The organism is Allocatelliglobosispora scoriae (assembly GCF_014204945.1).
Classification (GTDB): Bacteria; Actinomycetota; Actinomycetes; order Mycobacteriales; family Micromonosporaceae; genus Allocatelliglobosispora; species Allocatelliglobosispora scoriae.
Map to the genome: position 1 here is coordinate 1,435,927 of NZ_JACHMN010000003.1, position 115,343 is coordinate 1,551,269.

At 70.8% G+C, this 115,343-nt stretch carries 98 protein-coding genes and 1 pseudogene (1 of these 99 running past the window's edge); 54 read left to right on the plus strand and 45 right to left on the minus strand.

The annotated features are described in order from the left end of the window. The first annotated feature begins 17 nt into the window (after positions 1-17). The 3 genes from F4553_RS32945 (at position 18) to F4553_RS32955 (ending at position 3,112) form a co-directional block, all read left to right on the plus strand. Positions 18-1,508: an MFS transporter gene (locus F4553_RS32945; protein ID WP_184844118.1), complete on the plus strand. Its 1,491-nt coding sequence runs from the start codon at positions 18-20 to the stop codon at positions 1,506-1,508. 194 nt (positions 1,509-1,702) lie between these two features. Continuing rightward, positions 1,703-2,182 (plus strand): cupin domain-containing protein, encoded by a 480-nt coding sequence (locus F4553_RS32950; RefSeq protein ID WP_184844121.1) that lies wholly within the window; start codon positions 1,703-1,705, stop codon positions 2,180-2,182. Between the two features lie 219 nt (positions 2,183-2,401). After that, complete coding sequence (locus F4553_RS32955; protein WP_184844124.1) at positions 2,402-3,112, plus strand: hypothetical protein; 711 nt, start codon at positions 2,402-2,404, stop codon at positions 3,110-3,112. Between the two features lie 6 nt (positions 3,113-3,118). Here F4553_RS32955 and F4553_RS32960 read toward each other — a convergent pair whose 3' ends face one another. From F4553_RS32960 to F4553_RS32970, 3 genes are all read right to left on the minus strand, one after another. After that, positions 3,119-4,012, minus strand: a complete 894-nt coding sequence (locus tag F4553_RS32960; protein ID WP_184844127.1) for a PfkB family carbohydrate kinase — start codon at positions 4,010-4,012, stop codon at positions 3,119-3,121. A gap of 117 nt (positions 4,013-4,129) precedes the next feature. Further along, positions 4,130-5,119, minus strand: a complete 990-nt coding sequence (locus tag F4553_RS32965) for an NAD-dependent epimerase/dehydratase family protein (RefSeq protein WP_184844130.1) — start codon at positions 5,117-5,119, stop codon at positions 4,130-4,132. A 93-nt stretch (positions 5,120-5,212) separates the two neighbouring features. Then, entirely contained in the window at positions 5,213-5,689 is a 477-nt protein-coding gene (locus F4553_RS32970; RefSeq protein ID WP_184844133.1) for a hypothetical protein, read from the minus strand. A 347-nt stretch (positions 5,690-6,036) separates the two neighbouring features. On the opposite strand from F4553_RS32970, the gene F4553_RS32975 reads away from it, so the two are divergent. Continuing rightward, the gene (locus tag F4553_RS32975; protein ID WP_184844136.1) at positions 6,037-6,870 is read left to right on the plus strand and encodes a YihY/virulence factor BrkB family protein; all 834 of its coding nucleotides are present in this window, start codon (positions 6,037-6,039) and stop codon (positions 6,868-6,870) included. Here the strand turns inward: F4553_RS32975 and F4553_RS32980 are convergent. After that, positions 6,856-7,500 (minus strand): HAD family hydrolase, encoded by a 645-nt coding sequence (locus F4553_RS32980; RefSeq protein WP_184844139.1) that lies wholly within the window; start codon positions 7,498-7,500, stop codon positions 6,856-6,858. The genes F4553_RS32975 and F4553_RS32980 overlap by 15 nt on opposite strands. A 141-nt stretch (positions 7,501-7,641) precedes the next feature. On the opposite strand from F4553_RS32980, the gene F4553_RS32985 reads away from it, so the two are divergent. Further along, positions 7,642-8,439, plus strand: a complete 798-nt coding sequence (locus F4553_RS32985; protein ID WP_184844142.1) for a peptidoglycan recognition protein family protein — start codon at positions 7,642-7,644, stop codon at positions 8,437-8,439. On the opposite strand, the gene F4553_RS32990 is transcribed toward F4553_RS32985, so the two are convergent. Continuing rightward, positions 8,429-8,914 carry a class I SAM-dependent methyltransferase gene (locus tag F4553_RS32990; protein ID WP_184844145.1) on the minus strand — a complete coding sequence of 162 codons (486 nt, stop codon included), beginning with the start codon at positions 8,912-8,914 and terminating at the stop codon, positions 8,429-8,431. The genes F4553_RS32985 and F4553_RS32990 overlap by 11 nt on opposite strands. A 114-nt stretch (positions 8,915-9,028) precedes the next feature. On the opposite strand from F4553_RS32990, the gene F4553_RS32995 reads away from it, so the two are divergent. The 13 genes from F4553_RS32995 (at position 9,029) to aspT (F4553_RS33055) (ending at position 25,070) form a co-directional block, all read left to right on the plus strand. After that, a complete protein-coding gene (locus tag F4553_RS32995; RefSeq protein WP_184844148.1) occupies positions 9,029-9,823 on the plus strand; it encodes a maleylpyruvate isomerase family mycothiol-dependent enzyme in 795 nt (264 codons plus the stop codon). A 52-nt stretch (positions 9,824-9,875) separates the two neighbouring features. Next, entirely contained in the window at positions 9,876-10,337 is a 462-nt protein-coding gene (locus F4553_RS33000) for an SRPBCC family protein (protein ID WP_184844151.1), read from the plus strand. Between the two features lie 9 nt (positions 10,338-10,346). Further along, entirely contained in the window at positions 10,347-10,913 is a 567-nt protein-coding gene (locus F4553_RS33005; RefSeq protein WP_184844155.1) for a pentapeptide repeat-containing protein, read from the plus strand. An 85-nt stretch (positions 10,914-10,998) separates the two neighbouring features. After that, positions 10,999-11,796, plus strand: a complete 798-nt coding sequence (locus F4553_RS33010; protein ID WP_184844158.1) for a TIGR03084 family metal-binding protein — start codon at positions 10,999-11,001, stop codon at positions 11,794-11,796. Continuing rightward, positions 11,793-13,613 (plus strand): acyclic terpene utilization AtuA family protein, encoded by a 1,821-nt coding sequence (locus tag F4553_RS33015; RefSeq protein WP_184844160.1) that lies wholly within the window; start codon positions 11,793-11,795, stop codon positions 13,611-13,613. The genes F4553_RS33010 and F4553_RS33015 overlap by 4 nt, the downstream gene beginning before the upstream one ends. A gap of 14 nt (positions 13,614-13,627) precedes the next feature. Then, complete coding sequence (locus F4553_RS33020) at positions 13,628-15,163, plus strand: acyl-CoA carboxylase subunit beta (protein ID WP_184847217.1); 1,536 nt, start codon at positions 13,628-13,630, stop codon at positions 15,161-15,163. Between the two features lie 5 nt (positions 15,164-15,168). Then, positions 15,169-17,205: an ATP-binding protein gene (locus F4553_RS33025; RefSeq protein WP_184844162.1), complete on the plus strand. Its 2,037-nt coding sequence runs from the start codon at positions 15,169-15,171 to the stop codon at positions 17,203-17,205. Beyond that, complete coding sequence (locus F4553_RS33030; RefSeq protein WP_184844164.1) at positions 17,178-18,326, plus strand: acyl-CoA dehydrogenase family protein; 1,149 nt, start codon at positions 17,178-17,180, stop codon at positions 18,324-18,326. The genes F4553_RS33025 and F4553_RS33030 overlap by 28 nt, the downstream gene beginning before the upstream one ends. Then, a complete protein-coding gene (locus tag F4553_RS33035; RefSeq protein ID WP_184844166.1) occupies positions 18,326-18,949 on the plus strand; it encodes a TetR/AcrR family transcriptional regulator in 624 nt (207 codons plus the stop codon). Before F4553_RS33030 ends, F4553_RS33035 begins: the two co-directional genes overlap by 1 nt. A gap of 153 nt (positions 18,950-19,102) precedes the next feature. Further along, the gene (locus F4553_RS33040; RefSeq protein WP_184844168.1) at positions 19,103-19,732 is read left to right on the plus strand and encodes a 4'-phosphopantetheinyl transferase family protein; all 630 of its coding nucleotides are present in this window, start codon (positions 19,103-19,105) and stop codon (positions 19,730-19,732) included. 69 nt (positions 19,733-19,801) lie between these two features. Beyond that, the gene (gene aspT, locus F4553_RS33045) at positions 19,802-21,499 is read left to right on the plus strand and encodes an aspartate-alanine antiporter (RefSeq protein ID WP_184844170.1); all 1,698 of its coding nucleotides are present in this window, start codon (positions 19,802-19,804) and stop codon (positions 21,497-21,499) included. Positions 21,500-21,534: 35 nt separating this feature from the next. Further along, complete coding sequence (locus tag F4553_RS33050; RefSeq protein ID WP_184844173.1) at positions 21,535-23,379, plus strand: bifunctional aspartate transaminase/aspartate 4-decarboxylase; 1,845 nt, start codon at positions 21,535-21,537, stop codon at positions 23,377-23,379. Next, entirely contained in the window at positions 23,376-25,070 is a 1,695-nt protein-coding gene (aspT, locus tag F4553_RS33055; protein ID WP_184844176.1) for an aspartate-alanine antiporter, read from the plus strand. The genes F4553_RS33050 and aspT (F4553_RS33055) overlap by 4 nt, the downstream gene beginning before the upstream one ends. 263 nt (positions 25,071-25,333) lie before the next feature. Here aspT (F4553_RS33055) and F4553_RS33060 read toward each other — a convergent pair whose 3' ends face one another. The 7 genes from F4553_RS33060 to F4553_RS33090 form a co-directional block, all read right to left on the minus strand. After that, positions 25,334-25,789 (minus strand): DUF3307 domain-containing protein, encoded by a 456-nt coding sequence (locus F4553_RS33060; RefSeq protein WP_184844179.1) that lies wholly within the window; start codon positions 25,787-25,789, stop codon positions 25,334-25,336. A gap of 55 nt (positions 25,790-25,844) precedes the next feature. Continuing rightward, a complete protein-coding gene (locus tag F4553_RS33065) occupies positions 25,845-26,630 on the minus strand; it encodes a class I SAM-dependent methyltransferase (protein ID WP_184844182.1) in 786 nt (261 codons plus the stop codon). A gap of 64 nt (positions 26,631-26,694) precedes the next feature. After that, on the minus strand, positions 26,695-27,321 hold the full coding sequence (locus F4553_RS33070; protein WP_184844185.1) for a hypothetical protein: 627 nt from the start codon (positions 27,319-27,321) through the stop codon (positions 26,695-26,697). Positions 27,322-27,381: 60 nt separating this feature from the next. Beyond that, complete coding sequence (locus tag F4553_RS42630) at positions 27,382-28,242, minus strand: HAD family hydrolase (protein ID WP_184844188.1); 861 nt, start codon at positions 28,240-28,242, stop codon at positions 27,382-27,384. After that, positions 28,239-28,745 (minus strand): GNAT family N-acetyltransferase, encoded by a 507-nt coding sequence (locus F4553_RS33080; RefSeq protein WP_184844191.1) that lies wholly within the window; start codon positions 28,743-28,745, stop codon positions 28,239-28,241. The genes F4553_RS42630 and F4553_RS33080 overlap by 4 nt, the downstream gene beginning before the upstream one ends. A 40-nt stretch (positions 28,746-28,785) precedes the next feature. After that, positions 28,786-29,175, minus strand: a complete 390-nt coding sequence (locus F4553_RS33085; protein WP_184844194.1) for a DUF7144 family membrane protein — start codon at positions 29,173-29,175, stop codon at positions 28,786-28,788. A 19-nt stretch (positions 29,176-29,194) separates the two neighbouring features. After that, a complete protein-coding gene (locus tag F4553_RS33090; protein WP_184844197.1) occupies positions 29,195-30,025 on the minus strand; it encodes an isocitrate lyase/PEP mutase family protein in 831 nt (276 codons plus the stop codon). Between the two features lie 81 nt (positions 30,026-30,106). Between F4553_RS33090 and F4553_RS33095 the strand changes: the two genes are divergently transcribed. After that, positions 30,107-30,862, plus strand: coding sequence for an alpha/beta fold hydrolase (locus F4553_RS33095; RefSeq protein WP_184844200.1), 756 nt, complete (start codon positions 30,107-30,109; stop codon positions 30,860-30,862). Between the two features lie 87 nt (positions 30,863-30,949). Here the strand turns inward: F4553_RS33095 and F4553_RS33100 are convergent, their stop codons facing one another. Then, positions 30,950-31,492 carry an SMI1/KNR4 family protein gene (locus tag F4553_RS33100; RefSeq protein ID WP_184844203.1) on the minus strand — a complete coding sequence of 181 codons (543 nt, stop codon included), beginning with the start codon at positions 31,490-31,492 and terminating at the stop codon, positions 30,950-30,952. A gap of 156 nt (positions 31,493-31,648) precedes the next feature. Between F4553_RS33100 and F4553_RS33105 the strand changes: the two genes are divergently transcribed. After that, positions 31,649-33,997, plus strand: a complete 2,349-nt coding sequence (locus F4553_RS33105; protein WP_246467547.1) for a M4 family metallopeptidase — start codon at positions 31,649-31,651, stop codon at positions 33,995-33,997. A 90-nt stretch (positions 33,998-34,087) separates the two neighbouring features. Here F4553_RS33105 and F4553_RS33110 read toward each other — a convergent pair whose 3' ends face one another. From F4553_RS33110 to F4553_RS33120, 3 genes are all read right to left on the minus strand, one after another. Further along, positions 34,088-34,615 carry a DoxX family membrane protein gene (locus tag F4553_RS33110; RefSeq protein WP_184844206.1) on the minus strand — a complete coding sequence of 176 codons (528 nt, stop codon included), beginning with the start codon at positions 34,613-34,615 and terminating at the stop codon, positions 34,088-34,090. 124 nt (positions 34,616-34,739) lie between these two features. Continuing rightward, positions 34,740-35,483 (minus strand): hypothetical protein, encoded by a 744-nt coding sequence (locus tag F4553_RS33115; RefSeq protein WP_184844209.1) that lies wholly within the window; start codon positions 35,481-35,483, stop codon positions 34,740-34,742. Between the two features lie 313 nt (positions 35,484-35,796). Continuing rightward, positions 35,797-40,080: a S8 family serine peptidase gene (locus F4553_RS33120; protein WP_376776355.1), complete on the minus strand. Its 4,284-nt coding sequence runs from the start codon at positions 40,078-40,080 to the stop codon at positions 35,797-35,799. Positions 40,081-40,410: 330 nt separating this feature from the next. Between F4553_RS33120 and F4553_RS33125 the strand changes: the two genes are divergently transcribed. Further along, on the plus strand, positions 40,411-40,887 hold the full coding sequence (locus tag F4553_RS33125; protein ID WP_312875477.1) for a winged helix-turn-helix domain-containing protein: 477 nt from the start codon (positions 40,411-40,413) through the stop codon (positions 40,885-40,887). Here F4553_RS33125 and F4553_RS33130 read toward each other — a convergent pair. After that, positions 40,877-42,064 (minus strand): hypothetical protein, encoded by a 1,188-nt coding sequence (locus tag F4553_RS33130; RefSeq protein ID WP_184844218.1) that lies wholly within the window; start codon positions 42,062-42,064, stop codon positions 40,877-40,879. The two genes, F4553_RS33125 and F4553_RS33130, sit on opposite strands and share 11 nt — an antisense overlap. A 118-nt stretch (positions 42,065-42,182) precedes the next feature. Between F4553_RS33130 and F4553_RS33135 the strand changes: the two genes are divergently transcribed. Beyond that, positions 42,183-43,307, plus strand: coding sequence for a type III PLP-dependent enzyme (locus F4553_RS33135; protein ID WP_184844221.1), 1,125 nt, complete (start codon positions 42,183-42,185; stop codon positions 43,305-43,307). Beyond that, on the plus strand, positions 43,307-44,788 hold the full coding sequence (locus tag F4553_RS33140; protein WP_184844224.1) for a saccharopine dehydrogenase NADP-binding domain-containing protein: 1,482 nt from the start codon (positions 43,307-43,309) through the stop codon (positions 44,786-44,788). Before F4553_RS33135 ends, F4553_RS33140 begins: the two co-directional genes overlap by 1 nt. A 125-nt stretch (positions 44,789-44,913) precedes the next feature. On the opposite strand, the gene F4553_RS42635 is transcribed toward F4553_RS33140, so the two are convergent. Both F4553_RS42635 and F4553_RS33150 read right to left on the minus strand, forming a co-directional pair. Further along, positions 44,914-45,792 (minus strand): DMT family transporter, encoded by an 879-nt coding sequence (locus F4553_RS42635; RefSeq protein WP_184844227.1) that lies wholly within the window; start codon positions 45,790-45,792, stop codon positions 44,914-44,916. 10 nt (positions 45,793-45,802) lie between these two features. Then, a complete protein-coding gene (locus tag F4553_RS33150; RefSeq protein ID WP_184844230.1) occupies positions 45,803-47,413 on the minus strand; it encodes an MFS transporter in 1,611 nt (536 codons plus the stop codon). 100 nt (positions 47,414-47,513) lie between these two features. On the opposite strand from F4553_RS33150, the gene F4553_RS33155 reads away from it, so the two are divergent. Next, positions 47,514-48,686 carry a macrolide family glycosyltransferase gene (locus F4553_RS33155; protein ID WP_184844233.1) on the plus strand — a complete coding sequence of 391 codons (1,173 nt, stop codon included), beginning with the start codon at positions 47,514-47,516 and terminating at the stop codon, positions 48,684-48,686. Positions 48,687-48,752: 66 nt separating this feature from the next. Here the strand turns inward: F4553_RS33155 and F4553_RS33160 are convergent, their stop codons facing one another. Both F4553_RS33160 and F4553_RS33165 read right to left on the minus strand, forming a co-directional pair. Further along, complete coding sequence (locus tag F4553_RS33160; RefSeq protein WP_184844236.1) at positions 48,753-49,055, minus strand: DUF4193 domain-containing protein; 303 nt, start codon at positions 49,053-49,055, stop codon at positions 48,753-48,755. 161 nt (positions 49,056-49,216) lie between these two features. After that, positions 49,217-50,590, minus strand: coding sequence for a DUF4331 domain-containing protein (locus tag F4553_RS33165; RefSeq protein ID WP_184844239.1), 1,374 nt, complete (start codon positions 50,588-50,590; stop codon positions 49,217-49,219). Positions 50,591-50,737: 147 nt separating this feature from the next. On the opposite strand from F4553_RS33165, the gene F4553_RS33170 reads away from it, so the two are divergent. Together F4553_RS33170 and F4553_RS42045 are read left to right on the plus strand one after the other, a co-directional pair. Next, positions 50,738-51,988 (plus strand): tetratricopeptide repeat protein, encoded by a 1,251-nt coding sequence (locus F4553_RS33170; RefSeq protein WP_184844242.1) that lies wholly within the window; start codon positions 50,738-50,740, stop codon positions 51,986-51,988. An 8-nt stretch (positions 51,989-51,996) separates the two neighbouring features. Beyond that, positions 51,997-53,643, plus strand: a complete 1,647-nt coding sequence (locus F4553_RS42045) for a hypothetical protein (RefSeq protein ID WP_184844245.1) — start codon at positions 51,997-51,999, stop codon at positions 53,641-53,643. 109 nt (positions 53,644-53,752) lie between these two features. Here the strand turns inward: F4553_RS42045 and F4553_RS33180 are convergent, their stop codons facing one another. Beyond that, positions 53,753-54,655, minus strand: coding sequence for a MerR family transcriptional regulator (locus F4553_RS33180; RefSeq protein ID WP_184844248.1), 903 nt, complete (start codon positions 54,653-54,655; stop codon positions 53,753-53,755). 267 nt (positions 54,656-54,922) lie between these two features. Here F4553_RS33180 and F4553_RS33185 point away from each other — a divergent pair, with 267 nt between their 5' ends. From F4553_RS33185 to F4553_RS33200, 4 genes are all read left to right on the plus strand, one after another. After that, positions 54,923-56,200 (plus strand): fibronectin type III domain-containing protein, encoded by a 1,278-nt coding sequence (locus tag F4553_RS33185; RefSeq protein WP_184844251.1) that lies wholly within the window; start codon positions 54,923-54,925, stop codon positions 56,198-56,200. Positions 56,201-56,273: 73 nt separating this feature from the next. Further along, positions 56,274-58,151 (plus strand): translocation/assembly module TamB domain-containing protein, encoded by a 1,878-nt coding sequence (locus F4553_RS33190; protein WP_184844254.1) that lies wholly within the window; start codon positions 56,274-56,276, stop codon positions 58,149-58,151. Positions 58,152-58,346: 195 nt separating this feature from the next. Further along, complete coding sequence (locus F4553_RS33195; protein ID WP_184847221.1) at positions 58,347-60,005, plus strand: RecQ family ATP-dependent DNA helicase; 1,659 nt, start codon at positions 58,347-58,349, stop codon at positions 60,003-60,005. A gap of 35 nt (positions 60,006-60,040) precedes the next feature. Further along, entirely contained in the window at positions 60,041-61,330 is a 1,290-nt protein-coding gene (locus tag F4553_RS33200; protein WP_184844257.1) for a hypothetical protein, read from the plus strand. Here F4553_RS33200 and F4553_RS33205 read toward each other — a convergent pair. Next, positions 61,327-62,682, minus strand: a complete 1,356-nt coding sequence (locus F4553_RS33205) for a dihydrolipoyl dehydrogenase family protein (protein ID WP_184844260.1) — start codon at positions 62,680-62,682, stop codon at positions 61,327-61,329. The genes F4553_RS33200 and F4553_RS33205 overlap by 4 nt on opposite strands. 138 nt (positions 62,683-62,820) lie before the next feature. Here F4553_RS33205 and F4553_RS33210 point away from each other — a divergent pair, with 138 nt between their 5' ends. Continuing rightward, the gene (locus tag F4553_RS33210) at positions 62,821-63,984 is read left to right on the plus strand and encodes an amidohydrolase family protein (RefSeq protein WP_184844264.1); all 1,164 of its coding nucleotides are present in this window, start codon (positions 62,821-62,823) and stop codon (positions 63,982-63,984) included. 13 nt (positions 63,985-63,997) lie between these two features. Here the strand turns inward: F4553_RS33210 and F4553_RS33215 are convergent, their stop codons facing one another. Together F4553_RS33215 and F4553_RS33220 are read right to left on the minus strand one after the other, a co-directional pair. Then, entirely contained in the window at positions 63,998-64,489 is a 492-nt protein-coding gene (locus F4553_RS33215; RefSeq protein ID WP_184844267.1) for a GtrA family protein, read from the minus strand. Between the two features lie 78 nt (positions 64,490-64,567). Beyond that, the gene (locus F4553_RS33220; protein WP_184844270.1) at positions 64,568-66,838 is read right to left on the minus strand and encodes a hypothetical protein; all 2,271 of its coding nucleotides are present in this window, start codon (positions 66,836-66,838) and stop codon (positions 64,568-64,570) included. Positions 66,839-66,954: 116 nt separating this feature from the next. Here F4553_RS33220 and F4553_RS33225 point away from each other — a divergent pair, with 116 nt between their 5' ends. Then, on the plus strand, positions 66,955-67,650 hold the full coding sequence (locus F4553_RS33225; protein WP_184844274.1) for a class I SAM-dependent methyltransferase: 696 nt from the start codon (positions 66,955-66,957) through the stop codon (positions 67,648-67,650). Between the two features lie 64 nt (positions 67,651-67,714). Beyond that, positions 67,715-68,449: a glycosyltransferase family 2 protein gene (locus tag F4553_RS33230; RefSeq protein WP_312875478.1), complete on the plus strand. Its 735-nt coding sequence runs from the start codon at positions 67,715-67,717 to the stop codon at positions 68,447-68,449. 936 nt (positions 68,450-69,385) lie between these two features. Here F4553_RS33230 and F4553_RS33235 read toward each other — a convergent pair. Next, positions 69,386-70,370, minus strand: a pseudogene (locus tag F4553_RS33235) (aldo/keto reductase). A gap of 103 nt (positions 70,371-70,473) precedes the next feature. On the opposite strand from F4553_RS33235, the gene F4553_RS33240 reads away from it, so the two are divergent. Together F4553_RS33240 and F4553_RS33245 are read left to right on the plus strand one after the other, a co-directional pair. Further along, entirely contained in the window at positions 70,474-72,447 is a 1,974-nt protein-coding gene (locus F4553_RS33240) for a family 20 glycosylhydrolase (protein WP_184844280.1), read from the plus strand. A gap of 160 nt (positions 72,448-72,607) precedes the next feature. Continuing rightward, positions 72,608-73,801, plus strand: a complete 1,194-nt coding sequence (locus tag F4553_RS33245) for a S8 family peptidase (protein WP_184844283.1) — start codon at positions 72,608-72,610, stop codon at positions 73,799-73,801. 136 nt (positions 73,802-73,937) lie between these two features. Here the strand turns inward: F4553_RS33245 and F4553_RS33250 are convergent, their stop codons facing one another. Further along, positions 73,938-74,885, minus strand: coding sequence for a LysR family transcriptional regulator (locus F4553_RS33250; RefSeq protein ID WP_184844286.1), 948 nt, complete (start codon positions 74,883-74,885; stop codon positions 73,938-73,940). 74 nt (positions 74,886-74,959) lie between these two features. Between F4553_RS33250 and F4553_RS33255 the strand changes: the two genes are divergently transcribed. From F4553_RS33255 to F4553_RS33270, 4 genes are all read left to right on the plus strand, one after another. Continuing rightward, the gene (locus tag F4553_RS33255) at positions 74,960-75,646 is read left to right on the plus strand and encodes a nitroreductase family protein (protein ID WP_184844289.1); all 687 of its coding nucleotides are present in this window, start codon (positions 74,960-74,962) and stop codon (positions 75,644-75,646) included. A gap of 77 nt (positions 75,647-75,723) precedes the next feature. Beyond that, entirely contained in the window at positions 75,724-75,900 is a 177-nt protein-coding gene (locus F4553_RS33260) for a hypothetical protein (RefSeq protein ID WP_184844292.1), read from the plus strand. A 112-nt stretch (positions 75,901-76,012) separates the two neighbouring features. Beyond that, positions 76,013-77,182 (plus strand): YihY/virulence factor BrkB family protein, encoded by a 1,170-nt coding sequence (locus tag F4553_RS33265; protein WP_184844295.1) that lies wholly within the window; start codon positions 76,013-76,015, stop codon positions 77,180-77,182. A 59-nt stretch (positions 77,183-77,241) separates the two neighbouring features. Further along, positions 77,242-78,018, plus strand: a complete 777-nt coding sequence (locus F4553_RS33270) for a DUF2278 family protein (RefSeq protein WP_184844298.1) — start codon at positions 77,242-77,244, stop codon at positions 78,016-78,018. Positions 78,019-78,045: 27 nt separating this feature from the next. Here F4553_RS33270 and F4553_RS33275 read toward each other — a convergent pair whose 3' ends face one another. Next, positions 78,046-78,540, minus strand: coding sequence for a SixA phosphatase family protein (locus F4553_RS33275; protein ID WP_184844301.1), 495 nt, complete (start codon positions 78,538-78,540; stop codon positions 78,046-78,048). 90 nt (positions 78,541-78,630) lie between these two features. Here F4553_RS33275 and F4553_RS33280 point away from each other — a divergent pair, with 90 nt between their 5' ends. Further along, positions 78,631-79,578, plus strand: a complete 948-nt coding sequence (locus F4553_RS33280) for an N-acetylglucosamine kinase (RefSeq protein ID WP_184844304.1) — start codon at positions 78,631-78,633, stop codon at positions 79,576-79,578. A gap of 303 nt (positions 79,579-79,881) precedes the next feature. Here the strand turns inward: F4553_RS33280 and F4553_RS33285 are convergent, their stop codons facing one another. The 4 genes from F4553_RS33285 to F4553_RS33300 all read right to left on the minus strand — a co-directional run bounded on the left by F4553_RS33285 (position 79,882) and on the right by F4553_RS33300 (position 84,510). Beyond that, positions 79,882-81,441: a glycoside hydrolase family 10-like protein gene (locus tag F4553_RS33285; protein ID WP_246467549.1), complete on the minus strand. Its 1,560-nt coding sequence runs from the start codon at positions 81,439-81,441 to the stop codon at positions 79,882-79,884. Positions 81,442-81,458: 17 nt separating this feature from the next. Then, positions 81,459-82,274 carry a carbohydrate ABC transporter permease gene (locus tag F4553_RS33290; protein ID WP_312875479.1) on the minus strand — a complete coding sequence of 272 codons (816 nt, stop codon included), beginning with the start codon at positions 82,272-82,274 and terminating at the stop codon, positions 81,459-81,461. After that, positions 82,271-83,149 (minus strand): carbohydrate ABC transporter permease, encoded by an 879-nt coding sequence (locus F4553_RS33295; protein ID WP_184844307.1) that lies wholly within the window; start codon positions 83,147-83,149, stop codon positions 82,271-82,273. The genes F4553_RS33290 and F4553_RS33295 overlap by 4 nt, the downstream gene beginning before the upstream one ends. A gap of 80 nt (positions 83,150-83,229) precedes the next feature. Continuing rightward, on the minus strand, positions 83,230-84,510 hold the full coding sequence (locus F4553_RS33300) for an extracellular solute-binding protein (RefSeq protein ID WP_184844310.1): 1,281 nt from the start codon (positions 84,508-84,510) through the stop codon (positions 83,230-83,232). 149 nt (positions 84,511-84,659) lie between these two features. Between F4553_RS33300 and F4553_RS33305 the strand changes: the two genes are divergently transcribed. Beyond that, on the plus strand, positions 84,660-85,541 hold the full coding sequence (locus F4553_RS33305) for a MurR/RpiR family transcriptional regulator (protein ID WP_184844313.1): 882 nt from the start codon (positions 84,660-84,662) through the stop codon (positions 85,539-85,541). Between the two features lie 37 nt (positions 85,542-85,578). Here F4553_RS33305 and F4553_RS33310 read toward each other — a convergent pair whose 3' ends face one another. From F4553_RS33310 to F4553_RS33320, 3 genes are all read right to left on the minus strand, one after another. After that, on the minus strand, positions 85,579-88,005 hold the full coding sequence (locus tag F4553_RS33310) for a protein kinase domain-containing protein (protein WP_184844316.1): 2,427 nt from the start codon (positions 88,003-88,005) through the stop codon (positions 85,579-85,581). Positions 88,006-88,116: 111 nt separating this feature from the next. Then, positions 88,117-88,743: a hypothetical protein gene (locus F4553_RS33315; RefSeq protein WP_184844319.1), complete on the minus strand. Its 627-nt coding sequence runs from the start codon at positions 88,741-88,743 to the stop codon at positions 88,117-88,119. 180 nt (positions 88,744-88,923) lie between these two features. Next, entirely contained in the window at positions 88,924-91,848 is a 2,925-nt protein-coding gene (locus tag F4553_RS33320) for a peroxidase family protein (protein ID WP_184844321.1), read from the minus strand. Positions 91,849-92,150: 302 nt separating this feature from the next. Between F4553_RS33320 and F4553_RS33325 the strand changes: the two genes are divergently transcribed. Together F4553_RS33325 and F4553_RS33330 are read left to right on the plus strand one after the other, a co-directional pair. After that, entirely contained in the window at positions 92,151-92,567 is a 417-nt protein-coding gene (locus F4553_RS33325) for a YciI family protein (protein WP_184844324.1), read from the plus strand. Continuing rightward, a complete protein-coding gene (locus F4553_RS33330) occupies positions 92,567-93,811 on the plus strand; it encodes an RNA polymerase sigma factor (protein ID WP_184844327.1) in 1,245 nt (414 codons plus the stop codon). Before F4553_RS33325 ends, F4553_RS33330 begins: the two co-directional genes overlap by 1 nt. A 573-nt stretch (positions 93,812-94,384) precedes the next feature. On the opposite strand, the gene F4553_RS33335 is transcribed toward F4553_RS33330, so the two are convergent. Continuing rightward, positions 94,385-95,056, minus strand: coding sequence for a hypothetical protein (locus F4553_RS33335; RefSeq protein WP_184844330.1), 672 nt, complete (start codon positions 95,054-95,056; stop codon positions 94,385-94,387). A 210-nt stretch (positions 95,057-95,266) separates the two neighbouring features. On the opposite strand from F4553_RS33335, the gene F4553_RS33340 reads away from it, so the two are divergent. The 11 genes from F4553_RS33340 to F4553_RS33390 all read left to right on the plus strand — a co-directional run bounded on the left by F4553_RS33340 (position 95,267) and on the right by F4553_RS33390 (position 108,314). Beyond that, entirely contained in the window at positions 95,267-96,925 is a 1,659-nt protein-coding gene (locus tag F4553_RS33340) for a WxL domain-containing protein (RefSeq protein ID WP_184844333.1), read from the plus strand. 79 nt (positions 96,926-97,004) lie between these two features. Beyond that, positions 97,005-97,949, plus strand: a complete 945-nt coding sequence (locus F4553_RS33345; protein ID WP_184844336.1) for a WxL protein peptidoglycan domain-containing protein — start codon at positions 97,005-97,007, stop codon at positions 97,947-97,949. A 164-nt stretch (positions 97,950-98,113) separates the two neighbouring features. Next, positions 98,114-99,157 carry a hypothetical protein gene (locus tag F4553_RS33350; protein ID WP_184844339.1) on the plus strand — a complete coding sequence of 348 codons (1,044 nt, stop codon included), beginning with the start codon at positions 98,114-98,116 and terminating at the stop codon, positions 99,155-99,157. Continuing rightward, a complete protein-coding gene (locus F4553_RS33355; RefSeq protein ID WP_184844342.1) occupies positions 99,150-100,481 on the plus strand; it encodes a type 1 periplasmic-binding domain-containing protein in 1,332 nt (443 codons plus the stop codon). The genes F4553_RS33350 and F4553_RS33355 overlap by 8 nt, the downstream gene beginning before the upstream one ends. Then, on the plus strand, positions 100,471-101,190 hold the full coding sequence (locus tag F4553_RS33360) for an ABC transporter ATP-binding protein (protein ID WP_184844345.1): 720 nt from the start codon (positions 100,471-100,473) through the stop codon (positions 101,188-101,190). Before F4553_RS33355 ends, F4553_RS33360 begins: the two co-directional genes overlap by 11 nt. After that, positions 101,187-104,237: an ABC transporter permease subunit gene (locus tag F4553_RS33365; protein ID WP_184844370.1), complete on the plus strand. Its 3,051-nt coding sequence runs from the start codon at positions 101,187-101,189 to the stop codon at positions 104,235-104,237. The genes F4553_RS33360 and F4553_RS33365 overlap by 4 nt, the downstream gene beginning before the upstream one ends. Before the next feature lie 11 nt (positions 104,238-104,248). Beyond that, positions 104,249-104,824: a neocarzinostatin apoprotein domain-containing protein gene (locus F4553_RS33370; RefSeq protein ID WP_184844373.1), complete on the plus strand. Its 576-nt coding sequence runs from the start codon at positions 104,249-104,251 to the stop codon at positions 104,822-104,824. Between the two features lie 161 nt (positions 104,825-104,985). Beyond that, on the plus strand, positions 104,986-105,609 hold the full coding sequence (locus F4553_RS33375) for a GNAT family N-acetyltransferase (RefSeq protein ID WP_184844376.1): 624 nt from the start codon (positions 104,986-104,988) through the stop codon (positions 105,607-105,609). A gap of 10 nt (positions 105,610-105,619) precedes the next feature. Further along, a complete protein-coding gene (locus F4553_RS33380; RefSeq protein ID WP_246467551.1) occupies positions 105,620-106,759 on the plus strand; it encodes a ThiF family adenylyltransferase in 1,140 nt (379 codons plus the stop codon). A gap of 107 nt (positions 106,760-106,866) precedes the next feature. Further along, entirely contained in the window at positions 106,867-107,301 is a 435-nt protein-coding gene (locus tag F4553_RS33385; protein ID WP_184844383.1) for a DUF3592 domain-containing protein, read from the plus strand. Between the two features lie 128 nt (positions 107,302-107,429). Beyond that, positions 107,430-108,314 carry an aminoglycoside phosphotransferase family protein gene (locus F4553_RS33390; RefSeq protein ID WP_184844386.1) on the plus strand — a complete coding sequence of 295 codons (885 nt, stop codon included), beginning with the start codon at positions 107,430-107,432 and terminating at the stop codon, positions 108,312-108,314. A 263-nt stretch (positions 108,315-108,577) separates the two neighbouring features. Here the strand turns inward: F4553_RS33390 and F4553_RS33395 are convergent, their stop codons facing one another. The 9 genes from F4553_RS33395 to F4553_RS33435 form a co-directional block, all read right to left on the minus strand. Continuing rightward, entirely contained in the window at positions 108,578-109,216 is a 639-nt protein-coding gene (locus F4553_RS33395) for a hypothetical protein (protein WP_184844389.1), read from the minus strand. A 67-nt stretch (positions 109,217-109,283) separates the two neighbouring features. Continuing rightward, the gene (locus F4553_RS33400) at positions 109,284-110,027 is read right to left on the minus strand and encodes a maleate cis-trans isomerase family protein (RefSeq protein ID WP_184844392.1); all 744 of its coding nucleotides are present in this window, start codon (positions 110,025-110,027) and stop codon (positions 109,284-109,286) included. Beyond that, positions 110,024-110,674 (minus strand): hypothetical protein, encoded by a 651-nt coding sequence (locus F4553_RS33405; protein WP_184844394.1) that lies wholly within the window; start codon positions 110,672-110,674, stop codon positions 110,024-110,026. Before F4553_RS33405 ends, F4553_RS33400 begins: the two co-directional genes overlap by 4 nt. Further along, positions 110,671-111,444, minus strand: a complete 774-nt coding sequence (locus F4553_RS33410) for an SDR family oxidoreductase (protein ID WP_184844397.1) — start codon at positions 111,442-111,444, stop codon at positions 110,671-110,673. The genes F4553_RS33405 and F4553_RS33410 overlap by 4 nt, the downstream gene beginning before the upstream one ends. Then, on the minus strand, positions 111,441-112,388 hold the full coding sequence (locus F4553_RS33415; RefSeq protein ID WP_184844400.1) for a hypothetical protein: 948 nt from the start codon (positions 112,386-112,388) through the stop codon (positions 111,441-111,443). Before F4553_RS33415 ends, F4553_RS33410 begins: the two co-directional genes overlap by 4 nt. Then, complete coding sequence (locus tag F4553_RS33420; RefSeq protein WP_184844403.1) at positions 112,381-113,103, minus strand: hypothetical protein; 723 nt, start codon at positions 113,101-113,103, stop codon at positions 112,381-112,383. Before F4553_RS33420 ends, F4553_RS33415 begins: the two co-directional genes overlap by 8 nt. Next, a complete protein-coding gene (locus F4553_RS33425; protein ID WP_184844406.1) occupies positions 113,100-114,329 on the minus strand; it encodes an aromatic ring-hydroxylating dioxygenase subunit alpha in 1,230 nt (409 codons plus the stop codon). Before F4553_RS33425 ends, F4553_RS33420 begins: the two co-directional genes overlap by 4 nt. A gap of 7 nt (positions 114,330-114,336) precedes the next feature. Further along, positions 114,337-115,296 carry an alpha/beta hydrolase gene (locus tag F4553_RS33430; RefSeq protein ID WP_184844408.1) on the minus strand — a complete coding sequence of 320 codons (960 nt, stop codon included), beginning with the start codon at positions 115,294-115,296 and terminating at the stop codon, positions 114,337-114,339. Beyond that, on the minus strand, positions 115,293-115,343 hold the end of the coding sequence (locus F4553_RS33435; RefSeq protein WP_184844411.1) for an oxidoreductase. 753 nt of this gene lie beyond the right edge of the window; only the last 51 of its 804 coding nucleotides appear in the window; the start codon falls outside the window, past its right edge; its stop codon occupies positions 115,293-115,295. The genes F4553_RS33430 and F4553_RS33435 overlap by 4 nt, the downstream gene beginning before the upstream one ends.

Below are 115,343 nucleotides of genomic sequence, written 5' to 3' on the forward strand. Positions count from 1 at the left end.
GCGCGAGGGAGAGTTCCATGACCACCACCGCCACCACCCTGCCCGAGTCGCCCGCGCCGAGCGTGCCGGAGGACGGGCCGCCCGCCTATCGATGGCGCTGGGCCGCCCTGTTCGTCATCCTCGCGGTCGAGGTGATGGACCTGCTCGACGTGCTCGTCACCAACATCGCCGGACCGTCGATCCGCGCCGACCTCGGCGGATCGGCGAGCGTCATCCAGTGGCTCGGCGCGGGCTACACCCTCGCCATGGCGGTCGGGATGATCACCGGTGGCCGCCTCGGCGACCTCTACGGCCGCAAGCGGATGTTCCTCATCGGTGCGGCCGGCTTCGTCGCCGCCTCGGCGCTCTGCGCCCTCGCCCAGTCACCCGAGCTGCTCGTCGGCACCCGCGTCCTGCAGGGGCTCTTCGGCGCGGTCATGCTCCCGCAGGGGCTCGGCCTGATCAAGGAGATGTTCCCGCCGAAGGAGCTCGGTGCCGCGTTCGGCGCCTTCGGGCCGGTGATGGCCCTCTCCGCCGTCGGCGGCCCGATCCTCGCGGGCTGGCTCGTCGACGCCGACCTCTGGGGCACCGGCTGGCGGATGATCTTCCTGATCAACGTACCGCTGGGCCTCGCGGCACTCGTCGCCGCCGTCCGGTTCCTCCCCGAGTCGCGGGCCGACGGGGCCCTGCGGCTCGACCTCACCGGCGCCGGGCTCGTCTCCGCCGCCGCGGCACTGCTGATCTACCCCCTGGTGCAGGGCCGCGAGCTGGGCTGGCCACTGTGGACCTTCGGCCTCATCGCCGCATCCGTGCTGCTCTTCGCCGTCTTCGGCCGGCACCAGGTCCGGCGGCAGCGGGCCGGCCGGGACACCCTGGTGCTGCCGTCGCTCTTCCGCCGGCGGGCCTTCAGCGGCGGACTCATCGCGGGGCTCGCCTTCTTCGCCGGGATGATGGGCTTCAACCTCGTCTTCAGCCTCTACATCCAGGTCGGGCTGGGCTTCTCGCCCTTCAGGACGGGGCTCGCGAGCGTACCGTCGGCTCTCGGCATCATCGCCGGGTTCGGCATCGCCAGCGGTGGCGGCCTCGTCCAGCGGTTCGGGCGCCGCCTGCTGCAGGCCGGGATCGGCGTGATGGTGCTCGGCTGCGCCGGTTTCGCCGTCACCCTGCGGGTGGCCGGCACCGACCTCACCATCTGGCAGCTCGCGCCCGGGCTCGCCGTCTTCGGCATCGGGATGGGCCTGGTGATGGCTCCGTTCTTCGACATCATCCTGGCGGGCGTCGAGGAGGGTGAGAGCGGCTCGGCCTCCGGGCTGCTCAATGCGGTGCAGCAGTTCGGCGGCGCCCTCGGCCTCGCGGTCCTCGGCACGCTCTTCTTCGACCACATCGACTGGACACCGACCGGTGTCGATCCGGTGAGCTTCGCCGACGCCGTGCAGCTCGTCCTGATGGTCGAGATCGCGCTGCTCGCGGTCACCTTCCTGGTGTCCTTCGTGCTGCCCAAGTCTGCCCGGCCGGGCGAGGGCCACTGACCCGGCTGGTTGCCATCCTGAGAGCGGCGATGCGCGGAGCGCGCCGGGCTTCGGCGAGCCCGGTCCGAGCTCCGCGCATCGCCGAACCCGGTCACGTGATCGGCGGGGTGGCGCGCCGATCGGCGGCGCGTGGCAAGATCGCCGGAGAGGCCGTCCGTCAGCAGTGGCCGGCCCGATCGGCGAGGGAGCCCACGATGACCTATCCACCGCCGCGCTACCTCGGCGACTCCGGCGAGATCACCGCGACCTTCCGGTCGGTGGGGGAGCCGCCGGAGCTGACCTACCCGTCCGGCGGGACCGCGCACTATCTCGCGACGGGTGCGACGACCAAGGGGCAGTTCGGCCTCTACCGCTGGGAGATGCCGGCCGAGCCCAGCGGACCGGAGCCGCACTTCCACCGGTCGATCTCGGAGTCGTTCTATGTCCTCGCCGGCTCGGTGCGCATCTTCAACGGCGCACGCTGGATCGACACGGTGCCGGGCGACTTCGTCCACGTGCCCGAGGGCGGTGTGCACGGGTTCCGCAACGAGTCCGGCGAGCCCGCCTCTATGCTGATCCAGTTCTGCCCGGGCGCACCCCGGGAGGCCTACTTCGAGGACCTGCTGGGGCTGGTGGACAAGAGCGAGGAGGAGAAGGCCGAGTTCTTCCTCCGCCACGACACCTTCTGGGTCTGAAGGCGGCCGCCCGCGGATGACACCAACTCTTCACGAGTTGCGCCGATCGGGGCGTGGGGGTCGCCGGATCGGTGTCCACAGTGACTGTCAGACCGCCGACCCAACGCCCTGTCGATAGGCGCAAATGGGGGATCCGCACCATTCTCAGCGATTCATTCCCGCAGGTGGTGTGGCAGATAACATTGCTTCAGAACCGCTGGCGGCATTACCGTTCCGGACGTGACCCCCACCCCCGTTGTCACTCTCCGCGAACTGATCGCAGGAAACCTGCGGCGGCTCCGGGCGTCGACCACCAGCTCCACCGAAGACGTCGCCCGTTCCGCCCAGCGGCTCGGTCTCGACTGGACCGCCGCCTGGGTGCAGGCGGCCGAGCGGGGCCAGCGCGCGCTCACCTCCGAGCAGCTGCTCTCGCTGCCCCTGGTGCTCTCCGCCGCCCTCGGCCACCGCGTCAGCCTCTCCGACCTGCTGCTCGGTGACGAGCACGTGCGCATCGGCAAGGACGACAGCGAGCCGATCCCGGCCACCGCGATCCGCGAGGTCATCACCGCGCCCGCGTTCCGCCGCTCCTTCACCGGCCTCGTCGAGCGCGACTCCGACAGCCAGCGCCAGCTCAGCGCCGCCGCGCAGGCCGCGGAGAAGATCCGGGCCATCGCCCGCGCCAACCTCGGCGAGGTCGACATCCGCGTGCTCACCCGGGCCGAGACCGGCGCCAGCGACCTGGAGACCAAGCTCGCCAAGAAGCTCGGCGTGCCGGAGATCGTGGTCATCGCCGCGTCCGCGCTGCTCTGGGGCCGGTCGATGACCGAGGAGCGCCAGGAGCAGATGAAGCCGGGCGAGGACGGCAAGCCGCCGCTGATCACCGTCGTCACCAAGGCGCTCTCCGCCGCGGTCAGCGACCGCATCGCCGCCGCCGACGCCAATCGCGCCTGATCCGCGTCACCCGGCCGCCGTCAGCGCCGCAGCGCCGATCGGCCTGATCTCCCTCGCCGGTACGCCACAGGCATGCGCCCCGGCGACGGCGCCATAACGCGCGCTCGCCATGGCGGACGCGCCGCCGAGCCAGCCGAAGAGGAAGCCCGCCACGAACGCGTCACCGGCTCCGTTGGAGTCCACCGCCGGTGCCGGCAGCGGCGCGACCGGAACGTGGCGTACCCCCGGGTGGTCCGGGGTGAGCAGGTAGGCGCCCTCGGCGCCGGCCGTGGCGATCACCGCACGGGCCCGGCCGCGCATGAGGATCCGCCGCATCGCGGCCTCGTGGTCGTCGAGCGCCGTGGTGGAGAGGAAGACCAGGTCCGCGGCGTAGGCGAAGGCCTCGTGATAGGCGTCGACCCCGTCCCAGTCGTGCAGGTCCGTGGAGAGCGTGGCACCGGAGCCGAGCAGCTCGTCGATCGCGTGCGCGCCGGGATGGGTGATCGAGAGGTGCACGTGCCGGGCATCGGCGGCGAGCGGCCCGAGCACCGGGATGGGGAACCGCTCGTCGTCGACGCCCCGGCTGATGTCGTAGAGCGACAGGCGGCGCCCGGCCGGGTCGACGAGGTTGACCGCCCGCTTCGTGCCCGCCGCGCTGGTGATCGCGGTGAACGGCACGCCGTGCCGCTCGTGCAGCTCGCGCACGAGCCGGCCCTCGTGGTCGTCGCCGATCAGGTCGATCAGGTGCACCCGCAGCCCGAGGGCGTGCAGCCCCAGGGCCACGCCGTCGCCGGTCTGCCCGGCCCGCTGCTCGATCGCGGGCACCAGGTAGCTGTCGGCGTAGGGGAGTGGCAGCTCGGGTACGTAGACGATGGTGTCGACACCGGCACCGCCGATGACCAGGACGTCGAGAGAGCGCATGCGCGCCGCCTTCCGATGAGGAGTCGACGTTTCAGCCCGCGCAGCCGGTGACCGGCCGCCGAGGTCGCGACATGCGAGTGGTGCTGCGGCGATTCTGTGATCCTGAGTGCCCCGCTGTCAAGATCGGGCGGCCCACGCGGCGAGCAGCTCCGCCTCCCGCACCGGGTCCAGCCGCTTGTCGGAGGCGGGCGTCGGCGAGGCGAGCTCCGCCTCGTGCACCTCCCGGGCGCTCTGTCCCACCGGCCGGGGCGCGAGACCGGCGGCGCGGGCGGCCGACGGATCTGCCCGGTCCTGGTCGTAGTCGGCGACGTCGATGCTCCAGAACGGCAGCGCCTCGGCGTCGACGCCCGCGTCGAGCAGGAAGGCGGTGTCGACCCAGGTGATCGTGGTGCCCGGCGGTGCGACCGCGGCGGCGATCGCGCCGAGCAGGTCGGCGAAGGTGTGCGGCGGCGCCGGATGGGCGGCGTGGAACGTGCCCGTGCCCCCGGTCGTCGCCAGCAGCAGCATCCACTCCGCCATGTCGCGGGCGTCGATGACCTGCAGCGGCGCGTCCGGGGAGCCCGGTGCGAGCACCTCGCCACCGGCCGCGACCCGCCGGACCCACCAGGTGAAGCGCTCCAGGTGGTCGTGCGGACCCACCACATAGGTCGGCCGGACGATGGCGAGCCGGTCGCCGTGGGCGGCGGTGGCGGCGCGCTCGCAGAGCACCTTGAGGCCGCCGTAGGTCTCGCCCGTCACCTCCTCGACCGTCGGGTCGGCGAGCTCGATCAGCGGCGCGTCCTCGGCGAAGGGCGACGGCAGCGGCGCCTGGTAGACGGAGACCGACGAGACGAGGACGTGGTGCCCGCCCCGGCCGCCGAGCGCGTCGGCGAGGCTCGCCACCTGGCGCGGCAGGTAGGCGCTGACGTCGATCGTCGCGTCCCACGAACCGCCGGCGAGCCGGTCCAGGTCGGTGTTGCGGTCGCCGAGCACATGTGTGGCCTGCGGAAACAGGTCGGCGCCGGTGGTGCCCCGGTGGAACAGGGTCACGTCATGACCGGCGTCGAGGGCCGCCTGGGTCAGGTGCCGCCCGACGAACCGCGTGCCGCCCATGATGAGAATCCGCATGCGGCCGATGATGCCAGACCGGCCCGGCATCCCGACGCCGAACCGGCCGCCCACTCTCGCGAGGGACGGCCGGTCCGATGTAGACGCCTGCGGCTAGTCGATGCCGAGCGAGCGGCGGCGGTGGCGGTACTTCTCCCACAGCTCCAGCGGGACGAAGACCAGCGTCACGACGAGATCGGCCACGACCGCCCAGAGGATGACCTGGCCCGGCTCGAGGTGGCTGACACCGAGGCTCGCCTTCCACGTCGGGTCGAGTCCGAGCAGCGGGAATCCCTCCCAGAAGAGGAACCAGAGCAGCGGGCCGAGGGCCATCACGATCCCGTACGCCGTGAAGTGGCCGGCCTTGGAGAACAGGATGCCGAGCAGCACGGAGAGGATCAGGTAGACGACGACCGCGACGCGCTGACCCGACTCGTCGGGGAAGCGGCCGACGATGAAGTCCCACACCGCTTCGAGGGCGTCGAGGGCCTGCCGCCAGAAGACGGCGAGGAGAACGAGGACGGCAACGATGGCGATGGCGGTGACGACACCGCGCATGATCTTCGTGCCGCCACCTTCGCGAGTGGCCATAGGGGCGCCTCCTTTGTGTGTCTAGGCCGAGGGAGCCTGCCGAGGGGTTCGGCCTCCGTGAAGCGCACCGGCGCTCATCGCGCCACGCCGCTCCACGGCGCGAGCGCACAGATCATTGCACTGGCGTGCGACCGGGTGCGACCGCTAAGTGACCGCATCTGCCCCGACGATGAGCTGATTCGCGGCCACCGGCCACCGCCCCCCGCGCCATCACCGCATCGACCTGCGACAACGTCCCGACCGTCGGTTTTCCGATAGCGACGCGGAACACGACCCGCGGTGCTCCGCGTTCGCCCGGTGTATGGGGGTCTGTCTCGGTAGGGTCAGCGATGGGGTGGTGATCGCTGATGACGCATCGGGGTGGTGCCGAGCTCGGGCTGGCCAAGCGGGTCTGGGCGGAGGCGAAGCGGGACAACCTCGGCCTGCTCGCGGCCGGGGTGGCGTTCTACGCGCTGCTCGCGATCTTCCCGATGACGATCGCGCTCATCACGATCTACGGGCTCGTCGCCGATCCGTCGAAGGTGGTCGAGCAGATCGAGCCGATGACGAAGGCGATGCCGGCCGAGGCGGCGAAGCTCTTCACCGACCAGCTCACCGCCGTCGCCGGAGCGAGCAGCGGCAGCCTCACCCTCGGCCTGGTGATCAGCCTCGTCGCGGCTGTCTGGGCGGCGGCGGGCGGCATGTCGGCGCTGATCACGGGCATCAACGCCGTCAACGACCAGGAGGAGCAGCGGGGCTTCGTCAAGCTCAAGGGGCTCGCCCTCGGGCTCACCTTCGGCGGCCTCGTCGTCGCGGTCGCGGCACTGCTGCTCGTCGCGGTCTTCCCGGCGACGGTCGACCGGCTGCACCTGGGTACGGGTGGCCGGATCGGTGCCGAGGCGCTGCGCTGGATCGTGCTGGCGATGCTGATCGGGGTGGCACTGTCGATCTTCTACTGGGTCGGCCCGAGCACCCGGCCGAAGTGGCGCTGGCTCAGCACCGGTGCCGTGGTCGCGCTGGTCATCTGGGTGGTGGGCTCGGTGGCCTTCTCGTTCTACGTCAGCAACTTCGGCAGCTACAACAAGACCTACGGTGCGCTCGCCGCCGTCGTCATCCTGATGCTGTGGCTCTACCTCTCGGCGTACATCATCCTGCTGGGAGCCGAGGTGGACGCGGAGCGCGCGCGGTCAGCGCAGGATTAGCGCGACGGCCTCGGGGATGTCGGCGACCGTGTGGTCGGGGCGCGCCGCGCCGAGCGGCCACTCGCGGCCGGCGTGCAGCCAGATCGTGGCCAGGCCCGCCCCTCGGCCGCCCTCGATGTCGGCGGCGGCGTTGTCGCCGACCATCCAGCCGCCGCCGTCGGGATCCATCCCGCAGGCCGCGGCGCAGGCGGCGAAGATCCGCCGATCGGGTTTGACCGTCCCGAACTCGCCGGAGATCGTCCAGCCGTGCACCAGCGTGTCGAGTCCGGTCGAGCGCATCTTGGCGAGCTGGTTGGCGTGCCCGTTGGTGACGATGCCGATCCGCCAGCCCGCCTCCGCGAGCGCGAGCAGGGATTCCCGGGCGCCGGGGAAGGCCTCGATCAGGCCGGGCAGCGTGCGGCGGAAGTCGTCCAGCAGCTCCGGCACCGTCGCGGTGAGGCCGAAGCGCTCCCGGGCCGCGCCGAAGAGCCGTTCCTTGGGGCCGTAGCCGCCCTCGTCGAGCTCGACGAGCCACTCGGCGGTGCCCTCGGGGAGGGCGTGCTCGGCGACGAATGCCGCAGCCCAGCGGTGGAAGGCGCCGTCGCGGTCCACCAGCGTGTTGTCGAGGTCGAAGAGCGCGAGCCGCTGCATGCCGGTGACCTTACTCAGATCCCCTCCCTCGGAGGTAGTTCCTAGCGTCCTAGGTCGGCTGAGGTGCTGTGGGACGGCACATCCCCGATGTATCTCCGGCACTGGCGGGTGCCTCTCCACCTGACAACGGAAGGAGACATGATGCCGAGGCAGTTGTGGCTCGCCGACGTACTGGTCGGGGCGGGGCTCACGGTGGTCGAGGTGCCGGGCTGGCGGACCCGGGGCCGCGACGACTACCGCCCGCAGGGCCTGATCATCCACGAGACCCGGGGCTCCCGGACCTCCACCGACGCCGACGACCTCCACTCGCTCATCCACGGCCGGCAGGGGCTCGCGGGTCCGATCGCCCAGCTCTTCCTGTCGCGTACGGGCACCTGGCACGTCGTCACCGCCGGGCGCAGCAACCACGTCAAGAACGGCTGGGGCGGACCGTTCCGGGGCCTGGGCAACCGGCGCCTGCTCGGCGTCGAGTCCCAGCACGCCACGGGGGAGCGCTGGACCACGGTGCAGTACGACTCCTACGTGCGCGGTGCCGCCGCGATCCTGGCCCACACGGGCTGGCCGCCGCCGGTCGGCCACCGGGAGCACCAGCCGGGCGACAAGCCGGACCCGGCGTTCGACATGGATGTCTTCCGCCGCGATGTCGCGGCGGCGATGAGGGGAGTGCGGATGAGCGTCCTGGTACGCAAGACTGGCGAGATCAAGGTCTTCCTCGCCGACGGCATCACCCGGCGCTGGGTGGCCTCGCCGGCGGAGCTCGCGGCGATCCGGGCGGCGGCGACAGCCGGTCACCTGATCCTCGCCGCCGGTGGGCGGGTGCAGGATGTGGCGTCGCTGGACCCGTACGGCCGGGAGCTGACCGATCCGGCCGACGCCGTCCGGGCGGCGCTGCTCGACCCCGCGGTGATCGCCGCCTTCGCCGAGGGGATCAGGGCGTAGGCGGCCGGAGCAGCAGCGCCTGGTTCTTGGGCCCCCGGAAGCCGAGCGTGACCCGCTCGCACCGGCCGCCCCGGGCGGAGTGGAAGTCGACGATGGCGTCGATCAGCTCCTGCTGGCCGAGCTTCACACCGGGCGCCCAGAAGTTGCAGCACGGCACGATGAGCACGTCGCGTACGGCGGCGGACTCGACGACCTCCCGGGTCGCCTCGTCGGGGTGCAGGCCGACGACGAGGTCGTAGTAGTCCGCCATCGCCGCGCTGTAGTAGTCGGCCCGGGCCGGGACGCCCTTCAGCGCCCAGCCGCGCGGGTCGACCACCTCGGCCTCCAGGCCGTACTTCTTGCGCAGGACCCGGCTGAGCATCCCCTGGCCACCGGCGACATCGGCGATGTAGCGGGCGTCGGGGAACCGCTCCACCACGAAGGCCGCGAGCACGTCGAAGCGCTCCGGATCGCCGTGGAACCGGTGCCGGCTCATCGGCGCTCGCGCTGGCAGATCATCCCGCCACGGTATCGGGGCCGGAATATCCGGGCGGTGCCGGTGGTTGGCGCGGATGACGTGATCCACCCTTTGTCCTGAGGAGAACCATAAATGACGAACCCCGCCGACGAGACCATCGCTGCCCTGCGGTCGGGCTACGACGAACTCGCCGCCATCGTTCGTGACCTGCGGCCCGACCAGCTCACCGGGCCCTCCGCCGCGGCGGAATGGGACATCTCCCAAGTGCTCAGCCACCTCGGCAGCGGCGCCGAGATCGGGCTGGCGGCGCTCACCCGCTCGCTCGAGGGCGGGCCCAAGCTGCCCGACGACTTCTACCCGAGCGTGTGGGCGCGCTGGGACGCGATGTCGCCGCAGGAGCGAGCGGCGACCTTCCCCGTCACCAACGAGGCGCTCGTCTCCCGTTACGAGGCGCTCGACGCCGAGACCCGGGCCAACCACCGCATCGACCTGGGCTTCATCCCCGTCCCGGTGGACGTGGCGACCTCGGCCGGGCTGCGGCTGAGCGAGTTCGCGCTGCACTCGTGGGACGTGCGGGTCATCCTCGACCCGGCGGCGACCGTCGCGCCGGAGGCGGTGGAACCGTTGCTGAACGTGGCGCCGCTGCTCTTCGGCTTCGCCGCCAAGCCCGCCGTGCTGGGCGGCCGGCCGGTGTCGCTGCGGGTGGAGCTCACCGCGCCGGAGCGGGTCGAGGGCGTCATCCTCACCGACACGGCGGTCCTCAGCCCGACCGCCCCGGCCGACGCCGACGCGGTGCTCACGATTCCGGCGGAGGCGTGGCTGCGGCTCGTCGCCGGCCGGCTCGCGCCCCAGTACACCCCGGCCGGTGTCGAGGTCACGGGCACCATCGACCTCGACGAGCTGCGGCAGGTCTTCCCGGGCTACTGAGCCGGCTACCGAGCTGATCCGCCTCCTGCGCCGTGTGCCTAGAATCCGGCACATGGCGCAGGATTCGTTCGACCACAGCTGGCACGTCGCCGCCGAGCCGGGCGCCGTCTTCGCCCATCTCGCGGATCCGCACTCCTATCTGGGGCTCTCGCCGCTGATCGTGGCGGTGCGCGACGTGAGCGAGGGGGTCGACGACTCCGGTCAGCCGTTCGTGGCCTACACCGCCGTCGAGCGCTTCAAGGCCGGGCCGGTGCGGTTGTGGGACAACCCCATCGCGGTCACGATGCGGGTCGACGCGGGCGCCGCGCGCATCCGGCAGGACGTGGTCAGCCCCGGTCGCGTACGCCTGACCTCGCTCCTCGTCCTCACCCCCGAGAGCGGCGGCACCCGCCTCGACGAGCGGATCGAGCTCACCATGCCCCGGCTGCTGCGGGGCTTCGTGCGGGGCCAGGCCCGCTCGGTCCAGCTCTATCGGGCGGGGGAGCTGTCCCGCCGCCTGACCGCGACCGCCTAGGGATCGGCGTTGAGCGCGCCCGTCCCGGATCGGTTCGACTTCCGCGGCGCGGCCTTCGGGGGCGGCGACCTGTCGGGGGCGGAGCTCCGCGGACGGCGGGTCGTCTTCGACGGGGTGACCTTCGCCGAGGGCACCGCCCTCTCCTTCGAGGGGGCCGACCTCACCGATGCCTGGATCTCCTTCGTCGGCGCGGTCTTCCGCGGTGACGTCTCGTTCGAGGCGGCGATGATGCGGCGGGGACTGATCGATTTCGAGCGGGCGACCTTCGCCGGGGGCACACTCCGCTTCACCGGTTTCGACCTGCGGGGCGGGACGATCCGGTTCGACCGCGCGGCCCTCGACGGCGGTGCGGTCTCCTTCGCCGGTACGACGTTCGGCGAGGACGGCGTCGTCACCTTCGACGGTGCCCGGTTCGCCGGGAGCGAGGTCTCCTTCGCCGGGGCCGACTTCTCGGCCGGGGGAGTCGTCGACCTCGCCCAGGCGGAGAGCTATGAGGTCTCGGCCCGGTTCGATCCGTGGTCGGCCCGGCCGCCGGGTCTGTTCCTGCCGACGGTCGGTTTCGCCGACGACGAGTAGCCGCCCCGCAGCGAAGGCACTCTGCCGCGGGCCAAAAAAATCAAGCACACTTGACTTTTTTCTTTGCGGGAGCGACGGTGGACCCATGACGGACCAGCAGTCGCTGCTGCGAGACCTGACCGCCGAGGGCGACGAGGTGCTGCGGCTCGTCGGCGAGCTCGACGAGCCCGGCTGGGCCACGCCGACCCCCGCCCCCGGCTGGACCATCGCCCATCAGATAGCCCACCTGACCTGGACCGATCAGGCTTCGCTGCGAGCCGTCACCGACCCGGACGACTTCGCCGACCTCGTGACCGAGCTCGCCGACACCGGTGACCTGCTCCGCGCCATCGAGGCCGGTGCCGCCGAGCTCGCCGCACTCCCACCGGACCGGCTGCGCGACGGATGGGTGGCTGGCCGCCGGGCCCTCGCCGACGCTCTAGGTGCGGTGCCGCCGGGTGCTCGGATCGCCTGGTTCGGCCCGTCGATGAGCGCCGCCTCGATGATCACCGCGCGGATCATGGAGAACTGGGCGCACGGCCTCGACATCGCCGATGCGCTCGGCGTTCGGCGCGAGCCCACCGACCGGCTCCGGCACGTGGCCCACCTCGGCGTCCGGGCGCGCGACTTCGCCTACGTCATGCACGGCCGCACCGCGCCGAGCGAGCCCTTCCGGGTCGAGCTGACCGGCCCCGGCGGCGACCTCTGGACGTGGGGTCCCGACGACGCCGTCCAGCGGGTGACCGGGCCCGCGCTCGACTTCTGCCTGCTCGCGACGCAGCGGCGGCACCGCGACGATCTCGCCGTCACCGCTGAGGGCGCCGACGCCGACGAGTGGCTCGACATCATCCAAGCCTTCGCCGGTCCGCCCGGCGCCGGCCGAACGGCGGGACAGTTCGCATGACGACCCCGATAACACCAACTCTTCAAGAGTTGCGGCAGGAGGAGTCGCGGCAGGAGCAGGCGCAGCAGGCGGGGCGCGCTGCTGTAGCACCAACTCTTGAAGAGTTGGTGCTACAGCGGGAGAAGGCGCGGCCGCTGCGGGTGGCGAACGCGTCCGGGTTCTACGGTGACCGGTTCAGCGCCGTCGCCGAGATGCTCGCCGACGGGCCGATCGATGTTCTGACCGGCGACTACCTCGCCGAGCTGACGATGCTGATCCTCGGCCGGGACCGGATGCGCGACCCCTCGACCGGATACGCCAAGACGTTCCTGCGGCAGTTGGAGGGCAGCCTCGGGACCGCGCTCGACCGGGGGGTCACGATCGTCGCGAACGCGGGCGGCCTCAACCCCTGCGGGCTCGCCGCCAAGCTGCGCGAGCTCGCCGACCGGCTCGGCCTGCACCCGAGGATCGCCTTCGTCCGCGGCGACGACCTGCTCGACCGCGTCGGCGAGTTCGGTCTCGGCTCGCCGATCACCGCCAACGCCTACCTGGGTGCGTGGGGGATCGTCGAGTGCCTCAACGCGGGCGCCGACATCGTCGTCACCGGCCGGGTCACCGACGCATCGCTGGTGGTCGGCCCGGCGGCGGCGCATTTCGGCTGGTCGCGTGATGATTTCGACGCCCTCGCGGGTGCCACGGTCGCGGGGCACATCATCGAGTGCGGCGCGCAGGCGACCGGCGGCAATTACGCGTTCTTCACCGAGCAGACCCGCGGCCGGCCGGGCTTCCCCATCGCCGAGGTGCGCGCCGACGGGTCGTGTGTGGTCACCAAGCATGTGGGTACGGGTGGAGCCGTCACCCTCGGCACCGTCACCGCCCAGCTGCTCTACGAGATCGGCGGCCCCCGGTATGCCGGCCCCGACGTGACGACCCGCCTCGACACCGTGGTCCTCGCCGACGACGGGCCCGACCGGGTGCTGGTCAGCGGTGTGATCGGCGAGCCACCGCCGCCGACGCTGAAGGTCGGGCTCAACACCCTCGGCGGGTACCGCAACGAGGTGGCGTTCATCCTGACCGGGCTCGACATCGAGGCGAAAGCGGCCTGGGTGACGGCGGAGCTCGACGCGGCGCTGGCCGGGCGGCGACCGGCGGCGGTGCACTACGCGCTGGCCCGGACCGATCACGCCGACGCGGGGACGCAGGAGGCCGCGAGCGCGCTGCTGCGGATCACCGTCAAGGATCCCGACCCCGCCGTCGTGGGGCGGGCGTTCAGCTCGGCGGCGGTGGAGCTGGCGCTCGCGTCCTACCCGGGGTGCACGGTGACCGCGCCGCCGGGGGAGGGGACGCCGTTCGGGGTCTTCGCCGCGGCCTTCGTGGACGCGGGTGCGGTGGCGCAGGAGGCGGTTCTGCCCGACCGCTCCGTGGTGCCGGTGGCGCACGGTGGGCGTACCCGGCTGGTGGTTGATCTGGAGGAGCCGGTGGTGGCGGGTTTCCAGGGCGGTGGGCCGACCCGGCGTGCGCCGCTGGGGCTGGTCGCGGGCGCGCGGTCGGGCGACAAGGGCGGGTCGGCGAATATCGGGCTGTGGGTCCGCAGCGACGCGGCCTACGCCTGGCTGTGCCGGACACTCACCACCGATGAGCTGCGGCGGCTGCTGCCGGAGGCGGCCGCGCTGCCGATCACCCGGCACCTGCTGCCGAACCTGCGCGGGATCAACTTCGTCGTCGACGGGCTGCTCGGCGACGGTGTCTCGGCGGGGGTCCGGTTCGATCCGCAGGGCAAGGGCCTGGGCGAGTGGTTGCGTTCCCGGCACGTCGACATCCCGGAGGAGTTCCTGTGAGCAATCGGGACGACATGCTGCGCAAGCTGGCCGAGCTGGACGCAGAGCACGCCAAGGCGCTGGCCGGGGGCGGGCCGAAATACGTCACCCGGCACCACGACCGGGGCAAGCTGCTGCCGCGCGAGCGGATCGAGCTGCTGCTCGACGAGGACGTGCCGTTCCTGGAGCTGTCACCGCTGGCGGGTTACGGCACCGACCACCCCGTCGGCGGCAGCGTCGTCACCGGGATCGGCGTCGTCGCGGGTGTCGAGTGCCTGCTGATCGCGAACGACCCGACCGTGCGCGGCGGCGCCTCCAACCCGATCACCCTGCGCAAGACGCTGCGGGCGCTGGAGATCGCCCGGCAGAACCGGCTGCCCGTGATCAACCTCGTCGAATCGGGCGGCGCGGACCTGCAGAACCAGAAGGAGATCTTCATCCCCGGCGGGCAGGTCTTCCGCGACCTGACCCGGCTCTCGGCGGCGGGGATCCCGACGATCACGCTCGTCTTCGGCAACTCGACGGCGGGCGGCGCCTACATCCCCGGGATGAGCGACCACGTCGTGATGATCCGCGAGCAGTCGAAGGTCTTCCTCGCCGGTCCGCCGCTGGTCAAGATGGCGACGGGGGAGGAGTCCGACGACGAGTCGCTCGGTGGGGCGCGGATGCACGCGGAGGTGTCGGGGCTCGCCGACCACCTCGCCGCCGACGAGGTCGAGGCGATCGGGATCGGCCGGCGGATCGTCGCCAACCTGCGCTGGCGCAAGCTCGGGCCGCCGCCCGCCGTCGGCTACGCCGAGCCGCTGCTCGACGCGGACGGGCTGCTCGACATCGTCCCCGGCGACCTGCGGCAGCAGTTCGATCCGCGCGAGGTGATCGCCCGCGTCGTGGACGGATCGCGGTTCGACGAGTTCAAGCCCGGCTACGGCGGCAGCCTCGCCACCGGCTGGGCGAGCGTGCACGGCCACGGTGTCGGCATCCTCGCCAACGCGCGCGGGGTGCTCTTCAGCGCCGAGTCGCAGAAGGCGGCGCAGTTCATCCAGCTCGCCAACGCGTCGCGTACGCCGCTGCTCTTCCTGCACAACACCACCGGATACATGGTCGGCCGCGAATATGAGCAGGGCGGCATCATCAAGCACGGCGCCATGATGATCAATGCGGTCTCGAACAGCACCGTGCCGCACCTCTCCGTCCTCATCGGAGCGTCCTACGGCGCCGGGCACTACGGCATGTGCGGGCGGGCGTACGACCCGCGGTTCCTCTTCGCCTGGCCCAGCGCCAAGTCCGCCGTGATGGGCGGCGCGCAGCTCGCCGGGGTGCTCTCCATCGTCGCCCGGCAGGCCGCCGCCGCATCGGGGCGGCCCTATGACGAGGACGCCGACGCGGTGGTGCGGACCATGGTCGAGCAGCAGATCGAGGCCGAGTCGGCACCGATGTTCCTGTCCGGCCTGCTCTACGACGACGGGGTCATCGACCCCCGCGACACCCGGACGGTGCTGGGCCTGTGCCTGTCCGCGATCGGTTCGGCCGCCGACCCCGGCGCCGGTCCCTACGGCGTCTTCCGGATGTGAGAGACATGATCCAGCGGCTCCTCATCGCCAACCGGGGCGAGATCGCCCGGCGCATCGCGCGTACCTGCCGGGACGCGGGTATCACCACCGTGTCGGTCTACACCGCGGGCGACCCTCCGACCGACGGCCTCGGCGTCCTGATCACGTCCTATCTGGACTCCGCGTCGATCGTGGCGGCAGCGGTCGCCGGCGGCGCCGACGCCGTGCACCCCGGATACGGCTTCCTCTCCGAGAACACCGACTTCGCCCAGGCGGTGCTCGACGCCGGGCTCACCTGGGTCGGTCCGCCGCCGGCCGCGATCGCCGCGATGGGGTCCAAGATCGAGGCGAAGAAGCTGATGGCGGCGGCCGGGGTGCCGGTGCTGCCGGAACTCGACCCGGCCTCGGTCACGGCGGCCGACCTGCCGGTGCTGATCAAGGCGTCGGCGGGCGGCGGCGGGCGCGGCATGCGGGTCGTCCGGGACCTGGCCTCGCTGCCCGCGGAGCTCGACGCCGCACGGGCCGAGGCGCTGGCGGCCTTCGGCGACCCGGCCGTCTTCTGCGAGCCGTTCCTCGCCACCGGACGCCACATCGAGGTGCAGCTCCTCGCCGACGGCCACGGCACGGTCTGGACCCTCGGCGAGCGCGAGTGCTCCATCCAGCGCCGGCACCAGAAGATCATCGAGGAGACGCCGTCGCCGCTGGTCACGCCTGCGATGCGCGCTCGGCTGCTCGATGCCGCCGTCGCCGCCGCGACCGCCATCGGCTATGTCGGCGCCGGGACCGTCGAGTTCCTCGCCGCCGACGACGGGACCTTCCACTTCCTGGAGATGAACACCCGGCTGCAGGTCGAGCACCCGGTCACCGAGGCCGTGACCGGCCTGGACCTCGTCGCCTGGCAGCTGCGGATCGCCGAGGGTGCGGCGCTGCCCGCGTCGCCACCGCCGCCGGTCGGCCACGCGATCGAGGCCCGCATCTATGCCGAGGACCCGGCGGCGGGGTGGCTGCCGCAGAGCGGAACGCTGTCGTGCTTCGAGGTCCCCGGGGTCGCGGGCACGTTCGGACCGGTGCGGGGGCTGCGGCTCGACTCCGGTGTCCAGAGCGGATCCGTGGTCGGGGTGCGCTTCGACCCGATGCTCGCGAAGCTGATCGCCTGGGCACCGAGCCGCGACGAGGCGATCCGCGCGCTCGCGGGTGCGCTGGCGGGTGCGCGGATCCACGGGCTGACGACCAACCGCGATCTGCTGGTACGCGTCCTGCGCCACCCCGCCTTCGTCGCCGGTGCGACACCGACGTCGTTCCTCGACGACCACGGGCTGCCGGCGCTGGCGGCACCGCTCGCGGACACCCGGGCTCAGCAGCTCTCCGCCGTCGCCGCCGCGCTCGCCGTCGCCTGCGCTCACCGGCTCGCCGCGCCGGTGCTGTCCCGTCTTCCGCTCGGGTGGCGCAACCTGCGCAGCGCCCCGCACCGGCGTTCCTTCACCGCTCCCGACGGGCGTGTGGTGGCGGTCGCGTATCGCTTCGGCCGGGACGGGGTCGCGGTTGTGGAAGGGGTCGACGAGGAGGTCGGGGGCTCGATCGGCGTCGAATCCGTGAGCCCGTCACTGGTGGTGCTCCGGGTAGGCGGAGTCCAGATCCCCTTCCGGGTGGCGCTTCCCGGATCTTGTGCGTTCTCCGTCGCTGGAGCGACGGAGAACGCACGAGATCTACCCCGGATCGAGATCGACTCCCCGCTAGGGGGAGTCGCGCTGGTGCTGGTCGGCCGGTTCCCCGCTCCGACGCGGGAAGTCGCGGCGGGGTCACTGCTCGCCCCCATGCCCGGCACCGTCATCCGGGTGGCGGTCGCCGAGGGCGACAGCGTCACCGCCGGCCAGCCCCTCCTCTGGCTGGAGGCGATGAAGATGCAGCACCAGATATCAGCACCCGCCGACGGCGTGGTCACCCATCTCCCCGCACGCGAGGGCCTCCAGGTGAACCCGGGCACCCCGCTGGCGATCATCACCCCCCGGCCGGAAACAGCAGACAGGGAGCAACGATGGACAGCGAGCAACGAACCCAGCTGAGACAAGCCGCAGCCAAACTAGGCGCCAAGTACGGCCACCGCTACTACCTCGGCAAGGCCAGATCCAACGCCAAGACCACCGAGCTCTGGCAGGAGGCCGGAGCCCTCGGCTACCTCGGAGTCCACATCCCCGAGGAGTACGGCGGCGGTGGCGGCGGCATCGGCGACCTCGCCGCCGTCTGCGAGGAACTGGGCGCCGCGGGCTGCCCCCTGCTGATGATGGTCGTCTCCCCGGCGATCTGCGCCACGGTGATCAGCCGCTTCGGCACCGACGAGCAGAAGACCCGCTGGCTGCCCGGCCTCACCGACGGTTCCCGCATCTTCGCCTTCGCGATCACCGAGGCCGACGCGGGCTCCAACGCGCACCGGATCGCGACGACGGCGAGCCGCGACGGCGACGGGTGGGTGCTCAACGGCAGCAAGACCTACATCTCCGGCATCGACGAGGCCGAGGCGGTCCTCGTGGTGAGCCGGACGACCGACGAGAGCACGGGCCGGCTCAAGCCGGTGCTCTTCGTGGTGCCGACGGATGCGCCGGGCTTCACCGCCACCCCGATCGAGATGGAGCTGGTCGCGCCGGAGCGGCAGTTCACCCTGTTCCTCGACGACGTCCGGCTGTCCGCCGACGCGCTCGTCGGCACCGAGGACGCCGGGCTGATGCAGCTCTTCGCCGGGCTCAACCCGGAACGGATCATGGCGTCGGCGTTCGCGCTGGGGATCGGGCGCTACGCGCTGGACCGCGCCGTCGACTACGCCCGGACCCGGGAGGTCTGGGGCAAGCCGATCGGCACCCACCAGGCGATCTCGCACCCGCTCGCGGCGTCGCACATCGAGCTGGAGCTGGCGAAGCTGATGATGGGCAAGGCCGCCGACCTGTATGACGCCGGTGACGACCAGGGTGCCGGTGAGGCCGCCAACATGGCGAAATACGCCGCCGGCGAGGCGACGGTCCGCGCCGTGGACCAGGCGATCCAGACCCACGGCGGCAACGGCCTCGCCACCGAGTACGGCCTCGCGACCTTCCTCGTCGCCTCCCGCCTGGGCCGGATCGCCCCGGTCAGCCGTGAGATGATCCTGAACTTCGTGGCGCAGAACAGCCTGGGATTGCCGAGGTCCTACTGATGGTGACAGCCCGCTCCGCCGACACCCGTCGCGAGCCGCAGCAGGACCGCAGCCGGGCGACCCGGCAGCGCCTGCTCTCGGCGGCGGTGGCGTGCCTGGCGGAGCTGGGCTGGACCGGCACCACGGTCGCGGTCGTCGCCGAGCGGGCCGGGGTGTCGCGGGGGGCGGCGCAGCACCACTTCCCGACGAGGGAGGACCTGGTCACCGGCGCGATCGAGCACATGAGCGAGGTCCGGGCCGCCGAGATCGCCGGTGCTCAGCCCGCCCTGCCGACCGGCCCCCGCCGGACCGAGGCGGTCCTCAACGTGCTCGCCGACCTCTACGGCGGGCCGCTCTTCCGCGCCGCCCTGCAGCTCTGGATGGCCGCGGCGACGGACGAGGCGCTGCGGGCACAGGTCGCCCCGCTGGAGGCGAGGCTGGGCCGGGAGGCGCACGGGATGGCGGTCGAGCTGCTCGGTGCGGACGAGTCCCGGCCGGGCGTCCGGGAGATGGTCCAGGCCACCCTGGATCTCACCCGCGGCCTGGGCCTGGCGGCCCTCCTCCGCGACGACAGCGCCCGCCGCACCCGCGTCCTGGCCGAATGGGCCAGCACCCTGGACACGGTCCTGCCCCCACCCTCCTGAATTTTAATGCTGGACATGCCGTCAAACCTGCAACAAAGGTCAGGATCCTTTCGCCCCTGACCTTTGTTGTGCTTTTCGCGGCGTGTCCAGCATTAAAGTTCAGGGGGCGCACGGGGAGATGGAGCCGGTGTGGGGGGCGGATAGAGTCAACCCATGCCGATCGTGCTCGTCGAATCCACTCAGGACGCCCTCGCCCGCGTCCCGGAGCCGTCCGCGCTCCTGACCGAGCTGGAGCGCAAGCGGGCCGCCGGCTTCGTCTTCCCCGCCGACGCGGACACGTTCGTCGCCGCTCACCTGCTGGTTCGGGTCTGTGCGGGGCTCGCGCTCGGTGTCGATCCGGCGGAGCTGACGCTCGTGCAGACCTGCCCGACCTGCGACCTGCCGACCCACGGCCGCCCGTCGATCAAGGAGGCGCCGGAGCTCGCGGTGAGCCTGTCGCACAGCCGGGGCCACGTCGCGGCCTGCGCCGGGACCGGTCCGATCGGCATCGACATCGAGTCGACCGCCCGCGGCACCGACATGGCGCCGATCGACAAGGTCCTCACCCCGGGCGAGGCCGCGCTGGTCAAGGCCGCCGCCCAGCCCGGGCTCGCGTTCCTGGATTTTTGGGTACGCAAGGAGGCGCTGATCAAGGCGGGCCTGGCGACCCTGGACAGCCTGGAGACGGTGGACCTCTCCGCCGACCCGACCCGCTGGGGCGGCCTGCACATCGCCGGATGGCGTGATCGCAGCGGGGTCATGGCCGCCGTGGCGTCACCGGAGCCGTACGAGCCACTTTCATAATTGCGCCAGTAATGTCGCATATGCCCTGATAGCGTCGGCCGCATGGCGCTCTAGGAGGGGTGTGCGGCGATGTGGCATTGGTTTCAGACTTCCCTGCAGAACCACCCCGAACTCGCGATCTTCCTGACCTTGGCGCTGGGCTTCTTCATCGGCAAGCTCAGCTTCAAGAGCATCACCCTCGGTGCCGTCACCGGGACGCTGCTCGCCGGGGTACTCGTCGGGCAGCTCGACATCACGATCCCCGACCTGGTCAAGACCGTGGCGTTCATCGGCTTCCTCTTCGCGCTCGGCTATCGCGTCGGGCCGCAGTTCTTCGCCGCGATGAAGAAGGACGGCATCCCGCAGCTCGTCGTCGCGGTGCTCGGCTGCCTCGTCGGCCTCGGCGTCGCCTACGCCATGGCGAAGATCATGGGCTACGGCCCCGGCTGGGGCGCGGGGCTGCTCGCCGGCGGCCTGACGCAGTCGGCGGTGATCGGCGTCGCCACCGACGCGATCAACGCCTCGACCTCGATCCCCGACGACCAGAAGAAGACCTTCATCGATCAGATCCCCGTCGGGTACGCCGTCTGCTACCTCTTCGGCACCGCCGCGGCCGCCTACTTCCTCTCGCAGTGGGCGCCGAAGATGCTCGGCACGAAGGACCTCGCCGCGGAGTGCTCGGCGATGGAGAAAAAGCTCGGCACCTTCCACGACGCGGACAGCCAGCCGGCCTACCGGCAGGTTGTCCGGCGTACCTATCGGGTGGTGGAAGGGTCTGAGCTGGACGGCGTCACCGTGCGGGCCGAGGAGGAGCTCGCGGCGAGCCGAGGCCGGCGGATCTTCCTGCAGCGCTACCGGCGCGGCGACGAGCTCGCGTTCACGACACCGGACACCGTGCTGCGCGCGGGCGACGTGGTGACGGTGACCGCCAACCACAGCGACTTCATCGCCGGGGAGATGACCGCGGTCGGCTCCGAGGTCGACGACAGCGAGCTGCTCGGATACGACATCGAGTCGCTCGCGATCGTGCTGACCCGCAAGGAGCTCGACGGCAAGACCCTCGCCGAGCTGGCGCAGCACCCGGCCGCCCGCAACCTCTTCGTCAAGAAGATCGTCCGGGCCGGGATCGAGATCCCCTTCGGCATCACCACCGTGGTGCACCGGGGCGACGAGATCACCGTCGAGGGCCCCAAGGAGCTGGTCGAGAAGGCGATCCCCGAGATCGGCAAGCCCAACCGCAGCAGCGACGAGACCGACTACTCGTATGTCGGGCTCGGCATCTTCCTCGGCGGCCTGATCGGCATCCCGACGATCGCCATCGCGGGCGCGAAGATCGGCCTCACCACCAGCGGCGGCGCGCTCATCATGGGCCTGATCTTCGGGTGGCTGCGCTCGCGCAACCCCACCTTCGGCAAGTTCCCGCCCGCGGCCGAGTGGCTGATGGACACCGGCGGCCTGTGCATGTTCGTCGGCATCGTCGGCATCCAGTCCGGGCCCAACTTCATCTCCGGCGTCAAGTCCGAGGGGGTCGGCCTGCTGTTCGCCGGGCTCGTCGTGACGCTGCTGCCGATGCTCTTCACGCTCTTCTTCGGCAAGCTCGTCTACAAGTGGCCGTCCGCGACGAACATCGGCGCGACGGCGGGCACCTTCACCACCACCGCATCGATCGGCGCGGTCTGCGACGCGGCCCGCAGCAAGGTGCCGGTCCTCGGCTACACGGTGCCCTACGCCATCGGCAACACGCTGCTCACCATCTGGGGCACGGTCATCGTCGCCCTGCTCGCCTGAGATCTCACACCATCACACCACGGGGGAACCGAGTCATGACCACGCGCGCGGAACAGAAGCGGCTGCAGAGCCTGAGCCCGTTCGAGCTGAAGAACTCGCTGATCGAGCTCGCCGACGAGAACAATAAGCTCAACGCCATCGTCATGCTCAATGCCGGCCGCGGCAATCCCAACTGGACCGCGACCGAGCCGAGGGAGGCGTTCTTCCTGCTCGGGAGGTTCGGCGTCGCCGAGGCGCGCCTCGACTGGGACGAGTGGGACGGGGTCGGCGGCATGCCGCAGAAGCCCGGCATCGCCGCCCGGTTCGCCGACTTCCTCAAGGCCAACAAGGCCGAGGGCGGTGCCGACCTGCTGCGGCGATCGGTCGACTACGGCGTCAAGGAGCTCGGCTTCGACGCCGACGCGTGGGTCTGGGAGCTCACCGACGCGATCATCGGCGACCACTACCCGGAGCCGGACCGGATGCTGACCCACATCGAGAAGGTCGTGCACGAGTACCTCGTCAAGGAGATGTGCAACGGCAAGCAGCCCGACAAGCCTTTCGACATCTACGCCGTCGAGGGCGGCACGGCCGCGATGTGCTATCTCTTCGACTCGGCGGTGATCAACGGCATCCTCGACAAGGGCGACACGATCGCGCTGATGACGCCGATCTTCACGCCGTACCTGGAGATCCCGCACCTGGAGCGATACGAGTTCAACGTCATCGAGCTGAAGGCCGACCGCATCGACGACGAGGGCTTCCACACCTGGCAGTTCGCCGACGGGGAGATCGACAAGCTCGCCGACCCCAAGGTGAAGGCGGTCTTCCTCGTCAACCCGTCCAACCCGCCGTCGGTGGCGCTGTCGGCCGAGACCCGGCAGCGGATCAAGAAGATCACCGAGACGACGAACAAGGGCCTGACGATCATCACCGACGACGTCTACGGCACCTTCGTCGACGGCTTCGAGTCGCTGATGTCGACGGTGCCCCGGCACACGATCGGCGTCTACTCCTTCAGCAAGTATTTCGGCTGCACCGGCTGGCGCCTCGGCGTCATCGCCATCAACCAGGACAACATCTTCGAGGAGAAGCTGGCGAAGCTGCCGGCCAAGCGCAGGGCGCAGCTCCACGAGCGCTACAGCACGCTCACCCTGGAGCCCGAGAAGATCAAGTTCATCGACCGGATCGTCGCCGACTCCCGGCAGGTCGCGCTCAACCACACCGCCGGGCTCTCGCTGCCGCAGCAGGTGCAGATGGGGCTGTTCAGCCTCTTCGCGCTGCTCGACGGCGCCGACGACTACAAGCAGGTCTGCCAGACCATCATCCAGCGGCGGCTGCACGCCCTCGTCAAGGGGATGGGCGTCAAGCTGCCCAAGGACCGGCAGGCCGCGCACTACTACGTCGAGCTCGACCTGCTCAGCTACGTGCGGCGCGCGGTCGGGGACGAGTTCGCCGACTGGATGGTCGAGAACTTCGAGCCCGTCGACCCGATCTTCCGCCTCGCCGAGAAGGGCTCGGTCGTGCTGCTCAACGGCGGCGGCTTCGACGGTCCGGAGTGGAGCGTCCGGGTGAGCCTGGCGAACCTGCGCTACGAGGCGTACGAGAAGATCGGCACCGGCCTGCGCGAGGTCATGGAGGGCTACCGCGACGAGTTCGAGCAGTCCCGCTCGGGATCGGGCACCCGGCCCGCCGCCGCGTCGAAGAAGGCCTCTCCCGCCGCGTCGAAGAAGGCAGCGCCCGCGGCGAAGAAGACCGCCGCGGCGAAGCCGTCGAGCAGCAGCGACTCGAAGAAGTCGACGTCGGCCAAGACCACCGCCGCGAAGAAGGCCCCGGCGGCGAAGTCGACCTCGACCAGGGCGGGCGCGCGTGCCTCCTCCCGTGACGGGGAGAAGCGATGAAGGATTGGTTGACCGATCTCTTCAACTCGGTCGAAGGGCTGGTGCTCTTCGTCTGCCTGGCGCTCGGCTTCGCCCTCGGGAAGATCAAGTTCTGGAAGATCTCCCTCGGCGGCGTCGCCGGGACGCTGATCGTCGCGATCTTCGTCGGCATGATGGGGGTCACCCTCAACAGCCAGGTCAAGAACATCGCGTTCGCCCTGTTCATCTTCACGCTGGGCTACATGTCGGGGCCGTCGTTCTTCGCCAGCCTCAACAAGCACAGCCTGAAATACGGCATCTTCACCATCGTCGAGGTCGTCACGATCCTCGTCGTGGTCGGGCTCGCCACCGCGATCCTCAACCTCGACCAGGGCACCGCGGCGGGGCTGCTCGCCGGTGGCGCCACGGAATCGGCGGTGGTCGGCACGGCGACGGATGCGATCGCCAAACTCGACCTGCCCGCCGATCAGATCAAGACGCTGCAGGGCAACGTGGGCACGGCCTACTCCATCTCGTACATCATGGGTCTGATCACGATCGTGCTCTTCACCAGCCAGTTCGCGCCCGCGATCATGCGGGTCAACCTCCGCGAGGAGGCCGCGAAGCTCTGGGAGAAGCTCGGCGGCGGCAGCGACGCCGAGGGCGGCGCGACCTCCGCGCTGCCCGACCTCGTCGGCCGCGCGCACGAGGTCACCTTCGCCACGGGCAAGACCGTCGGTCAGGTCGAGGCCGCGCTGGGTGAGAGCATCGCCATCGAGCGGGTACGCCGAGCCGGGGCCAACCTCGATGTCACCTCCGGGACCCGGCTGGCCGCCGGAGACGTGGTGCTCCTGCACGGCCGCCGCGAGCAGCTCATCGACGGATACAGCGTCATCGGCCCCGAGCGGGCCGGGATCGAGGGGATGAACGTCGACCTCGATGTCCAGGAGGTCGTGCTCACCGCGCCCGGATACGGCGGCAAGACGCTCGGCGACATCCGGGCCTCCATCCCGCAGGAGGAGCGCCACGGCGTCTTCCTCTCCGGGATCAGCCGGATGGACCACAACCTGCCGGTGCAGAACGGCACCCAGATCAACCAGGGCGACACGCTGCGCTTCACCGGCGCCAAGCGGGACCTCGCCAGCTTCGTACCGCGCGTCGGCTTCGTCATCGACCCGAGCGTGAAGATGGACGTCATCTTCATCGCCATCGGCGTCATCCTCGGCATGCTCATCGGCAAGATCGAGATCCCGCTGGGGAGCATCCCGCTCTCGCTCGGCACCGGTGGCGGCTGTCTGCTCTCCGGCCTGCTCTTCGGCTGGCTGCGGGCGCGCAACCCGAAGCACGGGCAGTACCACCCGGCGGCGGCGCAGGTCGTCAAGGACCTGGGGCTGGCGACGTTCATCTGCGCGGTGGGCCTGTCGTCCGGGCCGCAGGCCGTCGACCTCATCAAGCAGTACGGCTTCTCGCTGCCGATCGCGGGCATCCTGGTGACGCTGATCCCGGCGTCGATCTCGCTCTTCGTGGGCTGGAAGCTGATGAAGCTGCCGGCGCCGTTGACGCTGGGTGCCGTGGCCGGTCAGCAGTGCTCCACGCCGGCGGCGACGGCTGTGCAGCAGGCCGCGGGGAACACGACTCCGCTGATGAGCTACACGATCGTGTACGCGCTGTCCAATGTGGTCCTTCCACTGCTCGGACCCATCGTGGTCGCCCTGACCGGAGCCATCTCGTAGGTCGGAGGCCGCCTCCCCGTTTTGCAGCAAAGCGTGCCCTGCTGTCGCCAGCAGGGCACGCTTTGCTGCAAAACGGGGAGAGGCCAAGATCGCCGCAACTCTTCAAGAGTTGGTCCTAAGTTCCGCTCCGCGTTGGTCGAAGCGAGCGAGTGTCGGTCGCCGTGATCACACCTTCTTCGGGGAAGAAGGGCTGATCACGGCCCATGATCACACCACTTTCCCTGAAGAAGGTGTGATCTTCCGCCGCGCCGCGCCGCGCTGGGTTACGGGGTGGCGGTGAGGAGGGCGGCTATGAAGAGCCAGGCCACGTGCCAGGACTGGTCCTGGGCGTAGGCGCCGGTGCCCAGGCTGGGGTTGTCGTCGTGGCCGGGGCGGGGCTGGCCGAGACTGTGGAAGGTGGCGTGTCCGGTCCAGCGGGCCAGGATGCGCAGGGGCTCGCGGCGGTCGGCGATGTAGTGGGTGATCGCGGAGACCGCCAGGCCGAGCCCGACCCGCCACGGGGTCAGTGGCAGGTCCAGCGCGAGCCACACTGCGGTGAGCGCCGCGAGCAGGGTGGCGGTGTAGGTCGCGACGTGGGCCAGGCACGCGCGGCGCCCCGCCCAGCCGGGCAGGCCCTTGCGGGCGGCCTGCCGTTCGGTCTGGATCCAGTGGTCACCGACGGTGTGCGCGGCGTAGAACGCCACGAAGACGCAGGCGAAGGTTGCGGCCGTGTCTGGCATGTATCGAGCGTGCCCCGAAACGGCCCGGTGCTCTGCGTATAAATGTGTATAGCTGCTAACCCGTCCGGCGAGCGAGGTAGAGGACCGTCTCGACGGCGAGGGTGATCGGGGCGGCGAGCCGGTCCTCGATGGCGGCGAAGAGCTTGTCGCGCACCGGTTCGGCGATCATCCGGAAGGTCGAGTGGGTGCCGAGATAGGCGACGTAGTCGCTGGCGGAGATGGTGCGGTCCCACAGGTAGAGGTGGGTGGCGAGCTCGGTGAAGTCGGGCTGGCGGACGATGTCCGTGCCCGGCCAGAGGGTCGCGAGGTCCTGGTCGCCGGCGGGCTCGTCGTCGAACTCGAAGAGGAGCTGCGGGGCGATCTCGGCGACCACCTCGCGGACGGCGGCCCGCTGGGCGTCGTCGGCGATGCGGTCGTAGTTCCAGAACAGGGCGAGGGTGCCACCGGGGGCGAGCGCGGCGGAGGCCGACTGCCAGCGGGTGGCGGGCTCGGTCCAGTGCCAGGCCTGCGCGCAGTAGAGCAGGCCGAAGCGCTGCGCGGAGACGAACCGCTCGAAGGAGATGGGCTCGATCGAGACGTCGGGGAGCCGCTGCGAGAGCAGTGCGGCCATGGCCGGGTCGGGTTCGATCGCGGTGACGGTCACACCGTGCTGGGTGAAGGCCGAGGTCGCCTTGCCGGTGCCCGCGCCGATCTCCAGGGCGCCGAGGTCGATGTCGAGGCCGTGCGCACCCGTATAGGTGAGGACGTCCTTCACCAGGTCGGCCGGGTAACCCGGCCGGATGCGGTCGAATTCGTCGGCGACCTCGCCGAAAACCAGGCCCTGCGTCCGCTCGCTAGTCACAAGCGGGGACCCTACCGCTTCGGCGCGGAACGCGCATATCACGGTAGGGCCCCGGAATCGCCGCTTAGACCGGGGCACGCCAGATCGCCGAGAACCCGGCGGCCTCTCCCGCGAGCCAGCGGTCCACGTCACTCGCGCTGCTGCCCACGGGCTGCATGCGGTGCGTCACTCCCCGTCGCACGTCGACCAGGACCGGCTCGGCGTGCGGGAGGATGTGTGCCATGTGCGCCTGCAGCAGGTGCAGCGTCGCGGTGACGATCTCCTTGGTGGGAGGCTGCTCGTCGAAGTAAAGGCGGACGGCTTCGGAGTGACCGTCCTCGAAGCGCAGGCCGAAGTGGGCGGTCACCTTGACCGGCAGGTCGCCCACGATCGCGAGCGCCTCGTGGGTCGGCATGAGCCACACGTCGGCGGGGTCGCCGAGGGACTTGACATAGCGCGCGGCGCCCTCGGTGAGAGCCGCGTAGAGGCGCTGCCAATGTGGACGCACGGTGTGTGCGACCTCACCGAGGTGCGTGCCGCCCGTGCGGAACTGAATGTCGGATTTGAGGGCCTTGATGAGCTGGCCGTGCGGGTTGAATCCGCCGCCCGACTCGCGCTGGCGCCGCAGACCGCAGACGAACGACGCCTTCGCGGGTCCGGTGCGGTCGACGAAGCGGGTGAAGGCGAGCAGAGTTGCGTACGGAAGGGTCACTGCGGCTCCTCAGAGAAGGGGTGTCACTGCAGGTCAGCGGCCTTTGTTCGTACACACATTCTAACCGAAAATCTGTTCTAAAACCATGGCTACGCCGTCCGAATCGTTGCTCGCGGTGTGCCGATCAGCGGCCGCCAGCACCTCCGGATGGGCGTTCGCGACGGCCACCCCGGTGCCTGCCCAGCGCAGCATCGCCAGGTCGTTGGGCATGTCGCCGAAGGCGATCACCTCCTGACTGTCGACACCCCACTCGGCGCAGAGGGCGGCGAGCGTGCTCGCCTTCGTCACGCCCGCCGCGGTCACCTCGAAGGTGCCGGTGCCGCCGGAGTAGGCGCACTCCACGGCGGGCAGCGCGGCGGTGAGGGCGGCGTGCAGCGAGTCCGTCATCGGCGCCGGTGACCAGGCGTGCAGCTTCACGCTCGCCTCGGCGACCCGCCACAGCTCGTCCAGGGAGGCGACGTGAACGCGGCCCATGGAGCGGCTGGAGACATAGCCGTAGCGCGGCTCGCAGAGCAGGCGGCTCCCGGTCTCCAGGGAGAATCCCGCGTCGGGCAGCAGCTCGAGGATCACCTCGGCACAGCGCATCGCCGTGGCGATCGGCAGCCCGCCGACGATGCGCACCCCGCGAGCATCCAGTCCGTCCGAATCCAGGCCGCCCGAATCCAAGCCGCCGGAATCCGAGTCGCCCGGATGCGCGGCGCCCCGTTCGAAGACGACCGCGCCGTTGCAGCAGACCGCGATCCCGGTGATCCCGGTCTCCGCGGCGAGCACGTCGACGAAGCGCGGCGGCCGGGCTGTCGAGATGACGACACGGGCACCGGCGTCGGCCGCCAGGCGCAGCGCCGCCACGGTACGCGTCGAGACGGTGGTGTCGGAGCGGAGCAGCGTGCCGTCGAGGTCGACGGCGACGACCCGGATCACAGGTCGTCGAAGGCGTCGGCGTAGGCGAAGGTGCCGCGTAGTCGCGGATCGTGGGCGGCGAGTGCGCGTACCTGGAAATGGGGTGTCCACTCGGCGACCGGCGGCGTGATGCCGAAGTCCGCGGCGAGGCGGAAGCCGAAGCGCGTGTAGTAGTCGCGGCTGCCCAGCAGCGCGACGAGCGGCTCGTCGAGGGCGTCGGCCGCGCCGAGCACCGCGTGCACCAGGGCCGAGCCCACGCCGCGACCCTGGTGGTCGGGGCGGACCGAGACGGGGCCGAGGCCGAGGACCGGTACGCCGTCGACCGTGGCCCGGGTGGCCAGCACGTGCCCCACCACCGAGCCGTCGGCGGCGGAGACCGCGACGAGGGAGAGCGCGGGCAGCCACGCGGTGTCGTCGGCCCGCAGCGCGTCGACGAGCGCGGCCTCGTCGACGCGCTGGAAGGCGGCTGCGGTGACGGTTCGGATGGCGTCGATGTCTGCGGGAGTTTCGCGTCTGATCAGCACAGGTCCACCCTGGCGGCTCGCCCGCACGCGGGCAAGCCGGTTAGTCGTCGAAGCGGGCCGTGGTGAGCGCCCAGATCACGTAGACGTCGAGCGCGATGATGAGCAGCGCCCACCAGGGGTAGTAGGGCAGCCAGAAGAAGTTGGCGATCGCCGAGGCGACGGCGACCGCGACGCCCGCGCCCCGGGCCCAGGTGGCGCCGGAGAAGAGGAACCAGCCGATCGCGACCATCAGGAGGCCGAGGATGAAGTGGATCCAGCCCCAGACCGAGGTGTCGATGGTGAAGGCGTAGTTCCTGGTGGTGATGAAGAACTCGCTCTTGATGATCCCGGCCAGGCCCTGCACGACCTGGAAGACGCCGAGCATCAGGAACATGGTCGCCGCGAAGACCAGTCCACCCCTGGCCAGTGCCTGACGGTTCGAAGTAGTCATACTTCGAAGGCTATGTCCACTATGCGTGCTTGCGCAGGAGTTCGTTGATCTCCCCGTACGCCAGCGCTCCGGCCAGCGACGAGTACGTGCCGGTCGTGAAGAACTCCTCGGCCGCGCGCCTCGCCACGGCGTACGCCGCCGCCGCGATCGAGGAGCCGAGGCTGACCCGGGCGACGCCGAGCGCGCCGAGGGCGCCCAGGTCGGGGGAGCCCGGCCCGGCGAGGATGTTGAGCGGTGCGGCGATGCCGTCCACCAGCGCGGCGACGGTCGTCGGATCGACCACGCCGGGCACGAAGATGCCGTCGGCGCCCGCCGCGAGGTAGGTCTCGGCCCGCGACAGCGTCTCGTCGAGCCGCCCGGCCGGGTCGCTGAGCCGCAGGAACGTGTCGATCCGCGCGTTGATGTAGAGCTCGACGCCCGTCTCGTCGGCCGCGCCCCGGGCCGCCGCGAGCCGCTCGGCCTGCTCCTGCGCGGGCCGCAGCGGCGACGGTCCGCCGCGCAGCGAGTCCTCCAGGTTGACGCCGACCGCACCGGCATCGAGGACGCCCGCGATCGTCGTCGCGACCGCCTCCGGGCTCGCGCCGAAGCCGCTCTCGATATCGGCCGTGACCGGCACTCCGACGGCCGTGACGATCCGCGCGATCAGGTCCAGCGCGCGGTCGCGGTCGAGCTCGTCGCCGTCGGGCGAGCCGAGGCTCCACGCCACTCCGGCGCTGGTGGTGGCGATCGCGGTGGCACCGATCGATTCGATCACCCGCGCGCTCGCGACATCCCACGCGTTGGCGAGGCGGAGCGGGTTGACTGCGGTGTGCAACGAGCGGAAGAGCTGCGCGCGGTCGTTGATCGGCATGCGCCCAGTCCATCAGCCGCCGCGGGCCCGCGCCAGGGAAATCGAGTGAGGTGCGTGCCACGATCGGCATAGGCTCGCCGGATGACACTTAAATATGATCTTGAAGGCTCCGGGCCGGTCGTGCTGCTGCTCCACTCGTCGGTCTGCGACCGCCGCATGTGGCAGCCGCAGACAACCCCGCTGCTCGCCGCCGGCTTCCGGGTGCTCCGGCCGGATTTCCGGGGGTACGGGGACACGCCCGCCCCCACCGCCGCCTACTCCGACGCCGACGACGTCCGTGCCCTCCTCGACGAGCTGGACCTCGCCACGGTGCACCTGGTCGGCGCCTCCTTCGGCGGCCGGGTCGCCCAGGAGGTGGCGGCCCGCTGGCCGCACCGGATCGCCTCGCTCGCCCTGGTCTGCGCGGGCGCCCAGGGCCACCCGAAGACCGCCGACGTGGCCGCCTTCGGCGCGCGCGAGAACGAGCTGATCGAGGCCCGGGACCTCGACGCCGCGGTCGCCCTCAACGTGGCGACCTGGGTCGGTCCGGCTGCGACGGCGCCGACCCGCGAATTCGTCGGGGTGATGCAGCGCCGCGCCTTCGACCTGCAGATCGACGCCCCGGAGGTCGATTCGCCCGACGCCGACCACGACCTCGCCGCCATCACCGCACCGACGCTGGTCGTCTCCGGCGCGCACGACCTGGACTACTTCACCGAGATCGCGGCACATCTCGCGAAGGAGATCCCCGGCGCTCGCCACACCGTCCTGGACTGGGCGGGCCACCTGCCGAGCCTGGAGCACCCGGCCCGCTTCAACCCGCTCCTCCTGGAGTTCCTCTCGTCGCAGCCGCGCTGACCGCTCCGGCACGCCGTGCGCTGCTGCGCGCTGCCGCGCGCCCAAGACCGCCGCAACTCTTGAAGAGTCGGTCCTAAGGGGTCGGTCCTACCGGGCGGCGCGGGCTTTCGCGTCGGGCCACGGCACGAGCTGGTCGTAGTCCTCGCCCTCCTCGGCCGCCACCCACCAGCCGGAGTCCTCGACGTAGTGCGCCCACCACGCGTCGAGGCTCGGCGAGTCGATCCACCACGCCTGGTCCGGGTCGCCCGGGTTGGGCTCGAAGAGCAGCACCGTGCCCGCCTCGGCGCGGCAGTCGACGGCGGCGTACATGCCGCAGCCCCAGGTGAGGATCGGCAGCACGCCCTCCGGCCACGCCCATTCGGTCCCGGCGAACTCGGTCCGGCTGGTCAGGTAGGCGGAGACCGCCGACTCCGTCGTGCCGTCTCCGAGCAGCGGCAGCAGCAGCTCGCCGGGGCCGAACCCGCCGTCGCCGACCCGGCGGTAGACGGCCGCGAGCAGCGGGTGAAGCGCGAAGCCGATGGCCGCCTCGGCCTCGGCGATCGCGGCCTCGGTCGGGGGCGCCGGCAGCTCCTCCTCGTCATCGAGGGCGCGTCCGGTGATGCGGGCCAGCAGGGTGGCGAAGTGGTCCATGAGCGCCGATCCTGCCGGAACCTCCGTGCCGGTCCCTTGCCACCCCCTTGCCGCCACCTTGATTCATTGAAAGTTATTTCTTAGGAAACTAAACAGATAGCTGCTTCTCGCCTTACCCCCATGCGGAAGGAGCTCCATCCCGTGAAACTCACGGCTATGCCAACCGCGCTCGTGGCACTCGTCACGGCCGCCGGACTGGCTTTGATCATCATGCCGGGCACATCCGAGGCCCGGACCGCCACGCCGCCCACCGGCGGCCCCACCAGCGCGCAGCGGGCGGCGATCGCCGCCGACCGTGCCGCGAGCAGCGGCCTCGACGCCCTCGCCAAGGGGCCGCAGGAGTCCTACCTGCGCCGCTCCGTCGTCGGCGGCAGCGAGGGCTTCCAGTACGTCTCCTACGAGCGCACCTACCGCGGCCTGCCGGTGGTCGGCGGCGACGCGGTCGTCGTCACCGACGCGGCCGGCAACGTCCGCAGCACCACCTCCGCGCTGCGGCACCGGCTCGCGCTGCCCGGCGTGACGCCGAAGGTCGCCAAGGCAGCCGCCGTCACGACCGCCCGCGCGCAGCTCGCCCGCGTCGACGCGGCCGGGCAGCCGACGCTCGTCGTGCTCGCCGACGGCAACGCCGCCACCACGAAGCTCGCCTGGGAGGTGCTCGTCGAGGGCGCCACCGCGACCGGGCCGAGCCGCCGGCACGTCTACGTGGACGCGCTGACCGGCAAGGTCGCGCAGTCGAGGGAGTATGTCCGCGAGGGCAGCGGCAACGGCTACTACAACGGCTCGGTCACCATCGGCACCAGCGGCTCCGGCTCGTCCTGGTCGATGACGGACACGACGCGCAGCGGCATCCGCTGCGGCGGCCAGACCGGCACCGCCTACACCGGCACCGACGACGCGTGGGGCAACGGCTCGGGGACCAACCTCGAGACCGCCTGCGTCGACGCGCTCTACGCCGTGCAGAAGGAGTGGGACATGCTCGGCGCCTGGCTCGGGCGCAGCGGCATCAACGGCTCCGGCGGCGGCTTCCCGGCCCGGGTCGGCCTCAACGAGGTCAACGCCTACTGGAACGGCAGCTACACCAACTTCGGCCACAACCAGGCCAACACCGGCCAGGCCACCCCGATCGACGTGGTGGCGCACGAGTTCGGCCACGCCATCTTCCAGACCACGCCGGGCGGCGCGGGCACCGGCAACGAGAACGGCGGCCTCAACGAGTCGACCGGAGACATCTTCGGCGCGCTGACCGAGGCGTACGCCGACAACCCCAACGACCCGGCCGACTTCACCGTCGGCGAGGAGGTCAACCTGGTGGGCAGCGGACCGATCCGCTACATGTACAACCCGGCCACCAACGGCGACCCGAGCTGCTACTCCTCGGCGATCCCGAGCACCGAGGTGCACGCCGCCGCCGGGCCCAACAACCACTGGTTCTATCTCACCGCGATCGGTTCCGCCGGTGGCGGCGGCAACCCAAGCAGCCCGACCTGCAACAGCTCCACGGTCGCGGGCATCGGCATCCAGAAGGCCGGCAAGATCTACATGGCCGCGCTGAACATGAAGACGTCGGCGTGGCGATACGTCAACGTGCGTACCGCGACGCTCCAGGCCGCCGTCAACCTCTACGGTGCCAACTCGGCCGAGTGCAACACCGTCAAGGCCGCCTGGAACGCCGTCAGCGTCCCCGCGCAGGCCGGTGAGGCCCAGTGCTCCACCGCGCCCGGCAACGACTTCTCCATCGCCGTCAGCCCGGTTGCCGGCAGTGTCACGCGCGGCTCCTCGGTGACGACGACCGTCTCGACGGCGACCACCACCGGCAGTGCGCAGACGGTCAACCTCTCGGCGAGCGGCCTGCCGACGGGCGTCACCGCGAGCTTCAGCCCCGCGTCGGTCACCTCCGGCGGCTCCAGCACGCTCACGCTCACCGCGTCGGCGAGCGCCGCGCTCGGGGCGAAAGCCATCACCATCACGGGTACGGGCACCAGCGGAACCCACACCGCCGGCTACACGGTGACGGTGAACTCGGTGCCGACGGGCGACGACTTCTCGGTGTCGCTCTCGCCGTCCTCGGCGACCGTCGCGCCGGGTGCCTCCACCTCGTCGACCATCGCCACGGCCACCACCTCGGGCAGCGCCCAGACGGTCGGGTTGTCGGTCACCGGCTCCCCCACCGGTGTCACGGCGAGCGTCAGCCCGGCATCGGTGACCTCCGGCGGCAGCGCGACCCTGTCGATCGCGGTCTCGGCGACCGCGGCGGCCGGGACCTACACGCTCACGGTGACCGGCACGGGTTCGGCGACCCACAGCGCGACCTTCACGCTGACGGTCTCGGGCGGCGGTGGCGGCGGCTGCGGCGGTCTGCCTGAGTGGAGCGCCACCACCGGGTACGCACCGGGCGACCAGGTCTCCTACAGCGGTCGCAAGTGGAACTCGACGTGGTGGTCGACGGGCGCGGTGCCGGGGGCGCCGGGCTCGTGGGCGGTCTGGTCGGATGGGGGCGCGTGCTGACGCGCTGAGCAGCACGGCATCCGGTTAGCTCCGCCACGGCGGTGGACCCTGACGAACTCCCCGGTAGTCAGGGTCCGCCGCTCGCCCGTCTCACCAGAGCCAGCGCTGCCCGGCCGTGACACGGCGCCACCACGGTGCCAGGCCGTAGCGCAGCCCGGCCCCGGTCGCCGCGATGGCGATGATGACGAGGGCATAGATGATGTGGTCGTCGAGGAACGGGTTGCTCGAGATCGGCAGCGCGGTCATCCACATCAGGACGAGCAGGACCGTGCCGGCGATCGCGGCGACCATCATGCCGATCCCGAGGATCAGGGCCAGGCCGAGGCCGAGCAGGCCCAGCATGAAGATCCAGTCGGCCCAGGCCTTGCCGGCGATGCCGGAGAAGGTGTCGGCGAAGGTGCCCTTGAGGTTGGACAGGTAGCCGGCGGTCGGCGATCCGCCGTTGAGCCAGCTCTTCTCGGACGGCGTCGACTTGCCGAGGCCGAAGAGCTTGTCCAGGAACGCCCAGAGGAAGATGAAGCCGATCGCGACGCGGGTGACGGCGAACATGACGTCGCCGAAGCTGCCCCGCATGAGTCCGTAGCCGTCCCGGCCCGGCTGTACGCGTGCAGTGGTCATGAGCGGATCGTAGGAGCGTCCAGCGGCTGATCGGCTGGATGTCATATTTTAGCTGCTCAGCGGCACTGCGGGACTAAAATGCGCGGGGCGAGACGGGTGTCTCGCCCCGCGCGTCGAAGGTGGTCTACTTCTTGGCCTTCGCTGCCGTCTTCTTCGCCGCCGGAGCGGCCTTGGTCGCAGCGGCTTTCGCCGGAGCAGCCTTGGCCGGTGCGGCCTTCGCAGCGGTGGCTGCCGTCGTCTTCTTCGCCGCCGGTGCGGCCTTCGTCGGCGCAGCCTTGGCCGGAGCCGCCTTCGCGGCGGCGGCCTTCGTCGCCTTCGCCGCCGGTGCTGCCTTGACGGCGGCCTTCGTCGCGGTCTTCTTGGCGGGCGCGGCCGTCGCGGGTGCGGTCTTCGCGGCGGGCGCTGCCTTGGCGGCGGTCTTCGTGGCGGCTGCCTTGGCGGGAGCTGCCTTTGCCGGTGCGGCCTTGGTGGGGGCGGCGGCCTTGGTGGGTGCCGCCTTCGCCGCGGACTTCGCCGGTGCCGCCTTGGTGGGGGCGGCTTTCGCCGGGGCGGCCTTGGTGGGGGCGGCCTTGGCGGCTGCCTTGACGGGTGCAGCCTTGGCAGGGGCGGCCTTCGCGGCTGCCTTGACGGGTGCCGCCTTGGCGGGGGCGGCCTTCGCCGTCACGGTCTTGGCGGCCTTGGCCGCCGGTTTAGCCGCCACCGGCTCGACGACGGCCACGGGTTCGACGACCGCGGCGGCCTTCTTGGAATCGGCCTTCTTCGTGTCGGCCTTCGCCGCGCCCTTCTTGCCGGTCGCCTTGGCCACCGTCTCCTTTACCTTCTCCTTGACGGTTTTTGCCTTGCTGGCAACCTTCTCCGATGCGGCCATGATGTGCTCCTTTTGCATTCAGCGATCCTCGTCGAGTTGCTACCCGACGCGTTCCACCTGGAAACATTAGCTCTGCCAGTCCATGTGGCCACTCAGTCGAATGATCGAAACTATTAACCGCCATTCGGCGTTATGGACGTGGATATTCCGCAAATCGGACAATATCCGATGAGGAAAGCCCCTGAGCAGCAATCATGGCCGGGATCGCCATCGAGCACACCACGAGCCGGAATCGAGCTGACTTCGAGCGCGGAGACGGCGACGGCCGCCGGACCGGGAAGGGTCTGGCGGCCGTCGCTTGCTAGCGGATGGATCAGACGCCGCTGGGGCAGGGGACCTCGGGGTCGAGCGTGAAGTCGAGCGTCCGGACGATGCCGGCCTCCACCTTCGCGTTCACGGCCTCGGGAATCCACCCGTCCTTGGCGACGATCACCTGGTAGGTGCCCTTCGGCAGCCAGTAGGCGTACTTGCCCTGAGCATCGGCCTTCAGCGTGTAGCCGACGCCCGGGGTGCTGATCAGGTTCAGCCGGACGATCGCCTTGACGCCACTGGTGGCACCACTGCAGGACTGGCCGAGCACCGTGCCCGTGATCTTGCCCCACGTGGCCGGCGGCGAGACGTTCATCTCGATGTCGACCGGGGAGACCGGGTAGGGGGTGTCGGCCTTGAGGGCGAGCTGTCCGGTGTAGACACCGGGCTGCGCGACCCCCGCGGCGGCGGTCGCCGTCAGGGTGATGGTGACCGTCTTGGACTTGCCTGCGGCCAGCGTGAACGGCGTCGGCGCGGCCGAGAGCCACGGGATGTCCGTGGGCTCGTCGCACAGGGCCAGATCAGCGAGGAACTCCGACTCCGCGGAGCCGACGAAGGACGACGGCGAGCCGCCGACCTTGTAGGCACCGCAGGCACCCGCACCGCGGTAGAGCGCGAACTGGGCGTTCGGCGCCGCGATCCAGGCGTTCGCCGCCGGGTCGTAGGCGAGGGTCCGGTTGGTGATCGCGGTCGAACCGCCGGTCACACCACCCGCGAGCACCAGCAGGCCGCCGGCTGAGGCGCCCGAGGAGCCCCACAGGTCGATCGGCATGTCGGCGATCGGGGCCCAGGAATCGGCCGCGACGTCGTAGGCGAAACCGTTGGTGTAGTCCGCCGAGCCGGAACCGCCGGCGCAGTAGACCTTGTCACCGATGCCGCCGCAGGACATCCAGGCGACCGTCTGCGGGTAGTCCGCACCGGCGCTGAAGGCACCCGTGGCCGGGTTGAAGATCACCGTGTCGGTGGTGGTGTCGCAGACGTCGTTCGCGCACCCGCCGACCAGGTAGATCTTGCCGTTGACCAGGCCGACACCGGCCGCCGAGGCAGGCGCGGGGTTGACCGCTCCGGCCACGGTGGACCAGGTGCCCGCCGCAGGGTCGAAGACGTCGACCGTGGCGACCGGGTCACCATCGGCGGACCAGCCGCCGAGGACGTAGAGCTTGCCGCCGGTGAAGACGGCTGCGGGCTTGGCCCGACCCGTCGGCATGTCGGCGAGCGCCGCCCAGGTGTTGGTCTCGGAGCTGTAGACGAAGAGCTTCTTCTCCAGACCCGAGCCGGTGCCGCCACCCACGGAGTAGACCTTGCCGTCGAAGGTCGCCGCAGCGTTGTCGAAGACCTCGTCCGGGTAGTCGGCGATCGAGGTCCAGGGACCGACCACGGTGGGTGCCTGGGCCGGCGTACCGGTGGCCGCGACGCCCGTCATGGACTTGCTGACCTTGCCGCCGGGGACCTGGTTCATCACCAGGGCCGCGCCGGGCCGGTTCAGCAGCTCGAAGGTGCCGCCCCGCTCGACCAGCTCGACGTTGGCCGTGGCGCTACCGGTGTTGGTAACGGTGACCGTGGTCTTGCGGACCGAACCGTACGGCTGGAAGGCCTGCACGGTGGTGGGGCTGACCGTCAGCCGGGCCGACTTCAGGGCGAAGTCCGCCCGCTTGACGCTGTCCGCCACGACGGTGACCGACTTCGTCAGAGACGTGTAGGGCGCCTTGGCGGCGGTGAACGGGTGGGCTCCGGTGGCGCTCGAGAAGAGCCAGTAGAAGCCGTCGCCGATCGCTGCGTCGTCCGGCGTGGCGGCCGAGGTGGCCTTCTCCGCCGGGACGTCGCCCGAGGTCACGGTGACCCCGTTGAGGCCGGCGCCGGTGTTGGCGTCGGTGGTGAAGCCCGCGACGAGACCGCCGAGGACGGGCGTGCAGCTGCGGTTGAGGAGCTGCACGTTGTCGATCGCCCACCACCAGGCCCAGGTTCCCTTGTAGCGGAACCGGATCTGCGCGGTGGCCGCTCCGGCCAGCGCGTTGACCGCCAGCTGCTCCAGACGCGGGCCGCGCAGGGCGGTCGTGGTCTGGTGCCAGATGTTGGTCCACGTCGTGCCGTTGGTGGTGACGTCGACGTCCGCGATGCTGTTGCTGAAGGCGCGGTAGTCGAAGTTGAACTTCAGGTACGGCGAGGTCGCCGACGAGAGGTCCAGCACCGGCGTGACGAGCGACGCGTCCTGGGTGTTGCCCGAGCCGGCCTTGTCGCTGTCGAGGATGGCGAAGCCACCCGTGCCGCCGGTCAGGTTGCCCCGCGCGCCCGGGTCGTTGAACGACCAGACGCCGGTGCCGCCGTTGTTGACGTTGGTCCACCCGGCCGGGAGGGCCAGGCTGTCGAACGTCTCGTTCAGGATCGGCGTGCCGAAGCCCACCGAGTAACCGGGCGCGGTGCAGGCCACATCGACCGGCAGCGCGATGTTGACCACCTTGTTGGCGCCGGTGAGCGTCACCGACGTCGTCTTGGTCTGGTAACCCGGCAGCTTCGCCGAGGTCGACAGCTCATAGGTGGTGTTGCCCGGAACGGTGAACGAGTAGTTGCCGGTGATCGGGTCGGTGAAGACCGGCCCGCCGGGGCGACCCGGAACGGTGATGGCCGCGTAGAGCGCCCAGCCGTGTCCGGAACCGTCGGTGACCTTGCCGCTGACGGTCACCGAGGGTGCCGAGAGCAGCGCGAAGTTCTGCGTCACCGAGGAGGCGTCGACGACCGTCACGGTGACGGTCTGCGAGTGGTAGCCGAACTTCGCCGCCGTCACGGGCTGCGGACCGGCGGAGAGCACCAGGGAGTAGGTGCCGTTCGCCGCCGTCGTCGCCGTACGGCTGCCGGACGAGACGGTGGCGCCGGCGATCGGCGTACCCGTCGTCGTGTCGGTGACCGTGCCGGTGACGGTGCCGCTGGGGCCCCGCGGAGCGTTCGTGACCGCCGCGTAGGCGTCGAGACGCCCCTCGCCGAACACGTTGTTGTCAGCGGCGGTGCCACCACAGGTGGTGGCGTCGACATCGATCGCGCTGCTGTCCAGCAGTGCCTTGGTGGCGTTGATGTCACCCTTGAGGCTCGGCGCCGCGGACCAGATCAGCGCCACCGTGCCGGCCACGTGTGGCGAGGCCATCGAGGTGCCGCTGAAGGCCGCGTAGCCGCCGCCGGGGACACTGGAGCGCACGTTGGCGCCCGGGGCGGCGATGTTCGGCTTGAGGCCGTTGTCGATGCCCGACTTGCCGCGGCTGGAGAAGCTGGCGATGTTGTTGTTGATGTCGTAGGCGCCCGCGGCGTAGGACTGCGGGTAGTCACCGGGGGAGCCGGCGGTGTTGCAGCCGGGACCGGAGTTGCCGTTGGAGAACATCGGGAAGATGCCCGCCGCGATCCAGGCGTTGACGGTGGCCTCGTACCACGGGTCGCCGCCGCCGCCGCCCCAGGAGTTGTTGACGATGTCCGGGTGCAGGTCCGGACGGGGGTTGTTGCCGTTGAGGTCGGTCGGTGCGAGCACCCACTGACCCGAGGCGAGCAGCGAGGCGTCGGAGCAGTTGGTGAGCTCGCAACCCTTCGCCGCGATCCACTTGGCGTCGGGGGCGACGCCGATCTGGTTGGCTCCGCCGTCGTTGCCGACCATGGTGCCCATCGTGTGCGTACCGTGATCGTTGTTGTCACACGGGACGGGGCTCGGGCAGATGCCCGCCGGGTCGAACCAGTTGTAGTTGTGGTTGAACGTGCCCCCACCCACGTTGCCACGGTACGAGTTGACGAGCGCGGGGTGATCGAAAGCCACGCCACTGTCGATGTTGGCAACCACGATCCCCTGGCCGCGGTCACCGTACTCGCTCCACACCTGCGGAGCCTTGATGTTGCTGATGCCCCACTCGATCGCGTTGACGGTCGCCTCGGTGGTGCCGAGGGAGGGCTGGATCAGCGGGTAGGACTTGCTGGGCTCGATGCGGGACACGGCCGGGTGGGCCGCGAGCTCCTCGACCAGCGCCTTGGAACCGTTTACCCAGATCGCGTTGACGATCCAGTACGGCTTGAAGGACGCCTTGCGCTCAGTCAGCAACTCGCGCACGGGCAGCTGTGCCCGGTTGGCGGTCGCGGTGAGCTCGGAGTAGACCCGCTGGGCCCGCTGCGCCGCCGGCAGGCTCGCCGCCGGGCTCAGGTTGGCCGTTTCGCGCAGGTAGACGAGGAAGTCGGTGGTGCCACCGGCTTCCAGCGTGGCGAGCAGTGCAGGATTGACCTGCGCCGTCGCCGTCGCCGCTGTCGCTGCGGTTGCCGGCATCAGTCCCAGGGTGAGCAGGACCGACACCGCCACGATCAGCCAAGCTGGTCGTCGCGCCGCCCCGGAGCCGAAGCTCCGTGAGGGTTTTGACATACTTTCCTCCCCTTTGAGGTAGCGGTCTCCGGGATTCCGGAGCCGCTCGCACACATGCAGTCATGCTCTTGTTTCGCAGTGGCGGTCATCAATGGCGTGGGCCGGGCAACTCGCGGGCAGTACGCGGGCGAATCGGTGCCGAATGTCGTCAGTATCCGGTCAATGACTAGATTCCCGGTTGACTTCATCGACATAATCCGATTGGCTGAGTGCTCGGCAGCCAACTGGGGAGGTTGCGTGGAACTTCTGGATAGACCCCTGATCGTCTGTGTCACGTCCGACGTCGCCGTGCGGGAGAAGCTGGTGCGCCAGCTCGACCCGCACGGAGTGGTGCTGATCTGCGCCGACCTCGAAGAGGTCCGCACGATCCTGTTTCCGGTGGCGCCCGCCGAAGCGCCGCTGCACCCCGACGGCGTGCTCACCGTCGGGGACCTCGTCGTGGACCCGGTGGGCTATCGGGTCACCTGGCGGGGCGAGCCCCTGCCGCTCACCCGGCTGGAGCGCCGCCTGCTGGGCTGTCTTGCCGTGCCGCCGCTGGAGGTCTGGACCTATCAGCGGCTCTTCACCGCGGTGTGGGGCGGCGCCTACCTCGGCGACACCTCGATCCTGCACTCGGCCGTGAAACGCCTGCGGGGCAAGCTCCGAGCGGTCGGGCAGGAGATGGAGGTCGAGACGGTCCGCGCCGTGGGCTACCGGCTCACCGTCACTTCTTGAGCGTCGACGACGTGATGGTGGGCTTGCGGGCGCCGAGGAAGAAGATGCCCGGCAGGCCCGCCGTCTCGAACGCGACGCTCCTGTTGCCGCGCAGGACCGACGACTCGATGCTCATCGTGCCGGTGCGGTCGTTGCTGACGAAGAAGACCGCACCGCCGCCCTCGTTGGCCCGGTTGTTCTCCACGATGGTGCCCGCGATGCGCAGCGTGAAGCGGTTGCCGTCGAGGTAGATGGCGCCGCCGCTGCCGCCGCCCGGCCAGCCCGCCGGCGCGGGGTTGGCGCCCTTCCCGATGGCGCTGTTGTGGCTCATGATGCTGTTGAGCACGACCCAGGAGACCCCGATGCTGCTCAGGGCGCCGCCGTTGGAGCAGATCCCGCCCTGCCCGGCCGCGCCGCCGAAGGTCGAGCCGACGATGTAGACCGGCAGATCCTTGGACTGGTCGAGCACCCGGATCGCCGCCCCGCCGAGGTCGGGACCGGTGGAGTCGCACCGGTTGCGTACGAATCGTGAGTTGACCACTTTCAGGCGGCCGCCCCGCACGAAGATCGCGCCGCCGCCCTCGGTCTCGCCCCGCTCGCCGGTCGAGTTGCCCTCGGCGAAGGTGAGGTTCTGCACGGTGAGGACCGGATGGTCCTGATCGTTGCAGTGCGACGTGGTCCAGCCCTGCTGCTCGTCGCAGGTGTTCATGTAGAGGATGCGCCGCTTGCCGCCGCCGCTGAGCGTGACCCGCCCGCCGCCGTCGAGCACGATCGTCCGGCTCGCCGCGTTGCGGACCTTCGCCGTCGCCGCCATGGTGATCACGACGGGTGCGGAGCCGCAGGCGAAGGTGATGATCCCGCCCTTCGCGACGGCGGCGACCACGGCGGCCGAGGTGCAGCTCGCGGGGGTGCCGTCGCCCACGGTCCGGGTCGGCCTGCTCGTGTCCACGGCGCGCCCCTCGGCCGGTACGGCGACGTGGCCGCCCGGGTTGCCCGCCGCGGGCAGCGGCTTCGCCGACGGTGTGGCCGACGGGCTCGGCTCGGGTGCCGCGGTCGAATCGCCGAGCCCCGCGCTCGCGGTCGGCGGCTCGGGGAGCGGCTCGCCCGTCGGCCCCGCCTGTGACGCGGGCGACCCGCAACCTGAGAGGATCAGCGTGCCTACGAGTCCGAGCAGGGTGGCGCTTCGCGTCAATCGCACGGAACCGATGGTAGGGGTATGACTTTGATCTCCGTCCGTTGATTAGGTCCGTTCATCTGCCGCTCGTAGACTTGCGCGTCCGTGCGTTCCCACAACCCACACTGGGAGATTTAGCGAGTTGACCAGCCCGAGCACAGTGGTCCAGGAAACCCCGTACCTGGTCATCGATGTCCGCATAGCGGCCGACCGGTACCGACGCCTCGCCGACTCGTTCGGCGACACCGCCATCTACTACGCCGTGAAGGCGAACCCCGAGCCCAGCGTCATTCGCACGCTGGTCGCGCTCGGCTCCTCCTTCGATGTGGCGAGTCCCGCCGAGATCGAGCTCTGCCTGGCCTCCGGTGCCCAGCCGCAGAACCTCTCCTACGGCAACACGATCAAGAAATCGGCCGACATCGCCTTCGCCTACGCGCGGGGCGTGCGGATGTTCGCCTTCGACAGTGAAGCGGAGCTGACCAAACTCGCCGAGCACGCGCCCGGCGCCCAGGTCTTCTGCCGCCTGCTGGTCGAGACGGTGAACGCCCAGTGGCCGCTGGGAAGCAAGTTCGGCTGTTCGACGGAGATGGCCGTCGAGCTGCTGACGCAGGCACGCGAACTCGGGCTCGACCCCATCGGGGTCTCCTTCCACGTCGGCTCCCAGCAGCTCGATCCGGCCCAGTGGGCCCCGAGCGTCGCCCGGGCCGCCGGGGTCTTCGCCCGGCTTCGCGACCAGGGCATCGAGCTCACCCTGCTCAACGTCGGCGGCGGGTTCCCCGTCGGGTACGCGGAGCCGGTGACGCCGATCGAGGACTTCGCGAAGGCGATCCAGTCCAGTGCCGACGAGCACTTCGGTGCTCGGCTGCCCCGGATCATCGTCGAACCCGGGCGCTATGTGGCGGCCGAGAGCGGCGTGCTGCGTACCCAGGTGGTTCTGGTTTCGCGCAAGTCCCACGACGATGAGAAACGCTGGGTCTACCTCGATGTGGGCCGCTTCGGCGGCCTCGCCGAGACCGAGGGCGAGGCGATCCGCTACCGGATCTCCACCGCCCACGATGACGCGCCCGCCGGTCCGGTGATCCTCGCCGGTCCGACCTGCGACAGCGTCGACATCCTCTACCAGAACACGCCCTACCTGCTGCCACTCGGGCTGCAGCCGGGCGATCTGGTGGAGATCCAGGGGACCGGTGCCTACACCGCGACCTACTCGTCGGCCGCCTTCAACGGCTTCCCGCCACTCGCCACCATCTGCATCGGAGATTCCTGATGACCACAGCCATACCGTCCCTGAAGTTCGAGGGCAGGATCCTCCTGCTCGGCTGCGGCTCGGTGTCGCAGTGCCTGCAGCCGCTGCTGCTGCGCCACCTCGACATGGACTTCACCCGCCTCACCGTGATGGACTTCGAGGACAACGCGAAGTACGTGCCGGACACCCTCGCCTCGGGCGCCCGCTACGTCCGGGAGAAGATCACCCCGGAGAACATCCACGCCGTCCTCGGCGAGCAGCTCGGCGACGGTGACCTGCTCATCAACCTGAGCTGGAACATCGACACCGGCGACATCATCGAGTGGTGCCAGGACAACGGCGTGCTCTACGTCGACACGTCCGTCGAGCTCTGGGACCCGTACGCGGGCCAGGCCGACAGCGACCCGACGACGCGTACGCTCTACCACCGCCACATGAAGCTGCGCGAGCGCGCGGCCACCTGGCGCCCCAACGGCCCGACCGCGGTCGTCGAGCACGGTGCCAACCCGGGCCTCGTGTCGCACTGGACCAAGGTCGCGCTCGCCGACATCGCCACGGCGATGCTGACCGAGCCCGAGCGGCTGCCGCAGCCCCTCGCACCGGAGCGCGCCGCCGCTCTCAACGAGGCGCTGGAGAACCGCGATTACGCGGCCCTCGCCCAGCACACCGGGACCAAGGTCATCCACATCTCGGAGCGGGACACCCAGGTCTCGGACAAGCCCAAGCAGGTCGGCGAGTTCGTCAACACCTGGTCGGTCGAGGGCTTCTTCGAGGAGGGCGTCGCGCCGGCCGAGATGGGCTGGGGCACGCACGAGCCGGAGCTGCCCGCCGGTGCCCACGAGCACCCGACTGGTCCCAAGAACCAGATCTGCCTGGCCCAGACCGGCATCAGCACCTACGTCAAGTCGTGGGTGCCGCTGGGCGGTCCGATCGTCGGCATGGTCGTGCGGCACGGCGAGGCGTTCACGATCAGCGACAAGCTGACCGTGTGGGACGGCGACGAGGCGGTCTACCGCCCGACGGTGCACTACGCCTACCTGCCGACCGACGCCGCGATGAACTCGCTGCACGAGTGCCGGATGCGCGGCTACGAGCTGCAGACCGACCAGCGGATCATGAACGACGAGATCACCGAGGGGCGCGACGAGCTCGGCGTGCTGCTCATGGGCCACGACCTCAACGGCTGGTGGGTCGGCTCGCAGCTCGACATCGCCGAGACCCGCGAGCTGGTCCAGCACCAGAACGCGACGACGCTGCAGGTCGCGGCCTCGGTCCTCGGCGCGGTCTACTGGATCGTCGCCAACCCGACCCAGGGCCTCTGCGTCCCGGACGATCTCGATCACGAGGCGGTCCTGGCCGTGGCGAACCCCTACCTCGGTCCGACCCCGTCGGTGCACACCACCTGGACTCCCGCTGACAACGGCTACGACCCCTTCGCCAACTACAAGTCCGCGGCGAACACGGACGAGCCCTGGGCGTTCGGCAACTTCCTCCTGAAGTAGCGGTCCGCACTCCCTCCCGTTGACGGCCCCGAGCGCTCCGCACTCGGGGCCGTCAACGTAATTCGCGTTGATCAAGGGAAGACTCACCATCCGGGGTGCCCGATATGCGGCGAGTCTTCCCTTGATCAACGCGAATTTTGGGGGTGGGGGATGGGGCGGGGGCGGTAGGTGGCCAGGTAGCTGCCGGCCAGGACCAGGGCGAAGCCGACCGCTATGCCCAGGGTGAACGGCTCGGACAGGAAGACGATGCCGAGGATGATCGCGACCGCGGGGTTGACATAGGTGATCACCGTGGTGCGGACCGGGCCGACCTCGGCGATGAGGGCCGAGAAGACGAGCAGGGCGATCGCGCTGCAGAAGACCGCGAGCATCACCACCGAGGCGATCGCCTTGCCCGACGGCAGCGCGGACGGGGTCTGCGCGATTCCCCACGGTGCGTAGACGACCGCGCTCACCGTGATCGCCACCGCCATCACGCCGAGGCTGGACTGGTCGCCGAGGTAGCGGTCGAGCAGGTACGGCCCCACGGCGTACCCGATCACCACGACACCGATCTGCACCAGCGCCCAGGTGTCGTCGGCGGTGAGATCGAGCCCGACCAGCGCCGCGACACCGGCGAGCCCGATGCCGAGCCCGAGCAGCCGCCGCCAGCCGAGCTTCTCACCGCCGGTGAAGAAGCTCAGCACCGCCGCGACGAGCGGCACGGTCGCGATCAGCAGCCCGGCCAGCGAACTGCTGAGCCGCTGCTCGGCGGAGGCGAGCAGCACCCACGGCACGACCATCTCGGCTGCGGTGAAGGCGAGCAGCGGCTTCCAGACCTTCGTCAGCCCGCGCAGCTCACCGCGGATCGCGGCGAGGGGCAAGAGCAGGATCGAAGCCAGGAGGGTACGCCAGAAGACGAGCGAGACCGGCGTCAGCTCGGTGACGGCGATCTTGATGAGTAGGTACGGCATGCCCCAGATCACGCCCAGGGTCAAGAAGAGAAGCCAGCCTCTGCGCGACACCCGGCAGACGTTACCTGCGCTCCAGGGCGATGGTGATCTCGGCCAGGGCCGCCTCGGCGCGGTCGGCGGCGGTCCGGACCCGGCGGTACTGCCGCTGTGCCAGGACCTGGTCGTGGCCGAGCGCTTCGCGCAGCGCCTCCTGGACCGGCTCGACGTTGATCTGTGTCAGCGCGTTCACCGCGATCTTGGGTTGGACGCGCTGGCGTCGGACGAGCACCCGCAGCCCGTGCCGGGCCCGCATGGTCCAGACGCCCTTCGAGTAGTGCAGGGTGAGGCGGGGACCGGCCGCCGCGCCGCCGACGGCGTAGAGCTGGGGGAGTGCGGTGAGCCCGTCGGCCGTCGGCTTCTTGCTGTGGACGTCGTTGAGCTCGCGCCAGGTGCGGTAACCGGCGACCGGCGCGAGGGTGACGATGAAGTAGAGCGCCGTCCCGGCGAGGATGCCGTTGACGAGGCCGAGCTGCGACACGAGCACGCCGCCGAGGATGCCGCCGAGCGGGATGCCGCCGTAGGCGACGGCGGTGATGATGCCGCCGACCCGGGCCAGCATCTCCTTCGGCACCCGCTGGAAGATCATCGCGCCGATGGTCGGGTTGACCGAGCACATGGCGATGCCGCTGACGAGCGTGACGGCGACGATGACGGTGAGGTTGTCGGTGAGGGCGAGCACCAGGAAGCGCGGCGCGCCGCCGATGAAATAGCCCGCGACGAGCACGGGGTAGCGCGGCAGGACCGGTGCCAGCCAGGCGAAGAGCAGGTTGCCGATGATGATGCCGACGGCGTAGGCGGCGCCGACCGCACCGAGCGCCGTCGCGTCGGGCATGTAGGTGAGCACCCACAGCGGCACGAAGACCACGGCGCTGGCCTGGTTGAAGAGGTTGGTGAAGAAGAACATGCCGGTCGCGGCGCGCAGCAGCCGGTCCTGTTTGAACCCGGCCCAGCCGTTGCGCAGCGCGGTGAAGTAGGGCTCCGGCTTCGGCTTGACGATCTCGTTGCCGTCGGCGTCGAGCTTCGGCGGGATGTTCCTCGGCACGAGCAGGGTGATCATCGCGGAGCTGAGCGCGAAGGTGGCCGCGTCGAACCAGATCGCGCCGACCCCGCCGAAGGCCGCGATCGTGACACCGGCGAGACCGGCGCCGACGAGCATCGCACTCTTGAGGATGCCCTCGCGGGACGCGGCGACCCGGGTGAAGTCGGTCTTCGCGGCCTCCATCTGCGGCAGCAGCAGGTTGTTCTTGGAGCGGTCGGCCTGCGCGCGCAGCATGCCCGCGATCGCGACGAGGGTCAGCATCACGCCGAACGGCGCCCGGGCGAAGATCGCGATCGCACCCATCGCGAAGACGCTCAGCAGGTCGGCGCCGATCGAGGTGAGCCGGGCGCCGATCCGGTCCTGCAGCGGCGCGGCGAGCACCCCGCTGACCACGTAGGCGAGGGTCTCAGCCCCCGTGACCAGGCCGACCTTGACGGGGCTGCCGGTGGTGATCAGGACGAGCCAGGGGATGGCCAGGAAGGTCATCCGGCTGCCGATGGACGCGATCGCCTCGGTGGCGATGAGCCCGATCAAGCCTGTCCGGCCCTGACGCCAGTTTCTGGCCTCGGGGACGGGCGCCGGCAAGGTCGTCACAGTCTGTCCTCCACGGCGGGGATCTAAGCATGTGTCTGTAACAGTAGAATGATCCACCGGCAATACGCAGTAGGTCCAAAGGTTGAGACAGGAGGCCCGTATGGGTCGGCATATCGCGTTCGTCAACGCGCCGCTCACCGGGGAGATCTTCCCGACATTGCCGATAGTCGATGCGCTGGTCCGGCGGGGGCACCGGGTGACCTACGCGACCGTCCCGGCGCGAGCGGCTGCACTCGAGTCGGTGGGTGCGGAGGTCGTCACCTACCGCTCGACGCTACCCGATGATGGCGACCGCGGTCTGTCCCGTCCGGACCGGATGGAGTATGTCCCGATGGTGCGGCGGAATTTCCTCGCCGAGGCGGCGGCGACCCTGCCGCAGCTCGACGAGGCCTACCGCGACGACGTGCCGGACCTGATCGTCTACCGCACCGCGATGCTCGCCGGGCGGATCCTCACCGCCCGCTACGGCGTGCCGAGCGTCGAGTTGTGGCCCTACCTCGCCAACAACGAGCACTGGTCGATCAGCCGGCACCTCGCCGTCGCCGATCCCGAGAGCCCGGCCGGCGTCGCCTTCCGGGCCGACATCGACGAGTTCGTCGCGGCCCAGCTCGACGATCCGAAGGATTTCCACCGCGCCGAGCCGCGCCACCGGCTGATGTTCTATCCGCGCAGCTTTCAGTACCGGGGTGAGACGTTCGGGGACGGGTTCACCTTCGTCGGTCCGTGCGTCGGGCGGCGGCCCTTCCAGGAGTCCTGGCAGCCCGGTGGCGGTGACCGTCCGATCGCGCTGATCTCGCTCGGCACCGTCTACAACCGGCACATCCCCTTTTATCGAGCCGCGATGGACGCCTTCGCGGACTCGTCGTGGCAGGTGCTGCTCGGCATCGGACACCGCACCAGCCCCGCCGAGCTCGGCGACATCCCGGCCAACGTGCACGTCGCGGCCACCGTGCCGCAGTTCGACATCCTCCGGCACGCCAGCGTCTTCGTCACCCACGCCGGGATGGGCAGCGTGATGGAGGCGCTGCTCTGCGGCGTACCCATGGTGACTGTTCCGCAGACCCCGGAGCAGGAGGTCAACGCGGAGCGGGTGGTGGAGCTGGGCGTGGGCGGCCGGCTCGACGCGGACGGGCTGACCGCCGAGGCGCTGCGCGCCGAGGTGGAGCGCGTCGTCGCCGACGACGCGATGGCCCACCGCCTCGGCGAGCTGCGCCGTGAGGTCCAGGCGTGCGGCGGGGCCGGGCTCGCCGCCGACCTCATCGAGTCGGTGTGACCGGCCGCTCGCCAGATCTTGAGTAGTTTCCGTCGTCCTGACAGCGGAAACTACTCAAGATCTACGCTACGAGCATTCGCGGCAGATGTCAGCGCCGTTGCGCTGGCCCGCCAACTGTGTGCGGTGATGGACGAGGAAACATCGCGAGCACCGGAATTCGTTTGCTCGCATCGGCACCACGGGCACCGACAGCTCTTCGTCGGAGAGGTCGGCGCCGGGCAGCTCGAAAGCCTCCGCCGCCTCTGCCTCGTCGACGTCGACGGCTGCGGACTGGCTTGATGCCCGTCGTGCCTTGAGTTCCTCGAGGCTGTCCTCTTCGAGGTCGATGGCTGTGCGGCGCGGTGCGTCGTAGTCGGTTGCGCTGGTCATCGGTCTCACCCTCCCCGGCTGTGGTCTGTGGTGTAACGAACGTCGGCGACATTGGGTGTGTTCCCGTGTCCCTACGATGACGCTTGAGTCTCGCTTGAGGTTCATTCATGCCCGCTGGGCGGAGTGAGTATGACCCCACCCCGCCCAGCAGATTGCGGAGCCTACTTGGTCACGGCGTCCTGATTGGGGAGCGCCACGTACGGGAATGTGCCCAGGAAGGCATGGTCGTTGGCGTCGACACCGTCGCCGAGGGTGTCGAGGCCGGGCGCGCCGAGCAGAACGCCCTCGGCGGCCCGCAGTGTGATGTCGATGACATCGTCGGCAAGCCGACGCCCGTTGGGGAAGCCGGCGAGGTCGCCGCCGATGACACCGAGGCGGTTCGGTGCCGCGGCGGGCGCGACCCCGAGGTTGAGCCGGAGCTGCTCGCTCGGCTTGAAGTCCTTCTTCTTCACGTCGCCGTTGAGCAGCTGCGAGTTGAGGTCGGCCTGGACCGGCCCGCACGCCTTGCAGACGCCGGTGAGGAAGACCTCGACCAGGTCGTTGCGCGGTGTCGCGGGCGCCGGGATGCCGTAGATCGCCTGGACGAGCTTCGGCACCTCCGGGTTGGTGACATAGGACAGGAACTTGGCGTCCGCCTCCGGCTTGGTGGCGTTGAACTCGTTCTTGCGGCCGACCGGGATGACGACCTCGTTGACGAGCGGCATGCCGAGCCGGGAGACCTGCTTCAGCCCGCCCTTGTCGCCGGGGCGCAGGGTGGTCGTCCAGATCCCGACCACCGGGTTCCTCGTGGCGTTGCCCTTGAGCGCGAGCTCGCTCTTGGGCACCTGGAGCGCGATGGTGTTGACGTTGTAGCCCGACAGCGTGTCCTCGCCGACCTCGGTGAGGTTGCCGCCGTAGAGCAGGTCGAAGACGCGCAGGTCCAGGAAGAACGGGTCGTCGGCCTGCCCGGCGAAGCTCTTGCCCCCGCCGGGGATGGTCGTGACGGCCTCGGTCGCGAGCGTGCCGTAATTGGGCATCGACGCCTTACCGGTGAAGGACGGGGCGACCCTGGCCTTCGTGAGCAGCACCTTCGTACCGGACTTGGTGATCTTCTTCAGTGTGTAGGTCTGGTAGAAGTTCAGGTCCGGGTCGGTGAGCGAGGTGACCGGGCCGGTGTTGTAGAGGAACGTACCCTTGTTGCGGTAGGCGCTGGAGAACTCCCACCGGTATGTCACGTCCGGCTTGGCGTCGCCGTCATTGTCGATGTTGATGTCGTGCTGGGTGGCGACCCCGAACGGGTAGAAGTTCGGGCCGCCGTTGGGCTCCTCGAACGGCGTCCAGTTGGCGATCAGGGTGACCGTGGCGGCATTGTCCGGGCTCACGAAGGCGTAGAGATCGGTGTTGTCCAGCCGGGGCTGCCCGGCGATGAGCGGCGCCTCGCGGTGCGAGGAGGCGGTGGAGGCCGTCGGCGCCATTGAGGCGAAGCCGGTGGCCGCGAGACCGAGGGCGGCTGCGACGAGCGTGGCCCGCCGGATCCGCGTCGATCTGGTTGTCATATTTCCCCCATGGGTTGGCGGGCACATACGGTTATGTGCCTGGAGAGCGCCATCGGGCATTCGTTGTCGAACGCCCGTTGGATGGGGTCTAATTTGCCCTATTTTTGGGCGTTTCCGAGCCGCCTGGGTGCCGTTTGACGGTGCGTGTTGACATCAAGATTGCTGGCCGTCGGTGGCGCGGCCCTCCTGCTCACCGTGAGCGCCGGGATCGCGCTGCGGCACACCGCCGAAAAGGCGCCGGCCCCGACCGCCCAGACGGCGTCGCCGACCGCGCGCCTGGAGAGCTTCGTCGCGAAGACCAGGCAGCGCCTCGACCGGGTCCCCGGCGACTGGCCCGGCTGGGCCGAGCTCGGCATGGCCTACGTCCAGCTCGCCCGGGTCGGCTCCGACCCCGGCAACTACGCCCTCGCCGAGACCGCCCTCGCCAGATCCCTGTCGATCACTCCCGCCGCGTCGAACGCACCCGCCCTCACCGGCCAGGCGGCGCTCGCGGCCGCGCGCCACGACTTCACCGCGGCGGTCGGGCATGCCCGGTCGGCGGTACGCGTGGACGCCTACTCGGCCGACGCCTACGGCGCCCTCGCCGACGGTCTCATCGAGCTGGGACGCTATCCGGAGGGCTTCGCGGCGATCGACAGGATGATGGAACTGCGCCCGGACACCTCCTCCTACGGCCGGGCCTCCTACGCCGCCGAGCTGCGCGGGCAGACCGACCGGGCGAGCGCGCTGATGGAGCAGGCCCGGGAGTTCGCCGCCGACCCCGCCGAGCTCACCTTCGCCCTGCAGCACCTCGCCGAGCTCGACCTCGGCCGCGGCGACCTCGACGGTGCGGCGGCCACCCTCGACGGTGCGCTCGCCCGGTTCCCCGGGCACCCGCCGCTCGTCGTGGCACATGCCCGGCTGCTCGCCGCCCGGGGTGAGACCGCCCGTGCCATCGAGGAGCTGCGCCCGATCGTGGCCCGCCTGCCCCTCCCCGCGTACGCCACCCTCCTCGGCACCCTGCTCGCCACGACCGGCGCGCCGGAGGAGGCCCGGCAGCAGTTCGCCCTGGTCGACGCGGCGCGCCGGCTCGGGGCACCGGACATCGACACCGTGCTCTTCGAAGCGGACCACGGCGACCCGGCCCGGGCGGTCCGCGACGCACGCGAGCTGCACCGGGTCCGGGGCTCGATCGGTGCCGACGACGCCCTCGCCTGGGCACTGCACTCCGCCGGGCAGGACGCCGAGGCGCTGCGCTGGTCGGACCGGGCACTGCGCCTGGGCACCCGCGACGCGATGCTCCGGCACCACCGGGCGATGATCCACGAGGCGCTGGGCCACGTCGCGCAGGCGCGAGCCGACCTCGCCGCCGCGCGGGCGATCAACCCGTCCTACCCGGCGATGGCGGGTGGCCGATGATCCGCCGCATGATCGTCCTGCTCGGGGCCGCCGGACTCCTCGTCGCCGGGCTGCTCGCGTCGCCGGTCGCGGCGCACCCGCTCGGCGACTTCAGCCTCAACCAGGCGGTCGGGCTGCGGCTCACGCCGAACTCCGCCTCGATCGACTACGTGCTGGACCTCGCCGAGCTCGCCCTCGTCGCCGAGCGGCCCCGGATCGACGGCGGCTACCCGGGGCGGACCTGTGACGCGGCGGCCGAGCGGATCACCCTCGCCGTCGGCGGTCGCCGAGTGGAGCTGCTGGCCAGGGCGGGCGCCCTGACCTTCCCGGCCGGGGCGGGCGGGCTCGACACGATGCGGCTGGAGTGCCGACTCGTGGCGGACGTCCACATCGCCGCGCCGGTGGAGATCTCCCTGCGCAACGACGCGTACGCCGACCGGCTCGGCTGGCGCGAGATCACCGCGCTGGGGGAGGGGGTGGCGCTCGGCGGGTCCGGCGTGCCCGCCTCCGCCAGTCCCAGTCGGCGGCTGATGGCGTACCCCCCGGGTGGTTCGCGGGATGAGCGCGAGGTGCGGCTGAGCGCGCGGCCCGGGACGGCGGTGGCGGCGGGCCTCGGCGGGGCCGCCCTCCCCGCCGAGCAGAGCCGGTCGGCGGCGCTGACCGCGTGGTTCACGGCGCTGGTGGGGCGTCCGCAGCTGACGGTGGGGCTCGGGCTGCTCGGTTTCGCCGGTGCGCTGCTGCTCGGTGCCGGGCACGCGGCGGCGCCGGGGCACGGCAAGACGGTGATGGCGGCCTATATGTTGGGACGGCGCGGGCGGCGGCGGCAGGCGCTGACGATCGCGGCCACCGTGACCGCCACGCACACGGCCGGGGTGCTGGTGCTGGGCCTGGTGATCGCCGCCTCGTTCACGCTGGCGCCGCAGTCGCTCTACCGGTGGCTCGCGGTCGCGAACGGACTGCTCGTCGCGGCGATCGGCGCGGCCCTGCTCCGCCGGGCCCTGCGCGGCGACGCCGGCCACTCCCACTCCCACGGCGGCCACGCGCACCCCCACCCGCATCCGCACTCCGGCGGCGGCCATGGGCACCCGCACTCCCATGACGGCCATGCGAGTCTGCCCTCTCGCGACGACCACGCGCATCCGCACGACGACCACTCGCATCCGCACGACGACCACTCGCATCCGCACGACGACCATGCGCGTCCGCATGACCAGGACCACGCGCATCCGCATGGCGACCACGGCGATCACACGCACGACGACCACGAGCATTCGCACGACCACGGCGACCACGGGCATTCGCACGATCACGATCACGATCACGACCACGACCACGACCACGGGCCGAGTCGGCGGGCGCTGCTCGCGATGGGGTTCGCGGGCGGCATGACGCCGAGCCCGTCGGCGGTGGTGGTGCTGCTGGGGGCGGCTGCCCTCGGCCGGGCCTGGTACGGCGTGCTGCTCGTCCTCGCCTACGGCGCGGGGATGGCGCTGACCCTGACCGGCGTCGGTTTTCTGCTGGCCCGCTTCCACGACCGGCTCGGCGGGCTGATCACCGCGGGTCCCGGCGCGCTCCTGCTGCGCCGCGCACCCGTCGTGGCCGCCGCCGTGGTGGTCCTGGTAGGCCTGGGCGTAGCGGCATTCGCCCTCAACGACCTCACCGGCCTCGTTTTTTAGGACCGACTCTTCAAGAGTTGGTCCTAAAAATGCGCGCCGACGGACGGACGTCCTTCGGACCAACTCTTGAAGAGTCGGTCCTAAGGACGGCGACGGGAACGCACAAGATTCACAGTGCGGCGCGCTGGACCGGGCGGGGGAGCGGGGGTGCCGCCGTCACCAGGGCCACCGCCTCGCTCAGGTTCCTCGGACGGGGGATCCCGGCGGGCAGGTCCAGCCAGCCGGGGCCGGCGGCGACGATGAGCTTGGGCCGGGGCCGGGTCGCCGCGACCTCGGCGAGCTGCCGGTGATCGCCGGTCTCGGTCGTCTGCGACCAGAGGAAGAGCACGTCGGGGCCGGTACGGCGGATCGTCGCCTGCAGCGCGGCGGGCGGCACCCGGGCACCCAGGACGCGCGTGGCGACACCGCGCTCGCTCAGCGCGGCCGAGAGCGCCTCCAGCGGCAGCGTGTGCTGCTCCTCGTCGGCGCAGGCGAGCAGCACCTTCGCCCGGGTGGAGGGAGGGTGCACGGCGCCGAGTGCCGCGGAGACGGTGCCCGAGAGCAGGTGCTCGACCTCGACGAGGGCCTGGGTGGCGGCGTGCTTGCGCCCCACCGCGAGCAGCACCGGCACGATCATGCCGGTCCAGGTCTCGACGACGCCGTGCTCGGCGATGGCAGCGGCGAGCAGTTCGCGCATGGCGGCCGCGTCGAGTCGCATCGCGGCCCGGGCCAGCCCGCGCGTCGCCGGTCCGGCTGTGCCGACCGCGAGGGTGTTGCCGCCGCCGTCGCGGCTGGGAGCGGGGCGGCGCTGCTCCAGGACCCACGCCGCGGCCTGGGCGGGCGGGACGCCCTCGGTGGTGAGCCGGCGCATCATGGCGAGGCGGTCGAGGTCGGCGGGGAGGTAGCGGCGGTGCCGCCCGGGGCGGTGGTCCTGCGGTCCCAGCCCGTAGCGGCTGTCCCAGGTGCGCAGTGTCGTCACCGCGATGCCGAGGTGGCGGGCGACATCTCCCGCCGTCAGACCCTCGCCGGACATCGCGCTCACCCCCTCATCACGACAAGCCGACTCTAACCGTCACGATCTCCAGGGGCTCCCGGAACCCGGCAAATCGACTTGTCAATCGATGCAACAAACGTACTCCGACTGCTGTCCGCCGCCGACGGCCGACCGATTTCCCGTCAATCATTGACACATTCGAATTAATCTGGCTTCCTGGTTCCGGACACACACCAACGCCGCCTGGTGTGACGGTCCCTCGTGTGCACCACCCATCAGGAGGTCCCTTTGCTTAGGCGGCTGGGCATGACTGCCCTCAGCGTGCTGCTCGTCGCGGCGTTCACACCGCAACCCGCGCGGGCCAACCCCACTTTCCCCTATCCGTGGCCGGACTACTCGGTCGTGCCCGTGCTCTTCGTGCCGACGGACTGGTCGGTGAGCGACCCGGAAGTGCAGAACGAGGCAGCCTCGATCACCGCGGCCATGGCCGAGATCCGCACCTTCTACGCCACCAACAACGGCGGCAAGACCTTCCGCCTCAACGCGCTGCAGGTCGTGCAGGCCAACAGTGCGAAGGAGGCCTACGGGATCACCCACGACACGAGCAAGGACCTCTACGTCGACCGGGTGAGCCTCTCGCCGAACTTCGAGCACCTCGTCGTGAGCGAGCTCTACGCCCGGGGCTTCCCCACCCCGCCGGCGCAGAACCAGGCCGGCTACTCCACCCTGATCTTCGCCAAGGGCGCCGGCGGGTACGCCGGTGGCCGCGCCTACCCGGGTGTCCAGGGTGGCCACGCGATCCTCGGTGACTGGGCCATCGACAGCCTGGAGGGCGACCTCGCCGAGTGGCAGTACCCGTGGGGCTCCGGCAAGCGGCTGCAGACCGGTGCCGCCGCCCACGAGCTCGGCCACTCCTTCACCCTGCCGCACCCGGACGGCACCACCTGGCCCTACACCTCCACCGTGATGGGCAACTGGTGGGACTACCCGGCGATCGGGCTCAACAACAACGACCGCAGCCTGCTCGCCGCCGACCGGCCGCTCTTCTTCCCCGCTCCGCCGCCCCTGATCCCGGCCGCACCGACGGGCCAGCTCGCCGTGGCGCAGAGCGGCACGAGCGTCCGGGTGACCTGGGCCGACAACTCGAACAACGAGACCAGCTTCCAGATCTACAACGGCGTCACCACGGTCAGCGTCGGCGCCAACGCCACCTCCTACACGCAGACCGGGCTCGCGCCGGGCACCTACATGTGCTTCGCGATCAAGGCGGTCAACGCGGCCGGCAGTTCGGCGTGGACGCCGTACGCGTGCACGACGACCCCGACCGTGCCGGTGGCGCCGACCATCGGGACCGCGACCCCGCTGAGCACCTCGCAGATCCGGGTGACCTGGACCGACCGGTCGAACAACGAGACCGGATTCCAGATCTACGACGGTGTCGGCTACTTCACCGTCGGCGCCAACGCCACCAGCTTCACCAGGACCGGGCTCGCCTCGAAGACCTACATGTGCTTCGCGGTCAGGTCCTACAACCTGGCGGGTTACTCCGCCTGGACGCCGTACGCCTGCACGTCAACCCTCTAGCGCCAAGCGGTGGGTCCATCGTGGACCCACCGCTTGCCCCGGTGTGATCTCATTCAGCACGGGGAGGTGCCGGGTGACGGTCGACGGCTTGGACACGGCGGGATTCAACGAGGCGGAGCTCGCCCTGGCGGCGGGATTCGTCCGGGGCGAGCCGGTACGCACCGACGGCGCCGAGGTCCGCGGCTCGGTCATCGCCCGGGTGCTCTGCCGGCCCGGCGCCGAGACCGGTGCGTGGCCCCGGCCGGTGCTGCGCCTCATCGGTGCCCGGATCACCGGCGAGCTCGACCTCTCCTTCGTGGAGGTCGCGCACCCGCTGATCCTGGAGGACTGCGATGTCGAGCAGACCCCCGGGTTCTACTGGAGCCGGCTCAACTTCGTCAGCTTCCGCAACTCCCGGCTGCCCGGCCTGCTCGCCGCCAACGCCACCATCGACGGCCACCTGCGGCTCCTCGGCGCCCGGATCGACGGCGAGGTCAACCTCAAGGGCGCGAAGATCACCGGTGGGCTGCTGCTCAACCGCGCGCACCTCACCGTGCCGGGCGGGATGGCGCTCGACGCCGAGCGGGCCGAGATCGGCGGCGACATCCTCGCGGGCAGCGGCTTCCGGATGTCCGGTGCGATGCGCCTCTTCCAGGCCACGATCGCGGGCGGCGTGCTGATGGACGGCGCCGTCGTCGAGGGCGGCGGCGAGGGCAGCAGGTACGGCGTCATCGCGGCCGACAGCGTGGAGATCCGCGGCGGCTTCTCCATGCGCGGCGCCGCCGTCGCGGGCGAGATCAGCCTGCGGCACGGCCGGATCGGCGGCGCGGTCACCCTCAGCGGCGCCACGCTGGACAATCCGGACGGGGTGGCGTTGCGGCTGGACCGGGCCGAGGTCAACGCCGGGGTCAACCTGCACGACGGGTGCGTGATCACCGGCGAGACCCGGATGGTGAGCGCCCAGGTCGGCCGGACCCTGCGGCTGCGCGGCGGCACCTTCCGCAATCCCGGCGGGTTCGCCCTGCTCGCCGACGGGCTCGCCCTCGACGGCAACCTCGACGGTCAGGAACTCGTCGCGGAGGGCGAGGTGAGCATCATCGAGGGCCGGGTGACCGGGCCGATCAAGTTCGAGGGCGCCTCGATGTCGAACCCGGGCGGGCGCTCCCTGCGGACCACCGGCATCGTCGCCGGCTCCATCATGAACTGCTGCGACGGCTTCACCGCCACCGGGCGCGTCTCGGTGACGTCGGCCAAGGTCGGCAGCACCCTCTGCTTCGACGGGGCGACGCTGCTGGGGACGCCGGTGGCGCTGCGCGTCGTGCGTACCGAGGCGGGCACCCTGCGGATGAGCTTCGCCGAGCCGCCCGCGGGCCTGGTGGAGCTGCGGCACACGCGGATCGGCCTGCTGCGCGACGCGCGCGCGAGCTGGCCCGCCGCGCTGGACCTGGACGGCGTGACCTACCAGACGATGGAGCCGCTGCTCCCGGCCGCGCAGCGGCTGGAGTGGCTCGCCCGCGCGCCGGGACTGCCGCCGCAGCCCTATGAGCAGCTCGCCGCGCACTACCGCCAGGCGGGCGACGATGCGGCCGCGCGGCGCGTCCTGCACGCGCGGCAGCAGCGCCAGCGCGCGTCGGGGTCGTGGCCGTCGCGCGCCTGGGGCTGGCTGCAGGACATCACCGTGGGGTACGGCTACCGCCCGCAACGCGCAGCGGGGTGGCTGGCGGCGCTGCTCGCCCTCGGCACGATCGCGTTCAGCCTGCGCCCGCCGGTGCCGATCACGTCGCCGGGACCGCACTTCAACGCGCTCATCTACACGTTGGACCTGCTGCTGCCCGTGGTGAGCTTCGGACAGGAGACCGCGTTCGAGCCCCGCGGCGGCCAGCAGTGGCTCGCGTACGTGCTGATCATCGCCGGCTGGACCCTCGCGACGACGGCGGCGGCGGGCTTCACCCGGGCGATGAGCCGTTCGTAGGTCCCGTCGCGTCGCGGTCCGTCGCGTTGCGGCCCGTCACGTTTTGCAGCAAAGCGTGGTCTCGCACCGCGAAATAACCACGCTTTGCTGCAAAACGTGACACGGCGCCCGGTGTGCTGACGATATTGCGACATAGTGGACGCGCTGCTCTCGACGGGCGAGTGTCGGTGGTCGCCGGTAGCCTCCGTGTTGATGATGAAATGGTTCACGCCCTTCGCCGCACGACGCCTGCGTCGTGCCGCCCGGCAATACTTCGGTTGGACGACCCTGCGATCCGGACAGCTCGACGCCATGCGCGCGCTCTACCGGGGAAAGGACGCGCTGGTCATCCTGCCGACAGGCGGTGGCAAGTCCGCCGTCTACCAGGTGCCCGCGACGCTGCTCGGCCCGACGCTGGTGATCTCGCCGCTGCTCGCACTCCAGGCGGACCAGATCGCAGGCCTCAACGAGCGGGGCGACCCGATGCTGCGGGCGGTCCGGATCAGCTCCGCCGAGACGCCCCGGCAGCAGGAGCACGCCCTCGCCGAGATCAGGGCGGGCCGGGCCCGCTTCCTGTTCATCACGCCGGAGCAGCTCGCCAAGCCCGAGCGCCTCGCCGAGGTCAAGGCGCTCAAGCCCGCGCTCGTCGCGGTCGACGAGGCGCACTGCATCTCCGCCTGGGGCCACGAGTTCCGGCCGGACTATCTGGCGCTGGGCCACTACATCCGGGATCTCGGCCGGCCGCCGATCGTCGCGCTCACCGCGACCGCGTCGCCGCCGGTCCGCGACGACATCATCGCCCGCCTGGGCCTGAAGAACCCGACCACGGTCATCTCCGGTCTGGACCGGCCCAACATCTCGCTCGCGGTGGACTACTGCTCGACCGACGCCGCCCGCTGGCGCAGCCTCGTGACCTTCCTGAAGACGCAGGGATCCGACCGGCAGGGCATCATCTACGTGCCGACCAGGCGCGCTGCGGAGGAGCTCGCGGCGAAGCTGACCGGTGCCGGGTTCCCGGCCGAGTTCTACCACGGCGGTCTCGGTTCCGGCGCCCGCGAGGAGCGGCACGAGGAGTTCCTCGCCGACTCGGCACCGATCATGGTCGCGACCTCGGCGTTCGGCATGGGGATCGACAAGCCCGACATCCGCTATGTGGTGCACATGGCGCTGCCCGACTCGCCCGACAGCTACCAGCAGGAGATCGGCCGGGCCGGGCGTGACGGCCAGCCCGCGCAGGCGCTGCTGCTGTGGCGCGCCGAGGACGAGGCGCTCCAGCGCTACTTCACCGGCGGACCGCCCGATTTCAGCGAGCTCTGCCAGCTCGCCGTCGTGCTCCGCGAGGGCCCGACGAGCAAGACCGCGCTGGCGAAGAAGACCGGCCTCGGCGTGCGCAAGCTGCCGCAGCTGCTCGCCCTGCTGGAGGAGGTCGGCGCCGCCGCGACGCTCGCCAACAACCGCATCGTCGTGCCCACGCACGCGCCGCAGCCGTCGGTGGCGGCGAAGGCCGCGGTCGCCGAGGCCGAGCGGCGCCAGGCGCTGCAGCTCACCCGGGTCGAGATGATGCGCGGTTTCGCCCAGGGCACGGGCTGCCGCGGCCGCAAGTTGCTCGCCTACTTCGGCGAGCACGCGCCGGGCGACTGCGGGCACTGCGACAACTGCACCGCGGTTCCGCGCGCGGGTGCTCCCGCACCAGCCCCGGCTCAGCGCGGCGGCGAGCCCTTCGCCGTGCACAGCAGCGTCCGCCACGGTGACTGGGGGATCGGCATGGTCCTCGCCTATGAGCAGGACAAGATGACCGTCCTCTTCGACGAGGTGGGCTACAAGACCCTCTCCGTGCCGGTGGTCGTGGGGCAGAAGCTGCTGGTCCCGGCATGAGATGAGGCATTGACATCGCTTCATAGCATCGGCCGATGATGGAAGAAGAGCTGAGGATCGATGGCGTCCGGACCTCGTGGATCGACATCCCGGCGCGGTCGGACGTGGCATTCCTGTTCGACACCGGACCCGGGTGGGAGCACGTCGACATCCGGGGCGTGACCAGGCTCGGGATGCAGGCCGTCATCCAGGCCCTGCCCCCGGCGTTCGGGGTGTCGTCGATGATCCTGCCGGACGGGGTGTCCTTCCGATTCGACGGGCCGAACGATCGGCTCGGCGCCGTCCTGGGCGCGATCTGCGGCGAGGTCTCCGGGCGCGGACGCCCCAGGGACCTGGCCCGGGCGGCCCGCACGGCACCGGATCCGCATCCTTACAGCGTGGGGCTCAACCTGACCAGCGCCTGGGCCTCGCTCGTCGGACGGCAGCTGCCGGGCCGGGCCGGGAACCGCTGGCCGGAGGTCGACCTGCGGCGGCTGACCGACGCCGATGTGGCCCGTCACCTCGCCGACAACTTCACCACCGGGAGGGCGGGGCTGGCGCTGCACGCGAAACCGCCTGCCGACCTGCGGTTGCCGCTGCCGCCGGGCCCGGGCCGCCCGCCCGCCACGCCCAGCACCGGCTTCTACTACCGGGACACGGTCATCGCACCGGGCCTCTCGCTCTTCGCCGCCGCGCACAGCTGGGAGGTGACCCGGTTGATGCTGGTGCTGAGCGACCGGGTGGACGCGCCCTTGCAGGCACAGGGGCACTACCCCGCCCGCGCCAACTCGGTGTCGCTGAGCGACGACAGCGCTCTGTTCGGCCTGTGCCCGGTGCGCTTCGAACCCGCACCGGCCATCGCCGCCGCGACCGCGCAGTTCCTCTGGCGGCAGGCCCACCTGCTGGCGGAGCAGGGCCCCACCGCGGAAGAGCTGCCCGAATTCGACGATGCCGGACTTGCCGCCTACCGCACGGCGCTGCACGAGACCGCCACCGTCGTCCTGCCGTACGGCACCGAGACACAGTTCCCGGGGTTGCCGGCCCGCACGTGCTGGACTAACGGTGTGCCCATCGACGCCGAGGAGCTCACGCCGGGTCGCTTCCAACGCCGTCCGCAGACCGCACGGCGTCTGCTCGTCTCGCCGCAGTCGGTGTCGGTGGCGAACGACGGCGGCGTCACCCACACCACCAACCTCGCCGACCTGCTCATCATCGTCGGCAAGGAGCGGCTCTGGCTCGGCGACCTGGCGCACCACTGCGTGCTGGAGATCTCCGAGTTCGCCGGTCAGCGCAAGCGCCTGCTGTCGCTGGTCCAGCCGGTGCGCGTCCGCACCGTGGCCGGTTAGCCCAGATCCTCGATGGCCTGGGAGATGCCCCGGTGGAAGGTGGGGTAGGCGAAGATCATGCTGCGCAGGGTCTCGATCGGGGTCTCGGCGTGCACCGCGAGCGCCAGCGCGCCGAGCACCTCGCCGCCGACCGGCCCGGCCGAGGTCGCCCCGACCAGCACACCCCGAGCGGTGTCGGCGACGACCTTGATGAACCCGTCGTTGCCCGCCTTGTGGATCCAGCCGCGGGTCGACGACGCCGTGGTGGCGAAGCCGGTCGCCACGGCGATGCCGCGCTCGCGGGCCTGCGCCTCGGTGAGCCCGACCGCGCCGATCTCCGGGTCGGTGAAGGTCACCCGGGGCAGCGCCTTGTAGTCGGCGGCCGGTCCGGGCTCGCCGAGGATGTCGCGGATCGCGATCCCGGCCTGGTACATCGCGATGTGGGTGAAGGCGCCCCGCCCCGCGACGTCGCCGACGGCCCAGAGCCGCTCACCGGCGCGCATCCGGTCGTCGACCTCGACCGCCTTCGCCTTCGGGTCCAGGCCGACGGTGTCGAGGCCCAGCCCGGTCGTGTCGACGCGGCGTCCGACCGCCACGAGCAGGCGCTCCGCGGTCACGTCACCGCCCGTCGTGGTGACGGTGAAGGCTTCGCCATCGTGGCGTACGCCGGTGGCGCGCGCCCCGGTCCGCACCTCGATGCCGTCGGCGGCCAGCGCCCGCTCGGCGAGCTCCGACGACTCGGGCTCCTCCAGGGCGAGCAACCGGTCACCGGCCTCCACCACGGTGACCACGGTGCCGAAGCGGGCGAACGACTGCGCCAGCTCCAGGCCGATCGCCCCGCCGCCGAGCACGATCATCGACGCGGGGGCCGCCTTCGCCTCGATGGCTTCCTTGTTGGTCCAGAACGGCGTACCGGCCAATCCGTCGATCGGCGGGACCACCGCGACCGTGCCGGTGGCGACGACCGTGCCCCGGCGGGCGGTGAACTCGCGCTCGCCCACGACGACCCGGTCCTGGCCGACGATCCTGCCGCGACCGCGGACGAAGATGCCGCCCTTGCCGGTGAACCGGTCGACCGCGACCTTGTCGTCCCAGTCGTCGGTCGCCTCGTCGCGGATGCGCGCGGCGACCGGCGCCCAGTCGGGCATGACCTGGGCGGTGCCCGCGATCCCGTCGATGCGCCCGCCCTCGGCGAGCAGATTCCCAGCCCGGATCATCATCTTGCTCGGGATGCACCCCCAGTAGGGGCACGTGCCGCCGACCAGCGTGTCCTCGATCCCGACCACGCGCAGGCCGGCCTCGGCGAGCTTGCCGCCGACCTCCTCGCCGCCGACGCCGAGCCCGATGACGATGATGTCCACTTCTTCAGCCACGACCGCCAGTATCGTCCAGACCCACCGACGCCGCGCGGTGATCACGGTGAACGTTCCGAGGTCTTAATATTTCGCAGCGGGTGCGAAACGCGACATGATGGATCGTCGTGACGTGCTGACTGACGGTGGGGAGTGATCGTGCAGGCGATCCTGGCAGCCCGGCTCTTCGACGGCGTCGACGCCGTCCCGATCGACCGGCCCGTGGTGCTGGTCGATGACGGCCGCATCGCCGGTGTCGGCGCCGAGGTGCCCGCCGGTGCCGAGGTCGTCGACCTGGGTGATGTCACCCTGCTGCCCGGCCTCGTCGACGCCCACATCCACCTCTGTCTCGATGCCGGCACCAACCCGGTCGGGCGGCTCGCCACGATCGGCGACGACGAGCTGCGCGTCGAGATGCGGGCGGCGGCGCGCCGGGCCCTGCTCGGCGGGGTCACGACGATCCGGGACCTGGGTGATCGCAGCTACCTCGCGCTCGGCCTGCGGGACGAGTTCGCCGCGGATCTGACGGCCGGGCCGCAGCTCCTCACGGCCGGCCCGCCGATCACCACCCCGCGCGGGCACTGCTGGTTCCTCGGCGGCGAGACCGAGGGCGTCGAGGGCATCCGGGCCGCGGTGCGCGAACGCGCCGAACGCGGTGTCGACGTGATCAAGGTGATGGCGACCGGTGGCGAGCTGACCGTCGGCACCTGGCCCTACCAGGCCCAGTTCAGCGTCGAGGAGCTGCGGGCCGCCGTCGACGAGGCACACCGGCACGGCCTGCCGATCACCGCGCACGCCCACGGCGTCGCGGGCATCGCCAACGCGACGGCCGCCGGGGTCGACACGGTGGAGCACTGCTCCTTCATCACCCCCACCGGCGCCACCGCCGACCAGGCGGTGATCGACGGGCTGGTCGCGGCCGGGGTGACGGTCTCGGCGACCCTCGGGCACCTGCCCGGCTTCACCGCCACGCCGCGGACGGTGTCGCTCATCGCCGACCTCAACGTGGTCTTCGCTCGGATCCGGGAGTCGGGTGTCCGGGTGATCTGCAGCAGCGACGCCGGGATCGGCCCCGCCAAGCCGCACGACGTGCTGCCCTACGGCGCGGGGGAGATGGTCGAGCTGCTCGGCTACTCCACCGCTTACGCGCTGCGCTCGGTGACCTCGATGGCCGCGCAGGAGTGCCGGGTCGGCGACCGCAAGGGGCGCATCGCACCCGGATTCGACGCCGACCTGCTCGCGGTCGACGGCGATCCGCTCGCCGACATCACCGCGCTGCGCTCGATCAGCGCGGTGATCCGGGGCGGGCAGCGGGTCCGCTGACGACCACGGGTCGTCAGCGGCTGGACGTCGCCAGTGCCTCGTCGGTCGCCGGGGGCCGGACCTCGGTGAAGACGTGCGCGTTCATCGCCCAGAAGCGGAACGCCGTCGCCAGCCCCAGCCCGACGACGTTGGCCGCGATGTTGTCCGCGAGCACGCCGGTGAAGCCGAGCACGTAGTGCGAGACGGCGAGGGTGCCGACGGTGATGCCGAGCCCGATCAGGCAGACCACGACGAAGACCACGAACTCGCGGTGGGCCGCTGTGCGCCGCTTCTCGCTGAAGGTCCAGTAGCGGTGGCCCAGCCACGAGACCACGATGCCGAGGCTCGTGGAGATGACCTTGGCGGTCAGCGGCTGGTTGTAGAGGGGGCCCTCGCCACCGGCGTAGCGCAGCAGGTTGAAGAGGCCGACATCGGCGACGAGGCCGATCATGCCGACGACGCCGAACCTGGCCAGCCGTTGGAGGTTCTGGCGGAGCAGGCCATATCCGCGTTGAATCAGGGACAAGCGCGTTCCAATGTTCGTCGGGTCATGCCGTTACAGGTTAGCCGCTCCGCGACGCTCCGCGGAACCGAAGTGGCTCGGTCAGCTGCCGGGTGTGAACTCGTAGACATCCACGCCGTCCGACTGGAAGCGCAGCGTCGCGAAGGGCTCCAGGCTCTGCGCGTACGGCCGGGTGTGGTCGACGTAGACCCACCGGACGCCCCGTTCGCGCAGCTGGCGGGCACCGTCGGCGGTCGGCTGGGCGATGAAGCCGTCGTTGAGTGCCTGCAGGTCCTGGTGCCAGTAGCTCACCGAGATCGAGTCGCGCCCGTTGGGACCCAGCTTGGCCGACATCGGCGTCGCCGTCCACCCTTCCAGCAGCACCTGGCGCTCGCTGAAGGCGGCGACGACGAACCGGCGGCTGTCGCAGTTGAAGGGCTCGATCGGCGTGGTGCAGTGGCGGTTCGACATCACCACGTCATCGACGTCCGAATGATCGCGGATCCACCGCGCCGCGTCGATCTCGCCACGCGAGGTCGCCAGCGTCTGCGTCATCGGGATCGGCTTGCGCGGTGCTGCGGGCTTGGCGCGCAGCGCGTAGACGGTCACGTAGACGCCCCCGGCCAGGACGGTCAGGATCAGGGCCGCTCCGGTGAGGCGGAGGCGCTGTGCCCGGTCGGTCGCGGTGAACCAGGTCAGCGCTGCGATCGCCACCAGCACCAGCGCGGCGATGCCGAGCAGGCCGGTGACGCGCAGCCAGGCCCCGCCCTGGACCGGGCCGAGGATGACCGGGCCGAGCGCGACGAGCACCAGACCGCCGACGAGCCCGGTCACCGCGAGGCGGATGCGCTGCGACCTCTCGGTGATCACGTCGGCGAGGGCGGCGAGGCCCAGCACGGAGCCGAGCGCGAGCACGGGCTCGGCGGTGCGGACGAAATACCACTGGCTCCACCCGGGGTGGGCGAAGACCACGATCGCGCCGACGCTCGCCACTCCGGCACCGATGAGCAGCCACGTCGTGGGGGAGCGGCGGCCGGACCGGCTGAAGAGCAGCGCGAGGGCACCCGAGCCGCGGGCCAGGGCACCACCGGCGGCGAGCAGGAAGATCAGGAAGTACTGGTAGGCGTTCTGCGGGTTGCCCAGCCACCTGGCGGCGGCGGTCTGCTCGGCGGCGTCGGTGGGGCTGATGTGCAGCCCTGCGCCGGAGCCGTGGAAGACCACGACCACGGAGAAGATGAGGACGCCGATCACCATCGCCAGGTCGCCGAGGACCGCGCGGATCTGGCCGCGGTTGAAGACGAACATCGCCACCAGGGCGAGGCCCAGTCCCGCGACGACGAGGGGGAGCGTCGACCCCTTGGAGCCCGAGGCGCCGAGGGCGAGCAGCGGCAGCACGAAGACGCTGCCGGAGAGCATCGCCTTCTTCCAGCGCAGCGCCATGACGAGCACGGCACCGACCAGCATCGGCGCGCCCAGGCCCAGGCTCGGCGAGAGCGGGGTGAGCGGGAACCCGGCCGAGATGGCGCCGACGACGTTGAGATCGCCCCCGATGAGCGCGATGGCGCCCGCGGCCGGACCGGCCCAGGCGTGCCCGGTGAGCCGGACGGCGGCGATCGCGACGGAGAGCACCACGACGACCGGCATCAGGGCCGGCATGAAGCGGAAGAGCACCTCGTCGAGGCCGGCCGTGGAGGTCTGCGAGACCTGGGCGACCCAGGCGTGGCTGAACCAGTGGTAGGCCAGCGATTCGCTCTCGACCCACGGGAAGGTGGTCGGGCCGCGGTGGGCGAGCTGTCCGGCGAGCGCGAGGTGCAGGTAGGCGTCGATGTCGGGGGCGCGAGCACCGGACGGCCAGCTCAGCGGCACCATCCGGAAATAGCTGCGCAGCTGCGGCGCCATGAAGAGGAAGAGGAACGCGATGGGCGGGCCCCACCACCAGGGCAGCGCGCGGGTCTGCGCCGCCAGGATCCGGGCTCGGGAACCCGGCGCGGCGAGCAGCGCGACCGCCACGAGCAGCGGGCTGAAGGAGAGCAGCTGGACGTGGGCGAGCCCGGCGCCGACCTGCGCGATGATCGCGAGGACCGAGCCGATGGCGAAGCCGATGACGAGGTCTTCGACGAGCCAGCCCGGGCGGGGCCGGACCGAACGCCACACCAGCGCGCCGGGCAGCACCTGGACCAGCAGCACGGAGAGCGCGGCGGTGAGGGCGCTCCCGATCGGCAGCTCGACGCGGATGGCGTAGCCCATCAGGGCGAGCCCGGCCAGCAGCGGAGCATAGGCGCAGAGCTTCTTGAAGATCTTGGCGATCGTCGAGTCCGAGGACGCCTGCTCGCGGGGGTTCGCGGGTGCCGGCGTCGTTGCGGTCTGCGCCACGATTCTCCTCGGTGTCTGGATTGTCGAAGTTGTGTCGAGGTCCCGCCCGACTCGCTGGAGTATAGGTTGCACCATGAGTTCCCGCTGGTCCCCCGGTACTGCTAGCCTTCTGCCTCGTGTCACCCACAGACTCTGAGCCCCGCCAGGCACCCATCTCCGGCGAGACTGCCGCCACGGGCGTTTACGTCCCCGGCTACTTCGAAACGCGACTGGTCCAGGATGCGAATCGGACAAAGGTGTGGAAACACCTCTGCGCTTACCTGGGCCGGTGGATCAGTCCGCAAGCCGATGTGCTGGAGCTCGGCGCCGGTTGGTGTGACTTTTCCAATAATGTCCGGGCACGCAAGGTCGTCGCCATGGACCTCGACGCGACGGTCGAGCGGGCCGCTGCCAAGCACGTCACCCCGGTCGTCGGCGACTGCACCGATCTGAGCCCCTTCGAGGACGCCAGCTTCGATGTCGTCTTCGCCTCCAACCTCCTCGAGCACCTCCTGCGACCGCAGTCGTCGGCTCTGCTCGCCGAGGCGAAGCGGGTCCTGCGGCCCGGCGGCAAGTTGATCCTGCTGCAGCCGAATTTCCGGCTGAACCCGGGTCGTTATTTTGACGACTTCACACATGTGGCTATCTTTACGGATCAGTCCCTCTCGGATTACCTGGTCGCGGAGGGATTCAGCATCAAGGCGGTGCATGCGAAGTTCCTGCCGCTGACGTTGAAGTCCCGCGGGTCGAGCCTCACGTTCCTCGTCCCGTGGTATTTGCGCTCGCCGGTCAAGCCGCTGGCCGGGCAGATGTTGGTTGTTGCTTCGCGGTGATCCGGACGATCACCGGAGACGATGGAGGTATGCCCCAGTGTGGAACGGTAAGACGTTGTCGGTTGTGCTTCCGACGTACAACGAGAAGGACAGCATCGCCGAGTGCATCCGCCAGTTCGAGGCACTGGGGATCATTGACGAGGTCATCGTCGTCAACAACAACGCCGCCGCCGGCACCTCCGAGGAGGTAGCCAAGACCGGTGCCCGCGAGGTCATCGAGCACACGCAGGGCTACGGCGCCGCGATCAAGCGGGGCCTGCGCGAGGCGAACACCGACCTCGTCGCGATCTGCGAGCCGGACGGCACCTTCAACCCGGCCGACATCCGCAAGCTGCTCGCGTTCATGCCCGAATGTGAGTACGTCGTGGGTTCGCGGACCGTCTCCAACTTCATCTGGGACGGCGCCAACATGGGCTGGTTCCTGCAGTGGGGCAACTGGGCCGTGGCCAAGATGATCGAGCTGATCTACAACTCGCCCTACCTCAGCGACGTCGGCTGCACGTTCCGGGTGATGACCCGCGAGCAGGCCGACATGATCCTGGCGAAGTCGAAGCTCGACGGCTCGGCGTACGGCCTGGAGATGCTGATCCTCGCCGTGATCATGCGGTCGAAGTTCGTCCAGGTGCCGGTCAACTACCACGAGCGCGTCGGCGTCTCGTCGGTGACGGGCGACCTCGGCAAGACCATCAAGCTCGGCTTCGGCATGATCTGGCTGATGCTGAAGATGCGGATGAAGCGTCGCAAGATCCGCCAGATGTCGCCGGTCTACGTGCGCCCGCTGGCCCGTTCGACCCGCTGACTGCTTACTGCTGACGGAGCGCGTCGCGTGGCCTTCGGGCTGCGCGGCGCGCTTCTGTCTTGCGTGATCGCGTTACTTCCCGGAAGCAGCCCCCTCGGGGGCACTGGGTAGGGCCTGCTTCCGGGAAACAACGCGATCATGAGAGGGCGTCGCGGTCGGCCCGACTGTCTGGCGCGCGCCTGTCTGCGTGATCGCGTTGTTGGCGGAAACGGCTTACTCGCGAGCGGCGGGAGGGGCCAGGTTCCCGGAAACAACGCGATCATGAGCGATGCCGCATCCGGCCCGACCTTGTGTCGCGGGCTCTGTCCTCGCGCCGCGCTCTGTCTACTGCTTGCGCTCAGCGGGCTCCCTCGCCGCGCAGATGGGCCGCGCATCGCATCTGCCCGCCGTCCGTCCTCGCGCACCGTCCTCGCGTCGCGCTCACCTGATGCTTGATCGCGTTGTTTCCCGGAAGTAGGCCCTTCGGACGCACTGGGTAGGGCCTACTTCCGGGAAACAACGCGATCAAGCGCGGGCGGTACTCGGCGATACCGCACCAGGCGTGCCGACCGGCGCCGGTTTCGAGGGCGAACATGTTGGAGCGGCGTCCTGCTCTGGACGGTGCGTCCGCGCCTGTCGCATGATCGCGTTACTTCCCGGAAGTAGCCCCTTCCCAGCGCGCCCGAAGGGGCTACTTCCGGGAAGTAACGCGATCATGCACGGGCAGTCCTCAGCGACGCCGCTCCTGGCATGCTGGCCGGCATAGGGCGCGTTGCCGGAGGCAACCGTGCCGTGCTCGCGCTGTGCCGTGCTCGCGCTGTGCCGTGCTCGCGCTGTGCCGTGCTCGCGCTGTGCCGTGCTCGCGCTGTTTCCCGGAAACAGCTCCCTCGCGCGCAGCAGGAAGGGACTCTTTCCGGGAAACAACGCGACCACGCGGGCGGCAGACAGCGCAGCGGGTTACCAGCGGTCGTGGATCAGGGGGCGGATCAGGTCGTCGTAGACCTCCGTGATCGCGCTCTGCGCCTCCGGGGAGAGCGGCGCCAGGTCGCCCACTGCGGCGTTGCCCTGGGCCTGCGACGCGTTGCGGGCGCCGGGGATGACGACCGTCGCGCCCGGCTGGTCGACGATCCACCGCAGCGCGAACTGTGCCATCGTCGCGCCCGCCGGTGCCAGCGGGGCGAGGCGCCGCACGGCGGCCAGCCCGACCTCGAAGGGCACCCCGGAGAAGGTCTCACCGACATCGAACGCCTCACCGTGCCGGTTGTAGGTGCGGTGGTCGTCGGCGGAGAAGGTGGTGCTCTCGTCGTACCGGCCGGATAGGAGACCGGACGCGAGCGGGACGCGCGCGATGATGCCGACCCCGGCGGCGGCCCGCGGCGGGCAGGACCCGGGCGAGCGGCTTGAGCCGGAGCATGTTGAGGATGATCTGGACGCTCGCGACGCCGGGCCGGGCGATGGCCGCGAGTGCCTCGTCGCAGGTCTCGACGCTGACGCCGTAGGCGGCGATCCGCTTCTCCGCGACCAGGGTGTCGAGGTCGTCGAAGACCGCGTCGGTGCTGTAGACGGGCGTCGGCGGGCAGTGCAGCTGCACCAGGTCGAGGGTCTCGACGCCGAGGTTGGCGCGGGACCGGTCGGTCCAGGCCCGGAAGTTGTCCAGGGTGTAGTTGCCGGGGACCTGCGCGACGCGCCGCCCCATCTTGGTGGCGACGGTCAGCGAGGCGTCGCCGCGCTGCCGCAGGAATTCGCCGATGAAGGTCTCGCTGCGCCCGTCGCCGTAGACGTCCGCGGTGTCGATGAAGGTCACTCCGGCGTCGACGGCGGCGTTGAGGACCGCGAAGGCCTCGTCGGGGGGGACGTCACCCCAGTCCGCTCCGAGCTGCCAGGCGCCGAGTCCGATGATGCTCACGTTGCGGCCGGTGCGGCCAAGCTGACGCTGTTCCACGGGGGCAGCCTACGCGGATTGGCGCGGGACGGTGCTTGACGGCACGCAGGGGACATATAAAGTTAACTTTACTAATAGTAATGCCCCCACTGTTGGAGCCCCCATGCCATTAGTCACCAGACGCACCCTCGCCGGCGTCGCCTCCGCTGCCCTCGTCGCCGGTCTGCTCACGACCTCCATCGCCACCCCGGCCTCGGCCGCCGCCGCGCTCTCCGATGTGATCCCCGCCCCGGTCACGGTGCAGCCCGCCGCCGGTGTCACCTACACGCTGCCGTCCGGCGCCTCGGTCTACACCGCGCCGGGCTCGTCCGCCGCGGCCGCCGTCGGCACCTACCTCGCCGCGCTCCTGCGCCGCTCCACCGGGTACGCCGTCCCGGTCGCCGACGCACCCGCGGGCACCCCGACGAGCGGCATCTCGCTGCTGCTCACCGGCGCGGACGCGAGTGTCGGCGCGGAGGGCTACCAGCTCGACGTGACCGCCGCGACCGTCGTCATCCGGGCGCAGACCGCCGCCGGGCTCTTCCACGGCGTGCAGACGCTGCGGCAGCTCCTCCCGGCGCAGGTGGAGGCCGCGACGGTGCAGTCGGTGGCGTGGACCGTCGCGGGTGGACGGATCATCGACTACCCCCGGTACGCCTACCGCGGCGCGATGCTCGACACGGCGCGCCACTTCTTCCCGGTCGCGACGGTGAAGGCCTACCTCGACCAGCTCGCGCTCTACAAAATCAACTACCTGCACCTGCACCTCTCCGACGACCAGGGCTGGCGCATCGTCGTCGACTCCTGGTCGCGGCTGGCCACCTACGGCGGCAGCACCCAGGTCGGCGGGGGCGCGGGCGGCTATTACACGAAGGCGCAGTACTCCGACATCGTCGCCTACGCCGCCTCGCGGCAGATCACGATCGTGCCGGAGATCGACATGCCGGGCCACACCAACGCGGCGCTCGCGTCCTATGCCGAGCTCAACTGCAACGGTGTCGCGCCCGCGCTCTACACCGGCACGGACGTCGGGTTCAGCACGCTGTGCACCTCGAAGGCGGTCACCTACACCTTCGTGCAGAACGTGCTCAGCGAGCTCGCGGCGCTCACCCCGGGGCCCTATCTGCACATCGGCGGCGACGAGGCGTCCGCGACGACGCCCGCGCAGTACTCCACCTTCATGAACCAGGTCCAGCCGATGGTGACCAACCTCGGCAAGTCGGTGATGGGCTGGCACCAGATCACCGGTGCCAACGCCTCGGCCGGCCGGGTGATGCAGTTCTGGGGCACCGGCACGACCGATGCCGCCGTCGTCAGTGCCGCCGCGGCGGGCGCGAAGGTCGTCATGTCCCCGGCGAACAAGGCCTACCTGGACATGAAGTACAACACCTCGACGCCGCTGGGCCTGTCCTGGGCGGGCTACATCGAGGTGCAGACGGCGTACGAGTGGAACCCCGGCGCCTACCTCGCCAACCTGCCCGCGGCGTCCGTGCTCGGCGTCGAGGCGCCGATGTGGAGCGAGACGCTCACGACGCTCGACAACATCGAGTTCATGGCGTTCCCGCGCCTGCCCGCGCTCGCCGAGCTCGGCTGGTCGCCGTGGTCCACGCACAACTGGACCGCCTTCAAGACCCGCCTCGGTGCGCAGGGCCCGCGCTGGACCATCATGGGGATCGACTTCTACCGCTCCACCCAGGTCCCGTGGGCGACCGGCGGGACGACCACCCGCTACGAGGCCGAGAACGCGACGATCTCGCAGGGGGTCGCCGAGGCGAACCACGCGGGCTACAGCGGCACCGGCTTCGTCAACTACGACAACGCCACCGGCAGCTACGTCCAGTGGTCGATCACCGCCGCAGCGGCGGGACCGGCGACGCTGAAGCTGCGCTTCGCCAACGGCACCATGACCAACCGGCCGATGAACATCCTGGTCAACGGCGTGGTCGTCGCGTCCGGGCTCGCCTTCGCGGGCACCGGCAACTGGGACACCTGGCAGACCAGGGACATCGCGGTCACCCTCAACGCGGGAGCCAACACCGTCCGCGCCACCGCCACGACGGCCAATGGCGGTCCCAACGTGGACTATCTGGAGCGATAAGGTCTATGCCTGGCTTTCGGGGGGTCGCTGACCGTCCGGAAGCCAGGCACAAATAGACTCTTCTATGTATTCACGAGAATTGCTATCTTCCCCTCAATGCCCGTTAGGCTGATGGCCCCCTGGACGACCAGCCAGGCGGCCTCGACAAGGGGAGGGTGAAATGCACGTCACCAAGGTGCTGACGGTGGGGATCGCCGCCGCCGTGACCGCCGCACTCGGCCTGGCGTCGCCCGTCGCGGCCGCCCCGGCCGAGGCCGCGCTCGCCGCCGTCACCGGCGAGACCGTGCCCGGCAGCTACATCGTCGTCTTCAAGGACGGCACCGGCAGCGTCGCGACGCTCGCGGCCGCGGTCACGTCACAACACAGCGCGGGGGTACGCCGTACCTACGCCGCCGCCCTGCGCGGTGCCGCGATCACCGCCACGGAGCAGCAGGCGCGCCGGATCGCGGCGGATTCCCGGGTCGCCTACGTGCAGCCGAACACGGTCTTCCGCGCCTCGGCGACGCAGTCGCCCACCCCGTCCTACGGCCTGGACCGGATCGACCAGCGAGCCCTGCCGCTGACCAACTCCTACACCTACTCCACCACCGCGTCCAACGTGCACGCCTACATCATCGACACCGGGATCCGGTTCAGCCACGCTGACCTCGGCGGCCGGGCGACCAGCGGCTTCGACGCGATCGACGGCGGCAGCGCCGACGACTGCAACGGCCACGGGACCCACGTCGCGGGCACGGTCGGCGGTTCGGCCCACGGCGTCGCCAAGGGCGTGCAGCTCGTCGGCGTACGGGTGCTGGACTGCGAGGGCAGCGGCACCACCGAGCAGGTCGTCGCGGGCATCGACTGGGTCACCGCCAACGCGGTCAAGCCCGCCGTCGCCAACATGAGCCTCGGCGGCGGTGCCGACGCGGTGCTGGACGCGGCGGTCCGCGCCTCGATCGCGTCGGGCGTCACCTACGGCATCGCGGCGGGCAACGGGTTCCTGGGGCTCTTCGCCCTCGACGCCTGCACCCAGTCGCCGGCCCGGGTGGCGGAGGCGATCACGGTCTCGGTGACCAACAACACCGACACCAAGGCGTCCTGGGGCAACCGGGGCACCTGCGTCGACGTCTTCGCCCCCGGCATCAACATCGTGTCGAGCTGGAACACGAGCGACACGGCGACCAACACCATCAGCGGCACCTCGATGTCGACACCGCACGTCGTCGGTGCCGCAGCGCTCTACCTGGCCAACAACACCGGAGCGTCGCCCGCGGCAGTGCAGGCGGCGATCATCTCCAATGCCACCACCGGCGTGGTGAAGAGCCCCGGCAGCGGATCCCCCAACCGCCTGCTCTACACGGGAAACTTCTAGATCCACGCGCGCGGGGGGCACGGCTGGGAAAGAGCCGTGCCCCCCGTGGGGTGTCCTATACCCACGATCGCCGTCACGTTTTGCAGCAAAGCGTGGCTTCGCCGAGCGAAATAGCCACGCTTTGCTGCAAAACGTGTCAGCGGGTGGCGAGCCAGCGGCGGTAGGCGGTGCTGCGCGACACCGCCGCGTCGTAGACCTCGGCGGCGAGGCTCACCACCGTCTCGGCCGACCGGGCGGCGGGGGAGTCCGGGCGCCAGCCGAGCAGGTGGCGCCAGTGCAGCGGGCTCCCGGCGAGCGGCACCACGACCACCCCCGACGACTCGCGGAACGTGGGCTGGCACAGCGCCACCGCGTCACCACTGCGGACCAGGTCGATGCAGCCGCCGATGTCGGTCTCCAGGATCGGCTGCGGCGTGAAGCCGGACCGGGCGCAGGCGGCGGCGAAGCAGTCGGAGAAGCAGCCGTCGCCCGGTGTCGCCGCCCACTGCGCGTCGGCGAGGTCGGCGAGGCTGATCTCCTCGACTCCCGCCGCCGGATGATCCTCACTGAGCAGCACGAAGACCGGCGCGCTCGCGACGAGGTGCCAGGTGAGCTGCCCCGCGAGCGGCGGGGTCGCCTCACCGCAGGCGCCGACGATGGCATAGTCGAGCTTGTCGTCGAGCAGCATCGAGGCGAGCTCCGTCGTCGACCAGGACGGGTGCGTGGTGAGCCGGGCGGCCGGATGGGTCGCGGCGAGCCGGGAGACGAGCCCGCCGATGAGCGGACCGTTGACCGCCCCGATCCGGTAGCTCGTCGTCGCATCCCGTTGGCTTAGCGCGCTCGCGAACCGCGTCGCCTCCTCCTCCAGTCCCTGCGCGGCGGGGAGCAGCACCCGGGCCCGGGCGAGGACCAGCTCGCCGAGCTCGGTGGGGCGCACACCCGTGCGCTCACGGTGAAAGAGCTGGCCGCCGAAGGTGCGCTCGATGCGTTGGAGCTGCGTCGTGAGCGCGGGCGCGGCGAGGCCGAGCTGGGCAGCGGCCTTCGTGACACTGCCAGCTTCGGCTATCGCGCAGACCACTCTCAGGTGGCGCAATTCCACCCGCATTCGCTGATGCTATTGCCAATTGCAAGGGATGGCAAAGGGTTACGCAGGAGGTCGGCGGCCCCAGAATGGGCATCATGAACGATCTATATCCCTTTCGGGTCTACTCGCCGCCGCGGCTGCCGATCGAGGAGGGCCTGCGGCGGGTCCGCGCGCTGCACCGCCACCTCGACGAGCGGCGCAGTGTCCGGCTCTTCAGCGCTGATCCCGTACCCGCTGAATGTATCGAGTGGGCCGTGCGCTGCGCGAACACCGCGCCCAGCGGCGCGCACCTGCAGCCCTGGAAGTTCGTCGCCGTGACCGATGCCGGGATCCGGCACCGGATCCGCGAGGCGGCGGAGGCGGAGGAGCGGCAGAACTACGAGGGGGGACGGCTGACACCGGAGTGGCGCGAGGCGCTGGCGCCGCTCGGCACCGACTCCGACAAGTCCTATCTGGACGTCGTGCCGTGGATCGTCGTCTGCTTCGCCGAGAAGTCGGTGCCGACACCCGAGGGGTCGCTGCGCAAGGCCTACTACGTCAACGAGAGCGTCGGGATCGCCTGCGGGCTCTTCATCGAGGCGCTGCACACGATGGGCCTGGCGACGCTGACCCACACGCCGAACCCGATGGCGTTCCTCACCGAGATCCTGGAGCGGCCCGCGCACGAGCGTCCCTACATCCTTTTCCCGGTGGGCTACCCCGGACCCGGTGCGACCGTGCCCGATCTGACCCGAAAACCGCTGGAAGAGGCCCTGGAGTTCTTTCCCGCCAACGGTTTGTGACACGCGGGCAGGTTTGCGGCGCGCCGGAGGTGGGCATCTATCCCCAGTAGACATTTCTGATACTGAGGAGATATGACATGTTCGCCAAGGTAGCCGCCGTTCTGTTCGGGTTGGCTCTGCTGCTGCACCTCATCGGCGAGACGCTGGGCAGCTTCATCACCCCCACGACGCTGCTCTACGCGGGTCTGCTCTTCGTCGCTCTCCACCTGTCCGGCTTCGGCACGTGGACCGGTTACCGTCGCGGACGTCGCTGATTGTCCCCGGGGCCCCTCGCCCCGGATAATCCCCCGCATGCCGTGCTTCACGGCACTTCGCCGCGGCCGGTTCCCACCGGCCGCGGCGAGACGTTGATCGGTGGAGGCGGCGATGGCGCGGACGCGCGAACCAGGCAGGGCGCAGCGGGAGAAGCTCGTCGAACTGCTCAGCAACGGCCCCCGGCACTCCTCCGACCTGGGCTTCAAGGCCTGGGTGAAGGCGTTCGGACGCACGATCAACGAGTTCATCGAGGACGACCTGCCCGACAAGGCCGCCGCGCTGACCTATTACGGCGTGCTCTCGATCTTCCCCGGCCTGCTCGTCTTCGTCGCCCTGATCGGCCTGCTCGACGACAAGGCCGCCGACAAGGTGATCGACAACATCCTCGGCCTGACCAGCGGTGCCACCCAGCAGATCGTGGTCGACGGCGTCACCAAGATCCAGGAGAACGAGCAGTCGGCGAGCGCGATCGTCTTCGCCGGCCTCGTCATCGCCTTCTGGTCGGCCTCGGGCTACATCGGCGCCTTCATGCGGGCCGCGAACACCATCTATGACGTGCCCGAGGGCCGGCCGCTGTGGAAGATGATCCCGATCCGCCTCTTCGTCACCCTGGTCACCGTGGTCTTCCTGGTGCTCAGCGCCGTCGCGATCGTCTTCACCGGCGGCCTCGCCGAGACGACCGGCGCCGCGATGGGCCTGGAGTCGCAGACCGTCACCCTCTTCAACATCCTGAAGTGGCCCGGGCTCGTGCTCGGCTTCGGCCTCATGATCGCCCTGCTCTACTGGGCCGCGCCCAACGCCCGCCAGCGCTTCCGGCTGATCACGCCGGGGAGCACGCTCGCGGTGCTGACCTGGGTCGCCGTCTCGGCCGGGTTCGCCTACTACGTGGCACGGTTCGACTCCTACAACAAGACCTACGGCGCCATCGGCGGCATCATCATCTTCCTGGTCTGGATGTGGTTGACCAACGTCGCGGTGCTGCTCGGGGCCGAGTTCGACGCGGAGCTCGCCCGGGCCAAGGCGATCGCGGCCGGGCTGCCGAAGCACGAGGAGCCCTACCTGCCGCTGCGGGACGTGCCGAAGCAGGAGCCGGTCGCCGACAACCCGCTCCATCGGGACACGGTGGTCGACGATCCGGTGGTGCCGCCCGTGCCGGACGCCGCCGAGACCGCGAAGCCGTCCGGGCGGCGACGGCTGTCGAAGAACTGGAAGGACGACAAGGGCCCCGGCGACGACCCCGAGCCGCCGACCAAGCCGACGATCGACACCAACTGGGTTTGAGCCCCGGGCACCCCGATCTGTGGGACGCTGGGTAACAGCAGCTACGAGGGGTGGTCGGCATGCCCTTGCCACGGTACGGCGTCGCGATCGGCACGTTCCACAGCTTCTTCCGCGACCCGAGCCATGAGTTCGGCGAGTGGTACCACGGCCACATCGAGCTCTCCACACCCGCCGGGATCTATGAGGCGGCGCTCGACGTCGACGCACCGTCCAGCGTCGGTGTCAGCTACCGGCTCGTCGACGACCTCACCGTCGTCGACATCGCGACGATCCGCGCGCTGCCCGACGGCTTCCACCAGCTCGCGTCCACGCCCACGTCGGGTGCGCTGGACTACGTGCGCAGCCCGCTGCTGCAGAACCGCCTCCTCTGGGAGCTGCTGGGCAGGGTGACGACGAAGGCGTACCAACTCGCCATGCGCCCACCGCCCGGCGCGCCCGTCTTCGGCCCGGACGCCTCGGACAGCGTGGCGGAGGCCCTGGCGAGCCTGCGCGAGCGGCTCGGACACATGATCCCCGGGCCGCGCCTGCCGCACCTGCGGATCCGCCACTTCCCGTGGGTGTCGAGCGCCGGTGACAACGCGCTCGACGTGATCGAGCCGCTGCTGCGCTCGGCGGCGCGGATCTACGTCTTCGGCCAGGGTTTCCAGACCGGGCGCGGCGTCCACGACGTGCACCTCAACCAGGGCGATCCGGCGGGCAGCCAGTGGTACCCGACGAACGGCATCTGGCAGGACGGCGCCGTCATGGCCGAGCAGCCCGACGGCCGCGTCGCGATCTGGCAGATCAAGTTCAACACCCAGTCGCTGCTCACGGACGACGCCGGTCACCCTCGCTGAAACCATCGGCCGGTACGATCGCTCGTCCTACAGCTGAGCCCGACCGGTGTGGCTCGCCGTCAGCGGAGCGGACCGATGGCGCAGCTCCGACCAGGTCCCGGTGAAGCGATGCACCGCGATCCCGCTGGTCCGCAGCTCCCCGGCCGCCCCGGACTGATCCAGCAGCGCCGAGAGCTGCGACAACGTGGGGTTGTGCCCGATCACCAGCACCGTCGCGATCGGATCCACCACCCGCTGCACCAGCGCCAGCACCTCCGCCACGCCGCCGGAGTAGACACTCGGCTCGTAGACCACCTCCGGCGCCGACGGCAGGGCCATCGCCACCGCGTGCCAGGTCTGCCGGGTCCGCCGAGCCGGTGAGCAGATCACCAGGTCCGGGACGAGCGAGGAGTTGCTCAGGTAGGCGCCCGCGGCCGCCGCGTCGGTGTGCCCGCGCTGGGTCAGCGGCCGGTCGGCGTCGGCCACGCCCGCCGGGTTCTCCGCCTTCGCATGCCGCAGGATGATCAGTGTCCGTTCCGTCATGCACACAGTCTGCCGAATAATCCGCGCGCGGGTATTCTTCATCGACTTCGCTCACATGAAGGATTTCATCAGGCCTGGGGAGGCGTGTTGATGCTGGTCATCGGCGTGGATGGCGGCGGCACGAGCACGCGGTGCGTGGCGGCGACCCTGGACGGCGAGATCGTCACGCGTTCCCGGGCGGGCGGCAGCAACCAGCGCTCCTCCGCCGACCCCGGTGAGAGCCTGCGCGAGGCGATCGGCCTCACCCTCATCGCCGTCGAACCCGAGTCGGTCGTCGCGGGTGTCGTCGGGCTCGCCGGTGCCGGAGCAGCCGGCCTGGCAGCGGCGACCGCACTCGTCACCGAGGTCTGGGAGTCCGCCGGTCTGCCCGGTCGGCCCGTGGTCACCGGCGATATCGAGATCGCCTACGCGGCGGGGACCGACGAGCCCGACGGGACCGTCCTCATCGCCGGGACCGGCGCGGTCGGCGCCCGCATCGCCGCACGCCGGATCGCGCACCGGGCGGACGGCTACGGCTGGCTCCTCGGCGACGAGGGCTCCGCGGTCTGGATCGGCCGGGCCGCCGTCGCCGCCGTGCTCGCCGCCGATGACGGTCGAGCTGCCGGCACCAGCCTGGTCAAAGCCATCCCCGAGCTGCTGGGCGTGTCCGCCGATGCCGGTCTTGCGCAGGGGATCGTGCGGGCCGCCTATGCGGCCCCACCTGCTGCGCTAGGCATCCTGAGCACGGTGGTGGAGGAGGCCGCCCGGGCGGGGGACGCGGTGGCGTGGGAGATCCTCGTCGGGGCGGCGGACCGGCTGCTGCGGACCGCCAACGCCGTCGCGGGAGACGGCGGTCCGATCGTGCTCGCGGGCGGGCTGCTGACGGCACCGACGGTCGTGGCCGACCTGGTCCGGACCGGGCTCGCGGATCGGCGCGTGGTGACGGCCGTGGACGGCGCGGCGGGCGCGGCTGCGCTGGCGCTGCACGAGTTGGCGGATGCCGGCACCCTGGCTCCTGATGCGGCGCACCAGTCCCACCGCCGCCTCCTCACGCGCTGACCAGCACGATCACGCCGTCACCCCGGTCCGCTCCTTCGCGCTGCGGCGCATGATCGTGCACGAACCCGGAAACAGTCCCCTCACCCCCACCCGGAGGGGACTGTTTCCCGGAAACAGCGCGATCAAGCACCGGGGATGCGCGCGATAGGACCAACTCTTGAAGAGTTGGGGCGTGGGGTGCGGCGCGGTGGGGCGCGGCGCGGTGGGGCGCGGAATGGGACCAACTCTTGAAGAGTTGCGGCGTGGGGTGGGGTGGGGTGCTTGAGGGAGGGCGCTGCACCCAGCCCTCCCTCAAGGGGTGCGTCAGTGCGGGCGGCGGCCCGGGCTGGGGGAGCTCTCCCGCGCCGCGGCGTCCAGCGCCGTCACGTGGTAGGTGACCGCGTCCGTGCCGTCCGGGTCGGTCCACGTACCGTCCCGGCCACCGGGCAGGACCGCGACCAGGTTCCGCCCGTCGGTGAAGTCCCGCCCGGAGTCGCTGAAGCGGTAGACGGCGTAGAGCCGGGGCACCCCGTGGGCCGTCGCGTGGAAGTTCAGCTGAACCCCGTCGGCGGTCAGCCGCGCGGACGTGATCACCGGGTGGTGCGGGCGCGGACCACCGGCGAGCCGCGGCAGCAGCGGCGGCAGCGCCGGGTGCGGGTAATGATCGGCGACGACGGTGCTGATCGAGGTGATCCGGTCGGCCCGTACGTCGTTGGCGTTGTACCAGATATCCCCGCCGATCTGCGGATATCCCCGGTTGAGGGTGAGGTGCCGGGACAACTCCGCGGGGTCGAACCACGGCGCGGGCTGGCCGGTCAGAGCGACCTTGTAACCGGCCTGCCCGATCCAGAGCTGCACGTCGGTGCCGTCGGCGACACCGGCCCACCACGGTGCGAGCGCCGCGTAGTCGGCGACGGCGAGACCGATGTGCCAGTAGAGCTGCGGGGCGATGTAGTCCAGCAGCCCGTCGCGTACCCATCGACGGGTGTCTGCATGGTTGGCGTCGAAGCTCTGCGTGCCGGCGGTGGCCGAGCCGAGCGGGTCGCTCGCGGCGTTGCGCCAGATGCCGAACGGGCTGACACCCCACGCGACCTCGGGCTTCGCGGCCCGGACCCGGGCCTGCATCTCGGTGACGAGCAGGTCGATGTTGTGGCGGCGCCACGCGGCCCGGTCGGTCCATCCTTCGCCGTGCGCGGCGAAGGCCGCGTCGTCGTTGAAGACCTGAGTTCCCACCGGGTACGGGTAGAAGTAGTCGTCGAAGTGCACACCGTCGAGGTCGTAACGGCTGACCGCGTCCATGATCGCGTCCTGGACGAAGGCGCGGACCTCGGGCAGCCCGGGGTTGTAGTAGAGCTTCCCGGCATAGGGCACTATCCACTCCGGATGGATCCGCCCCGGGTGCGACGGCACCAGCTTCGCCGGATCGGCCTGCATCGAGACCCGGTAGGGGTTGAACCAGCCGTGGAAGGCGAGCCCCCGCTCGTGCGCGGCGGAGATCATGAAGGCGAGCGGGTCGTAGCCGGGGTCCTGCCCCTGCACCCCGGTGAGGTACTGCGACCAGGGCTCGAACGGCGACGGCCAGAAGGCGTCGGCGGTCGGCCGGATCTGCACGAAGACGGCGTTGAGCTTGCGGGACTGGGCGACGTCGAGCCAGGCGAGGTACTCGGCCATCTGGGTCTCGGGGCTGAGCCCGGTCGTCGACGGCCAGTTGATGTTGACGACGGACGCGATCCACATGCCGCGCATCTGCCGCAGCGGCAGCCTCGGCAGGGGGTCGGCCGCGTGGGCGGAGCCGGACAGGAGCGGCAGCCCGACCGAGGCGCCGAGGAAGGCGGCACCGGTGGCGCGCAGCAGCGCGCGTCGGGAGGTGGCTGTGCTGGACAAGGTGGGACCTCCTGGGATCAACCCTTGACCGCGCCGGCGGTGAGCCCTCGGGCGAGGTGCCGCTGCACGATCGCGAAGAAGACGGCGACCGGGATGGCGATGAGCGTCGCCCCGGCCATGAGCGGACCGAACTCGGTGCCCTCGGTGCCGACGAAGTGCGTCAGCCAGAGCGGCAGCGTGTACTTGTCGGGGCTGCTGATCAGGAAGTAGGTCAGCAGGTACTCGTTCCAGGCCAGGATCATCGTGTAGATCGAGGTGGCGACGAGCCCCGGGAAGATCAGCGGCAGCGTGATCCGCCGGAAGGCCTGCATCCGGCTGCAGCCGTCGATCAGCGCGGCCTCCTCCAGCTCCCTCGGCACCCCGGCGACGAAGCCGCGCAGGGTCCAGATCGCAAACGGCAGCGCGAAGGCGAGGTAGGAGACGACCAGGCCGGGCAGGGTGTCGGCGAGCTGCAGGTCGCCGAGGGTGAGGAAGATCGGGATCACGATCGCGACGTGCGGGATCATCTGCACGACCATGACGACCACCAGGAAGGTACGCCGACCCGCGAACGGGAACCGCGCCACGGCGAGTGCCGCGAGGAACGCCACGACCATCGCGAGCGCCACCGCGCACGCGCTGACGATGACGCTGTTCCGTGCCGCCTGCCAGAAGATCGGGTCGTCGAGGACCCGGGAGAAGTTGGCGAGGGTCGGATGCAGCGGGACCATCTGCGGCACCGCGGCGAACATGTCCCGGCCGGGTTTGACCGCCGTCGTCGCCATCCAGTAGACGGGGAACGCCCAGACGATGACGACGAGGATCCCGACGACGCTGTAGAGGGAGCGCTTCACTCCACGTCTCCCATCCGGACGATCTGGCGCAGGTAGAAGACCATGACCACGATGAGCAGCGCGATCGTCACGACGGCGACGGAGGAGGCGTAGCCGTACTCGTGCCCGGCGTAGGCCTGCATGTAGGCGTAGATCGTCAGGGTCTGGTAGTCGGTCTCGGGGGAGCTGTTGCGCAGGATCCAGATCTGGTTGAAGACCTGGAAGTCCCAGATCACCGACAGTGAGGTGACGACGACGAGGATGGGCCGCAGCAGCGGCATCGTGATCCGGGTCAGCACCTGCCGCCCCGACGCGCCGTCGATCCGGGCCGCCTCGATCAGCTCGGCGGGCACCTGCGTGAGCCCGGCGTAGGTGGTGATGGCGATGAAGGGGACGGCACCCCACACGACGACGACCGTGGCGACGCCGAGGCCCTCGACGCTGTTGACATACCAGTTGTGCTGGCCGGTGCCGAGGAGGTGGTTGAGGACGCCGAAGTTCTGCTGGGTCATCCAGCCGAAGATCTGGGTCGAGACGAAGCTCGGCACCGCCCAGGCGAGCACGAGGACGAAGGTCATCGCGCGGCGTACCGAGGTGTGGACCCGCTCCATCAGCAGCGCGATGCCGACCCCGGCGAGCATCGAGGCGGCGACCATCACGGCGGTGAGCAGCAGCGTCCGCCACAGGACCGTCCAGAACTGCCCGTCGGAGAGGATGCGGGAGTAATTCTCCAGCCCGACGAAGGGCGGCGGCGAATCGCTGAAGATCTGCTCGACGCCCCACCGCTGGAAGGAGAGCACCACGACGCGGGCCAGCGGGTAGCCGAGCACGGCGATGAGCACGATCACCGACGGCGCGATGAGCAGGAAGGGCAGTCGCTTGTCGCGGCGCTGCATGCTGCCTCCGGGGGTGTGGGAGGGTGGCCGGGGCGGTGGGGTGGTGCCCGCCCCGGCCGGTGAGGCTACGCGGTGACGCGCTATGCCGCGTTGAGCGCCGCCTCGATGGCCGTGTCCGCGGTGGCGGTGGCCTGCTCGACGGTGGCCTTGCCGGTCGCGATGTCGACGAGCATGGTCAGCACGAGCTTCGTCTTCTCCACCTGCGCCCAGTTCTTGGCCGGGGGCAGGGTGAAGGTGTCCTTGAGTGCTTCGGCGTACCCCTTCATCTGCGGGTCGCTCGGCACCACCTTGAGCGTGTTGGAGAGGAAGCCGCCGTCGACGAACTGCTGCTGGCGGGCGCTGGACGTGTACTCCTTGATCCAGGCCGCACCCCACTCGGCGTGCTTGCTCTTCGCCGGGACGGCGACGACGGAGCCGCCCATGAAGGTCGGCAGGAAGCCGTCGGGCTTGGTCGGGCTGGGCAGGCGGAAGGAGAGCACCTTGTCCTTGAGGGCGGCGTCACCGTCCTTGCCGAAGACCTTCTTCATCTGGCCGCTGGTGTCGTAGAACATGGCGGCCTTGCCCGCGACCATGGTGCTGAAGGCGGTGAGGTCGTTGATGGTCCGGTCGCCGTGGTAGCCGGCGTCCATCAGCGCCTTCCAGTTCTTCAGGCCCGCAATCGATTCCGGGGTGGAGAAACCGGCGTCCCACTTGCCGTCCGAGCCCTGCTTGGCGATGTAGCCGCCCGCGTCGATGATGAAGGGCATCGCCGAATACTGGTGCTGGCCGGGCAGGAAGAACGCGGAGAAGGTGGGGTCGGCCTTGTGCTTCTCGGAGAGCTTGCCGACGGCATCGGTGAGCTGCGCCCAGGTGGCGGGCGGCGTGGTGATGCCGGCGTCGGCGAGGATGTCCGTCCGGTAGATCACCGCGCGGTCGCCGCCGTAGTAGGGGACTCCGTAGAGCTTGCCGTTCAGCGTGGCGGCGTCGGTGAGCGACTTCACCCAGGCGTCGGAGTTGTCGAAGGTGGACTTCTTGCCGGACAGGTCGGCGAAGGCACCGGCGGCCATGTATTGCGCCATCTCGGTGGTGCCCATCTCGATCACGTCGGGCACCGTGCCGGCCTGCGCCGACGCGTCGAACTTCGCGAGGTGGTCGGTCCAGGCCTGGTAGGCGACCGTCACCTTCACATCGGGGTAGGCCTTGTTGAAGGCGGCCGTGGTCTCTTCCACGGACTTGGGCCAGAGGGTCTGTGCTTCGACCTGGAGCCAGACGGTCAGGTCGCCCTTGGCGGCACCCGAGTCGTCTGCTTCCGAGCCGCAACCGCTGGCGGCGAGCAACACGCAACCGATCAGCGCCGCCGAGGCGATGAGCCTGGTCTTCATGCCGTCCTCCCTGAGAGGTGTGGGGGGTTCGGCGTACGATGGCAGAAATTTCCTAAGCAGTCAATCGCTGTGAAGGAAAGTGTCATCGACACGCAACGTTGGAGGCCCCGTTGTTGCGGACAGCCACCCTCTCCCGACAGGATGTTGCGATGACCGACGCTCACCTCGTGGCCAGGGTTCGTGCTGTGCTGCCCTCGCTGACACCGTCAGCGCAGACGATCGCGCGCCTCATTCTCGACGATCCGGCGACCGTCGCCAATAGCACCATCACCGAACTGAGCGCCGCCTCCGGGACCAGCGAAGCCACGATCGTCCGGGCGGCTCGCGCGCTCGGCTTCTCCGGCTACACCCCGCTGCGGCTCGCGCTCGCCGCCGCCGCTGCCCGCGAGACACCGGACCGCCTGGTCCCGGGCGATCTCGGCCCGGACGATCCGCTCACCGACGTCATCGCCAAGGTGACCCGGGCCGAGGTCGAGGCCCTCTCCGACACCGCCGCCCAGCTCGACCCCGAGCTTCTCGGCCAGGTCGTCGACGCGGTCGTCGCCGCCCGGCGCATCGACGTCATCGGCGTCGCCGCCTCCGGTCTCGTCGCCGAGGACATGGTGCAGAAGCTCAACCGGATCGGCCTGATGGGCCGGTCCTTCTCCGACGCGCACCTCGCCCTGACCAGCGCCGCGCTGGCGCAGCCCGCCGACGTCGTCTTCGGCATCAGCTGCACCGGCGAGACCGCCGACGTGGTCGAGCCGCTGCGGCTCGCCGGTGCCGGTGGTGCGGTGACGGTGGCGATCACCAACAACCCGCGTTCCACGCTCGCCGAGGTGGCGACATACACGCTCGTCTCGGCGGGGCGGGAGACGGCGTTCCGGCCGGGGGCCCTCGCCAGCCGGATCAGCCAGCTCCTCGTCGTCGACTGCATCTTCGTCGGGGTCGCCCAGCGGACCTTCGCCACCTCGGCCGAGGCGCTGAAGGTCACCCGGGCCGCCGTGGAGAACTTCATGGCCGAGGCCCGCCCGCGCAATGGCCGCCGGTGACGATCTTGCGCGTTGCGACGATCGTGCGGGAATCAGCTCAGCACTCGATCGAGACCGGCACGTCGCCGGTGCCGTGGCTGTCGCCGCCGCCGGTCACCACGAACGTGACGGAGTAGCTGCCGTTGCCGAACGGGTCCGGTGAGGTGAGCCCGACGACATCGGAGCTGTTCGGGTCGATCGTCACCGTCTTCTCGGCGACCGACGAGCCGTCCACCCGCATCTGCACCGTGAACTGCTGTGCCGAGCCGTTGTTGAGGGCGGTCACGCGGACCGAGCCGCTGATCGTGGGCGATCCGCAGTCGCCGGCCGAGGCCGACGCCGAGCCGACGGTGAAGCCCGCCTGGCACGCCGACGGCCCGTTCCAGCTCTTGCTGGAGCCGACGGTGTTGGGCGCCGTCGACGAGACCTGCGCGGTCCCGTCGGCGGTGCCGACGCCGGTGCCGACGGTCACGGTCCTGGACTGGGCGCCGCCCGCGCCGAAGGAGACCGAGCTCGTGCTGGTCTCGCCGTTGATGACGGTCTGCAGCGACACCGTGACGGGCCCGGCGGAGACGCTCACCGTGGCGCTGACGGTCGCGGTGCAGTTGGGCACGCCGCCGATCGAGACCGCGGTGGTGACGCCGGTGACCTGCGGTTCGATCGTCGCCACCGAGAGGCTCGCCGGAGCCGAGAGGTTGCCCGCGCCGTCGCTCGCCCGCACCTGGTAGGCGTAGGTGGTGCCGGGAGCGAGGCCGGTGTCGGTGTAGGCGCCGGTGTCCACGGCGAGCAGCCGGGCGCCGTTGCGGTAGACCCAGTAGCCGGTCACGCCGACGTTGTCGACCGACCCGTTCCAGGCGAGCTTGATCGTCGTCGTGGTCCGGTCGGTGGCGCGCAGGGCGCCGGGAACGCTCGGCGCGGCGGTGTCGGGCGCGGTGAGCGTCGCCGAGGTGACCTGGGCGCTCGGGTCGGAGACGTTGCCCGCCGCGTCGACCGCCCGCACGGAGTAGGTGTGCGTGGTGCCGGGCGCCAGGCCGTTGTCGGTGAAGCGGGTCCCGGTCACGTTCCCGACCTGGGAACCGTCCCGCCGCACCTGGTACCGGGCCACCCCGATGTCATCGGTGGCGGCGGTCCAGTTCAGCACGATCGACGTCGTGGACCGGCCCGTCACGCGTACGCGGGTGGGCGGCGTCGGCTTCGCCGTGTCGGGTACGGCGAGAGTCGTCCCCGCCACCGCCGCGCTCGGCACCGACGCGTTCCCCGCGGCGTCCACGGCGATGACGGTGTAGGTGTACGCGGTCTTCACGGCGAGCCCGGTGTCCGCGTAGTCCGCCGTCGGTGTCGCGCCGACCTGGACACCGTTGCGCTGAACCCGGTAGCCGGTGACGGCCACGTCGTCGATCGCGGGGGTCCACACCAGGGTGATCACGTTGGTGGTGCGGCCGGAGACGACGAGGCTCACCGGCTGCTGGGGCGCGGTGGTGTCGGGGGCGCTCGGCGAGGGAGCGGCTGATGGCGTACCGGCCGCAGGGGTTGGCGCCGACGCGGCCGAGTGGGGCGCGCGGACCTGGGCGAACGCGGCGCCGGCCAGACCGAGCGCGACGACGGCCGCGACGATCACCCAGACGAGGCGGCGGCGGCTGCGGCGCGGCGGTGCCGGTCTGGCGACCTTGACCCGCTGGGACTTCGTGCGGGGCGTCTCGGCGCTGATCATGCCGAGCACGTTGCTGAGCTGCTCACGGGTGTTGGCGAGGCTGGGCCGGTGGCCGGGGTCGCGGGAGAGCAGGCCGTCGATGACCGGGGCGAGCGGGCCGCGGTGCCGAGTCGTGCCGCTCCCGCCCGGTGCCGTGCCCTCGACGGCGAAGTAGAGCGTCGCGCCGAGGCTGTAGAGGTCGGCGGCGGGCCCGCCGGTGCCGGTGGTGAGCCGTTCCGGCGCCGAGTAACCGGCCGTGCCGCCGGCGGTGCCGATCGCTGCGAGCGTGCCGTCGGCGGACGGAGCCACGGCCGGGAAGTCGGTGAGCAGGGCGCCGCTGAACTCCGGCACGAGCACATTGGACGGTTTGATGGCACCGTGCACGATCCCGGCCTGGTGGGCGGCGATGAGCGCCTCGACGAGCTGGATGCCGAGCCGGGCCGCCCGCGCGGGCTCCCAGGGCCCGTCCGCCGCGACATCGGCCGCGAGCGAGCGGCCGGTGACGCGCTGCAGCACGATCCAGAGCCGGTCGTGCTCCTCGACGACATCGTGGACGGCGACGATGTTGGGGTGCGTGAGCCGGCCGGTGTATCGGGGCTCGAGCCGGGCCTCCTGCAGCAGTGCGGTCCGCTGCTCCTCGGTGGCGCCGTTGGGGAACCGCAGCTCACGGATGGCGACGGGGATGTCGAGCGTCTCGTCGCGTGCGTCCCAGACGACGCCCGAGTTGCCCGAGCCGATCGGCTCGATGAGCCGGTAGCGCGCGGTCAGCAGCGCTCCGGCCAGCGGATTCACCACGGGGCGCTCCTGAGGTCATGGGTGGTGCACACGTCGCCACAGTGGACCACATCGTCCGATGTCGCGGAAGGACGGCCGGTGGCCGCTGTCGCGGTCCACCGGCCGGCCGTGCTACGGAGTGTAAGGGGCGTCGGTGTGGGACTGCTCCTTGAGGATTGTCCCGTCGGTGGCGTAGATCGCGGTCCGCTTGATGCTCACGCCCGCAGCCGGGCCGTCGGCGGGCCGGGTCAGGTAGACGAGGGTCAGCTTCTTGTCCGCGACGGTCACCGACTCGATCGGGTCGCGGTCGCCGAGCGCGAAGTGGACCACGCACTGCGCCCGGTCGGCGCCCTTGGTGCAGAGCATCACCGACCAGGTCCGGCCGGTCGTGTCGACGATGCTGTTCATGATCGTGCCGACGGTGACGTTGCCGATCTCCCCGCCCAGGTCACCGGTGGTGCAAGGCTGCTGCACGACGAGGTTGAGACCGTCCTCACCGGAGAAGATCCCCTCGGTCAGGGGCGCGCCGTCCTTACCGAAGGCGTAGTAGGGGTCGATGAGCCCGCGGACGATCGAGCCCTTGATCTCGGCGCAGGTCGGCGCCGCGGCGAGCGGCTTCGCCGGGCTCGGCGACGGGCTGAGCTGGGTGCTGACCGTGGGAGACGAGCTGTCCGGGCTGTCCTTCGGGCAGCCCGCGAGCAGGCTGACGAGGGCGACCGCGGCCGTGAGCTGGAGCGCGGTACTGGGGCGGTACGGCATGTCCGGGGGTCCTTTGCGGCGCGGGTGGTGTGGAGATCACTGCACCCTAGAGCCGCGAGGAGCCGCGCCCGCGAGCCGAGTCGCCTGCCCGACACCGATCAGGGCTGACCGGCTGAGGGGGTGGCCGCCGTGCCGGCTTGACCGCCGGCACGGCGGTTGGTTCACACCTCGGGGGTACGCCTACCGCCGGCGCCGCCGACCGTGCCGGGTCCCGGCGCGGACCGGCACGATCCCGGCCGGACCGCGCACCGGCACGCTGCCGGGGCTCTCCTCGTGCTGGCGGCCGACCGTGATCGTGGCGGCCGTGCCCGCCCGGGCAGTGCCCACGGGGTTCGCCGCCTGTGCCGTGAGCCCGGGCGCTCCCGGCAGCCGGAACACGTTGGCGGACAACTCGGCCTGTGGTATGTCGGTGTTGAGCGCGATCAGCTGCGCCAACGTCTGGTGCGAGTCGATCCCGAAGGTCTGCTTCACATAATCCTGCAGCGGGTCGTTGAGGTAGAAGAACCGGTCCCCGTCGCGGGCGGCGGCGAACTGCCGCTGCCAGATCGCGAGCTGCAGCTCACCCATCTCGGTGCCGGGGACGTGCTTCTCGGCGACCATGCCGGTGAAGGCGTCGACGTTGGCGACGAGCCCGTAGACGGCCCGCAGCCGCGCCGCGAGCGTGGTCCGCCGGACCACCCGGGTGGCGTTGTCGGCCTCCACCGTGGTCGGGTTGCCGTCGATGTCGAAGAGCTGCACGATGTCGAGGCTGTTCGGGTCGTCGATCTCGTGCCCGGGGGTGAGCAGGGGGTCGGCGGTGAAGGTCTCCCGCCCCTCGCCGGTGATCGCGGTGAAGGAGCCCTTCGACGGCAGGCCGTAGGCGTTGCGCAGCTCGTTGTAGCCGGGCAGGCCGTGGTCGCGGCCCCGCTGCACGTCGATCGCGCCGAGGTCGACGACGCCGCGGAAGCACTGCGGCAGGGTCGGCCCGTCCAGGCAGCCGGGGTTGCCCGCGACCGGGATCTGGAAGAGCACGCTGCGGAGCTGGTTGTCGATCATCTCGTCGTTGCGGTACTCCGACTCGCCGCCGATCCCCTGGAGCACCGGGCCGAGCTGGATCTGGTTGACCAGGTCGGGGTTGAAGAACGCGGCGTTGAGCGGCACCGCGATCTCCACGTCGTCCCCGTCGACCGCGACCTCGACACCCTGGGCTTCCAGCGCGGCGAGGGTGGCCGGGGAGTAGCGGTCGGCGTCGGCCTCGAACTCCATCTCGCCGTGGATCTGGCTGTGCGCGCGGTAGCCGACCGCGGCGAACTCCTGCGACACCGACGGGTCCCGGGTCTCGTCATATCCCTGGTAGGGCGGCAGCGTCACCCCCATCGCGGGCAGGAACTCGGTGTAGGTGATGTGCTGCTGCTCGGCGATGACCACCGCCCGGGCGATCTGGAACCTGTCCTGCTGCGACATGGTCGCCGGGAGCAGGGACACGATCCGGTTGTGCTCGCGGGCGAAGAGCGTCTGGGTGGCGGTGAGCGCGATGTTCTCGTTGGCGCGCACGTCACCGGCGACGACGGCTCGGTGGGGTGTGCCGATCAGCCTGCCGTCCACCGACATCACGGGCGCGGCGGCCGGGTTGCCCCGGCTGTCGCGGCGGGGCAGGTAGCCGCCCGGCAGGAAGAGGGTGGCGCTGTTGTTGGTGGGATCGCCGTCCTGGGAGCCGTCGCGCAGCCAGTCCAGCCGGGCGTCGGACCCGCCGTAGACGGCCCAGGCGTCGATGAACGAGCTGATCGTGTTGAGCTGCTGCCGGGGGTTGGCGACCCCGGTGCCGGGAGCGGGGACGGATCGGGTGAACGGCACCACGCCCAGGTCGTTGGCGAAGGTCTCCATCGGGTCGGCGGCGTTGAAGGGGATATCGGCGGCGGTCCCGGCCTCCTGTCGCAGGCCCAGGGTGTGGTCGAGGAACTGCCCCCAGACGTTGCCCCACTGGGTGACCCCGCGCTCGGAGAAGACGTTGACGTTGCCGTCATTGAAGATCCGGTTGGAGACGTACCGGGGATTGGGCCCGGCCACCATCGCGCTGCGGCCGTCGGCATAGCGGGCGGTCGAGACCCGGGAGTAGGGGCTGCCCGAGGTGCCGAGCGCGGGGTTGGCGAGGTTGTTGCCCGCCCCGGTCAGGGTCTCCGCCTCCCACGTGCCCAGGATCGGCAGGCTCGGCATGCCGAAGACCTGCAGCTCCCAGAGCGAGTAGCCGTAGGCGGTGTGCCGGGCGGTGCCGTAGATCCGCAGATAGCGGCCGGTGCCGCTGACCGTCAGAGACTGCGTGCCGCCGGTGCCGCTCGTCGTCGAATAGGCGGTGGTCCAGGCCGTCCCGGTGTCGGAGAGCTGCACCTGGAACGCGGTGGCGTAGGACGCCTGCCAGATCAGCAGCACCTGGCAGATCCGCTGCGACGAGCCGAGGTCCACCTGGAGCCACTGCGGATCGGCGAAGGCGCTGGACCACCGGGTCGCGGTGTTGCCGTCGACCGCGGCCGACGCCGGGGTGCCGCCGTTCTCGGTGGAGGAGGCGGTCACCGGCCGGTTCAGCGCGGCGTTGGCCGTGCCGCACCGGGCCCGGACGAACGAGCCCCGGACCTGGAACTCCCACAGCGAGAAGCCGTAGGCGGTCTGCCGGGCGGTCCCGTAGAACCGCACGTAGCGACCGGTGCCGGCGACCGCGACGGTCTGCGTGCCGCCGGTGCCGGTGCTCGTCGAGTAGACGGTCGTCCACGTCGTCGCGTTGTCGGAGACCTGGAGCTGGAACGCGGTGGCGTAGGCGGTCTGCCAGGCCAGCGTGACCTGGCTGATCGAGGCCGGGGCGCCGAGGTCGACCCGCAGCCACTGCGGATCGCTGAAGGCGCTGGACCAGCGGGTGGTGCCGTTGCCGTCGACCGCCGCCGACGCCGGGGTGGCGGCGCTCTCGGTGGACGACGCGGTGGCCGGCCTGCCCTGTGACAGCAGGGCGGGCGCGGCCTGGGCGGGTGCTGCGGTTGCGGACATGATCGAGCCGATGAGCAGCGCGATCATCGCCGCTGCGGTGATGCGACGGGCCGGCCTGGGACGGGGCGCGGCGGAACGGAGGACGGTTGGCATGACACATCTCCCTGCTCGGGACGGTCGGAGCACGTCCACCGGGCAGGTGGCGCGGGCTCCGTGCAGAGAGCGCTCTCGGGGAGAAGATTCGTCCCCGAGGGGCCGCGCTGTCAATACCCGTCGATATCCCCAGCTCCTGACCGCGTTCGGGCGGCTTTTCCGCACCAACTCTTGAAGAGTCGGTGCTGATGGGGGGCGAACCTGGGGGAGGATCTCTTCAGCGGGGATGTCCGGGTGGGGTCGGTGGCTCCGACGTCTCCGGTGAGAGGTGCCGCAGGGGCGCCGGTGAACGAGGAGCGGTCATGAAATACATGATCTTGATGTACGGCTCTCAGCACGACTACGACATCATGACGGGCAAGGCGACGGACGGGCCGGTCTTCGCGCCGGAGGACTTCGCGCCGATGCACGCGTTCATGGAGTCGTTCACGGCCGAGCTGATCGAGTCCGGCGAGTTCGTCGACACGCAGGGGCTCGACGCGCCCGTGCACAGCCGGCGGGTGCGGCTGCGCAGCGGCGTACCGGTCGTCACCGACGGGCCCTATGCCGAGACCGAGGAGGTGCTCGCCGGGTTCTGGCTCGTCGAGTGCGCGAGCTTCGACCGGGCCACCGAGATCGCCGCCCGGCTCGGCGCCTGCCCCAGCCCCGGCGGGATCTGGTCCGAGAGCTACGCCGACGTCCGGCCGATCCTCGACAGCCGGGCCGACCTGGACGGGTGATGTCTCCGGTGCCTCCGGTGCCTTCCGTGCCGTCGGTGCCTTTCGTGGCCTCGGTGCCCGAGGACCTGCTCCGCCGCCTGGCGCCGCAGGTCCTCGGCGCGCTGGTGCGGCGTTACGGCCACTTCGACACCGCTGAGGACGCGGTGCAGGAGGCGCTGCTCGCCGCCGCCACGCAGTGGCCCGTCGAAGGGCTGCCGGACAACCCTCGGGCCTGGCTCATCACCGTCGCGTCCCGCCGCCTCACCGATCTGCTCCGCAGCGAGCAGGCCCGGCGCCGCCGGGAGGACGATCTCGCCCGGTGGGAACTGCCGCCCGGGACCGTCTCGGACGCCGACGACACGCTCATCCTGCTCTTCCTCTGCTGCCACCCGTCGCTGACGCCGTCGTCGCAGATCGCGCTCACCCTGCGCGCCGTCGGCGGTCTCACCACCGCCGAGGTCGCCCGCGCGTTCCTCGTCCCCGAAGCCACCATGACCAGGCGGATCACGCGCGCCAAGCAGGCCATCCGGTCCAGCGGCATTCCCTTCGGGATGCCACCCGAGCCCGAGCGGCTCGGCGCCGTCCTGCACGTGCTCTATCTGATCTTCAATGAGGGGTACGCCACCACGGCCGGCCCGAACCTGCACCGCGTCGAACTCGCCGTCGAGGCGATCCGGCTGGCCCGGATGGTCAGGGCGCTGCTCCCGGCCGATGGCGAAGTGGCCGGGCTGCTCGCGTTGATGCTGCTCACCGATGCGCGGCGGCATGCGCGTACCGGTCCGGGCGGCGAGCTGATCCCCATGGCCGAGCAGGACCGCAGCCGGTGGAACGCCGGGGCCATCGCCGAGGGCGTCGCGCTGCTCACCGAGGCGCTGCCCCGGGGCGCGATCGGCCCCTACCAGCTGCAGGCGGCGATCGCGGCGGTCCACGACGAGGCGCCGAGCGCCGCCGAGACGGACTGGCCGCAGATCCTCGCCCTCTATGAGCTGCTGCTCCGGCTCTCCGACAATCCGGTGGTGGCCCTCAACCACGCCGTCGCGGTAGCCATGGTCCACGGCCCCCACGCCGGACTCGACCTGCTCTCGGGCGTGGCGTCCGACGAGCGGATGGCCGCCGACCACCGGCTGCCCGCGGTCCGGGCCCACCTGCTGGAGCTCGCCGGAGACCTGACCGGGGCCCGGGAGTCCTATCTGGAGGCTGCGTCCCTGTCGAGCAGCCTCCCCCAGCAGCGCTACCTGAACACCCGGGCCACCCGCCTCCTCTGACCCGTCCCGTCGCGGCATGATCGCGCTGTTTCCCGGAAACAACGCGATCATCGTCGGCTGGTGCGCCCAAGATCGGCGCAACTCTTCAAGAGTTGGTGCTATGGCGGTGTGCGGGGCCGGGTGGGGGTCACGGTTTGCAGCAAAGCGTGGCCATTTCGCTTCGCGAGGCCACGCTTTGCTGCAAACCGTGACGGGGGACCGGCAGTGTCCGGGGAACGCAGCCGGTGCGCGGTGCGCGGTGCGCGGTGCGGGCGCGGTGCGCGGGGCATAGGCGATGCGCAGGCGTGGGTACGGTGCGATGCATAGGGGCGATGCGCGGGCGATCGGCGTGGGGTGTTGGGTGCAGGTGGGGGTGCCGGGTTAGGACCAACTCTTGAAGAGTTGCGGCGGGCGGGGGTCCGGGAGCGACTGTTCCACGCGCATGATCGCGTTGTTTCGCGGAAACAAGCCCATCGGGCGCCTGCTGAGCGCCTTATTTCCGGGAAACGGCGCGATCATGCGCGTGGAGCGCCTTACTTCCCCGAAGTGGCGTGATCTCATACGCGCTGAGCGCCCTTCGCGGACGTGGCGTGATCATGTGGCTGGCCCCGAAACCGTGCGATCGAGCGGGGCGCGCGAAGTGGCGGTGAGGGTGGCGACGAACGCGGCCTGGAGGAGGAGCTCGCCGACGTTGCCGATCCAGAAGTGGCGGAAGCCCACCGCCGCCGCGACGAACATCGCGATCGCGCCGAGGCAGAGCCACGCCACCCCGGTACGCCGCCAGATCGCCGTGCCGACCGCGATGAGCAGCACGATCGTGATGATGGCGGCGATCGGGGGCCCGGACGCGCCCTCGTTGACATAGCGGAGCGTGTCGGCGTACCCCCGAGGCTGGAGACTCAGGACGGCCAGGTCGGTGGCGACTCCCAGCGCGATGAGCGCGGCCGTGGCCAGGATCGTCGTGATGCGGGCCGGACGGCCTGCGAACCAGGCCAGGCCGGCGCGGGCCGCGAGGGCGCAGCCGGCGATGACCGCGACCGGCGTGAAGAGGTCGTGGATCCAGTAGCGGGCCGCGTTGATCGTCTCCAGGGTCGCGCCGAAGCCGACGAACCGGCCCACGGCGACCGCCGCGTTGTCATAGGCGATCGCGGCGCAGAGCCCGGCGACGAGCACCGCGACGGGTCCGGCGGCGGCCCGGTGGCGCAGGGCGAGAACGGCGAGCGCGACGAGGAGCAGGGCGATAACCGCCAGCGCTGCCGAGATCATGTCGCCTGCCCGTCGTTTCGATGGGGGGAACGCTGTTCCGTCACGGGGAAAGGTAATTCTCGCGTGCCTGGTGGCGCAAGGGGTGGCGGATGCCGTTTGTGAAAGACCTCCGTCTGGACGGTTGACAACCGGCGGGACCACTGACTTCATTAACGTATCGCTGACGAGAACACTGTTTCGTCTAGCGAAACAGTGGAGAAGGGAGGTTCTATGCGAAGGAAGTATGCGGTTGTTGCCGGCAGTTTCGCTGTCGTCACCGCACTCGGTCTGGCCGGTTCACCGGCGCAGGCCTACGGGCCGACGGCGAATTCGCTGGGCTGCCGGCTCTACTTCGGCGATACGGGTACGGGCACCTCGCCCACGACGTGGAACGACACCTACGGACTGACTGTGGCACCGGCGCAGCCGACGCCCGGGCAGACCGTGACCGTCACCTTCACGGCGGCGGCCGGTGTCACCAACGGACCCGCACCACTCAACGCCGGTGATGTCCCGGTGATCGTGAAGGTGGCCCTCGGCGGGTCGCAGTCCGGCACCGTGAACCTGAACCTGGCCGCCTATCCGGCATCGGCGAAGGCGGGTTACGTCCCGCTCGGCCCGATCACCGCGACGGGGACGTTCGTGGCGGGTGCGGGAGCGGGTGCCGCGACCGCCACGGTCAGCCAGATCAAGTTCGCCAACGCCACGGCGGCCACCTACTGCTCGGACGCAGGGGATCGCGATCAGAAGGCGAGCCCGCAGCCGAGCACGATCGTGGAGTCCTTCAGCGTCTTCAACGGTTCGGCGAGCGTCACCGCGGTGACCGGACAGACCGTTACGACGCATGCCCGCGCGGGTAACGCCATCACCTTCGCGGTCTCGGGCCTCGCGCCCGGTGCCACGCTCTCCGCCTCCCTCAAGGACGCGGCCGGGGCCGGCACCGGCGAGGGCACCGGAACGGGCACCACCAACGCATCCGGCGCGGGCACGGGGACGCTGACCGTACCGGCGGGCGCCACGACGGGAGCGCGGACGATCGCGATCTCCGACGGCGTCAACACCGTGGTCGCACCACTGACCATCCTCGGCGCACCGACCGTCTCCATCAACCCCGGTGGTGGCGGAACGGGCACCGCGGTGGCGGTGAGCGGCACCAACTGGAACCCCGGCAGCACCGTGGCGATCGGTGGCTACAAGGCGCTCGCCGGACCGCCGCCGCCCAGCCCCACGGGGGACGCGCCGATCTCGGTGACGGCCTCGGCGAGCGGTGGCATCAGCGGCACGTTCACCGTCAACGACAGCACCACGGCTTACCTCGGCGCTTCGTCGGGCGTGGGCCCCGGCACCCTCTTCGCCATCGCGACCTGGTCGGCCTCGGCCGATGCCTGTGTCGCGAAGACCGGCGCGGCGGCCACCGGGCAGTGCGCGCTGACCTACAACCTGTCGCAGATCGTCACCGCGGGCAACCTCGCGATGGCCCGCGCGGCCGGTACCAGCAACATCGCCCTGACGGGCGTGACCCTGAACGGCACCGTCCACACGAGCACCGGCAACCTCTCGGTGATCACCGTGACGGACTATCGCGGCAGCACCTTCGGCTGGAGCCTGGTCGGGACCCTCTCCGACTTCACCGGCACCCCCGGCGGCACCATCCCGAAGGCGAACCTGTCCTGGACCCCGGTCTGCGTCGGGACCCCCGGTGCGACGAACGCGGTGACCGCCGCGGCCGGCTCCGCCGGTCCGGTGAACTCCGCGACGTTGTGCTCGGCCCCGGCCAGCGCGACCGGTACCGGTGGCAGCTTCGACGCCTCCGCGGCGCTCGCCCTCTCCGTGCCCGCGAACCAGCTGGCCGGAGCCTATTCGGCGACGCTCACGATCACGTTGAGCTGACCCGTAGATACACCGGTGGGGGCGGGCGCTATCCGTCCCCACCGGCTCCACCCCATCCAACACCTCGGGGAGACGGCTGATGACTCGACGGTCGCGCCTGGCGTCGGCGCTGGTGGCCGCCAGCGCGCTCGTACTGCTGCCCGCGCTGCCCGGCCACGCCGCGGGCAACGGCCGCTGGTCGGTGACGCCGACCCCGCCCGCGGTCGCGGGCCCCGCGCCGCGCGTCTACTTCTTCCTGGAGTCGCCGCCCGGCCAGACCGTGCTCGACTCGGTACGCGTCGCCAACGTCAGCGACAAGCCCCTGACCTTCCTGATCTACGGCGCCGACGCGTTCAACACCGCCACCGACGGCGGCTTCGGACTCGCCGCGGCGACGGATCCCCAGCACGGCATCGGCTCCTGGACCAGCGTCTCGGCGACCACCGTCGTCATCCCGGCGAAGAGCCAGAGCGACATCCCCTTCACCATCACCGTGCCGCCCAACGCCCCGCCCGGCGATCACGTCGGCGGCATCGTCGCCGGTGAGGCCGTACCGAGCGGGCAGACCAGCGACGGCGGCATGACGGTCAACGTGCGCCAGGCCGTCGCGGCCCGCGTCTATCTGCGGGTGAGCGGCGCGGCGGTGCCCGGGCTCGCCGTCTCGGACCTGCGGGCGAGCGGTGACGAGCTCTCCTACACGCTCGCCAACACCGGCAACGTGCACCTGGTGCCGACGATCTCGGTGCGGTCGTCCGGGCTCTTCGGGCACGGCGTGCGGCAGACCGGTGCGGTGCCGCAGCTCGATCTGGTGCCGGGCGCGGTGACGAGACTGCGGTCCGGGCTCGCCGGCGCCTGGCCGGTCGACATCGTGACGACCAAGGTCACCGTGACCGCCGAGGGCGGGGTCACCACCAGCTCCTCGACGACGGTCCTGCTCGGCGTCTGGCCGGCCCTCGCGGTCCTGCTCCTCGCCGCGCTGCTCGCGGTCTGGCTGGTCCGCCGCCGGGTCCGGGCCCGCCGCCTGCGCCCGAGGCGGCTCGTATGAGGGCACTCTCCGTCCTGTGTGGAGCGCTGCTCGCGCTGGCACTCCCGGTCCCGGCCGCCAACCCCCTCGGGGGTACGCCCACCGCCACCGCCCCGCAGCTCCCGTCACGTTTTGCAGCAAACCGTGGCTTCGCGCGCGGAAATGGCCACGTTTTGCTGCAAAACGTGACGCGATCTTGGGCGGCGGCGGCGGCTGCTGCTGCGGATGGGCGGAGTGTGGTGCTGAGCGTGCCGAAAGCCATTCCGGGGGACGTGATCCGGGCCACCGGGACCGGATGGCCGGGCGGGCAGCTGATCCAGATCGTGACCTGTGGTGAGCTCGCCCTACCGGGGTCGTCGTCGTGTGACATGCCCGGGGCGATCGCCACCACGGTCAAGGGTGACGGGACGTTCGCGCTCGACATCGTCATCGGGGACCCGCCCCGGCCGTGCCCGTGCGTGGTGCATGTCGCCAGCGTCGGGGCGGGGGAGGCCGGGCACGTCGACAGTCCCATCGAGATCGTCGGGCACAAGACCGGTCCCACGCCGGTGCCGGGGCGGACCAGCACCGTGCTGGAGGTGATCGAGGCGCGGCTCACCGGCGGCGGCTCGGTCTCGGCGTGGTTCGGCGGAGCGCAGCACCGGACGCTCGTCTACACCATCCGCAACGCCGGTCCGGGCGCGGTGACCGGGGTGCCGCTGACCGTCCGGGTCGGGCGCTCCGAGGACGCCGTCCCCGCGCCGTCGACGGGCGAGCTCCGGGCGGGGCAGACCCGCACCTACGAGGTGGCGGTGACGATTCCGTTCGCCGCGTTCGGGGACTACCCGGTCACCGTCGAGGTGGCGGGGGCCGGGCGGGCGCGGGCGGTGCACTCGGCGTACCCGTGGGGATTGGTTTTGGTCAATCTTTTGGGGTTGGTCCTGATCGCGGTGGGAGTCGCGCGGCGCGTGCGGCGGGTGCGCGTGCGAGGCCACGGACCGGCGCTCGCCGCCGATGCCGACGTGCTGCTGCCCTCGGTCGTACGCGTCCCGTCGCTCGGCGCCTACCTCGTCTTCGACGACGCACCCGGCACCGGTCGGCTGCGACGGCTCTCGGGCGGCCAGCTCGCCACCCCGGACCTGCGGGAACTGCTCGAACACCGGCCGGAGTCCGCGAGCGCCGTCGTGGATCTGGAAGCGCTCGACGACTACCTGGCGGCTCGCCAATCGGAGGGGGTGACCCGTGGATAGGACGGTGGTCCTGCGGACGGCGGCTGCGGCGGTCGTCGCGGCGGTGGCGTTCACCGGCTGCTCGGCGGTGATGCCCGGCGCCCTCGACCAGCAGCCGGTCCAGGTCGAGGGGGTCGGTCCCGGTGTCACCGCCGACTCGGTGAAGGTCGTCTTCGTCGGCGTCGACCTCGGCAGGACGAGTCAGCTCACCGGCTTCACCAGCGTCGACGCCGGTGACCCCGCCAAGCAGGTGAAGGCGCTGGAGACCTGGGTCAACGCCAACGGCGGCATCGCCGGGCGCAAGCTGGAGGCGGTGTTCCGGTCCTACGAGGCGAGCAACGACTCACCCGCCGCCGAGGAGAAGCTCTGCAACCAGATCACCCAGGACGACCAGGCCTTCGCCGTCGTGCTGACCGGGCAGTTCCAGTCCAACGCGCGACCCTGCTACGCCCAGCGGCGTACGCTCGTGCTCGACGCGACGCTCGTCGCCACCGACGACGCGACCTACCAGCGCCTCTCGCCCTACCTGTGGGCACCGAGCTTCCCCGCCTATGACGAGTTCGTGAGCGCGTTCCTGTCGAGCCTGGGCGAGCAGCGGTATTTCGAGGGGCAGTCGCAGGCCGGGGTCGTCGCGGCGGACACGCCGATCAACCGGGCCGCCTACGACGCGTTCGCCGAGCCGCAGCTCGCCGCCGCGGGCGTCACCGCGACGGTCTCCTGGATCGACACGACCGACCTCGGCACCCTCAACGCCGGGCTCAACCAGGCCGCGATCGACTTCCGCAGCAAGGGCATCAACCGGGTGCTCTTCCTCGGCGGCGCCCGGATGGCCGCCTTCTTCCTCACCGCCGCGGCCGCGCAGGACTTCACGGCGCGCTACGCCATCAGCAGCTTCGACAACCCGACCTTCCTCGTCAACAACCCGTCGACGATCCCGGCCGCCTCGCTCGTCGACATGATCGGGATCGGCTTCAACCCGAGCCAGGACGTGCCCGACAACGGGTACGCCTTCCCGGCGACCGAGGCGGAGAAGGCCTGCGTCGGCATCTACGCCGCCGCCGGGCAGTCCTTCAAGACCCGGGAGAACGCCCGGGTGGCGCTGCCCTACTGCGACGCCGCGCTGCTGCTGCACAGGGCGTCGCGGGACCTCGGCGCCAACCTCAACGCCGCCGCGTTCGGCCGGGCCGCGCAGGCCCTCGGCACCGGCTACGCACCGGCCGCCGGGTTCGCCGGGCTGCTCGACCCGAAGCGCCACGCCGCCGCCAACGGCTACCGGGTGATGGCCTTCGACACCGGATGCGGCTGCTTCGCCTACCGCGGCCCGGAGGTGCCCTTTGCCCGCTGACGCGCTCACCGCCACCTCGATACACTGCTCCTACGGCGCGGTGCAGGTCCTCTTCGGACTCACGATGCGGGTCGCACCCGGGGAGACCGTCGCCGTCTGCGGACCCAACGGGGTCGGCAAGTCGACGCTGCTGCGGGTCCTGTCGGGCCTGCTGCGCCCCAGCTCCGGCACGGTCGAGCTCGCCGGCGCCGACATCACCCGGGTCCCGGCCGTCCGCCGGGTGCGCCTCGGCCTGAGCACCGTCGTGGGCCAGGCCGCGTTCGGCTCGCTCTCCGTCCTCGACAACCTGCGCATCCACGGGTACGCCGGCAGTCGCACCGACACCCGCCACGGCGTCGACGCCGCCCTCGCCGTCTTCCCCCGCCTGGCCCAGCGGGCGCACCAACCGGCGTCCACCCTCTCCGGCGGGGAACGGCAGATGCTCGTCCTCGCCAAGGCGCTGGTGCAGCGGCCGACGGTGCTCCTCATCGACGAGCTCTCCCTCGGCCTCGCCCCGATCGTCGTCGGCGGCCTGATGGAGATGGTGCGCCGCCTCAACGCCACCGGCATGACCGTCGTCGTCGTGGAGCAGTCCGTCAACGTCGCGCTCGCCCTCGCCGACCGGCTCTACTTCCTGGAGAAGGGCACGGTCGCCGCCGAGCACACCGCGGCCGAGCTCGCCGGGCGCCCGGAACTGGTGCGCTCCCTGATGCTGGGCGGACAAGCATGATCGACGCCACGGTCCTGGGCCTGTTCACCGGACTCACCTACGGCCTGCTCGCCGTGGGGCTGGTGCTCGTCTACCGGTCGAGCCGGTTCCTCAACTTCGCGCACGGCTCCATCGGCGTCTTCGGCGCGGCGGTCCTCGGCAAGCTCGTCAGCGGCTGGGGGGTGCCCTACTGGGCGGCGCTGCCGGTCGCGCTCGCCGTCGGTGGGGGTGTCGCGGCGATCATTGAAGCAGGTGTCGTACGCCGGCTGCGCGGACGGCCGCACGTCATCGGGATGATCGCGACGCTGGGGCTGTCACAGTTCGTGCTGATCCTGGCCCTGCTCGTCAACAGCGAGGGGCTGAGCGGGAGCCGCTTCCCGGTGCCGCCGGGGCTGCCGTCGTTCACCATCGGGCGTACGCCGATCGGCCCCGCCTTCGTCGCCATGGCCCTGCTGACGCCGGTGCTGCTCGGGGCGCTCGCGCTCTTCCTGCGGCGCAGCCGCCACGGGCTGGCGATCCGGGCCGCCGCCGACGCGCCGGACGCCGCAGCGCTCAACGGCATCGGGCCCGGTCGCATGGCCACCCTCGCCTGGGGCATCGCCGGTGCCGTCGCGGCCTTCTCCGCCGTGCTCGTCACGCCGACGCAGGGCACCCAGTCGATCGAGACCCTCGGCCCGGACCTGCTGCTGCGCGGGCTCGCCGGTGCCGTCGCCGCCCGGATGTCGTCGCTGCCGATCGCGTTCGCCGCCTGCCTCGGCGTCGGCGTGGTCGAGCAGATCATGCTCGCCGAGGGCGCCGGACGGGGAGCCGTCGAGCTTGCCCTGGCGCTTTTCATCCTGGTCGCGCTGCTCTCGCAGCCCCGTCTCGGCCGCCGTGACGCCGAGCAGGCACTCTGGCCGCGGCAGGTGCTCGCGAAGACCGGGCGCACCGGCTGGATCCTCGCACTCGCCGGGCTGCTCGGTGCCGCCGGGCTCGCCTACCTCGTCAGCAACGAGGTCGCGTCGGTGCTGACGAGCGTCGCCGGGTTCGCCCTGGTCGGGCTCTCGGTGCTCATCGTCACCGGCATCGCCGGGGAGCTGTCGCTGGGCCAGTTCGCGTTCGCCGGGATCGGTGCCGCCGTCTCACTGCACGCGGCGGCGAGCAGCGGCAACTTCTTCCTCGCCGCCGTCGCCGGGTGCGCTGCCGCCGCGCTCTCGGCCGCGCTCGTCGGGCTGCCCGCGCTGCGGTTGCGAGGGCTGGCGCTCGCCGCGACGACACTCGCCTTCGCGCTCGCGACCAGTGCGTGGCTGCTGCGGCAGGACTTCCTGCTCGGCGACGGGCTCGACGCGGCGAAGCCGCAGTGGTCCGGATACACCCTGGTGCTGGCGAAGGACTACTACCTCTTCGCGCTGCTCATGCTCGCGGTCGGGTTGTTCGTGACGCACAACCTGCGCCGGGGCGGGCTCGGTCGGCTGCTGCTCGCGGTGCGGGACAACGAGGACGCGGCTCGGGCGCTGACCGTCGGGGTACCGCTGCGGCGGCTGCAGGCCTACGCCGTGGCCGGGGCACTCGCCGGGCTCGGCGGTGTGGTGATCGGTCACGGGCAGAGCCTGCTCACCGTGAACAGCTTCCCGGCCTCGGCGGGGGTGGACGTGGTGGCGCTGTCGGTCGTCGGCGGGATCGGGCTGCTGAGCGGTCCGCTGCTCGGGTCGGCGTTGCTGATCGGGGTCCCGGGGCTGGTGGAGCTCGGGATCCCCGGTCAGGCCGCGCTGACAGTGGCGTGGCTGCTCGTCGTGGTGCTGCTGCCCGGCGGGCTCGCCGAGCCGCTGACGAAGCTCGCAAGATCACCGCAACTCTTCAAGAGTTGGTCCTATCGGGGGCGCGGGCGTCACGCGGGTTCGGCGCGCGGGGGGCCGAGCGTTGCCGACGCCGGGCCGGGCCGGAGTGCGGGCGGGGCCGTGCCGACTGCGGCGGAGGCCGGGGCTGGTGGGTCCGCGCGAGACTTTGCTCTGCTTACACCTACGCATCACCCGGCGAATCAGGATATCGCCGGACAGCTCGGCGACGGCGCGGGCGGACTGCCGGAGGTGCCGTGGGCGGGCAGCGCCGCGGGTCTCGGCCCGAAGGCCTATCAGGTGCGGAGTCCCTCGGGGCGCGAGCAGGCGCGTGACGGTGCCGGGGGTGGCGTGTCGGCGTACCAGTCGGGGGTGGGGGAAGAGCGCACCGCGCGGCCTCGCGGTGTCGCTCGGGTGGAGCCTGCGCGGCGGCTGCCCGCGCGGTCCGCGCCGCTGCCCGTGACCGGTGGCGTGCTGCTGGAGGCGCGTGGCGTGAGCCGGTCCTTCGGGGGAGTGCGGGCCGTCGCCGGGGTCGACATCCGCGTCGCCGCCGGGGAGGTCGTCGGCATCATCGGACCCAACGGTGCGGGCAAGACCACCCTGTTCGAGATCATCGCCGGGTTCACCGCGCCCGAGACCGGGTCGATCGGCTTCGCCGGGCGCGATGTCACCCGGCTGAGCCCGCAGCGGCGGGCTCGGCAGGGGCTCGTCCGGTCCTTTCAGGACGCTCGGCTCTTCCCGACCCTCACCGTGGGGGAGTCCGTGCTCGTCGCGCAGGAGCGGCTCGCGCCCAGCGGGGTGCTCGCCGGGCTGCTCGGCGCGGGCGGGCCGGAACGGCGCAAGGCGGCCCGCGCGGCCGAGCTGCTGGACCTGCTCGGGCTCGCCGACATCGCCGACCGCCCGGTGGGGGAGCTCTCCACCGGCACCCGGCGCCTGGTCGAGCTGACCTGCCTGCTCGCCCTGGAACCCGCGCTGCTGCTGCTCGACGAGCCGTCGTCCGGCGTCTCCCAGGCCGACGGGATCGCCCTCGGCGCCCTGCTGCGCCGCGTCAACACCGAGCTCGGTGTTGCGCTGCTCATCATCGAGCACGACCTGCCGCTGCTCGCCTCGCTCGCCGGCCGGATCGTCGCGATGGAGGCCGGTCGGGTCATCGCCGACGGCACCCCCGACGACGTACGCCGCCACCCGGCCGTCGTCGCGTCCTATCTCGGCACCGAATCCGCTGCTGTGCACCGCTCGGGTGCTTCCGTCTAGAGGAGAGTCTTATGTGGATGAAGCGTGTGGCGGCGGGCCTGGCCGCGCTGCTCCTGGCCGTCTTCGCCCTGCCGTCGGCCGCGTGGGCGGCGCCGACGCTGACCCTGAGCAAGTCGACCGGGCTCGCCGACGGTGAGCGGATCACGGTCAACGGTTCGGGTTTCACCCCGAGCATCACCCAGATCGCGATCGGGCAGTGCATCGCCGAGGTCGCCGGTCCGACCGACTGCAACCTCGCCGGCGGCGCGGTCTTCGTCAACGCCGACGCCACCGGCAGGATCCCGCCGACGACGCTGAAGCTGGCGGTGAAGTTCGGCAGCTTCGACTGCACCAAGCGCCAGTGTGTGATCGCGGCGCAGCTCCTGCCGTCGTCCGCGAGCGATGCGATCGTCAAGGCAAACAAATCAAGCAAAAAGATCACCTTTGGTACGGTGAAAGCCTCCACGGCACCGTCCGGCCCCCCGACACCGAGCCTGCCCCGGACCGGACCCGGCGACGAGCACTGGGTGATCCTGCTCGGCGGGACGGCGCTGCTGCTCCCGGGAATCGGCTTCCTGCTCCTGCTACCGCGCCGCCGGACCGCCTGATCGAGCCGCTCATATATCGATAAATACCCGGAGCAGATGTTCCGGGTATTTTGCCGTTTGCCCAGGTCACGAGCTGTTGAGGCCCCTGTCTACTCTGCAAGAGGTCAATGAAGATCGTTGTTCGACATCGACATGCACGCAGAGACCAAGAGGGGTGCCGCGTGCCTTTCCCCGTGACCATCGACGGTGGCAGCATCGTCCTGCGCGAGCTTCAGGACGAGGATCTGCCCGCACTGACAAGGCTCTACACCGATCCCGAACTCACCCAGTTCATGGGCTTCGACCAGCTCACCGCCGAGGCCGTCCCCGGCGCGCTCCACGCCCACCTCGTCGCCGCCCGGCGCGAGCCCCGGACCCAGTACACCCTCGCCATCACCGTCGACTCGTCACCCGACCTCGTCGGCGTCGTGCGGCTGCTCGTCGAGGAGTACGGCCGCAACGCCATGCTCGGCGGCCTCATCGTGATCCCCGAATCGGCGGGGGTCGGCCGGGGCGTCGAGGCGTCGCGGCTGCTCATGGCCTATGGGTTCGGCCCGCTCGGACTGCACCGGATCTGGGGTGGCCGACGTACCGACTATCTGCGCATGCACGACCGGATGACCCGCCTGGGCCTGCACCAGGAGGGCTTCATGCGGGAGCTCTTCCACACCCACGGTGTGTGGCACGACGTGATCAGCTATTCCGTACTGGCGCACGAGTGGAAGCCCGATGGTGCCGAGGTCGCGATCATGGAGGCCGGGAACCGGGAGCCGCTCGTCACATCCGGCCCGGCGGGCCTGGAGTAGGAGCGATTCGATGACGATCGTCGACATGCTGGCTCGCCACAAGCGGGTCGGCACCACGCGGGCCTGGCAGCCCGAGTTCTTCCGCCTACCGGCGGACCAGAAGGGATTCGCCGGACTGCTGGGGTCGCACCGCGTACGCGAGGTCTGCGACACCATCGATCAGCAGGTCGACGACCTCGTCGCCACCCTCAACCCCGCCCTGCGGGAGGACAAGCCGCTGCTCGACGGCATCGCCGCCGAGTACATCGGCGGCGTCCCGCTCTGGCAGCTCGGCACCTGGGTCTTCTACCCCTGGTCCGGGCGGCTGGTGCACCTGCTGCCCCGGGACGACTTCCGCCTCCTGCGTACGGACCGCAACCGCGGCAAGATCAGTCGGGAGGAGCAGCAGCACCTGAGCGGCCGCCGGATCGGGATCATCGGACTCTCGGTCGGCAACAGTGCGGCGCTCACCCTCGCCACCGAAGGGATCGCCGGAGGGTTCAGCCTCGCCGATTTCGACACGCTGGCGCTGTCGAACCTCAACCGGCTGCGGGCCGGCGTACACGACCTCAACGTCAACAAGGCGGTCATCGCCGCTCGCCAGCTCTTCGAACTCGACCCCTACCTCGACATCGACATCTACCCCGACGGGCTGCACGACGGCAACATCGAGCAGTTCTTCACCGGCGGCACCGGCCCGATCGATCTGCTCGTCGAGGAGTGCGACGAGCCCCGCATCAAGCTCGCCGCCCGCGAGTGGGCCCGGAGCTGCCGGATCCCGGTCGTCATGGACACCAACGACCGGGGCATGCTCGACATCGAGCGCTTCGACCTGGAGCCCAACCGGCCGCTGCTGCACGGCATCCTCGGCTCGACCACCTCGGCCGACCTGCCCAGTCTGACGAGGGCCGAGGTGATCGAGAAGGTGCTCGCGATGATCGGCACGATCAGCCCGAAGCTGGAGGCGTCGATCCCGAGGATCGGCGTGACGCTGAGCAGCTGGCCGCAGCTGGCGTCGGGGGTCAGCCTCGGCGGGGCGCTCGTCGCGGATGTGTCCCGGCGGGTGCTCCTCGGCGAGCTGTGCGAATCCGGCCGCTACTACGTCGACCTCGACGACCTCATCCGCGACGGCCTGTCCGCAGACCCGCTGGCGTTGGCCGCGGACCGCTAGCCCACGGCGAATCTTGAGCGTTTTCCGGTCTTTCGGCGACGGAAAACGCTCAAGATTCGCCGGTCGTCCGAATGACCGGACGGGGGCGCTCGCGCAGAATCGGCGGCATGGCAACCGTTGCGGGGCCCTATTGGCCGATCGCTGTCATCGCCGTGCTCGCCGCCGTCCTCGCGGTGGCACGGATCAGCTGGCTCGCGCTCTTCCTGCGCCGGGCGGGCTCCGCACCCGGTGTCGTCATCGAGGTGCTGACCGAGACGAAGCGGATCGTGGGCTCGCCGGGCCGGACCAGCACGCTCTACCGGCCGGTCGTCGAGTACGCCCACCCCGACGGCCGCCGCATCCGCTACACCGAGGCGACCGCCACGGGGCCGACCCGTCCCGTCGAACCGGGGCAGGACGTGACCGTGCGGTTCGACCGTCAGCGGCCGGAGCGGGCCACGATCGGCGACCTCACCGGCAAGCAGATGGGCGGCCTCACCGCTTTCGCCGTTCTGGCGCTCCTGCTCGCCGCAGCCGTCGTCCTGGCCGGCCGCGCTCGGTAACGCGGTGTCGATCTGCTCGATCGCTGATCCAGGCGTCGGGATCTCGCCCTGGCATGCAGGGAACGCCCCGCGATCACCGGGCGGAAACCGGTGGTCGGCGGCGGTGGTCGCCGTTAGGCTCGCCGTCGATGATGCACGAGGGTGAGATCCGGACAGATGCGGAGCTGGTCCGCCGCCTGGTGGCGCGGCAGTTCCCGCAGTGGGCCGACCTGCCGGTCACGCCGATGCCGATCGGGGGCACCGATCACGCGCTCTACCGCCTCGGCGACGACCTGATCGCCCGGATGCCGCGGATCGACTGGGCGATCGACCAGGCCGCCAGCGACGAGCGGTGGCTGCCGGTGCTCGCCCCGCATCTGCCGCTGACCGTGCCCGCCCCGCTCGGAGTCGGTGAGCCCGGCGAGGGCTACCCCTGGCAGTGGTCGGTCGTGCCCTACCTGCCCGGCGAGAACCCGGCCGGGGACAACGTCGACCTCGACCGCGCGGCGGTGGATCTCGCCGCCTTCGTGCTCGCGCTGCACTCCGTCGACACCACCGGCGGCCCGGTCAAGGCAGGCATGGACCGAGGTGTGCCGCTCGCCGCCCGCGACGAGCTCACCCGGACCGCGATCGCGGAGCTCGGCGATCGCGTGGACACCGCGGCCGTGACCCGGGCCTGGGACGACGCGGTGTCGGCCGAGCCCTGGGGCGGCCCGCCGGTCTGGATCCACGGCGATCTGCAGGCGGGCAACCTGCTCGTCCACGACCGGCGGCTCTCGGCGGTCATCGACTTCGGTGCGCTCGGTCTCGGTGATCCGGCCCCGGATCTCGCACCGGCCTGGAGCGTCTTCGACGCGTCGTCGCGGGAGACCTATCGCCGGGCGCTGGGCTATGACGAGGACACCTGGCGGCGGGGCCGGGGCTGGGCGCTGTCGACGGCACTCGTCGCGATGCCCTACTACTGGGACACCGCGCCGGCGATGATCGCCGAGGGCAGGTTGAAGATCGCCGCCGTCCTCGCGGATCTCGGCTGACACACCGCCGCTCCGGCTGTCTCCTGGGTCGATACTCTCCGCCACTGTGCCTGCGGGGGGAGCGCAAGGTGCGCGCGGCGCTTTGCTCTGCTTACACCGACGCATCGGCCACTAGATCCGGATATTCCCGGTGATGCGTCCGTGTAAGCAGAGCAAAGCGCCGCCGTCGGTGAGTGCCGCCCGGCCGACTGACCTGACGCTGCGTAGTCGCCGGTTCGGAGGCCCGCGTGCGTCCGGCCGGGTGCCCTGGGAGGAGGCCGGACTCAGCCTCCGATGAGGCGGATCAAGGCGATGACAAGGAGCACCAGCAGGCAGATTCCGCCGATGAGCCATCCGATCGCCGCGGTGGCGAACACCGCCGCGTTCACCGGGCCCAGGGGAGCGGCCGGATCCGCTGCCCGCCGTTCCTCGGGCGAGAGCCTCCGTTGCAGGATGGCGGGCTCGGGGTCGGCCGCAGGGCGGGAGAACTGGCCACCGAAGCAGGCGAGGACGCCGAAGGAGAGCAGCACACAGGTGAGCCAGGTGGTGTAGAGGGCGCCCGGATCGAATCGCCGGGAGTTCGACGAGAGCTCGGGGGAGAGCGGGGCGAGGAACCAGGCCAGGCCGGCGACGAGTACGCCGTAGCCGAGCAGCGTTGCCGTGGTCCGCAGACCGTGCCGGATCGACGCACCCGCAGCGGCCGCCGGCACCACCTGCAGCAGCGTGCCGACCAGAACAGTGACCAGGAAGAACGCGATGATGGCGAACCCGTCGTCGCGCACCTGCCGCCGGACCGCTCGGAGCAGATCGATCTCGTGCGACAGGTCGTCGAACCAGACCGCACCGGCGATGCCCACCCCGATCGCGACCAGGCCGAGGAGAACGCGCAGCCAGCGGCTCCGCAGGAGGGGAGAGTCGATCATGGCCGACATGGTAGCCGCGCCGCGCACCCGCGGAGGGCCGGCTCCGGCGAGCCCTCCGCGGTGACGGTCAGTGGTCGCGCAGGAGCGAGCCCGCGCCGTGGACCTTGTCGGTGATCCCGTTGTCGCGCAGCGCCATCCACCAGGTCGCGGCGTTGATCGCGATCACCGGTTTGCCGAGCCACCGCTCGGCCTCGTCGGCGAGGCGGACCATCGACAGGTTGGTGCCGCACTGCACGATCGCGTCCACGTCCGGGCCGTCGACGGCGAGGATCGCCCGGCGCAACTCGTCCTCGGTGACGTGCGCTATCGCCACCGCCGTGGGGCACTTGAGGCCCTCGATGGCGGGGACCTCGAAGCCGATCTCGGAGAAGAAGCGGACCACGTTCTCGTCGCCGACGGGCTGGTAGGGCGTGACGACACCGATCCGGCGGGCGCCGAAGAGCTTCAGCGCCCGCTCGCACGCCTCGGCCCCGGTGGCGACCTCGAGGCCGGTGATCTCGTGGATCTGCCGGACGAACTCCCGGTTGCCCTCGACACCGCCCCAGAACGTCTCCGCCGACATGCCCATCACCATGTAGTCGGGCTCGCAGGTGAGGACCCGCTCGCAGGCGGCGCCGATCTCGTCGCGGATCTGCACGAGCAGGTTTTCGAAGTCGGCGTCGCTGGAGAGGTCCTGGTTGCGGATGTGGATGCGGGAGAAGTGCGAGGTCACGCCCGGCACGGTCATCGAGTAGAAGTCGGGTTCGACGATCGTGTTCGTCGAGGGCGCGATGACGCCGAACTTGCGGCGCCAGCCGAGCGCGTCGGTCATCGGGCCACCTCCTCGGGGCGGGCGGCGCCGCCGGTGCGGGCGACGGCACGGACGGTCAGGAACGCGGCGAGCAGGAACAGCCCCTGCGCCGTGGTGTTGGTGCCCTGCTCGATCCACTGGAAGCCCAGCGTCTCGTGCTGGGGATGGTGGCGCAGCGGTACGAGTCCCATCACGGCGATGATGCTCACCGCGTAGAGCACCATGGCGAACCATGCGCCCCGGCGGGCGGCGATGACGGCGCCGGTGATGCTGATCAGGGTGATGCCCGCGGTGGCGAGGACGAAGATCGGCTGGATGCTGCCGATGGCGACGGCGGCGATGCCGGTCAGGGCGGGCACCAGCGCGTAGGGCCACCAGGGCATCGAGCGGTGCAGCGACCAGAGCAGCAGGCACGCACCGGCCGCCATCAGCGGGAAGAGCATGCCGGCGAGCCAGCCCAGATCGGGACCGTCAGTGGCGACGATGATCTTCCAGGCACACTTGGCGAGGCCCCCGGCGACGATGAGCACCGCGCCGATGCGTCCGAGCCGGACGCGGCGGTCATCGCCGGAGAGCCCGCCCAGCAGGTAGAAGCCCGCGAAGGCGAGCAGCGTGGGGACGAAATCCTCCAGCGCCAGGATGAGCGGGTAGTCCGCGGGGGTGCTCATGACTCCTCGCCGAAGATGTCGCGCTTGCGGAAGGCGGTGGCGAAGCGGGCGAACGCCTTGCCCCGGGTCAGCCACGCGACCCGGCCGCCGTTGGACTTGCCGGCCAGGACCTTCTCCGCCAGCCAGGGGGTGACGGTCTCGACCCGGTCGGCGAGGATGTTGAAGATCTTCTTCGCCTTCGCCCACTCCTGCGCGGTGTAGTCGCCGCGCAGCAGGTCCGTGGCGACGATGCCGGGGGAGAGGTGGTGCACGGTGACGCCGGTGCCCTCGACCTCCTTGGCGAGGCTGTCGGTGGCGTAGGTGACCGCCCGTTTGGTGCTGCCGTAGGGGGTCATCCCGGCCCGGGTCATGCCGTTGGAGCCGAAGCCCTCCATGTTCCACAGGGCGCCGTGCCCCTGCGCGGTCATCGCGCCCAGCACGACGGCGCTGGCGTGCAGCAGCCCGCGCAGATTGAGGTCGATGATCGCGTCGAGATCGGCGGGCTCGTGCTCCCAGAGCTTGCGGTTGGGCAGCGACATCCCCGCGTTGTTGACCCAGATGTCGACGGCGCCGAAACGCTCGACGGCGGCATCCCAGAGATGGCGGACCGCGTCGCGGTCGGTGACGTCGGCGACGACACCGAAAGCGCCCGGGACCAGTGCGGATGCCCGCTCGACCGCCTCGTGGGAGCGGCCGCAGAACACGACCTTCGCGCCTCGGGCGGCGAACTCGCGGACCAGGCCCTGCCCGATGCCGCGGGTTCCGCCGGTGACGACGACCACCTTGCTCATGCCGACTCCCACTCCACGACGCCGTGCAGGACACTGTCGAGCTGGTTGCCCTCGGAGAACTCGTAGACGATGGCGAGCCGCCCGCCGGCCGACATGCCGGGCTCGGCGTCGATGGCGACCTCGCGGCTCTTGATTTTGGTGACCCCGCCGAGGTGCAGGGAGCCGAAGACGGCCCGGCCGAAACCGATGCCGTTGCCCCAGGCCTGCGGGCCCTCGTAGAAGTGCCGGTTGCCGTCGCGCCGGGCGGTGACCTCGGCGGTGTGCTCGATCGCCCCGGTCAGCACGAGCGTGCGCCGGGTGTGCAGCAGGTCGATCGGGGTGAGTTCGATCCGCACGTCGACGCTGCCGCGCAGCTTCTGGTCCGCGCCCCAGAGCTCGCAGGTGCCGACGAAGGCACCCGCCTGCTTGGTGGGGAGGATGAAGGGGACGGGGCCGCGCCGGGTCTCCTCGGCGAGATAGGCGGCGACCCGGGCCTGCGTGTCGGGGTTGTCGGCGTGGTCGGTGGTCCGGGTGTAGAGGCCGTTGAAGCAGCCCACCACCGACCAGCCCTGGTAGAGGACCGAGGAGTAGACCTGGGTCTCGCCGTCGGGGAGCACCTGGTTCCAGGTGTTGAGGTCGACCTGCCACCCGGGGCCGTAGTAGTGCGAGTCCACGAAGGAGCCGTAGGGCTGGCCGGTGCCGAAGAAGTCCGGCCCGGTGTAGACCCGGTTGGCGTCGGAGTCGACGACACCGAAGGCGAAGGGTGCGCCGAGCCGGAACTGCCCGGCGAGCGGCCCGCCGCCGACGAGGCCGCCGTCCATGTAGTAGGTGGTCACGCCGTTCTCGAAGACCGACGAGCGGCGGATCTCCTCGAAGCCGCACCACGTGCCCGCCGCGTCGAAGAGCGACGGGCGCCCGTGCCACTCACCCGCGATGCGCTTCTGCCACTCGCTGGGCTCACTCATTGGCGATCAGCTCCGCCCGCAGCGCATCGGTCGTCGCGTCGCCGAGCAGCCGGGAGACCTGTGACCAGACCGGGTCCACGTCGCGGCTGAAGATGTTGGCGCGCACGGCGGCATCGCGGCCGGGCAGGTCGGTGTCGGCGAGGGTCGCGGTGACGTCGGCGTCGAAGCCGCCTTCCACGAGCGAGGACCAGTGATCGGCGTACGCGTCGACGTGCTCGCCGATGCCCGCGAAGGCCTCCTCGGTGGCCCGGTTGACCAGCATCCACGGCGACATGACCGCCCGCTGCCGTGGCCCGACGGCAGCCGCCGTGAGCCCCTCCTGCGCCGAGGCGGCCTCGAAGACCGGCGTCAGCGGGTGATAGGCGGCGTCCACATAGGAGAGGTGCGTGGCGAGGTCGGCCCGGGGGATCAGGTCCAGGTGGAACGCGTGGTAGGACCCGCCGTAGACGCTGTCGAGCGTGAAGTGCGGCACCGCCGACTCCGGTCCCGTGAAGGCGAAGATCATGTGGCTGTCGAGGTGGATCATCGGTACGACGAGCCCGACATACACCAGCTTCGCGACCGAGGTGCCCCGGAAGACGCGCATCGAACCGACCGGCTCCGGTGACATCGGGCTGACCAGTTTCGCCAGCGGCGTCTCGACCTCGACGAGGTCGCCGTGGCGGGCCACGATCCGGTTGAGGGTGCGGTCGCACAGCTCGAAGGGCAGGCTCACGAGTTCTTCTCCTCGGCATCGGTCGCGGTGGCGTTCGCGGCGTCGTTCTCAGCGGCTTGCGCCGCATCCCAGGCGGCCTGGACGGTGGGGTGCTCGCCGCGGGCCTTGTGCACCCAGGCGCGGGCGAGTTCCGGGTTCTCCTTGCGGGCGGGCGACGGGATGACGGTCGCCTCGCGGCGCGGTACGTCGCCCATGATCTTGTCGGCGTCGGAGAGCATCCAGCCCTTCTCGGCCAGCTCCTGGCGGCGGCGGCGATAGGTGACGGCGATCTGGTCGCTCTTGATGTGCAGCTCGGCGCCGAGGTCGAAGGGGAGCAACTCGGGGCGGACCTTGTTGACCACCTCCGCGTCCTGGTAGAAGATCTTCAGCGTCCGCTGGATCGCGTTCTTGTCGGCCCATTTACCGGTGAAGAAGGTACGCAGCGCGACCCACTTGACCAGCGTCGTCGTCTCGTCGATCGGGATGTTCGTGTCGTAGATGATCAGGTCGCCGATCGGCAGCCGGACATGCAGCTTGATCATGTTGGGCAGCATCCACCCGGCGCTCGTCGTCACGGGCGGCCGGTTCTTCAGGTCGCTGGAGTTGCGGTTGAGGTATTTCCAGATCCCCTTGGGCTGCGGGGGATAGAGGTCCACCGTCGCGAACGCCGACCACTCGTCGGGCTGCTCGACCTCGTACTCCGCGACCTCGGGGCGTTCGGGGTTGCCGAAGGAGCCGGCGTGGACGAAGGGCGCGTGCGCGATGTCGCAGCCGTTCTCCAGGATCCGCTCGTAGTTGGCCTGCCACAGGAATTCGCCGGTCACGGCGCGGAACTTGCCGCCGTTCTCCACCAGGTTGTCGAATTCGGGCCAGACCGGCATCGGCGGGCGCTCCGCCTCGGCGAGGTCACCGAGGAAGACCCAGATGAAGCCATATTTCTCCTGCACCGGATAGGAGTCCACCCGGGCCTTGCGGGGGATGCTGCGGCCGGGCAGGTTCGCCGGGATCTTCACGCAGGCGCCCTCGGGCTCGTACTCCCAGCCGTGATAGGGGCAGACGATGCTGTCGCCCTTGGTCCACCCGCCCGACAGCGCCGCACCCCGGTGCACGCAGAGGTCCGACAGGGCCACCGGGCGCCCCTTCGGCGTGCGGTAGAGGGCGAGGTGCTGGCCGAGTACCGTCACGCGCGACGGCTTGGTGGTGACCCGGTCGGCGAACTCGACCGCGTACCAGAAGTTCTTCAACATGGTGGTGCTACCTCCGCTGGATCGAGGCGATGCCGGGGCGCTTGATGACGCTGTCCAGGCCGGCACCGTCACCGCGGAGGTGCGCCTGGCAGAAGGTGCCGAGCAGGTCGGCGAGCAGGTGGCGGATCTGCTCCGGATCGCCGTCGGCCGGCTGGTCCAGGAAGGCCCGCGCGGCGGTGTGGTCGACCGGGTGCACGATCGCGAAGTGGTTGGCGCCCGCGAGCCGGACCAGCAGGTTGCCGCCGTCCCGGTCGGGCAGGCCCTCGGCGAAGGTACGCGAGATCGGGTCGACCCTGGTCGCCGCGTCCTCGCCGTAGCGGTCGGCGGAGCCGTTGATGACACCGTCGTTGGTGCCCGCGACGAGCAGGACCGGGCAGTCGGCCTGCGCCGGGAGCACCGTCCCGGCGGGCCAGCCGAGCATCGTGGCGACCATGGTGTGCGCGCCATAGGTCGCGACCGCCCGCACCTCCGGCACGAAGCTCGCCGACTGCAGCGCGACCGTGCCACCGGCCGAGTGACCGATGAGCGCCACCCGGTCCAGGTCGAGCAGCCCTTCCAGCGGCCCGGTCATGGTCCGCAGCGCGTCGATGACGGGGCGCAGCGAGGGGGTCGTCGGCCGCTTGCCGTAGCCGTCGGGCCGGGCCGCGTCGAGGTCCACGCCGGGCGTGATGCCGTGCAGCCCGCCGAAGAGCGTGCCGACCCAGTCATAGGTGACCGCGACGATCCCGCGTTCGGCGAGCGAGCAGGCGAGCCAGCGATAGGCGTCCTGCCCGACGTTGACGCCGGAGACGATGATCGCGACAGGGAAGGGGGCGTCGGCCGCGTCGGCGGCCATCACGCCGGAGAGGCGCTCGCGGTCGCTGCCGTCGGGTGCCGCCGGGTAGTAGACCCGCAGGTGCGCGGTGTCGAAGGGCTGGTCGTAGCCGGGGATCGCGGCGGCCCACCAGACCGAGCGGATCACGGTCACAGCGGACGCTCCGACTGCCGGTCGCCGCCCCAGAGGGCCCGCACCAG

What these genes read in the sequence shown, in the direction of transcription:
- F4553_RS32945 (WP_184844118.1), top strand. Translation starts at nt 18, where the DNA reads ATGACCACCACCGCCACCACCCTGCCCGAGTCGCCCGCGCCGAGCGTG.
- F4553_RS32950 (WP_184844121.1), top strand. Translation starts at nt 1,703, where the DNA reads ATGACCTATCCACCGCCGCGCTACCTCGGCGACTCCGGCGAGATCACC.
- F4553_RS32960 (WP_184844127.1), bottom strand. Translation starts at nt 4,012, where the DNA reads ATGCGCTCTCTCGACGTCCTGGTCATCGGCGGTGCCGGTGTCGACACC.
- F4553_RS32965 (WP_184844130.1), bottom strand. Translation starts at nt 5,119, where the DNA reads ATGCGGATTCTCATCATGGGCGGCACGCGGTTCGTCGGGCGGCACCTG.
- F4553_RS32970 (WP_184844133.1), bottom strand. Translation starts at nt 5,689, where the DNA reads ATGGCCACTCGCGAAGGTGGCGGCACGAAGATCATGCGCGGTGTCGTC.
- F4553_RS32975 (WP_184844136.1), top strand. Translation starts at nt 6,037, where the DNA reads ATGACGCATCGGGGTGGTGCCGAGCTCGGGCTGGCCAAGCGGGTCTGG.
- F4553_RS32980 (WP_184844139.1), bottom strand. Translation starts at nt 7,500, where the DNA reads ATGCAGCGGCTCGCGCTCTTCGACCTCGACAACACGCTGGTGGACCGC.
- F4553_RS32985 (WP_184844142.1), top strand. Translation starts at nt 7,642, where the DNA reads ATGCCGAGGCAGTTGTGGCTCGCCGACGTACTGGTCGGGGCGGGGCTC.
- F4553_RS32990 (WP_184844145.1), bottom strand. Translation starts at nt 8,914, where the DNA reads ATGAGCCGGCACCGGTTCCACGGCGATCCGGAGCGCTTCGACGTGCTC.
- F4553_RS32995 (WP_184844148.1), top strand. Translation starts at nt 9,029, where the DNA reads ATGACGAACCCCGCCGACGAGACCATCGCTGCCCTGCGGTCGGGCTAC.
- F4553_RS33000 (WP_184844151.1), top strand. Translation starts at nt 9,876, where the DNA reads ATGGCGCAGGATTCGTTCGACCACAGCTGGCACGTCGCCGCCGAGCCG.
- F4553_RS33010 (WP_184844158.1), top strand. Translation starts at nt 10,999, where the DNA reads ATGACGGACCAGCAGTCGCTGCTGCGAGACCTGACCGCCGAGGGCGAC.
- F4553_RS33015 (WP_184844160.1), top strand. Translation starts at nt 11,793, where the DNA reads ATGACGACCCCGATAACACCAACTCTTCAAGAGTTGCGGCAGGAGGAG.
- F4553_RS33020 (WP_184847217.1), top strand. Translation starts at nt 13,628, where the DNA reads ATGCTGCGCAAGCTGGCCGAGCTGGACGCAGAGCACGCCAAGGCGCTG.
- F4553_RS33025 (WP_184844162.1), top strand. Translation starts at nt 15,169, where the DNA reads ATGATCCAGCGGCTCCTCATCGCCAACCGGGGCGAGATCGCCCGGCGC.
- F4553_RS33030 (WP_184844164.1), top strand. Translation starts at nt 17,178, where the DNA reads ATGGACAGCGAGCAACGAACCCAGCTGAGACAAGCCGCAGCCAAACTA.
- F4553_RS33035 (WP_184844166.1), top strand. Translation starts at nt 18,326, where the DNA reads ATGGTGACAGCCCGCTCCGCCGACACCCGTCGCGAGCCGCAGCAGGAC.
- F4553_RS33040 (WP_184844168.1), top strand. Translation starts at nt 19,103, where the DNA reads ATGCCGATCGTGCTCGTCGAATCCACTCAGGACGCCCTCGCCCGCGTC.
- aspT (WP_184844170.1), top strand. Translation starts at nt 19,802, where the DNA reads ATGTGGCATTGGTTTCAGACTTCCCTGCAGAACCACCCCGAACTCGCG.
- F4553_RS33050 (WP_184844173.1), top strand. Translation starts at nt 21,535, where the DNA reads ATGACCACGCGCGCGGAACAGAAGCGGCTGCAGAGCCTGAGCCCGTTC.
- aspT (WP_184844176.1), top strand. Translation starts at nt 23,376, where the DNA reads ATGAAGGATTGGTTGACCGATCTCTTCAACTCGGTCGAAGGGCTGGTG.
- F4553_RS33060 (WP_184844179.1), bottom strand. Translation starts at nt 25,789, where the DNA reads ATGCCAGACACGGCCGCAACCTTCGCCTGCGTCTTCGTGGCGTTCTAC.
- F4553_RS33085 (WP_184844194.1), bottom strand. Translation starts at nt 29,175, where the DNA reads ATGACTACTTCGAACCGTCAGGCACTGGCCAGGGGTGGACTGGTCTTC.
- F4553_RS33090 (WP_184844197.1), bottom strand. Translation starts at nt 30,025, where the DNA reads ATGCCGATCAACGACCGCGCGCAGCTCTTCCGCTCGTTGCACACCGCA.
- F4553_RS33095 (WP_184844200.1), top strand. Translation starts at nt 30,107, where the DNA reads ATGACACTTAAATATGATCTTGAAGGCTCCGGGCCGGTCGTGCTGCTG.
- F4553_RS33100 (WP_184844203.1), bottom strand. Translation starts at nt 31,492, where the DNA reads ATGGACCACTTCGCCACCCTGCTGGCCCGCATCACCGGACGCGCCCTC.
- F4553_RS33105 (WP_246467547.1), top strand. Translation starts at nt 31,649, where the DNA reads ATGCCAACCGCGCTCGTGGCACTCGTCACGGCCGCCGGACTGGCTTTG.
- F4553_RS33110 (WP_184844206.1), bottom strand. Translation starts at nt 34,615, where the DNA reads ATGACCACTGCACGCGTACAGCCGGGCCGGGACGGCTACGGACTCATG.
- F4553_RS33115 (WP_184844209.1), bottom strand. Translation starts at nt 35,483, where the DNA reads ATGGCCGCATCGGAGAAGGTTGCCAGCAAGGCAAAAACCGTCAAGGAG.
- F4553_RS33120 (WP_376776355.1), bottom strand. Translation starts at nt 40,080, where the DNA reads ATGCCGGCAACCGCAGCGACAGCGGCGACGGCGACGGCGCAGGTCAAT.
- F4553_RS33140 (WP_184844224.1), top strand. Translation starts at nt 43,307, where the DNA reads ATGACCACAGCCATACCGTCCCTGAAGTTCGAGGGCAGGATCCTCCTG.
- F4553_RS33155 (WP_184844233.1), top strand. Translation starts at nt 47,514, where the DNA reads ATGGGTCGGCATATCGCGTTCGTCAACGCGCCGCTCACCGGGGAGATC.
- F4553_RS33160 (WP_184844236.1), bottom strand. Translation starts at nt 49,055, where the DNA reads ATGACCAGCGCAACCGACTACGACGCACCGCGCCGCACAGCCATCGAC.
- F4553_RS33165 (WP_184844239.1), bottom strand. Translation starts at nt 50,590, where the DNA reads ATGACAACCAGATCGACGCGGATCCGGCGGGCCACGCTCGTCGCAGCC.
- F4553_RS42045 (WP_184844245.1), top strand. Translation starts at nt 51,997, where the DNA reads ATGATCGTCCTGCTCGGGGCCGCCGGACTCCTCGTCGCCGGGCTGCTC.
- F4553_RS33180 (WP_184844248.1), bottom strand. Translation starts at nt 54,655, where the DNA reads ATGTCCGGCGAGGGTCTGACGGCGGGAGATGTCGCCCGCCACCTCGGC.
- F4553_RS33185 (WP_184844251.1), top strand. Translation starts at nt 54,923, where the DNA reads ATGACTGCCCTCAGCGTGCTGCTCGTCGCGGCGTTCACACCGCAACCC.
- F4553_RS33195 (WP_184847221.1), top strand. Translation starts at nt 58,347, where the DNA reads ATGAAATGGTTCACGCCCTTCGCCGCACGACGCCTGCGTCGTGCCGCC.
- F4553_RS33200 (WP_184844257.1), top strand. Translation starts at nt 60,041, where the DNA reads ATGATGGAAGAAGAGCTGAGGATCGATGGCGTCCGGACCTCGTGGATC.
- F4553_RS33240 (WP_184844280.1), top strand. Translation starts at nt 70,474, where the DNA reads ATGCCATTAGTCACCAGACGCACCCTCGCCGGCGTCGCCTCCGCTGCC.
- F4553_RS33245 (WP_184844283.1), top strand. Translation starts at nt 72,608, where the DNA reads ATGCACGTCACCAAGGTGCTGACGGTGGGGATCGCCGCCGCCGTGACC.
- F4553_RS33250 (WP_184844286.1), bottom strand. Translation starts at nt 74,885, where the DNA reads ATGCGGGTGGAATTGCGCCACCTGAGAGTGGTCTGCGCGATAGCCGAA.
- F4553_RS33255 (WP_184844289.1), top strand. Translation starts at nt 74,960, where the DNA reads ATGAACGATCTATATCCCTTTCGGGTCTACTCGCCGCCGCGGCTGCCG.
- F4553_RS33260 (WP_184844292.1), top strand. Translation starts at nt 75,724, where the DNA reads ATGTTCGCCAAGGTAGCCGCCGTTCTGTTCGGGTTGGCTCTGCTGCTG.
- F4553_RS33265 (WP_184844295.1), top strand. Translation starts at nt 76,013, where the DNA reads ATGGCGCGGACGCGCGAACCAGGCAGGGCGCAGCGGGAGAAGCTCGTC.
- F4553_RS33270 (WP_184844298.1), top strand. Translation starts at nt 77,242, where the DNA reads ATGCCCTTGCCACGGTACGGCGTCGCGATCGGCACGTTCCACAGCTTC.
- F4553_RS33275 (WP_184844301.1), bottom strand. Translation starts at nt 78,540, where the DNA reads ATGACGGAACGGACACTGATCATCCTGCGGCATGCGAAGGCGGAGAAC.
- F4553_RS33280 (WP_184844304.1), top strand. Translation starts at nt 78,631, where the DNA reads ATGCTGGTCATCGGCGTGGATGGCGGCGGCACGAGCACGCGGTGCGTG.
- F4553_RS33295 (WP_184844307.1), bottom strand. Translation starts at nt 83,149, where the DNA reads ATGCAGCGCCGCGACAAGCGACTGCCCTTCCTGCTCATCGCGCCGTCG.
- F4553_RS33300 (WP_184844310.1), bottom strand. Translation starts at nt 84,510, where the DNA reads ATGAAGACCAGGCTCATCGCCTCGGCGGCGCTGATCGGTTGCGTGTTG.
- F4553_RS33305 (WP_184844313.1), top strand. Translation starts at nt 84,660, where the DNA reads ATGACCGACGCTCACCTCGTGGCCAGGGTTCGTGCTGTGCTGCCCTCG.
- F4553_RS33315 (WP_184844319.1), bottom strand. Translation starts at nt 88,743, where the DNA reads ATGCCGTACCGCCCCAGTACCGCGCTCCAGCTCACGGCCGCGGTCGCC.
- F4553_RS33320 (WP_184844321.1), bottom strand. Translation starts at nt 91,848, where the DNA reads ATGCCAACCGTCCTCCGTTCCGCCGCGCCCCGTCCCAGGCCGGCCCGT.
- F4553_RS33325 (WP_184844324.1), top strand. Translation starts at nt 92,151, where the DNA reads ATGAAATACATGATCTTGATGTACGGCTCTCAGCACGACTACGACATC.
- F4553_RS33330 (WP_184844327.1), top strand. Translation starts at nt 92,567, where the DNA reads ATGTCTCCGGTGCCTCCGGTGCCTTCCGTGCCGTCGGTGCCTTTCGTG.
- F4553_RS33335 (WP_184844330.1), bottom strand. Translation starts at nt 95,056, where the DNA reads ATGATCTCGGCAGCGCTGGCGGTTATCGCCCTGCTCCTCGTCGCGCTC.
- F4553_RS33340 (WP_184844333.1), top strand. Translation starts at nt 95,267, where the DNA reads ATGCGAAGGAAGTATGCGGTTGTTGCCGGCAGTTTCGCTGTCGTCACC.
- F4553_RS33345 (WP_184844336.1), top strand. Translation starts at nt 97,005, where the DNA reads ATGACTCGACGGTCGCGCCTGGCGTCGGCGCTGGTGGCCGCCAGCGCG.
- F4553_RS33365 (WP_184844370.1), top strand. Translation starts at nt 101,187, where the DNA reads ATGATCGACGCCACGGTCCTGGGCCTGTTCACCGGACTCACCTACGGC.
- F4553_RS33370 (WP_184844373.1), top strand. Translation starts at nt 104,249, where the DNA reads ATGTGGATGAAGCGTGTGGCGGCGGGCCTGGCCGCGCTGCTCCTGGCC.
- F4553_RS33380 (WP_246467551.1), top strand. Translation starts at nt 105,620, where the DNA reads ATGACGATCGTCGACATGCTGGCTCGCCACAAGCGGGTCGGCACCACG.
- F4553_RS33385 (WP_184844383.1), top strand. Translation starts at nt 106,867, where the DNA reads ATGGCAACCGTTGCGGGGCCCTATTGGCCGATCGCTGTCATCGCCGTG.
- F4553_RS33390 (WP_184844386.1), top strand. Translation starts at nt 107,430, where the DNA reads ATGATGCACGAGGGTGAGATCCGGACAGATGCGGAGCTGGTCCGCCGC.
- F4553_RS33395 (WP_184844389.1), bottom strand. Translation starts at nt 109,216, where the DNA reads ATGATCGACTCTCCCCTCCTGCGGAGCCGCTGGCTGCGCGTTCTCCTC.
- F4553_RS33400 (WP_184844392.1), bottom strand. Translation starts at nt 110,027, where the DNA reads ATGACCGACGCGCTCGGCTGGCGCCGCAAGTTCGGCGTCATCGCGCCC.
- F4553_RS33405 (WP_184844394.1), bottom strand. Translation starts at nt 110,674, where the DNA reads ATGAGCACCCCCGCGGACTACCCGCTCATCCTGGCGCTGGAGGATTTC.
- F4553_RS33410 (WP_184844397.1), bottom strand. Translation starts at nt 111,444, where the DNA reads ATGAGCAAGGTGGTCGTCGTCACCGGCGGAACCCGCGGCATCGGGCAG.
- F4553_RS33415 (WP_184844400.1), bottom strand. Translation starts at nt 112,388, where the DNA reads ATGAGTGAGCCCAGCGAGTGGCAGAAGCGCATCGCGGGTGAGTGGCAC.
- F4553_RS33425 (WP_184844406.1), bottom strand. Translation starts at nt 114,329, where the DNA reads ATGTTGAAGAACTTCTGGTACGCGGTCGAGTTCGCCGACCGGGTCACC.